This window comes from Marinoscillum pacificum, assembly GCF_024714495.1.
GTDB classification, from domain to species: domain Bacteria; phylum Bacteroidota; class Bacteroidia; order Cytophagales; family Cyclobacteriaceae; genus Marinoscillum; species Marinoscillum pacificum.
This window is the reverse complement of the sequence record NZ_JAMZMJ010000001.1, coordinates 634,386-749,728: the sequence shown is the minus strand read 5'-3', so window position 1 is coordinate 749,728 and position 115,343 is coordinate 634,386. Positions and strand designations below refer to the sequence as shown.

The following is a 115,343-nucleotide window of genomic DNA, read 5'->3' as shown; positions in this document are numbered from 1 at the left end:
GCTCCAATCGGTTCATTCGCTGATTCCATGCGAACTTCACGTTTTGACCAATGATAGACTCTAATCCGTTTTGACGAACTGTCATGCCAATCTCGTATCCTTCACCAGGAATGGTGTAGGTATATGTCAATGATTGACCTTCCGGTAATGTCACTTGATATGCCAAAGTAGTAGTGTCGCCACTTTGAAGAACTTTACCTGACCCTTTGGAAGTGAAGTATAGTTCTGATAAGTCGATCGTTCTAGACAAGTGCTCAACATAAATATGCTGAGCAGCATGTGCATCGTCAATTAAAACCAAAGGGTTTCCTCTGAAGTCTTCGAACTCTTTCAAAACGATTTTTTGTACTGTTCCACCTTTTGAGGAGAACGACACAATCATTTGCTCATTTTCGAACGTAGTGATTTCTTCAGTTCCTACAGATGCAGGAGAGAACAAACCATATTTCATTTCATTGAGCTTAGCTTTTGCGCTATCTGAAAGGGTAGTGGTAGGAGTTGTTGCTGCTAAAGAGTCATTTCTTACCACGATTGTGTCACCTACGTTAATGGCAGATGGATCGGTTGGCTCCGGCGGTTCCGGAGCAAAAAACTGAAAGTAGATGGTGATAAACACCAACATCATTATCAATCCAATTAATTGATTTCTATCCATTATTCTCTATCTCTACTTATTAATTGCTTTCTTTTTCTCTACGATAATTGATCGCCGCTTTGACGAATTTCACGAATAGTGGGTGTGGATTAACCACAGTAGATTTTAATTCTGGGTGGAATTGAGCTCCAACGAACCATGGGTGGTCCTGGATTTCCATAATTTCTACCAGTCCAGTGTCAGGGTTAGTACCAGAAGCGATCATACCTGCTTCTTCGTACTGTGCTAAAAACTGGCTGTTGAATTCATATCTGTGACGGTGTCTTTCAGATATTTTAGTATGGCCGTAAACATTGTATGCTTTCGTGCCTTTTTTGATATTACAGTCATAAGCACCTAGACGCATGGTTCCACCCATGTTCTTGATGTTTTTCTGATCCTCCATGATGTCAATCACAGGGTATTTTGTTTTAGAATCCATCTCTGTACTGTTAGCTTTCTTAAGCGTTAGTACATTTCTAGCGAATTCTATTACAGCTACTTGCATTCCAAGACAAATTCCGAAGAAAGGAATCTTGTTTTCTCTTGCGTATTTCACCGTTAAAATCTTTCCTTCGATACCTCTTTCTCCGAACCCTGGTGCCACTAGGATACCATCCAATTCTTTGAAAAGTTTATCGGTATTTGATTCATCTACTTCTTCAGCGTGAATCCAGTTGAGCACTACTTTACTTTCATTGTAAGCTCCTGCATGTACGAAGGCTTCTACAATTGATTTATAAGCATCCTTAAGCTCAACGTATTTTCCAACTAAACCAATTCTAACCTGAGATGTAGGATTCTTCAATCTTCCTAAGAATTCCTTCCAGGCGTCGATTTTTGGTTCTCTTTTGTAAGACTGTTTGAACTTAGCCAAAACACGCTCATCCAGTTTTTCTTTTCTCATCAAGATCGGCACATCATAGATGGTTTCTGCATCTAATGATTCGATTACCGAGTTGATAGGCACGTTACAGAATAGTGCTAGTTTCTTTCTAATGTCAGAATTAAGCGGATATTCAGACCTACATACAAGGATGTCTGGCTGAATTCCAGCCTCTAACAATTCTTTTACTGAGTGCTGTGTAGGCTTGGTTTTTAATTCACCTGCTGTCTTTAAATATGGTACAAGTGTCAAGTGAATGGAGATGCAGTTGGTAGGACCAAGTTCTAGTCTTGCCTGACGAACTGCTTCTATGAATGGAAGTGATTCGATATCACCAACACATCCACCTAGCTCCGTGATAACAATGTCAAATTTGCCAGTTTCACCAAGCTTGTAAATGTTGTTTTTAATCTCATCTGTGATGTGAGGAACTACCTGAACGGTTTTACCAAGGAATTCTCCTTTACGTTCCTTTTGAATCACATTGTCATATATTCTTCCAGTAGTTACGTTATTGTCCTGAGATGTAGGGATATTCAGGAAACGCTCATAGTGTCCTAAGTCAAGATCGGTTTCGGCACCATCATCAGTCACATAGCACTCGCCATGCTCATAAGGATTAAGTGTTCCCGGATCAATATTGATGTAAGGGTCAAATTTTTGGATGGTTACAGAATAACCTCGCGCTTGAAGAAGCTTACCTAAAGAGGCTGAAATGATACCTTTTCCCAGCGAGGAAGTTACGCCGCCCGTAACGAAGATGTATTTTGCTTTGGACATTAAGAATGTGTTGTTCTGATCGTATTGTTACGGGATGCAAAGATAGGGGATTCCTGTAAATATGAACCTTATGGTTTACTTATTCTTGAAAGGAATTCTATAAATGACTGAGGCTCCGAAAAATCCGATAGGGTCCATGCTAAAATCTTCACCTGGAAGACTCACTGGAATAGAATAAGTGTAACTAACTATTAGGGAAAGTTTTTTGGAAGATAGAATGATTGGCAATGAGAAATTGTAGTTCATTATGCCGTATTTATTTTCGGAAATATCCAGGATGTTGATGATATAATTGTAGATGTCTGGATTTGATAGATATAAAACAGCGAGTTGACGTTGCCGCTCTGGATCTCTCCGGGATGTGGATTCTAAAATTTCTCTACGAATCGCTTTTTCTTCATCGCTCATTACGCTATTCGCATATTCTAAAAACTCTCTGGCGGACAAATTCTCTCTTAAATAATCATTGCTTCGGAGTTCTTCAAGCAAAGTACCATCATACAATACGGTGATTTCAGCATTACCAAAGATTGTGGAGGCAGACGGTAGGATTTTGATAGAGTTAAATTTCCACCAATTGCCGAGATTGATGGATCCAGTAACTGTTCCTACCAATCGATGAGCTAATCCATCCCCGAACAGCATGCTGTAATCCAGAGAGGCATAAATATACTTTTTAGAAAATATGAGCGTATTGCTCAAGGTATTGTTGAGGCTGTTGGATGCTCCATGATACCACCAGCGCTCATAAGATGAACTGAATCCCCAGTCTTTACCGAGTCTCCCCATGTATCCAGCGGAAAATACGGAGAGGTTATACTTTGGATCTACTCCAGAGTTCCAAAAACCAGAATAGTCAAGGAATGCCCCGCTTTTATGATAATAGGAAACACCTGGAGACATGTTTTGCTGATTGAAATCATAGTTGCGTCCAGCACTGGTAATGTTGCTGTTGTAACTCATTCTGAAGTCCAATTCAGAATATTTATAATCTTTAGCGCTAGTCAATACGCTATCCAATAAGAGAAAAATGGACATAGAATCCATCTCAGCCTCTATTTGGGCTAATTGTTCTTCTACAGAAAGCGTATTCTGTTGAGCAAAAGCTAGTTGATAGCTTGTTGCTAGGAATAAAATGGCGATTAAATGTCTCAATATCAGGTAGTGGTAGTTTGGTTAATTCTTGCGTTGCCTCATATTTTCATTATTTCTTAATCGTTGGTTTTGTAGGTCTTGACGCTGTTGCTGCTGCTCTTTGATTCGCTTAAGCAACATCTGTTTGAAATCGTCTTCTGCTTTACGCAAATTCATCAGCTGTCTGGTGGAGATAACCTCTTGCATTCTAGAAGAATAGGTCTTTTCTAGATTGAGTTGCTTTTCTCTTATCTTAAGTCCTTCGTCTAGCATTTGTTGATTCTGAGCTTCAGTAGCTTGGGAAGGATCATATCCCTGCTTGAGCTGTTGGAACTCTCTTCGTAGTGATTTTTGCTCATCAGCGAACTGTCTGTAGATAGGCCAAAATTTCTCTGCCTGATCTGGGGTGAGCTCCAGTCGTTCGGTGATCAAAGCTATTTTAGCAGCCTCTAATTTTTCCATTGCATCTGTTTGTCCATAGGACACACCTAAAGTCAACAAGAAAATAAGAATGGGTAAGTATATCTTTTTCATGGCTTCTATATGTCTAACTCATTCAAGTCAAAATTATTCATCAAATCTTCTAAATCTTCATCTTGAAGATTGATTTGGTCTATATCTGTTAGGTCGATTAAGGTTTCGTCATTTGTAAGCGAAAGAAGATCCTGTTCGGATAGTTCGGAGTTTTCCAGATAGGAAATAATATCGGTTGTTGAAACCTGAGCAATTAATTCTTCACTATCCAATGATCTGGATTGGTCATTGTTTAACCATAAGAAAAGTGCTAGAACGACCAATAGAGCAGGAGCGAGGCTCCATTGCCATCTAAAAGAGTATGACCGAGGTTTTGATGTACTTACTCTTTCCTGGATGGACTGAGTCAAATCATCAAAATACCCATCTTCTACTTTAAATGGATGCTTTATTTTGTCTATATCGTCTAAGCCTTTGCTCATGTTGTTATTTAGATTCTTTAAATACGAAAAGGTTTAATCTTCATTCAGAATATTTTCAATCTTTTTTACAGCGTGATGATAGCTAGCTTTTAACGCTCCTATACTCGTTTGAGTAACTTCAGCTATTTCTTCAAATTTCATTTCGTCAAAATACTTCAAGTTAAACACTAGTCGCTGTTTGTCTGGTAATTTCAATAAGGCTTTTTGAAGCTTCATTTCTATTTCTTCTCCGGATATCATGTCCGAATTAGTCAGATGATCTTCCAAAAAATCAGAATAGTTGCTCATGGAAAACATTTTCCAGCGATTTTTCTTTTTCAAAAAGTTGAGACATTCGTTCGTGGCAATTCTGTACAGCCACGTGAAGAGACCTGACTCACCTCTGAACTTCTCCAGGTTGTTCCATGCTTTCATAAAGGTGTTTTGTGTGATGTCATCCGCATCTTCATGTACGATTACCATTTTGCGAACATGCCAATAGACTCGCTCCTGATAGTTTTGCAACATCAGGTTGAATCCATAGTTTTTTGTTTCCGGATTCTTAAGTTTGTCTATGATAAACGAATCTTCCAAGGTTTCAGGTAGTACACCCCTTTGATTATCAGACGACAAAAAGGTTTAATTCAGATTGTAATTTTTTTTATTTTGCAGAACAACATGAATCTTTGTGTCGTTACATTATATGTAGTTGTAAATAATTTTATTTTCCGAAAAGCTGATGGGAATATCTGAAGATATCAAACAAAGTCATTTTAAAAGTGAATTTAACAAAGCCATTGTTAATATTATCTATACCAATAGTTGGTTAAATCAATCTCAGGTTGGTTTTTTCAAACAGTTTGATGTAACCACTCCTCAATACAATTTATTAAGAATACTTAGGGGGCAATACCCAAATCCGGCCACAGTTAATTTGTTGATAGAGAGAATGTTGGATAAAAGCTCTAATGCATCAAGGATTGTGGATAAACTAGAAGCTAAAGGGTTGGTGCAAAGAAAGCAGTGTTCTAAGGATAGGAGAGCTGTAGATGTGGTAATCACTCAGCAAGGATTGGATCTCTTAGCTGAAATCGATGGAGAGATGGAACGTTGGGAAAATAGCTTTAAGAATTTGTCAGAAGAAGAATGTGCTACTCTCAATTCTTTACTCGACAAAATGAGAGTAGCACCATTATCAGAAGAGCTTCAAGGTTAAATTTCTCGAAGCATTTCCATCAGACCAGCTATTTTGCCTTTAGGTCTTACCACCAACAAAGGAATATCTGAATCCACCTGGATTAATTTTTCAGCTTTACTACCAATGAATAATGATGCTGCCGCTGTGCGCCCTTTTGCGCCGATTACGATAAGGTCAGCATCTATTTTCTTGGCTGTCTTATAAATGTCCTTAGTGATATCATCGTCTTTATCGAGCGTGTATGTTTGCTCCAGCTTGATATTTCTAAGGTCTACTTCATTTACAAATTTCTTGTAATCGCCTTTGGCGTGATCTTTCATGATTTCAGAGAACTCTTTGAAAGATTTACCAGTATAGTGATATCCTACAGGTACTTGATATACATTCTGAATGGTCAAAATAGCATTTGCATTCTTTGATTTTCTCAAAAGAGTAGCCGCTTTTTCCACAGCCTTCTTAGAATAATCTGAGAAATCGGTAGGAACCAATACTTTATTTAGCTTCAAATCAGCACCCTTTGGAATGATCAACAGGGAACAAGCGATTCTTCTGGCAATTCTTGTGATCTGAATCCCACCACCTTTTTGCTCATTCTTTCTTCCTAATATTACCAGGTCAATTTTTTCATTACCTGCATATTTCAAGATGGTTTTAGTTACCTGTCCTTCATCAACTATTACATTGATAATGACCTCAGCTTCTGTATAATTAAAGTGCTTGTTTACTTTGTCCTGAATTTCATTTTGGCGTTCTTCAATAGCCTTGTCAAGGATGTCTGGAAATTCTCGTTTGATGGAATCCGGTAGGTTCATTTCCTTCAATACATTGACGAAATAAACGGATTTGGAGCCTGAAAGCTTACATACCTCAGATGCAGCCTTGATCAGGCTTTTATCCATGTCGGAGTTATCTAAACCAACGAGTATTTTACTGTATTTATACATGTTCTTAAACGAGTAAAGCGATTTTTCCGCAAAAGTATAACTAATTCAAGATACCAATTTTTAAAAACGTAATAAAGTTCCAAATTTTCTTAAGAAATTTTTGGGTTTCACCGTTCATGATGTTGGTCTCTTTCAGGTAATACTATTTGAGACCAAATTTTGTTCTGTTAAAATGACGCAATAATATCACAGATCATTTCAACTTGCTCTTTTGAATGAACAGGGAAGTTGGCAATTCGGATGTGACTGTCTTTGTAAGAGCCATATCCTTTGCCAATAATAAATCCTTTATCAGCTAGAACTTTCAGAATTGCTGCATTTCCACCCTCGCATTCAGCCACGATAACCGTTTTAGAGCGGGTTGTCTTGGAATCTATATATGGCTTGAATTTAGCATTTTGCTCTAGTGCTTGATATAGAATAGTCGCTTTATATATAGTGTCATTTTGGATCATCTTTGGTGTCCTGAAAAGCATGTCATCACAGACCTTTCCAAGCAAGTAGATACCCAGTATGTTAGGGGTTTCTGGAGTCTGGTTTTTGTCTCCATTTGCCTTCAAATCACTCAAATCGTGATAACTACCCGTAACAAGCCCTGCTTCCTTGACCTTTTCGTACTTTTCGAAGCATCTTTGGTTTAGGATCCAAACTCCAAGTCCAGCAGGAAGTCCGAAGCATTTCTGAACTGAGAAATAGGCTGTATCTACCAGGTTTAAATCAAACCCCACAGCTGGGAATGCACTTACTGCATCCAGGGCTATGAGTTTTTCAGGATAAGTTTCTCGGAGTTTCTTGATTTTTTCTACATCAAAGCCAAATCCAATACTTGTTTCGTTCAACGTTACTGAAATCAACTCTGCTTTATCAGGCACCTCAAGACTCTCATAATCTGCTCCATCTGCTACTTTGGTAGTTGTAGCATCTTTTTGATAGCTCTCAGCAAACTGATGGAATTTCTTCGCAAAAGAGCCATTAATAAAGTGATGAGAGGATTCGATCACTAGGTTTTGAATGATGCGTTCCCATACTTCATTGGCAGAAGAGGTGAAGTATATTTCATATCCATCAGGGATATTTAGTAATGCTTTCAGCGAAGCGCGGGTTGATTCAAATATTTTTTGAAAAGCAGCGCTGCGGTGAGAAATGCACATAACATCCTCTTTTACAGCATTTTTTAGATGATCTGGGACTGTGTAATAAATTTGAGACGGTCCTGGAGTGAAATATATCTTGTGATTCATCTGGTATATTGATACGCTAATTTTAAGTTTGCAAAGTCGTTCGGATTATTGTTTTTAAACCTAACACTAAAACAATACCGAGTCAAGTGGGGTGGCAAAATTGGGCCTCATGTCAGTTTTCGAATTGGCACCTCGTAGCAGTCTTTGACTGTTTCAGGATAACAGTGGATCTTTGACCCATCTTCACAGCTCAAATCCTTATTTTCTAGGGGTTTAATTACACTTCGGACGATATTAAAAGCTTTCGGTACTCCCGAAGGCTTTTTTTATGCTCTTGTTTCCATCCATTTGAAAGTGCGGTTGACAATTTTGAGTGCAAGCTTGATTTTCTTAACACTTATCATGTCATGTGATTCGTCATACATGGTGACGCCATCAGCAAAAAGAACAACTTGAGGAAATTCATGTTGGATACCCGCTAATTCAGCTATCTCCAAAGATACGTCTCTGTCTTTCATATCATCTACGATGTACAGATCAACTATTTCCTTGGATATGGTCCAATTTGTTTCAAGTTCAACCTTTTTCTCAATGCTATCAGGAGAGGATGCCCTATGCTTAAAAACAAGAGCAGGCTTCTGCTTAGATCCCTCGATTACTTGCTCGAGGGCATCAAGACTATTGATTGATTTCCAAAGCGGTGAATGACTCATTGGCGACTAATATAGCTCTAAATTCCGTTTCAACAAAAAACGTGTTCGCGGATTGAATTCTAAGTTAAAGAATAAATGAATTCCAAACTAGTACAACACTCTGAATCTAATTGTTTCCTTAATGTTTTTCAGATTTTTGATGACCTCCTCATCATAATTCTTATTGATATCAGTGATAACGTATCCGATTTCCTCGTTAGTCTTCAAATACTGTCCCACGATGTTCAGGTTATGATTCGCTAAGATATGGTTGATTTTAGCCAATATACCTGGTTCGTTCTTATGTATATGAATGAATCGATGTGCATTCTTAAGAGTAGGAAGTACAATGTTCGGGAAGTTTACACTATTATTGGTAGATCCCGTATTGATGTATTCCATGATCTTGCCAGGAACGAAATCAGCAATGTTTTCCTGCGCTTCCAAAGTGCTACCTCCAATATGTGGAGTCAAGATAGTGTTTGGAAGACCTCTCAATTCTGAAACAAATTCTTCATCGTTGCTTTTTGGTTCCTCTGGGTATACGTCTACGCCTACACCTCTGATTTTTCCAGAAAGCACGTATTTCTTTAATGCGGCGATATCCACTACTGGTCCTCTAGCAAGGTTCAAGAAGATTACTCCATCTTTCATTTTAGAGAAATGCTCTTCTTTCATGAATCCAGCATTCTCGGGACGACCATCTATATGAAGTGAGATCATATCTGAAGTCTCCAGCAACTCATCCATGGATTTGCACTGTGTTGCATTTCCGAGAGCAAGCTTCTCTTCCAGATCAAAGAACTGGACTTTGATGCCAATGGATTCTGCTACTACTGAAAGTTGAGCACCAATATTGCCATATCCGATAATTCCGAGTGTCTTACCTCTTACTTCAAAACTACCCTTAGCAGATTTATCCCAAACACCATTGTGCATGGAAACATTCTTGTCAGCGATGTTTCTCATCAATAGGATAATCTCAGCAATTGCTAATTCTACCACAGATCTGGTGTTAGAGAAAGGTGCGTTAAATACCGCAACTCCTTTGCGCTGACATTCCACCAAATCAATTTGGTTAGTACCTATACAGAATGCTCCAACAGCCAATAGTCTGTTTGCATTGTCTAATACCTTCTTAGTGATATTCGTTTTTGATCGAATACCGATGATGGAAACGTCTTTAATTGCTTCGCAAAGCTCATCCTCATCCATTCCGGCTGGATGTACTTTGACGTTATATCCTTCTTCCTGGAGTTTTCTAACCCCATGTTCGTGAATGTTTTCCAAAAGCAGCACATTGATACGGCTTTTTGGATAGGAGAGGGCTCTTTCCATCTTATTTAAATATAGTACTTCGTCTAAGTTAGGGGCTTCGTGATCAGCGTTCTCAAGAACGTTTTGTCGCCTTACATTCTCTGTAAAAGCGTAAAACTTGTGTGCGATACCAGCTTTTTTGATTTCATAATCGGTATAACCATCACCAAGCACATATACTTCGCCTTCTAAATGCAATGATTTGATCTTGTTTGGTTTGCCGTTGTTTTGAGAAAGCATGTTGTCTTTATCAAAACCGACGATGTTGCCAGACTCATCGTACACAAATTCATTGGCGAAAACTCTGTCTTCTGAAATCCCAAAATGCTCCACTATTGGAACAATGAAATCCTTAAATCCATTCGAAAGGATATAAATCTGATCAGAATATTTCTTGATAAACTCCTTATTTCGCTGAAAAGACTCAGAAACTTGCTCACTTAGTCTGGCAATAAGCTCAGGCAAGTCTGATTTGTGTGCTCTCAAGATTTCAATACGCTGCTCAAGTGATTCTCTAAACGAAATCTTACCCTCCATACCAAGGTCAGTGATGTCTTTGATCTTCTGAAGAGAAGTCTCAGCATCATCCTTTCCTCTAAGGGAGATTTCGCAGAGCACATCAAGTGCCTCTACTCTGGTGAAAGTACTATCAAAATCAATTACGAAATGTTTCTGATTTTCCATAAGTTCGCTATCTCTGAAAGGCCCCAAAATTAAGAACCTTCATGGCATATAGAACTATCATTTTCGGATTATTCCTTATTTTTTTTCAAAATGTATACTCCCAGAAAATTGGCTCTCCTGCAATTTTAGAAAAATTACAAAAAGACATAGATTCTATTGTGAATTCCGCAATTTCGAAAGAAGCTTTTCCTGGGGCGGTAATTTACGCTAGTTATCAGGGTAAACCTTTGGTGTACCAATCTTATGGTTTTCATACCTATGATAGTCTTGATCATGTCTATGTTTCGGATATTTATGACCTGGCTTCATTGACCAAAGTGATGGCTTCTACCATGGCTTTGATGAAGCTATATGATGAAGGAAAAATACATCTCGATGATCAGATCAATGACTATGTTTCTGGACTCGGATGGAGCAAGTTTGGTAAGGTGACACTCAGAGAAGCATTAGCTCATCAAGGAGGTATCAAAAGTTGGATTAGATATTACACCGAGATACAAAAGAAGAATGGTCAATACAAGCATAACACTATTGCGGCTGAATATTCGGAAGACTTTCCAATCAAGATTTCCGAAGGGAAATACCTGCATAAAGACTTCTATGAGAAGAAGATCAAAAAAATGATCAAGAAAACTTCTGTAGAGGAAAATCCGCAGTATGTATATTCTGGTTTGTTGTTCTATTTGGTTCCTGAAATAGTTCAGAGCCTTTCTGGCCAATCATTAGATCAATACTTAAGGAGCAGCTTCTATGACTCCTTATATATGGAGACGGTTTGTTTCAATCCTGCAAATCATTTTCCACTTCATAGAATAGTGCCTACGGAAATAGATACCTTCTTTAGAAATGAGCCAATACATGGTACAGTACATGATGAAGGTGCAATTTTAATGAACGGAATATCTGGAAATGCTGGGCTTTTTGGGAATGCTATTGATGTGGCTGCGCTATGGGAAATGCTACTATCTGATGGATTTGTTGATGGAAAACAGTATTTTAAACCTTCAACGATTAACTTATTCACAGCAACACAATATGGAAATTTGGATAATCGCAGAGGGTTGGGGTTTGATAAGCCACTACTTGAATACGATGAAGCTAAAAGTAGTGTCGCAAAGTCTGCTGGTGTGCGAAGCTTTGGACATACAGGGTATACGGGTACCTTAGTTTGGGCTGATCCAGATTATGAGTTGGTCTTTGTGTTTTTATCCAATAGAGTGTATCCCGATCGAACGCATACCAACATCTATAAATACAACGTTAGGCCTACTATCCACCAGTTGATTTATGATTACTTAGATTTGCAGCTAGAAAAATGACTTTTTTCTAAACAATCGGGCAGAATGCCTGTTGCTTATTCAAAGCAATTATCTAATCTAAAAGACTTACAGCTGGTTTGAGTATCCATTGGATCGACCTCCTCATCTTCATTGTTTACATGGTAGCAATGTTGGGAGTAGGGGTTTTCTTTCTTAACAAAAACAAAAGTACAGACGATTATTATGTGGGAGGCAGGACAATGTCTTCATGGCACGTTGGCCTCTCGGTGGTTGCCACCGATGTAGGTGGCGGATTTTCAATAGGCCTCGGTGGCCTTGGTTTTACAATGGGGCTTTCTGGTTCCTGGATGTTGTTCACAGGGCTAATCGGAGCATGGCTGGCAGCTGTGGTTTTGATTCCCAGACTCAGTGAGCTTCCCCAATTCAAGAAACTTTTCACTTTCCCGCAAATCTTTAGCATTTTCTATGATAAGAAGACAGCTCTTTTAGCTGGGATCATATCCGCTATTGGTTACGCGGGATTTACCAGTTCACAGTTATTAGCTGGAGCGAAGTTGGCTTCATCCACTTTTGAAGGGTTGAACCTTAATTACGCTCTTATAATAATGGGTGTGATAGCAGTGGTTTATACCGTAATGGGCGGATTGAAAGCGGTGATTTACACCGATACCATTCAATGGGCGCTTTTACTGTCCGGGTTGGTATTTATCGGGCTTCCGCTTGGCTACATTGAAATTGGTGGCTATGAAAAGATCAAGGAAGTTCTTCCTCCAGAGTTTTTAACACTTTCCAATATCAGTTGGCAGGATATTGTCAACTGGGGAGTGACCATTATTCCAATATGGTTTGTTGGTATGACGCTATATCAAAGAATTTATGCCTGCAAAAGCAAAAAGGAAGCACAAAAGGCCTGGTACATCGCAGGACTTTTCGAATGGCCTGTAATGGCATTTATGGGAGTATGTTTAGGGATGTTTGCTCGTGTAGGAGCAGAATCTGGTATGTTCGAATACCTGGGCTATTCCAGTGCAGCTGGTATGGATGCAGAAACAGGTCTTCCTATGCTGTTAAGAACCATTTTACCCGCAGGACTGATGGGACTAATGATGGCTTCTTACTTTTCCGCTGTTCTTTCTACGGCTGATAGTTGCTTGATGGCTTCATCAGGTAATCTGGTGACGGATATTATCGGTTACCAAAATGCTGATCAGAAGAAGTTTTTACGTCTGTCCCAAATTTTAACCTTAGTTATAGGTGCATTAGCACTCCTGCTGGCATCGATGATGCAAAGCGTACTGGAGTTAATGCTGTATTCCTATGCTTTCATGGTTTCAGGTTTGTTTATTCCAGTTTTAGGTGGTTTATTTTTGAAGAAACCAAATCCTAATGCAGCCTTTTGGTCCATGTTGTTGGGTGGTGGAACCACCATTACCTTAATAGTATGGGGAGTTGACTTGCCGTTTGGCTTAGATGCAAACATATTCGGTATATCAGCCTCCTTGATTTCATTCATTTTAATCAATCAATTCAAACATAAATAAGTAGTAAAATGCTAGATATAAAAGTTCTTAGACCTTCAGATACCGTCGGATTAATAGAAATGGAGCAAATCCGTGATTTCTTATTCGAACATTTAGACCAGTATGGAGATGAGCGTGCTGACATCATGAAAGCGATCAACTATGCACTGAGCAAAGGAATTACTCCAGGCGGATTTGTAGTAGTCGGAAGGGACGAAGGAGAAATAGTAGGTGCAGTAGTAGTCAACAAAACAGGTATGGAAGGTTACATTCCTGAAAATATCCTGGTATACATCGCAGCTCACAGAGAGAAACGCGGTAAAGGATATGGCAAAGCAATGATGCAAAAAGCTATTGAAACTGCAGAAGGAAACATAGCTTTACACGTAGAGCCAGATAACCCAGCTAAAAAATTGTATGAGAAGCTTGGGTTTACGAATAAGTATCTGGAAATGCGTTTAAATAAATCATAGTCAATGACTACAAATATTTTTGATGATGCAATTGCCTTACGTAGGCATTTGCATCAACACCCCGAATTATCTTGTCAGGAAAAAGAAACATCTAAAACCCTCTTTACAAAATTAAAAGCTGAGTGTGCTCCGCATCAGCTGATCGAATTTGATCAATACGGAATAGCAGCTATCTATAATGGTAGCCAACCGGGTAAAACCATCATGATCCGTGGGGATTTTGATGCTTTGCCGATTGAAGAGATCAATGAATTTGAACATAAATCAATCTATCCGGGTGTAAGTCACAAGTGTGGACATGATGGCCATGCATCTATATTATATGCTTTAGCAAGAACCTTTAAGGATCAACCATTGGATATCGGAACAGTGATATTATTGTTCCAACCTGCGGAGGAGAATGGAGAGGGTGCGAAAGGAATCATCAACGATCCCAAGTTTGCAGATTTAGCTCCTGATTATGTGGTTGCTTTGCACAATCTACCCGGTTATCCATTACATTCTGTCGTTTGGAAAGAAGGTCCATTTACAGCTGCGGCTAACAGTATTATTGTAAAGTTAAAAGGAAAAACCTCTCACGCTGCAGAGCCTGAGAAGGGTTTCAACCCTGCTTTGGCAATGGCCGAAATTACGCAAGCATATCTTGAAAGCAACGTACCTGATTTAACGGATCCAAATTTTAAGATTGCTACACCTATATATACGACCATGGGTGATAGATCATATGGAGTATCTGCTGGCTACGGTGAACTTCACTATACGCTAAGAGCGTGGAAAAATGAGGTGATCAGACAATTTGAAAAAGATTGTGAACAAATAGCTAGAGAAATAGGAGCGAAGCATGGTTTGACCGTGGATATTGATTGGACTCAAAGTTTCTTTGCCAATAAAAACAATGAGACGGTAATTAATGCAGTGAAAGCTGCAGCTGAAAAACAGGAGCTTCAGACTATTCAAAGAGATACTCCCTTTAAATGGGGCGAAGACTTTGGTATATTTACAGAAAAGTTTCCAGGAGCAATGTTTGGGATAGGTTCAGGAGAAAACTGCCCAGCTTTACATAATCCGGATTACGATTTTCCGGATGAGATCATTGAAACTGCAACAACTATCTTTCATCAGGTAGTCTCCAACCTACAACACTAAAGCATGTTTGCTACTTCTGAAATAGAATTAGACCAATCTGCATTAGAAAACAATTATCGATTTATTCGTTCTCTTATTGGTCCAGATGTGCAAATTTCATCTGTGATCAAAGGGAATGCCTATGGTCATGGGATTTTTGAGTTTGTGCCGATGGTTCAAGCTGCAGGAGTCAATCACTTTTCTGTTTTCAGTGCCGACGAAGCCTTAGAAGTCAATAATATCAGCCCCTCTTCAACCGTTGTAATCATGGGTTACATTGGTAACGAAGAGTTAGAGTGGGCCATTTTAAATGATATAGAGTTTTTTGTTTTCGAGCGAGATAGAATGCGCAAAGCATTGGACGTGTCTAGAAAGTTTGGAAAGAAAGCCAAGATTCATATCGAGTTTGAAACAGGGCTTAACCGCACGGGATTCGACAAAAATCAACTGGAAGATGTTCTTGATTTGCTTTCAGGTAATGAAGAATATTTTGAGTTGAAAGGCTGCTGTACACATTATGCAGGAGCAGAAAGCATCGCCAATTTCGTTCGTGTTAAGTCTCAAATCAAACGCTACAACAAGTTGTATAAGTGGATGGAGACGAAAGGATTTTCAGCAGAAACACGACATACAGCATGTTCCGCTGCGGCGATCAGTTATCCAAAGAGTAGAATGGATATGGTACGTATCGGTATTTTGCAGTACGGATTCTGGCCAAGCAAAGAGAGTTTTATTGATTGTATAAAGCTTTCTCCAGATCGTGAAGATCCGCTTAAGCGTGTGATCAAATGGAAAAGCTCTGTCATGGATGTGAAAGAGGTGTCCACTGGCGAGTTTATAGGCTATGGTACTACTTTTATGGCGACCGATAATATGAAGATAGCAACTGTCCCTGTGGGGTACAGTCATGGTTACAGCCGTAGCTTGAGTAACCAGGGAAGGGTACTGATTCGTGGCCAGCGATTAGCCGTTATTGGTATTGTTAATATGAATCTACTGATTGTAGATATATCTGAGTGTCCTTCTATTGAAAAAGGAGATGAGGTTATCTTGATAGGAGATCAGGGTGATAATTCTATTTCTGTTGCATCATTCAGCGAGCTAAGTAATCAACTAAACTATGAGCTGCTCTCTCGACTGCCGCGAAATATTCCGCGAACAGTTATAAACCAAAAGCAGTTATCTAACCAAAACAATGACTAATGGCCTATCTTAAACTTAGAAGAAGATCCTTACAACACAACTATAATTTCTTATCTGAGAGATTGGAAAAGGAAGGTATAGAGTGGGGAGTAGTGTCCAAACTTCTATGTGGCACAGAAAAATACATTCAAGAATTGCTTAATCTCGGAGTGACAGAAATTCATGATTCGAGAATAAGTAATCTTAAAAAAGTAAAAGCACTCAATCCAGAGGTGCAGACAGTCTATATCAAGCCACCAGCAGGAAAAGCAATTAAGAATGTGGTGAAATACGCTGATGTAAGCTTCAATTCAGAATTATCAACGATTAAACTGCTGTCAGAAGAAGCTGGGAAACAGAACAAGCTTCATAAAATCATCATCATGATTGAGATGGGTGACCTAAGAGAAGGAGTTCTGGGTGAGCATCTATTAGAGTTCTATGGTAAGATATTTGAATTGCCGAATATCACTGTGGTTGGATTAGGTACCAACTTAAATTGTCTGTACGGTGTGATGCCGTCTCAGGATAAGCTAATTCAACTTAGTCTTTACAAGCAATTGGTTGAAGCGAAGTTTAATCGCAAAATCGAATGGGTGAGTGGTGGCACTTCAGTAACGTTCCCATTACTTCTCAATCGTCAATTACCAAAAGGGATTAATCATTTCAGAATAGGAGAGATGCTGTATTTCGGCAATAACTTGTTTACTGAAAAATCGGTTCCTGGCATGAAAACGGATGTATTCACGCTACACGCGCAGATCATTGAGTTGATAGAAAAACCAAAAGTTCCCACTGGTGAACTAGCTGCAAACCCTTCCGGTGAACAGTTCGAAATCAATGAGGAAGATTATGGGAAAACCAGTTATCGTGCCATCCTTGATTTAGGTTTATTAGATATCTCCACAGACTTCTTAGAACCTATCGATAAAGGGGTAGAAGTTACGGGTGCAAGCTCCGATATGATTGTTGTAGATCTGGGTTCTACCAAGCGAAATTACAAGGTGGGTGACTGGATCAAGTTCAAACTCAAGTACATGGGTGCGTTGGGCCTTCTAAACTCCAACTACATTGACAAAATCGTGGAATAGAGCGTTTAATCAGATTTTTACCTAAAGTCTTATTTATAATTATTCTAAATAAAGCTTTTGAACTATGATAAATGTCATCTAATCAACTGATAATCAATGTTATTTATCCACAGGGGTTATCCACATACGATAAAGTCAGTTTCAGGTTACAAAACTGCCTTTGAAATACTAAATGGGGGTGTTACATTTGTACGCGTTTGATCTAGAACGGTATAAAAATACATGTTGACAAAGAAACAATCCATGTCCAAAACACCCAGATTTGTCCTAACCTCACTGTTTTTCGCCCTTACTTTATTGTTATCAACATCACTTTCTGCGCAAGATGCAGCAAGTGAAGAAGGTGCAGCTGATGGCATCCCTACGGATGCAGGTTTAGTATCAGCAGGTGAGAGTTTGTTTAAGGCAAACTGTACACAGTGTCACGCCATCCAAGAGAAGGTAATTGGACCAGCACTGAAAAACGTGCACGAGAGAAGAGAGAAAGAGTGGTTGATCAACTGGATCAGAAACTCTCAAAAATTAATTCAAAGCGGTGACGAAACTGCAGTAGCTCTTTGGGAAGAGTATAATAAGACCGCTATGCCGGCTTATCCTTTTTCTGAGGATGAGATCACTTCGATCTTAGCCTATGTTAAAGTTGAGTCAACAAAAGAACCTGTTGCAGCAACAACTGCAGCAACTGGAGATGCTCAGGTAGCTTCTACTGGTAACGAAAACGCAGTTTCTTCAGGGTATTTAACTGCAATTTTGGTGGTTCTGGTTGTAGTGCTTGTATTGATCCTTATCGTTTTAGGATTGATCGTATCAGTACTAACCAAATACTTGAAAGATCAAAAGGGTGAACTTTCTGAAGAAGATCAGGAGGTAGTTGGTCAGAAATTTGATCTTCAGAAGTTGTTAATGAGTGACTTCTTCATTGGAGCTGTGGCGTTCATCTTCGTTGCGTTGCTATTGAAGACGGCTATAGATGGAGCATTCTCTATCGGTGTTCAGCAAGGATACCAGCCAACTCAGCCAATCGCATTCTCGCACCAAATTCACGCAGGTCAATACGAAATCGACTGTAACTACTGCCACACTGGCGTTAGAAAGTCAAAAGCTGCAAACATACCTTCAGCGAATATTTGTATGAACTGTCATACTGCAATCAAAACAGAGTCACCTGAGATTGCTAAAATCTACAAAGCAATAGATTACGATCCATCTACAGGAGAGTACGGAGACAATACACAACCAATCGAGTGGGTAAGAGTTCACAACCTTCCTGATTTGGCTTACTTCAATCACTCACAGCACGTGAAGGTTGGTGGTTTAGAATGTCAGACTTGTCACGGTCCTATCGAAGAGATGGATGTCGTATACCAATATTCTACTTTGACAATGGGATGGTGTATCAATTGTCACAGAGAAACCAATGTTAACACAAAAGATAACGAATACTACTCCAAGTTAGTGGAGTTACATAGCGAGCATAGCAAAGAACCTATGAAGGTAGAAGATATCGGAGGTTTGGAATGTTCAAAATGTCACTATTAATCTAGCTTGAAAAAGGATATAGTCCAGCAATATGAAAGAAACTAAAAAATACTGGAAAGGATTAGAGCAGCTGAAAAACAGCGCGGAGTTTCAAGAGAAGGCAAATAAGGAATTTCCTGAGTACTTACCAATCGCTGATGGTGAAGAGCCATCTAGAAGGGACTTCTTGAAATTAATGGGATTTGGTATCGCGGCTGTTTCTTTAGCAGCATGTGAGACTCCAGTTAAAAAGGCCATTCCTTACGTGAAAAAGCCGGTAGCTGTTGATCCAACACTTCCAAACTATTACGCTTCTACATATGTGAGTGGTAGTGATTACTGCAGTGTTGTTGTTAAAACCAGAGAGGGTAGACCTATCAAGTTGGAAGGAAACAAACTTTCTTCTTTCAGTGGTGGTGGTACTTCTTCTCAAGTGGAGGCATCTGTATTATCTCTATATGATCAGGAGAGATTACAGAATCCAACTATAGACGGTAAGAAAGCAACCTGGGAAGAGCTTGATGCAGCTGTAACTAAAGAGTTGACAGCTGTGAATGGTAGATTAACTATCGTTACTAACTCTATCTCATCTCCTGCTACACAATCATCAATTGACGCCTTGGTATCTAAGTATGGTGCTAAGCATGTTTCATATGATCAGGTTTCTTTCAGTGGCCTGCTTTCAGCATATGAAACAGCATTCGGTTCAAGAATGCTTCCATTGCATGATTTCTCAAAAGCTAAAACAATCGTATCATTTGGTGCTGACTTCTTAGGAGCTTATCCAAATCATACAGGTAACAATAAGCAATTTGCTTCTACAAGAAAGCTTGATAGCAAGAAGAAGGACATGTCCAGACTTTATGCTTTCGAGTCAAACTTGTCCCTAACAGGTGCAAATGCAGACTATAGAACTCCGATCAAAGCTTCTCAAGAAGGTTTGTATGTAGCTAACCTATACAATGCCATCGCTAAGAAATTAGGTGGCGCTTCTGTAAATGTGGCGAAAGTAGGAGATGATGCAGTATTGATGAAGGCAGCTAATGACCTTGTCAAATCTAGAAATAACAGTATCGTAGTAAGTGGTTCTAATGACGTAAATGTTCAGTTGATGGTCATCGCTATCAATAACTTATTAGGAGCATACGGTACAACTATTGATACAAATAGAGCTGTTAATTTAAGAAAAGGTAACGATGCTTCATTCGAGCAATTCGTTAAAGGACTTAATAGTGGATCTGTTGCTGGTGTAATATTCTACAACTGTAACCCTGTCTACGATCACCCACTTGGAGGTCAGATCGCTGCAGGACTTGGTAAAGCGAAATTTGCTTTGTCTACAGCAGGTAAAACTGATGAGACTAGCTCTTTGGTGAAATACCAGGCACCTGACAACCATTATTTGGAATCGTGGAATGATTTCGAGCCGGTTACGGGAAGTTATAGTTTATCACAGCCAGCTATCAAAAATATCTTTGACACTAGACAAGCACAGGCATCATTCCTTGCATGGTCCGGTGACAACACACCAATCTACGATTACATAAGAGCAAGTTGGGAGACCAACGTATTCTCAAAGGCAAACGAGTTAAGTTTCGATGCTTTCTGGGATAAGTGCTTGCATGATGGTGTTTACGAAGTAGAGGTTCCAACTACGGAAGTTGCTGCCAACGTAGATGTGTCTGTAGCTGGTGCTTCCATTGCGAAAACTTATAAAGCTGATAATACTGGATTAGAGCTAGTATTATATGAAAACAATAGTGTTGGTAATGGTGCTCAGGCTAACAACCCTTGGTTGCAAGAAATGCCAGATCCAATCACAAAGGCTACTTGGGATAATTACTTAACAGTTTCTCCAAAACAAGCAGAGGAGTGGGGTATCAAAATTGGTGATATGTCTACTCAGAAGGTGAACTTCACTGCAAATGGTATAACTGAAGAGATTCCTGTGTTACCACAACCTGGTCAGGCTTATGGTACGGTAGGTTTAGCTATCGGATACGGAAGAACTAAAGGTGGAAAGGTTGCAGATGGTATTGGTATCAATGCGTATCAGTTTGCTACTGTAGCTAATGGTATTGTGAATTTTGCGGTTACATCTGGTGTGAGTGCAGAGCCAACAGGTACTGATTATAAAATTGCTCAGACACAGACTCACCATACTTATATGGGGCGTGAGACTGTAATTCAGGAAACTGTATTGAGCAAATACCAAAAAGATGCTCAGGCAGGAAGAAGCTTCCCTCAGATTGCTACTTCTGAAGGTATGAAAAAGCCTTATGCTGTATCTCTATGGAAAGGGCACGAATATCCAAACCACCACTGGGGTATGATGATCGACCTGAACTCTTGTACAGGTTGTGGATCATGTACGATTTCATGTCAAACTGAAAACAACATTCCAGTAGTAGGTAAAGAAGAGGTTCTCAATAGAAGAGAAATGCACTGGATCAGAATTGATAGATACTATAGTTCTGATGCAGAGGAAGGTGATTTGGCTGGAATGGAGAAAGCTGCGGCTAATCCAGAGGTTACATTCCAACCAATGATGTGTCAGCAGTGTAACAACGCTCCATGTGAGACAGTTTGTCCTGTTGCTGCAACTACACATAGTAGTGAAGGTCTTAACCAAATGACTTATAACAGATGTATCGGTACAAGATATTGTGCGAACAACTGTCCTTATAAAGTACGTCGATTCAACTGGTTCAAATATCACGATAACAAGCAGTTTGCTACTAACACAGCGATGAACAACGACTTGGGTAAAATGGTATTGAACCCAGACGTTACAGTGAGAGCTAGAGGTGTTATGGAGAAATGTACATTCTGTGTACAAAGAATCCAGTCTGGTAAGCTTGAAGCTAAGAGAGATGGTCGCAGACCAAAAGATGGAGAGGTAACTGCTGCATGTGCAAGTTCTTGTCCTTCTGAAGCACTAGTGTTTGGTGATATGAAAGATCCAAATAGCAGAATTTCTCAAATGCTTCAAATTAAGCAAAACGAGAAGAGTGTAGAGGCTAGAGAGCCTAGAGCTTATCACGTACTAGAAGAACTTAGAGTAATGCCAAACATTTGGTATTTGACTAAGGTCAGAAATAAAGATGTTGAGTCTAAAACTGAAAAAGCAGAAGCATAATACCTATGATAGCAGAATCAGCCATTAGAGAACCTCTAGTAACCGGCGGTAAAACCGTACATGATGTTACAGAGGACATTTCCGGCAGAGTAGAACAGAAGCCAACTAAAACGTGGATGCTTGCTATGGCAGTATCACTTGCAACATTAGCTGTAGGTGGTTACGCTGTAATGAGATTGGTTTGGGATGGTATCGGAATGTGGGGTCTAAACAAAACAGTTGGATGGGCCTGGGATATCACCAACTTTGTTTGGTGGGTTGGTATCGGTCACGCTGGTACCCTAATCTCCGCAATCCTTTTGTTATTCCGTCAAAGATGGAGAATGTCGATCAACAGAGCAGCAGAGGCGATGACAATTTTCGCTGTAATCTGTGCGGCAATGTTCCCGGTATTGCACATGGGTAGACCTTGGTTAGGTTTCTATTGGGCACTTCCGCTTCCAAATACGTTCGGTTCTTTGTGGGTGAACTTTAACTCACCACTATTATGGGACGTATTCGCGATTTCAACTTATTTCTCTGTTTCATTGGTATTCTGGTATATCGGTTTGATTCCGGATTTCGCTACCATTAGAGATAGAGCAACCAATAAAATTTCAGCTGCTGTTTACGGAGCGTTGAGTTTTGGATGGGATGGAGCTGCAAAAACATGGTCAAGATATGAGACGGTTGCGTTGATTCTTGCTGGTTTGGCAACACCACTTGTACTTTCAGTACACACCATCGTATCTTTTGACTTTGCAACATCAGTAATACCTGGTTGGCACACCACAATCTTCCCTCCATACTTCGTTGCTGGAGCGATCTTCTCTGGATTTGCCATGGTATTGACTCTTTTGATCATTACAAGAAGAGTTTACAAATTGGAAGATTACATCACACTTCAGCATATTGAGTTGATGAACATTGTAATCATCATCACAGGTTCTATTGTAGGTATTGCTTATATAACTGAGTTCTTCATAGCATGGTACTCTGGAGTAGAAGCAGAACAGTACGCTTTCATCAACAGAGCAACTGGTCCTTATGCTTGGGCTTACTGGTCAATGATGACATGTAATGTGATCTCTCCACAGCTTTTCTGGCGTAAGAAGATTAGAACCAACATTGCTGCAACTTTCGTGATCTCAATCATTGTAAATATTGGTATGTGGTTTGAGCGTTTCGTAATTATCGTTACCTCTCTTCACAGAGACTTCCTTCCATCTAGCTGGGCGATGTTCTATCCAAAATGGGCGGACGTTGGAGTCTATATTTTCACATTCGGCTTGTTCTTCACTTTGTTCTTTGCTTTCGCGAAGTTCTTCCCTGTGATCAACATGGCTGAAGTTAAAAGTATTGTAAAAGCAACAGGAGAAAAGAAACAAGCATAATGGCGCATACAAGTAACTATATCCTTGGTGTATACGACGATGAAGATGTGCTTTTAAAAGCCATCAAGAATGTTCGTGAAGGTGGTGTGAAAATCCACGAAGTATATTCACCATTTCCTGTACACGGCATTGACGATGTACTTGGTTATAAAAGATCAAGATTAACAATCGTAGCTTTCCTTTTCGGCTTGCTAGGAACATCTCTTGCATTGACCATGCAGTTTGGTATGATGACAATTGATTGGCCAATGATCATTGGTGGTAAGGACTATGCTCCGGTTCCATCTTTCATTCCAGTAACATTCGAGTTAACAGTACTGTTAGCTTCATTCGGAATGGTTGGTACATTCATGATCATCAGCAATTTGAAGCCATGGGGCAAAGCAAAATTGTTCGATAAGAGAATCACAGATGATAAGCATATTATGGCTATTGATCTTGGAAATAATCAATTAGAAGAGTCTGCTATTGACAAATTATTGAAAGATAGCGGTGCTTCAGAGGTGAACAAGAAAACACTTTAATGACAATGCTAAAAAGTATTAATAGACTATTTGTTTTAGGTGTAGTAGCGTCAGGTTTAGCAGCTTGTACTGCTGGTCCAGACGACACTGGTGTAGAATATGCACCTCAGATGTACCACTCAACTCCTTATGAGCCTTTAACTCAGATTCAGAGCACTGAGGCTGGTAGTTGGTTAGACTCAAATCCTGAAGATGGGCATGGTGAGTTTTATAACTCTAATCCATACAACAAGTTTGGTATGACTATGATTGAGCCTGTAGAAGGTACAATCAAAAGAGGTACTTACCTGGCTGACAATGGAATTGACCCAACTGACTATGCTACTGCTGAGGAAAGATTGGTTAATCCATATGAAGGAAAGAAAGAAGTGTTAAAAGAAGGTAAGGAACTTTACTTGAGATTCTGTGAGCATTGTCACGGTGAAAAAGGTCTTGGTGACGGTCTTGTAGGAGCTGTATACAAAGGTGTAACAGCTTATACTTCTGCAACAGTGAAAGATAAGAAAGCAGGTCACATCTTCTGGGTAATTACCAATGGTAAAGGAAGAATGGGATCTCACGAATCTCAAATAAGTGTTGACGATCGTTGGAAGATCGTAACATATGTTCAAACGCTTCAAAAACAATAACAACGAAATTATCCATTAGAGATATGGCTGAAGAAACTTTTGAATTTACAGCGAAGACCAAAAAGAACCTCTTCATTTTTATAGCAGTAGGTTTTGTACTTACTGCCATAGGCATCTTCATGTCTATGGGAGGTGGAGGACACCATGAAGTAGCTGAGGCTGCTGGTCATGGTGCACACGATGCTGCTGAAGCAGCAGGTGGAGGTCATGGAGAATTCCATTGGTACCAAAGATTATTTGCAAACTTGTGGATCAACAACGTATTCTTTGCTGGTGTAGCATTGGTTGGTGTGTTGTTTTTCGCAATTCAGTATGCTGCTCAGGTAGGTTGGTCTGCTGGTATTAAAAGAATTCCACTTTCATTTGGAGCCTGGATTCCATTTGCTGGTGTTTTAATGTTAGTTACCTACTTCATCGCTGGACATGATATTTTTCACTGGACTCATAGTGATTTATATCTTCCTGTAGAAGAAGGTGGTGATAAGATTATTTCAGGTAAAGGGGCTTACTTTTTCTGGCCTTTAGAAAACGGAACATTTCCAATTTTCTTCTTAGGTAGAATGGTGATCTTCTTTGGTGTATGGTATATGCTTTTCAATAAGTTGAAATCAGTAGCATACGAAGAGGATACAGTAGGAGGAACTGAAAAGTGGTACAAGCTGAGAAAGCTTTCTGCTATTTTCATCATATTCTTTGCAGTGTCATCGTCTATGTCTGCATGGGATTGGGTAATGTCAATCGATACACACTGGTTCAGTACTATGTTCGGTTGGTACAACTTCGCTAGCTGGTGGGTTAGTGGTCTTGCTTTAACTGCATTAATCGTGGTTTTATTGAAGGATAAAGGATATTTAAGTATCGTTAACTCAAACCACATTCACGACTTAGGTAAATTCGTATTTGCGTTCAGTATTTTCTGGACTTATATCTGGTTCTCACAGTTCTTATTGATTTACTACGCTAACATTCCTGAAGAAACTATCTACTTCGTAGAGAGATGGAAAAATGGTCATTATGCACCGTTATTCTACTTGAATCTTGGAGTTAATTTCTTCTTCCCATTCTTAGTGTTGATGACCAGAGATGCAAAAAGACATGCAAGGTTCATTAAAGTTGTTGCTCCAGTTGTGATCGTTGGTCACTGGTTGGACTTCTACTTGATGATTACCCCAGGAACATTAAAGGAAAACGGAGGGTTTGGGTTCCTAGAACTTGGATTGATGTTCGTTTACGCTGGTGCATTTGTGTTCGTAATTTTGAACCAATTGTCTAAAGCTCCTTTGTATGCGAAGAATCACCCAATGTTGGAGGAAAGTTTACATCACCACATTTAATCTTAGGAGGAGAAAAGTTAATTAACGAGATATGTTGAATTTAATCATAATATTAGCTGTAATCTTAGTTCTGGCCATTCTGATTGCTGTTTTCAGAGTAACCACATTGGTTGGAATTGTAAAAGGAGACTCAGGTAAATATGTTCCTTCAAGTAATAAAGTTCAGGCGGCATTACTAGTACTGTTTTTGATAGCAGGATTAGTTGGTTTCTTTTACTACTCACTTGGTGGTTTAGATGACGATTTTACCCAACCTATAGCATCGAAGCACGGTGTCGATACAGATAACCTTTTCTGGATCACTATGGCCATCACATGCTTTGTATTTGTAGTAACTCAAATATTCCTGTTTGGATTTGCTTATAAGTATCAATACAAAGAAGGAAATCAGGCTACTTTTTATTCTCATAACAATACACTTGAAGTTATTTGGACAGCTATCCCTGCTGTAGTATTAGCTGTTTTGATTATTTCTGGATGGAGAACCTGGTCTGATATTACTGGCCCTGCTCCTGAAGGTGCAGAAGTTATCGAGGTAATGGGATACCAATACTCGTGGGCAATAAGATACGGCGGAGCTGATAAGCAACTTGGTGATTATGATTACAGAAAAATTGATGTAGTCAATCAAGTAGGAATAGATTTCTCTGATAAGGCTTCTTTTGATGATTTCATCCCTACGAAGTTGTACATTCCAAAAGGAAGACCAGTACTTCTTCAGATTAGAGCAAGAGACGTGATACACTCTGTTTATCAGCCTCATTTTAGACTTCAAATGAATGCTGTTCCAGGTATGCCAACCAGATTCTGGTTTGAGGCTACCAAAACCACTGCTGAAATGAGAAGTGAAACTGGAAATCCTGATTTTGAATACGAACTAGTTTGTAACAAAATCTGTGGTAAAGGACACTTCGCTATGAAGTACTTGATTGAAGTAGTGGAAGCTGACGAGTATGACAAATGGTATGCTAGTCAGGATGCATGGTTGAAGCAAAACTCTGATTATTTGTCACAGGTTCCTCAGGAACTTCAAGAAATGGCAAGAATTGCTTCTGGAATTGAAAACAATACAGAGTTACAAACAGTAGATAACGCAGTAGTTAGCAATAATTAATAAACGACAATAGTATGTCAGTAGCAGACATTAAAGTAGACGAACATTTAGCACATGATGATCATGGACATGAGCATCATGAGCAAAGTTTTATTCAGAAATATATCTTTACTGAGGATCACAAGACTATTGGGAAGCAGTTCCTTTTGCTAGGGATTTTCTGGGCAATTATTGGTGGTGGTCTTTCTATCATTTTCAGATTGCAGTTAGGTTTCCCAGACATGAGCTTGGAGTGGTTACGCCCTATCTTAGGTGGATGGATCACTGACGCTGGTAAATTGGATTCTGAATTCTACTTGGCTTTAGTAACAATGCACGGAACCATCATGGTATTCTTTGTATTGACTGCAGGTCTTAGTGGTACATTCAGTAACTTCTTAATTCCATTGCAAATCGGTGCTCGTGATATGGCTTCAGGATTTATGAACATGTTGTCGTTCTGGTTCTTTTTCCTTGCAAGTGCTATCATGTTCGTGTCATTATTCCTTGAAACAGGTCCTGCAGGTGGTGGATGGACAATTTATCCTCCGTTGAGTGCATTACCTCAAGCGATTCAAGGTTCAGGAACAGGTATGACATTGTGGTTAGTGTCAATGGTATTCTTCATCGCTTCTCAGCTACTTGGAGGTATCAACTACATCACTACTGTAATTAACTTAAGAACAGAAGGGATGTCGTTCTCAAGATTGCCACTTACTATTTGGGCATTCTTTATTACTGCTGTTCTAGGTCTATTGTCATTCCCAGTATTGTTCGCTGCGGCTTTATTACTAGTATTTGATAGATCATTCGGTACAAGTTTCTACTTGTCTGAAATATATATAAATGGTGAAGCGCTACCTAACGTAGGTGGTAGCCCGATTTTATTCCAGCACTTGTTCTGGTTCTTAGGTCACCCAGAAGTATACATCGTTATTCTTCCGGCATTAGGAATTACATCTGAGATCATCTCTACGAATTCAAGAAAGCCAATCTTCGGCTATAGAGCGATGATCGGATCTATTCTGGCAATTGCATTCTTATCGTTCATCGTGTGGGCTCACCACATGTTCGTGACAGGTATGAACCCATTCCTGGGATCGATCTTCATGTTCTTGACGTTGATTATTGCAGTTCCATCTGCAGTAAAAGCATTTAACTACATTACCACATTGTGGAAAGGAAACATTGTTTTCACACCTGCAATGTTGTTCTCAATAGGTTTGGTATCATTCTTTATTTCAGGTGGACTTACAGGTTTGTTCCTAGGTAACTCTGCTGTTGATATCACTCTTCACGATACATACTTTGTAGTAGCTCACTTCCACCTTGTAATGGGTAGTGCAGCATTCTTCGGACTTTTAGCTGGTGTTTACCACTGGTTCCCTAAGATGTTCGGTAGAATGATGGATGAGAAACTTGGTTACATTCACTTCTGGTTTACTTTTATTGGTGTTTATCTGGTATTCTTCCCGCTACATTATATTGGAATCGCAGGATTCCCAAGAAGATATTATTCATTCACAAGTTTCGATGCTTTCAGTTCATTCACTGACTTGAATGCTTTCGTAAGTGTGGCTGCAATCTTGACATTCAGTGCTCAGTTCATCTTCTTGTTCAATTTCTTCTACAGCATGTTTAAAGGTAGAAAAGCTCCTTTGAACCCTTGGAAATCGAATACATTGGAGTGGACGACACCAAGAATTGTAGGACACGGAAACTGGCCAGGTGCTATTCCTGCTGTTTACCGTTGGCCATATGACTATAGCAAGCCGGGTGCAGCTGAGGACTTCATTCCTCAACACATTCCATATAGTCATACTCCAGAGTCAAACTTATCTCATGAAGCTGATTTAGCTAAGGGTGAAAATGTCGCTCCAGCACCAGCAGATGAAAACAAATAATTTAGCTTATCGAGTTAATCTTATAACGATCATTGCCGTCTACTTCCTGATATTAGTGGGCGGCATTGTTCGTAGTATGGGGGCGGGGATGGGATGTCCTGACTGGCCAAAGTGCTTTGGTTCGTATGTTCCACCTACAGATGAAGCTGCATTGCCAGAAGGTTATGAGCAAATCTATGTGGATTCTAGAATTAAAAAGAATACTCGTCTTTCCAATACCCTGGCTGCTCTTGGCTTTGATCAACTCTCAGAGAAGGTGTCTAATGATCCTAATATTAGAGAGGTTACCAGATTTGATGTTCAAAAAGCTTGGGTAGAATATGTAAATCGCCTGGTAGGGGTGATTATTGGTATCCTAATAGTATTGAATTTAGCCTTTTCCTGGAAGTATTGGAAAGTGAATAAGAAAGTGGTGCTTTTAAGTGTCTTTTCGTTCATTTTAGTCTTGTTTCAGGGGTGGATAGGTTCGTTAGTGGTGTCTACTAATTTGTTGCCCGGATTTATTTCATTTCATATGATGCTGGCGCTTTTGTTAGTTTGCTTGTTAGTTACGCAAGGATTTTTAATGAAGGAGCAGAGTGGTCAACAAATCTGGGGAAGAGCATTACTATTGCTAATCTTCGCTTTGTTCGCGATACAGATTGTACTAGGGGTACAAGTAAGAGAAGAAATTGATTGGATTAAGTCAATGACTGACTTGGTTCGTTCAGAATGGCTGGAAGAAGTAGGGTTGATATTTTATGTGCACAGATCCTATTCGTTAGTCTTGACTGGTTTGATTGGGTGGTTTGCCTATTCCAATTGGAAAAATGGAACCTTATCTTTCTCAATCAAATTATTAGTGGGAGTAGTGATTGCTGAAATAGTGTTAGGAATCGTTCTTACTTATGCAGGCATGCCAGCCTTCGCTCAGCCGATCCATTTGCTACTTGCAAGTGTGGCCTTTGGAGCAATATTTTATTTATTTTTGTGCACGAATTTGAGAGTAAAAAATAGCTAATGCAGATAGTTGGAGCGACGGATATCAGCTTATTGAGTAAAGTGAAAAGCTACTATGAACTGTTAAAGTTCAGGCTTTCCTTTCTTGTGGCTTTTTCTTGTGGGTTTGGATATTTGTTGGGTAATCAGGGTGCAATAGACTGGATTCATTTTTGTTGGTTAGTATTTGGAGGTTTTTTAATTTCTGGTACATCTATCATCATTAATCAGATTACAGAAAAGGAGTATGACAAATTAATGGGTCGTACGAAGAATAGACCTTTGCCAACTGGTCGTTTATCTGTAAGCGAAGCAAAACAATACGCTGTAATAATTGGCTTGCTTGGTTTTGGTATCTTGTTTTGGCAGACAAATACGTTGACAGTACTGTTGTCTATTGTCTCAATGATACTTTATTCCTTTGTTTACACTCCATTGAAAAGGGTGGGACCTATTGCTGTATTTGTAGGTGCAATACCAGGAGCTTTACCTCCATTGTTGGGTTGGGTAGCAGCAACTGGATCTATTTCGCATGAAGCGCTAATCATATTTGGAATTCAATTCATCTGGCAATTCCCTCATTTCTGGGCCATTGCTTGGGTAGCTGATGAAGATTATAAAAAAGCTGGATTTAAATTGCTTCCATCTGGAGGTAAACAAGATTTGAATACAGCGATTAATATAATGATCTACACTTTGTTCTTACTTCCACTTGGTTTGTTACCTACCTATTTTGGTTTGGTAGGGATAACTAGTGGTGTAATCGTAACAATCTGCGGAGTACTTTTCCTTGCTCAGACTTTTTCATTGATGAAGGACAATTCAAGGAAGTCGGCTCTAAAGATCATGTTTGGATCATTCATTTATTTACCGATTGTGCAGATCGCTTATTTATTGGATAAGTTATAAGATATGGATAAGGCAGCAGATATACCTTTAATTGGAAAGGCTCGTGTGAAGTCGGTTCATCCCAAGAAGTTCGGGATGTGGTTGTTTATTGTAAGTGTTTTGATGCTTTTTGCCGCTTTGACTAGTGCTTATATGGTGAAAAAAGCTGAAGGAGACTGGTTGATTTTTGAATTTCCAAAGTTGTTCATGATTACTTCTGTGATCATTGTGATCAGTAGTATCACCATGCAATTAGCCTATTGGAATGCTAAAAAGAACAATTTATTAGGTTTGAGAATAAACCTGGCGCTTACATCGGTTTTGGCTATTGCTTTTGTAATAGGGCAGTGGTACTCCTGGGAAGAATTAGTTGCTCAGGATGTGTATTGGGTAGGAAACGTGGCAGGATCCTTTATTTATTTGTTTACAGGGTTGCACGGCCTTCATTTGATCGGAGGAATAATATTCCTTTCGGTAGTACTTGTTAATGCTTTTAAATATAAAGTTCATTCGAAAAGTATGACACAAATTGAAATGTGTACAACATACTGGCACTTTCTGGGTGGACTTTGGTTGTATTTATACTTATTTTTGATTCTGAATAATTAGACTAACTTAACTATGGCAAACACTGCAGTGGTAGTAAACGAGGGTAACCCTTGGCGTGGTGGAGTAGAGCCTATGAAAGCGAGCTACGGCAAGCTTATGATGTGGTTCTTCCTACTTTCTGATGCATTTACATTTTCAGCTTTATTGATCACTTACGGAATGATCAGATATAGTCACCCGGCATTCGAAGGTGCGATTTCTGATTTTGCGTTCTCACAAGAATATTGGCCAATCCCAGAGATGGTATTTGATGCAGTTCCTTTTGTACATGGAATTCACGCACCATTGGTCTTCGTAGGTATTATGACGTTCATACTCATTTTGAGTAGTGTAACAATGGTACTTGCTGTAGAGGCTGGTCATAGAATGGACAAACAAGCTGTAGAAAAATGGATGCTTTGGACCATCGTTGGTGGTTTAATGTTCTTAGGTTGTCAGGCTTGGGAATGGTCTCACTTTATTGCAGGAACTGATCTAGCTAAAAATGTAGGGAGTAACTTGCTACAAGGAGCTAGTTTGACTTCTAATCAGTACGGTCCTTCAAACTTTGCAGCACTATTCTTTTTCATTACAGGATTCCACGGATTCCACGTATTCAGTGGTGTGGTAATCAACTTTGCTATCTTCTATCAGGTGACTGTTGGAAAGATGGAAAGAGTAGGCCATTACGAGATGGTAGAGAAAGTTGGTCTTTACTGGCACTTTGTTGACCTTGTATGGGTATTCGTATTTACCTTCTTCTACCTTATCTAACTTTAACCCGATCTTAAAAAATGGAACATCAAACAAGTAACGTTCAAGTAATCCCAGCTGACAAAGCGAAGATCATGAAGATCTGGAAAGTGGCTGGAATATTAGCAGCGATCACAATCGTAGAATTTATTATCGCTTTTACAGTGCCTGCAGGTGGAGCAAAGAGCTTTGTCTTCATCGCTTTGACAATTTGGAAAGCATTCTACATTGTTTCTGAGTTCATGCACTTAGGACATGAGAAGAAGTCATTGATCATGTCTATTTTATTGCCTTTATTATTCGTGATTTTCTTGATCTTCATCTTGATGGTTCAAGGAGCATCTATACTTGAGGTATTACATTAATTGAATCAATTATAAGAACATATAAAGATCATGTCATTCTAGAAGTGGCATGATTTTTTTTTAAGCTATGAATCGTAGGAAAATACTAGTTGTTGGCTTCTTCATCGTTGTATTCGGTTTTCCGGTTACGTGGTATTTATTTCTTCAGGCCTTTGGCGAAAATAAATTTGATTTACCTGTAATCGAAAAAGCCTATACAGAATGTGAAGAACCTGCTAATTTTGCGATCTTAAGATTAGATAGTTTGGCAGCCCGATCCAAACCAAATGAAAGACAAAGAGTTATCACAAAACTAATGAATATAGGAGAGGTAAAGTTAATAGAGGGGAACAGTGAGAACTGCAAGTGGTCTTACCCAATGAGTTTTGTAGATCATGATGGAATGATTCGTGGGATTTACAACTTTAATAGAGAAGAAGTCGATCGTTTAATGGCAGAGGTTGATATATACGTTTTAAATTTCAGAAATGGAACAAGTACTAGAGAGCAATAAGACTTATCTAAGAGTCATACAGGTCGTTTCTGTTTTGATTCCGGTAGTGGTGGCGATTCTATTATTCGCTCCTTTTAATTTGGCGTTAGGTGATCAGGCATGGGTAAAAGCCTTGCCAGGAGTTAATGCGATTATTAACACATTGACCACCGTGTTACTGGTGTTTGCTTTGATTGCTATCAAAAGCAATAATATAAAATTACATCGTGCACTGATGATGGGTGCTTTGGCTCTTGGAACATTATTCTTGGTCTCCTATGTGATTTATCATGCGAGTACTACATCTACCGTATTTGGAGATATGGATCACAATGGTGTTTTAAGTGATGCTGAAAGAACTGAACTTGGTTCTATGCGTGCGATCTATCTTGTGACATTATTGTCGCACATTGGCTTGTCTATCGTAGTGGTTCCATTCGTATTGCTGGCTTTCTATTATGCATTGTCTAATCAAATAGCCAAGCATAAGAAAATCGTTAAGTACACGTATCCGGTATGGTTATATGTTTCTGTAACAGGAGTTTTGGTCTATTTGATGATAAGTCCATACTACGTCTGAACTGAAACTTTTTAAATTAGGTTAGAAAGATATGAAGATATTAGCCAGAGTCTTTTTATTTCTAGGAGCGATGAGTCTTCCATTTTTGGACTTTGCTCAATGTGTAATGTGTCGGACGCAAGTGGTAAACAATGTGAGCCATGGTGAGACTTCATTAGCTGCAGGTCTCAATTTTGGTATTATTTACTTGTTTGTAACACCATACATCGCAATTTCTGTGATTGCATTTTTCTGGTTTAAAAAAGCTAAAGTTAATGAGCCAAAAAGGTCCCTTGCTAGCCGCCTTAGAGGGTAAATGCCCTCGCTGTAGAAAAGGAGATATGTTCCAGTATCCGCTCTACAAAATCTCAAAATTTCACAAGGTTCATGACAATTGCCCACACTGTGGAATGCAATACGAAATAGAGCCAGGATTTTTTTATGGAGCCATGTACGTTAGTTATGCGCTATCAGTGGGGATCTTCCTTACGACAGCATTTTTGGTGACCATGTTCATGGAGAATCCATCCATCAAAACTTATATTCTCTCTGTAGTCATTGTGGCATTGGTTTTGTACCCAATTAACTTTCGATATTCGAGGATACTTTTTGCTCATGTTTTTGGAGGGATAAAATACGACCCAAGCAAATAATGTATCTTCGGAGTATTATCTGAAGTATGCGGCGAATCAATCTAACGTTTGGAATCCTTATTGGTGTTTTGTTGTGCTCATTGTTTGTAGTACACTTTTATCAACCTTCAGCTGAATCCATATCAGAAGGTATTTCAGAGCGAACAGAACAACTTCTTGATCTGCAGTTAGCAGATATCCAGGAGTTTGAAAATCAATTGTCGGTTTATACCAATCCTTTCGGGATCTCAGATGATGAATTGTTTGAAAAGCGTGTATTTCTAAATGGAGGTCTGATCTATTGGAATACTACCGATTACCTGCCAGAGTATACCGCTCTAAAGAAACAAGCTTCACTTTATACTATTCAGGATGCTACAGGACTGAAAATAGTCAGAAGGCAAGAGGTGGTAGCCAATAAGGATCTAATTGAAATATTTTCCATCATCAACGTCTTTTCGATTCCTCCAGTCAACAATCAATACCTGGAGAATCGCTACAATCAACAGTTATTTGAAAATCAGAAAGTTTCTATTGAAGAAGTTGGACAACATAAAGTAAGCTATCAAGGTCAAAGGCTTTTTAGCTTTTCAATAGGAGAGCAGAACCAACAATTCAACGAATGGATAGAACTCATAGTGCTCTTGTTGATCGTTGCTTTAGCTGTTTCATGGATTTTAAAAGTAGGGGCAGAGTCTAGTTGGTTGTGGGGAATAGCTGTTCTGGTTCTTGGGCGGTTGGTTTTATTCGGCTGGTCAATAATGAGTGTGTCTTCACTCACCATATTCAATCCCATTTACTTCACAAGTGGATCACTGAACCATTCATTGGGTGATTTGGCTTTGAATACTTTGTTGGTACTTATCTCCTTATCACTAATTTATGTACGTTTTGCGAAGCAAGTAATAAGTAAGGGACGCCAATTGTCAGGATCAGATGATTTGTCTTCGGTGATTGTTTCTGTATTAGGGCTCGTTGGCTTCACTTACCTGTTTTACGAGAGCGTCTGGTTGATTCTGGAGCACAGTCAAGTCAATCTGGATATCAGTGACTCGATTCAATTTGATGAGTTACGGATAGTGGCTTATTTGTCTGTTGTATTGATTGCTATGAGTTTTCTTGTTGTCATAACATTGGCAATGCAAGTGTTTTATGTTAGCCGGGTTAGTAGAGCTCGCTTTTTCTTGTTTCTGATCATAGCGGCTATAATTGGAGGCTTATTATTTGGTAATGATTTGTGGCTTCCATTAGGGATTTTAGTCATGATGACCTTTCTGATCCAGGTGTTTAACCTGATCACTACAATCAATACCTTGAGGTACCAATCCTTCGTTTATCTTGTCATCGTATTCGCCTTCTTATCATCGATATTTTCCTTTTCTATCTACAAACATTATGAACGTGATCAACTCATTGCCAAAGAGCGATTTGCAAGTCGATTATTGATTCGAAATGACATCTTAGGTGAGTATTATCTTTCTCAGATATTAGAAGAAATAGCAAACGATCGCTATGTGAGAACAAGGTTGCTGAGCAGACTCCTTGCTCGTCAGAATATTCGAGAAAAGATCAAGAGGCAATTCCTTTCTTCCTATTTCAAGAAGTATGACATAGACGTATATTTGTTTGATGCGGAAGGAGCTTCCTTGCAGGATGACAACAGGAGCTATGACCAATGGCGTGAAGAGTACGCTTATGATAGTCTGCGCACCGATTATGAGAATATCTATTTTATAGAAGATAAAGCGGAGAACGTAAGGAACAAGTACGTGTGTTATCTGGATATCTCAGCATATGGAAGAGATGTTGGACATATTGTACTTGACCTTACCTTGAAGAAATTCATTCCGTTGAGTGTATTCCCGGAACTGTTACTGGAAAGTAAATATTACATGGGCGCCAATGAGGAGTTTGACTATGGAGTATTTAAAAATGGAGAGATTCTCTACAAACAAGGGCGAGTTACTTTTGAAAACAAGCTGTACAGCTCAGACTTTAAAAACCCTGGATTATATGAAGAGGGAATAGAGCAGGAAGGTTACCATTATTATGGTATGAAAACGAGCGATGGTCGAATCATGATCATCGTTTCGCCAACATATGATTTTCAGGCGATCTTATCCAATTTGAGCTTCGTATTCTTGTTAATGCTGTTTTTTGTTGCGTTTTTGTTTTTGCTAGGACGCGTTACTTCCAACAGAACTCCGTTCAATCTGTCTACCAAGATCCAGTTGTTCCTTGGCTTATCATTTCTAGTGCCAATGATAATAGTGAGTGTTGCTTTGATCAATACATTGAACACATCTTATAAAGAGGAAATAGATCGCAATTTCAGGAAACGTTCCTTCAATATTGCAGAGAATATTTTGGATCAATCGGAAGCCTATTTTTCTAGTTTGATCAATGTTGATGATTATGCCAATGAAGTGTCCAAAGCCGCTGCGATTGCTCAATCTGATTTGAATATTTACGATGTTGATGGTCGACTAGTAACCACTTCTCAACCTGAGATTTTCAGACTTGGATTGTTGTCAGGATTGCTTAACCCTGAGGCACTATACAAGATCAATCAAAAGCGAGAGCAAAACATCATTGCCGATCAACATATTGGAACATTGGACTTTAAGACTTCTTATACAGCTTTAAGGTCTTACAAAGATGGACGAGTGTTGGGAATATTGGCCATGCCGTATTTCGACAGTAAGAACCACCTCAGAAGACAGCAGGTTGAGGTATTTAATAATCTGGTAGTGATTTTCTCCTTTATTTTCCTGATATCATTGATTGGAGGAAACTTCATCATTGGCCAACTAGTGAAGCCATTGAAGAAAATTGGAGATCGAATCAGTAAGACAAGTCTTCAGGAAACAAACCAGCCCATTCAGTACGAAGCGCAGGATGAAATAGGAAGTCTGGTAAAAGAATACAACAAGATGCTTCTCAAGCTGGAAGAGAGTAAGGAAGCTTTGGCGGTTAGTCAAAAGGAATCTGCCTGGAAAGAAATTGCCCGCCAAGTAGCGCACGAAATCAAGAATCCATTGACACCAATGCGATTGAAGATTCAGCAGCTAATGCGAAATGCAGATACAGAGAGTCGTGAATACAAGGCCTATACCACGTTAATCACACAAGTTGATTCACTATCCAGCATTGCAGATTCATTCTCTGAGTTTGCCAAAATGCCTGCACCTAAGCCGGAGAACATAGATTTGATTCATTTAGTTGAGAACACACTCAATTTGTATCATGGAGAAGATGCTATCATTTATAAAGACTATGAAGTAGAGCAGGCGATGGTCAGTATTGATCCGAAAATCTTCAGTAGGACGATCACCAATATTGTGTTGAATGCCATTCAATCAGTGGAGGAGGATCAACCGAATATTCACATTAATGTGAAGGTAATAGGAGGTAAGGTGCAATTGTCGATTGAAGACAATGGAAAAGGTATCGCCGAGGATCAACGAGAAAAGATATTTACTCCTTATTTTAGTACGAAGACAACTGGAAGCGGAATTGGGCTGGCAGTAGCTAAAAAAGGAATTGAGAACGCAGGAGGGAACATATGGTTTGAGTCGGTGGAGGGTGAAGGTACCACGTTCTACATCACTTTGCCTGTTCTATCTGCTACTGATTAGCAGTTTTCTTGGTTCTGCTCAGAACTATCAGTGTAGAGCCTTTGCTGCCACATCCATGATTCAACTGGATTCTATGCCTGTGGAATCCGGAAGTGTTTCGACTAATCCTCCTGTACCATTTACCTTATCAGAGGATCAGCGGCATATTCAATTTGCTGAAAAGCTTGCAATGGATAGTATTGAGGTCTGTTTCAGAACAATCTCACACGAAATCAGAACACCCATTTTTTACAGAGATATTGCTAAATATGAAAGTGGATACTATCGCGAGCGTAAACGTCAGGAATCTACTGAAATCAGTAAGGCTCAAGTCTTCAATTTTGGAGATTTATCTACTCAAGGAGCGATTACGCGTGGAGTTTCATTTGGGAATCGGCAGAATGTTTTTGTGAACTCTGCATTGAATTTGCAGATGGAAGGTAACCTGTCTGATGATTTGAAGATTGCCGCAGTGATTACCGATCAGAATATTCCATATCAACCAGAAGGTAATACCCAACAGATTCGAGATTTTGACAATGTATTCATCAAACTGTATAATGACGATTTTGAGGTTATTGCAGGAGATATTGTACTTCAGAATCCTGTTCAGGAAGGATATTTTCTAAAATATTACAAGAATGTTCAGGGCCTGTCTGTTGGATATCAAACGGATCTTAAAAACGGCTGGAAATCCACTTCCAATGCGGTTGGTTCCATTGCTAAAGGGCAGTTTACATCTACAGTCATTCAGCCTCAAGAAGGTGTGCAAGGTCCATATAAACTGCGAGGAAGAAATGGTGAGCGTTTTGTGATCATCATGGCCAATTCTGAGAAGGTTTATTTAGATGGTCAGTTGTTGCAGCGAGGATTTGATAGGGAATATGTGATTGATTACAATCTAGGAGAGATCACTTTCAGTAATACTACAGTCATTACGCAGTATTCGAGGATTCGAGTGGATTATGAGTTTGCCAATCAATATTATTCCAGATCCAATTTATCAGCTTCTCAGCAATTCAGTAAAGGAAAAACCAATATCTATTTCAATGTGTATCGGGAAACGGATAACCGCAATAGTTCTCTGGCTTTTGATCTGGACAATGAAGATAAGATTGCCTTATCTCAGGCAGGAGACGTCAACGGGTTGGCACAAATCTCTGGTGTCGATTCTACAGGGTATATCGAAAATGCCATATTATATGCTCGCAGGCAATCAGGAGAAGAGGTTTATTACGAAATGAGTACCAATCCGTCCGAAGCTGTCTATCAAATAGGTTTTTCGGAGGTTGGAGATGGAAATGGAAGCTATGTGCTGTCAGAAAGTACGAGTAATGGACGAGTCTATCAATGGGTAGGTGCCTCGCAAGGAAATTATGAACCTATACAACAAGTGCCGGCTCCCAATCAACGGCAAATGGTAGTAACTGGAGCACAAGTTACTGTTAATGAGTACGAATCTGTTTTCACTGAAATTGCTATTTCCAATCAGGATCAAAACCTGTTTTCTGAGCTGAATGACGAAGACAATCAGGGATTAGCAACTAAAGTGGCTATTCGTTCTGATGGTAGAAAATTGGTGAGTAACTATCAGTTTCAGAGTGAGTTAAGTTTTGAATTTAATAGTGATCAGTTTACGTTTATCGATCGTTTTCGATCTGTGGATTTTGACCGTGATTGGGGCTATGATTACTTCAGCGATACATTGACCAGTCGTCAGGATTTGATTACCCGACTGCAAATAGGTTTGAGACAGGATTTCCAAAATCAAGTTACTCTGGATTTGAGTAATCGAAATCGGACGAATGTGGTGAATGGAAATAAGTTGGAAGGAGTTTTGAATAAGCGATTAGGAGTTTTTCAATTCACCTCCAGTCATTTTTTGATGACTAACCAGTTCGGTGCATATGAATCCAAATGGACCAAGAGCTATGATCAGTTGCAATTGGTTGATTGGATAGTAAAACCAGGTTATCGATTTGAATTAGATCATCAACAAACGGCTGTTCAATCTCAAGACAGTGTGGTTAGTACTTTGATGAATTATCAGTCTCATGATTGGTTTTTGGAGACGGGAGATTCCAGCAAGTTGGTAGGTCGATTCGATTATATACAGCGAACGGATTTTACCCCACTGTCAGGAGAACTGACCGAGTATACGCAGGCAAGAGAATATCGAGCTGGATTGAGTTCTAATGCGATTGAGAATCATCGTATTGGAATTACTGCTAAATATCGCTCAGTGGATTATGTTGAAGCATCTTTAGAGGATCAGCGCAACCTGTTGGGTGTTGTGGAGTGGGATGGAAGACTTTTTGATAATCATGTTCGAAGTAATTTCTCATTCAATACCTCCAATACACGTGAACTACGGCGTGAATATGTCTATGTGCAAGTAGCGACAGGTGAAGGGACACATACCTGGAGAGATGAGAACGGTGATGGTGTGCAGGACTTGAATGAGTTTTATGAAGCAATCAACCCTGATGAGCGTGAGTATATCAAACTCTTTACTCCGACTGATGAATACATTCAGGCCTATCAAACGACTTATGTCTATGCATTGGATGCGCGCATGCCTAAAGGATGGAAAGACGTAGGAGGATTGATGGCGCAATTTTCTAAGCTATCCTTAAACTCCAACTTCAAATTCAATTTTAAGACCACTCAATCCGATTTAATTAAGCGAATTAATCCTTACTATACTTCACTTGAGGATACATCCATCATCTCAGCTAGAAATTTGATCCGAAATACACTATTCTATAATCGTAATGCTCCTGGAATAGGTTTCGATCTTACGAGATCTCAACAAAGTACCAAGAATCTGTTGAACGTAGGATTTGAGCTCAAGGAAAAAGCGGATTGGGTGGGCAATGTTCGTTTGGGTTTTAACAAAGTAGTTATCCTAAGAGGAAACACCACTTTGGGAGAAACGGTGAATTCATCAGACTTTTTGGATAGCAGAAATTATGTATTGAATCGTACAGAGTTTGGAGGACAGTTGGTAGTCCAACCAACAAGTAAGCTGCGATTAATAGGAGGCATGGCTCAGCGAAACAAAGATGCAGCTGACAGAGAAGAAGAGTCCAATATTACAGAGTACTCCACAGAAATCACCTGGATACGATCTGGTAAAGGGAATATGAATGCTGCTTTTAGCTGGATTGAAATTGGCTTTGCTGGAGAGCAGAATTCTTATTTGGGTTATGAACTGTTAGAAGCTCTTCAGCCCGGAACCAATCAGCGTTGGAATGTCAACTGGCAGCAATCCATTGGTTTGGGTTTGCAGTTATCGCTACAATATTTTGGAAGAAAGTCGGAGGGAAGCAGTGCTGTACATACAGGATCGGTATCGGTGACGGCTTATTTTTGATGACTTTGTTGAGCAATAGTTGATCTTCTAAATATAAGCTCTGGTTTTAGTTGAACAAATCGGTTTTTTGAAGTTGGATTCTTGATTTTTTCTAGAAGTAACTCTACAGCCGTTTCACCCATCTCCACCAATGGTTGCTCTACTGTAGATAATGGAGGAAACACCATTTGTGAGAGTTCTGTCCCTGAAAAACTGGCAATAGCTACATCCTCTGGAATCCGATACTTTTTTTCAAGTAAGTAATTCATAGCTCCTATTGCCAGGCTATCAGTAAATGCGAAGATCGCGTCAAACACAACTCCTTTCTCAATAAGTCTTTTCATTGCTTCTTTGGCATGTATAAAACTTGTTCCCTCCGTCTCGATTACCAAATCGTCATCAAATAGTTTATACTTATATAAAGCCTTCTTATATCCATCTGCTCTTTGTATTGCATTTCTTATGGTTTTTGGTCCCATTAAATTAACAATTCGTTTTTTACCTGTTGATATCAAATGTTCCACCATTGTAGTAGATGTACTTTGGTCATTCACAAGAACTTTTGGTACGTCCAGGTTGCTTGGAGGTATTCGGTCAAAAAAGATCATCGGAGTACCTCGATCCAATATTTCCTGATAGAGTTTGTGATTATAGGTTTCATGACATAGGTTGATGATAATGCCATCTACCCGAAACTCTTCCATCATTAATAGATTTGTTCGTTCCGTTTCTGGATTCTCATTTGACTGAGCAACAATCACTCGAAATTTACTCCCTGATAAGACATTTTGAATGCCTTCCAATATTTTGGATGAAAATGGAGTGATCATTTCGGGTACTATTACGCCAATACTGTTACTCTTACCAGATTTCAGATTCAAAGCACTGGGATTGGGTTTGTAACCTAATTCTTTAGCAGCTTCCAGAACTTTTTCCCGTGTTTCTTTCCGAATGTTTTTATCATCTGTTAATGCTCTGGATACTGTCGAGGTTGACAGCAATAAATGTTTTGAGATGTCTTTAATAGTTACTCGCTTCACTCTAGCTATTTTGACGAATTATAATTGAAGTTAATGATAAAATATGATCAAGATAGACTCTGACTCTGGAAGTTACTGACTTTTGGGAACGATTGCAGATTTTGGGAACGTTCCCAATTGTTATAATTACGATATTGATAAAATATGTCTTATTGAATCTGTTAATTGTAATGATATTTCAATTATTAGCAAATAAAACAATGGATATGAAAATCGATTTATCATCTTATGATTATGACAAAGCATTAATCAAAAGTGGTATAGTCCATATTGGTATTGGTAATTTTCATAGAGCGCATCAGGCTTATTATATCAATTCGCTCCTCAGTGACAGTACTCAACAGGATTGGGGAATTACAGGTGTTTGTTTGTTGCCATCAGATCAACTGTTAGTTGAGAAGCTGAGATCTCAAGATTTAGATTATTCTTTGACAGTATGCGGAAGAAATGGTACTGATGAAGCATTTAAAATAGGTTCTATAATTGAACTTCTTTGGAGTGGAGAAGGGGCGGAGCCGGTAATTAGTAAGTTAGCTGATCCAGCCATTAAGATAATTTCATTAACAATAACTGAGGGTGGTTATAATATAGACAAACAGTCAGGTGAGTTTGTTCTGACCAATGAATCGATTCAGCATGATCTGCAAAATCCAGATTCCCCCAGTACAGTTTTTGGATATGTAGCAGCAGGTTTGCGCAAACGCATGAATGGTCATGGAAAAGGAGTGACTATTTTGTGCTGTGACAATCTGCAGCACAATGGGAATACAGCTAGAAAAGCATTTTTAACATTCATCAAAAATCAGGATTCTAAGCTTGGAAATTGGGCTGAGGCACATGTCAGTTTTCCTAACAGCATGGTGGATAGAATTACACCAGCGACTACAGCTCAAGATGTGAAAAGGCTCAATGAGCGAACTAATTTTCAAGATTTAGCACCAGTATATTGTGAAGATTTTATACAGTGGGTAATTGAAGATAATTTTATAGAAGGCAGACCAGCATTGGAAAGAGTAGGTGTTGAATTTACCAATGATGTATCTGCTTTTGAAAATATGAAGTTGAGTTTGCTAAATGCGTCTCATACTTTACTTTCATACCCAGCATTCCTCAAAGGTCACCGTAAGGTAGATCAAGCAATGAATGATAAATCCGTTGTGAAATTGGTGAGAGATTTTATGGATATAGACATTACTCCATATGTTCCAGCTCCAGGAAGTATTGATTTGGAAGATTATAAGCAAACATTGGTTGAACGTTTTGCTAATAGCTCGGTAAGTGATCAGATCAGTCGATTGTGTTTTGATGGACTTTCTAAATTTCCTGTTTACATAGTGCCAAATTTGGCTAAAATGATTGTTGACGGACAGGATTTAAGTCGATTAGCATTTTTGATAGCATGCTATCGGCATTATTTGAAATATCAAAAGGATGATCAGCTTAATGCATTTGATGTGGCAGAACCATGGATGAATTTTGCTGATTCTGATTTGATTGCTGATTCCGAACCTGTAGCGTTTTTGTCTTTCTCAGCTTTTAAAAGTCTTGAATTACATTCTGTGGAAGGTTTTACCAAACAATATGTCGATTATGTAGAGCGTATAAAGAACAACGGATGTGGTACGGTTCTCGACGAAGTGACTTCTGGTTCAATAAATTCACAACACTAATTGGTGAAATGATGAGCACAAACAAGTTTAGCAAGATATTACCTTATGCCATTATTACCTTTATCTACTTTATTGTTGGTTTCCTAACCACCGTAAACGAACAGCTTCAAGCGCCCTTGAAATTCACTTATCTGGCAGAAGCTGGTGGCTTGCGTAATACCCTTACCACCATGATTTCATTCTTTTTCTTTTTGGGATACCTGATCAATGGTACACTGGGTAGCAAGTGGGTGAATAAATATGGTTATAAGAGTACTATAATTAGAGGTTTGTTTTTTATCATCTCTGGTTTGGTGATGTATATGATTTCATCCTGGATTGGGTTTAAATATCCCAACTTTCAATTCCCAGTTGGCGAGGCAATGGTGCCTTATGGCTTTATCGTATTCATCTTGGGATCTTACCTAATGGGTACTTCTGCGGCAGTCATTCAAGTAGTAGTTAATCCCTATGTGGCTTCCTATGATTTGCCAGGAACCAAACCTGTACAGCGATTGAATATAACCACGGGCATTAATTCGATTGGTACTACTTCCGCTCCTTTTTTTGTGACTGTAGTCATGTTTAGTGGAATCTCAATAGAAAACATCCACATTAAACAATTGCTGCTTCCATTAGGAGTATTGATATTCACCATATTACTGGTGATTGTGATTACGAGCAAACTTCATATTCCTGATATTGCGCATACGCGATCTGCCGATAAATCAAAGTTACCTAGAAGTATTTGGTCATTCCGACATTTTGCGCTTGGTGTGCTGGCAATCTTCTTTTATGTAGGTACAGAAGTGGCTATTGGTGCCAATATCAACCTCTATGCTTTTGAGCTTATTCAATCTGGACATCCTATTAGTTTTTTCGGAAGAACTGATTTGGTCATAGGAGGAGTAGATTTTGGAATTCACGCATTGCTATCCACTTTATATTGGGGAGGGTTCTTAGTCGGAAGATCTGTTTCCAGTTTTTTGCATAATATATCTGCCAAGAGGCAATTGGTTACTACTACTGCATTGGCAGTGTTGTTTGCAGTAATTGCCATGATTACAGAAAATTTATGGTTTTTGGTGGCGATTGGTTTGTTACATTCCTCCATGTGGAGCTGTATCTATTCATTGTCTATCAGAGAATTGAAACAATATACTTCCAAGGCTTCAGGAGTCTTTATCTCTGCAGTATTCGGAGGTGCAGTATTTACTTTGCTTCAAGGCGGGTTAGCTGATATTATAGGTTCCTGGAGATGGACCTGGATGTTAACAGTTTTTTGTGAGTTAATGATGTTGGCTTATGCATTGTTTGGTTCAGTGATTCGAGAAAGTGATCTGGAAGGATTGGAATAAACATCTGGTTATTTTCAATTCTTGAGGGTTACTTCAGACCTCTTGCTTTTAATTCTTTTGCCAACTCTTGCTTGTCATACTTTGGTTTGTTGACGAATTTATAGATCAAATAAACAGGAATTAAAGTCAGTAAGCTCAAACTTTTAGTGACAATGCTGTAGGCAATAATACCTATCAAAAAGCCGACAATAAATGCATCGATAATGGCATTGTTTTTCCGTTTCTTAGCTTCCCGTAGTAATTCCTGATCTGTGAGTTCTGTGAGTGGTTTTTGCGACATAATGAGTGAATCAGTTGACAGAGGTAAGTTACAACTGAATTACTAAACATTTTTAGTGGCTGCTAACCACGCTAATACAATTTCATTAATTGCAGGTTCATTGTTTTTAATATCATCAACACTTTTAAAAGAGGCAACGGCTCGATCATTTTCTTTCCACGACAACAGACCGGATGAATCTTTAATTAACGGCGTTTTAGGCTGTTCAAGCTTTTTGGCTCCACGATGGAAGATTAGCTGAATCTGTTTGGGAGGCTGGATTTTCATGGTAATTCGATCTTCACCATCAAAAGCGTAGTTAGGGCCATTCCATTTGATGTTTTCGGTGAGTTCATTACATGCTTTTAGAATGATCGTTCTCAGTGCTTCAATTTCAGCTCTCAATGGATGATTCAGTGTATCAAGAAATTGTGAGACATCAATATTTAACTTGTTCATATGGCATGCAATTGATTAATCAAAGCTAACCATACTTAGGATCAATTAGCGTAGGGGAATAAGGCTCAAAAACAGGGCATTAGCGACTGATTTATATGCGTTGTTCGAGTGAATGTGAAGAGAATGAATTATTTGCCAGGTTTTGATAAAGAGCAAAATTCAAAGTCTTTGACTTGGTATAGGAAGTTATAGCCGTGCCGGATGGCTGCCAACCATCACTAAATATGGGCAGTGATATAAGCTAACTTCAACTCCTTTCAATTAGGTCACTAAAAACGGATTTGTTTCATTAGTTTTACTATTCCATAAAGATGCTAATCACCATGATCAGATTTCTCAGTTGCTTCATATTACTTGCCGCCTTTTCTTTAAGTCACGCACAAGATTTGGTTAGTAAAAAGGACAAGTCCAAAACAAAGCTCACCAGTACTTTCACATCCAACCTTGAAGAGGTAAACACAAAGCCGGAGATATTAGCTCAGGACTTTACTGTTCCAGAGAACAGCGCCAAAGAAACGGTAGTAGGAACCATCACTGCAAGTGATACTGATGACGATGATTTAACCTTCAAGATATTGTCTATCGACCCAGAAGGAGAGACTAATGTCTGGTCTGGCATATTTACCAATGTCAATGGAAGTTTTGAAGACATGGATATGACCAACAACCCTAATACCGGAGATGGAGGTCTGTTTTATAATGGTCCAATAAATGATCCGGTACAGGCGTACTATAGTGAAGATGTTGTGCCAGGATGGCAAACTGATGATCATATAGAGGTCATTGAAATGTATCAAAATGACTACTCAGCTGATGGAACCACCTTCATTGCTTACGAAGGAGAGCAATGGGTAGAAGTAAATGCAGATAGTCAGAGTGCTCTTTATTTTGATATGTTAACGCCACCCGGAGCCACAATGACCTGGCGTTTTGCACACAGGGCGAGAAGGAGCGCAGGAGCTAATCAGGACTGTATGCGACTGAGAATCGGTAGTGCAGATGAAACCTTGATAAATAACCTTCCTGAAATTGACATTTTTTGTTCTGCGCAAATAAACGATGAATCCAACATGCCAGAAAATGCATCAGAGACTAATAATGGTTGGGTAATTTATGAAGGTACTTATGTCGTGCCGGAAGGGCAGTATTACACTCGATTAGCTTATCAAGCAATTAGTTCTTCCAGAGGCTCACCTGTAGAAGGGAATTTCATTGATGGAGTGGAATTTTATTTGGAGCCAGATACGGCCGATGCGTTTAGTTTGGATGCAACCACGGGTGTATTGAGTGTAAATAATCGCTCTAAACCAGATTTTGAGTCTACATCAACTTTTGAAATCGAGGTAGAAGTCAGTGATGGTGTTTTAACCGATACCGCCATAGTTACCGTCAACTTATCTGATGCTGCTGATCTTGTTGTTTGGAATGATTCGACCTGGATTCCAACTACTGGACCACAATCCATCGATCATGTGATGATTTTGGGAGATTATAGCATAGATGAAGATGAAAGAACTGAGCTCGAAGTAGCAGATTTGGATGTGTCTTCTGGGGCTAGTTTAGTGGTAGCATCTGATCAATTGTTGAAAGTCAATGGAGACTTGATCAATAATGGAGAGTTAATCATTGAATCTGGAGGCACACTATTGACTTATGAGGCTAATTCAATGTCTGGAAATGACATTACCATCAAGAGAAATACCCGATATGCTGATGGAAAGTATTCTTTTGTTGGCTCACCAGTTGCAGCTTCAGAAATCAGCGGTAGTGACCTTGGTACAATTGTTTATCAATACAACGAGCAAACTCCTTATGGTAGCAATGACGGCTTAAGTCGTTGGGAAGATGCATCGGAGATGGTATTGGTTCCTGGTAAGGGATATGCTCAGGCAGGTCAGCAGGAAATTTCTTTTACAGGTACTCCGAATACAGGAACGGTTGTATACACCGGAACTTATACAGCTGATACTGAAGATGCCAATGAGGGTTGGAATCTGGTGGCTAATCCGTATGCTGCAGCGATTTCCGTGGCTGATTTCTTAAATGGAAACGCCAATATTGACGATCTGTATGCTGCGGTTTATATCTGGGATGATAATGGATCAGATGAAGTAAGAGGATCTAACAGTGACTATATCGTGGCCAACCTATCAGGAGTCACTCAGACGACCCCTGCAGGAGGAGCTACCCGATATAACGAGTATTTGGGTTCAGGTCAAGGGTTTTTCGTGAAGCTTGCGGCTACAGAAAGTACTGTTGTTGAATTTACCGAAAGCATGCGCTCAGAAATCAACAACACGGATGATAACTTCTTCAGAAAAGATGCTGAACGTCATCAGCGTGATATCCGAATCAATCTGACCAACGATCAGGGACTGTTTAGACAGACGTTGGTAGCGGTAACAGAGGGTGTTGAAGACCAAACGTTAAATAGAGGTTATGACGCCAAGGTTTTGAATCCACGCCAGTCTGATGCCGTATTTAGCTACAAGCTAGGAGAGTCATTAGCCATTCAAACGATATCGGAAGCTGTAGAAAGTATTCCTCTTGGAATGCATGTAGAAGAGGAAGGGACGTACCGCCTTTCTGTGGAAACGGATACAGAAGAACCGGTCTTGTTGAGAGATCATCTTGCAAACAAGGTGATAGACCTATCTGCAACTACTTATGAGTTTCAGGCCAACGAAAATCAGTTGACAGATCGATTCGAATTGCTTTTAGTAAGCAATATTCTAACTGAAGATGTTGGTGCCGGACTGAGGATGTATCCAAATCCTGTAGATGAGTTATTATATCTCAATGTCCCATCAGATGACATTCAGGAGATTCAACTTTACACACTTGATGGGGCCAAATTCAAGACTATGAATCCTGCTTCATCAGGAGTGAATGTGTCAGATATCCCAGCTGGAACGTATGTTCTTCTTGTAGAGACTAAATCCGGTCAGACATTTAGTGAGAAGCTGGTTGTAAGGCATTAATTGCTTGCAAGTGGAGCTGTAATACCATTTCATATTGTCGTCATTCCCTGAATTTCTCAATTAGATCTCATTCTTTGGAATAAATACGGTGAAATTCTAAGGGAATCTGTTGCAGCTAGCTATTATTTAGACTCCCCTAGAATCAACAGAATAGCTTAAAAGACAATCACTCGTCTACTGAATCGAGGGCGCTCGGTATAGGGAGTGTCGTTTGCAGGAAGTATTAGCATAATAAGTATAGCAACTTCCTTAAAACACCACATTGGTATTGGGTAGCAACGATTTGATTCTCAATTGCTCTGCTTCTGAGAAATGATTATTGCTTAGTTCTAGAACGGCAAGGTTGGTAAGACCATCTAAGTTTTCGGGGAGTTTAGGTAATAAACACTCTCTAAGTAACAGCACTTTGAGTTCAGGTAGTTTCTTGATATGTTCATTCAAAGACTCAAGGTTAACATCAGGATTATTGTCAAGAACTAACCCATTTAATTGCTTCATCATTTCGATTTCCAGGGGAATTGCTGTGATTTGGTTGTTGGAGAGTACTAAAATCTTGAGGTTAGGCGCCTTAGAGAGTTTTTTAAATGAATCCGCAAGGTCTAGGTTGGGATTGTTGGACACATGTAGTTCTTCTGGCAGGGGTAACTCATTGATTTGAGTAGGTAGTTTTGTCAAATTCAGACCAGACAAATAGAGGAAGTCAAGTTTTTGAATAGTTGAAAGTGTTGTTAATGTCTAATCAATATCCAAAGGCTCATTCCCCGATAAGTCGATTTCTCGGAGGTTGGATAACTCAGATAACCATTCTGGCAACTCTTCAAAGTCATTGTTTCTTAAATTCAGAACGCTTAGTTGTTCAAGGTTCGCGATATCTGTTGGTAATGTCTTTAGTTTGTTGTCCTGAACATTGAGTAATCCCAAACTTTCTAATTCGCCCAGACCATCTGGAAGTTGCTGTAATTTGCAATCGGTAAGGTATAGGGATTCTAGGTTGATTAATTGATCAGCTTTTTCTGGTAGGAGAGGAATGTCTTCACAATCCAGGTCTAGCCATTTAACCTCTCCTGGTTGCTGAGAAGCCTCTTCAAGCGAAGTAAAGCGTCGATCACCTTGTCCAAATAGTGAGGACTGGAAGAAAAGAATGAATATAAGAATAGCTATTCTCATATTTTAAATTACTCTTAATCAGCACAGTGAGTCGTTCCCATACCGGACACCCGGCTTAGAGAGTAACGGACGAAACAGCAGGAGTTAATATCCTATAAGAAAAACCAGTTGCTGATAACCCCTAGCGTACCAAAACTCAGAATGAAGTAGATCAAATAGGTTAATATAGTCTTTAATACATTCACCGCTCTGTTGCCGTTTTTAAATAGCTGCCAGTAAACCCAGGCGGTATATATAGTTGCAATTATTGTCGGTATTATTTCTGGAAAAGGTAGCAGTAATGCATAAATGATCGCCTGCTGACCAGTTACGTAAGCATTCAATACCAGGTGTTCCAGGTAATTTACTTGGTGTCCGATAAAGGCTACAAACGAAGCCAGAGAAAAAACAGGAATAAGCAGCAGCGTGATGTATGCATGATGGTCAGAAACCCAGGATAAGTAGCTGACAATGCGCGTGTCATTCTTGGCTTCATCAAAGAAGAAACCTGACAGAATATTGGTAAGCAAAGTGTTCTTATCCGATAACTGTGAAAGGAGGAAGTAGAAAGTGGAAAGAACCAAAACATAGGCTATGGGTTGATAAAAACCTTTTCTTTTACCGTCCAAATAGTTTCTAATACTTTGTCCAGGTTTAGTAAACAGTTTGAATAAGGTGTAGAAAAATCCCTTGTTGACCAGAAATACGCTTTCGGTTACCTGATTGATGAAATTGCGCCAATTGATTCGGCTGATTTTGGCACTTTGTCCACAGTTACTGCAGAATTTGCCAGTCACTACCTCATCACAATTTTTACAATTCATTCGATACTTATTAACCTGACTAACCAGCGAGCAGTAATATTTACAGTTGGCGCTACTAAACTAATGAACTATTCAATACGCGACCAAGAGGAGGGAAGAATATCCTCAGATTGACAACTATAAGCTATTCTTTCGTCTTGACTGACCCAGCACATGCATCTCCTTCTTCAATACCTGTTAACCAGGTTTTAAGCTTAGCTGTTCGTTCATTTGTTAGTTCGGCCAGGTAGTAGGATTCACACATTGGTTGAACACTTCCATACCATCCCGGCTCACGATCAGGGTACTTCAGTTTTAGCTCCGAATCCCTAAAGGTTATCCAATTGCGTTGTGAAGTTCTCAGTGCGTCCAGAAACGCTGGATCATCAGCGTATTCTTTTTTGATCTGTTGATAGACTCTGTTTAGTTCAGCATCCGCCGATTTGTAGGTTTCAGATGCTTCTTGATTCATTGCTGCCTGAGTTTGACAGTTTGCAGTCAATGCTATGCAAAATGATAAGAAGGATGTCGCTATAGTATATTTCATAGTCATAATGGCTAAAAGTTACATCGTATCATATTCTTGTTAGCAGTCACCCCAAAGTATTTCGTCAATAGAGTATAAGCTTAAAGCTCGCACCAGTGTGAGTTTATAACCTAGCGCCATCTGGGACTTTTATTCTTCCTGATTGTATTAATACAGTCAGATTTTCCACCCAACCTTTCGCTATACTTGCTCCTCCATCGCTTTTCATTGATTCAATTAAAGTTCCATTTAAAAGGTACGTGATAGCGGCTATAACTTTTTCGCTTGCTACTTTAGAGTTCGTTCCGCCTCGAGATACATGATGATCAATCGAAGAGAGATTAGAATAATTAACAGTAAATCCTTCGTCAATAATATTCTCAGCCTTTTTTTTGAAGTCTGAGTCAATTATTGATAGTACAACCAAAATTTGAGGACTTACCCAAGAACCCATTGAAAGCCTATCCCAAAGCATTCCACAAAATTTACTTCTACGTTCTAGATCAAACGAAAGTATTGAGATTGCGGCTACCAGCTGAGGTCTCCAGTTCTCACTCTCTATAAGTTGTTTGATTCCTTCATCAATAACACTATCAGTGTTTGACTTAAGTATTGAATATAATTTTGAAGTGCTTTGCTGTAGATTCCACTCTTTAGGGTCGTCCTTTGACTCATTTAAATTTAAGAAGGGTAAATGATTGGGCTGTCCATCCCAGAAACTATTAAATACTCCGAATTCCATTTGACTTAGTTGTTAATAGCGCCTGCTTTATATTGTAATTAACAAAATACCAATAACCCAGTTGATTCCAAAGCCTCGACGCCGCAAGCATTTTGCTCGTGGTATTTCTTCATTAGGTTAGGAGCTACAAGCTCGTATCAGCTGGTCATTTATAAATTGAAGCGGCACGTTAATATGCTTCAATGCAGCATAGTCCACCTTGAGATACTTTCCATTCTCTCTGTTCTTCCCAGTATTCAGAGTCTAAATCCTCGTAATAAGTTTCTCCGGGTAATGTATTCAATCGAATAGCGATACTGAAACCACTAACAAATTGATTCTCTTCTTTAACAATTGTTACTTGGGTGATCTGGTGATCATCTTCTATCACGATTCCTTTGATTGAATCGAATATAGTTTTTAAATAATTGTCAAGGTCTTTAAGCTCTATATAGTTTTTAGGACCACCAACATTGACTGATAACGAAAGTTTACGCTTATGTGGCCACCATGGCTTTTTCTTCTCCATCAATCTTCTTGAAATTTCGGTTTTGAATTTCAAAACGTTTGGCTTTTGAATTCTTTTATAGAGTTGTTCCTCTTTGTCGATTATTTTGTAGAAATCTTGGGAAGTTGGAACTTTAATATCTGCGAAAATCAGCATCTCATCCCAATGAGGGTTCATTAAGAAAGTTGCAGATTCTCCTTCTTTAAGTTGTGGTTTTTTTACGCCCATATTGCTGATTTAAGTAAAATTAGATCAGTTTGATATTATACAATAACTAATCTACCCCATTTCAGACCTGAAAACAACCGCTCACAGATGTGCTGTTATAAAATTTAGTACTCCATCGTTTTTTTTTACGCATGCGTTGTTTTTGATATATGAATTATTCCAACAAAAGCGTTATCTTCTAAGCTTATTTTTTATTAACTAATATTTATTGCCATGAAAATGATAACTGTTCCACAGCTGCGAATCGCGCAGCTCCAAACATTTACCGAAGGTGTGCTCAGTACCACCGCAAATCTATCCGAAGTAAGTGCACAAGTAGCCGATGTGCAAGCGCACTTCGATGCATTCAAAGAAGGGATGATCCGTGCTAAAGCCATCTCAGACAAACCCATGCTGGATCGCACCCGTGACTCGCTTAATTCTGGATTCTTCAAAAGTGTAGAAGCCGAACAGCTCTTTCCTCACAAGGGCGGAGCCAAGGAGCTCTTGGACGACCTGGTGAAAATTACCTCCGAGTATGGCTTTCGTCTATACCGTATGACTTACGACGAGCAAACGGCTCAGACGGACAACATGCTCAAAGAGCTGGAAGGGCTGAAGCTGGGGCCATTGCCGGCAGTGTCTCGCTGGATAGCTCCGCTGAAGGCGGCCAACGATGCCTTCAAAGCCACCACGGTGGAGTACTTTAAGGATGTAACAGCATCTGGCGACACAGAAGCAGCTACGAGTACCGCTCCGGCATTGACTGATTCGATCAATAAGCTTTTCACCATGCTGTTTGCCCATGTGCAGATCAGTGGGAGTGAAGCGTTGATCCAGGCATACAAGGAGCTGATTACACAAGTAGACGCTTACAAGTAGTTTTGAAGCTATTTTGACTCTAGCGCGTATGTTGGAGTCACCCGGAAAGCTGGAAACGCCCAAACACGCGTGTTTGGGCGTTTCTGATACCTCTAAAAGGTCAAAACATAGATGTTTGGGCATTTCTATGGTCTAGAAAGACAGAAACACAGATGTTTGGGGCTTTCAGACATATCTGAAGAGCAGAAACATGGAGTAAAGGGTGTTTCAGACGTTTTTGATGGCAGAAACGTGGATGTTTGAGGAGGAGAGGTAGGAGTTAAACGGTAGTAACAGCGGGGGAATTTAACTTTGCTATAAATGAGTAAATAGTATCGGATGAAGGTTAAGTAGTTAGATATATTTTTGGGTAAATGGAAAAGCAGGATTTTATACAAACCCAAGTTGAGCAAGCACTCAATAGAATTGGGTTTATAGATCATTATGAAGCTATGTCTAACCAGTTTCATGAAAGAAATGAAAGTTTTATTTATGACTTAGAGAGGGTTGTTGAATATACTCGTACTTTGGGTTTGCCACTGAAATATACAAAATCAAAAGAGTTTTTCTCGGAAGAAGTGATTGGTGCTTTTACCTTCAAGTTCGGTTTTACAATACGATTTAATTCTTTTGAGTTTGGTCTGTCGATTATTAATGAATCAATTGGTATTCAAACCTCAGCTCCATGGCATTTACTAATTCAATTGATGACTGATTGGGGAAAACAAGGAGGAGTGGTTGCTTTCAAGGATTACGAAGATATAAATGGAATTCTAACTCATTTTGTAAGAATCTGTCAAAGTATTAAGGTTGAACTCTTAAGAAACTACCCTTAATCACCAATTACATCGGCTACCGCGATGATGCTGCTCATGGTATGTCGGTATACTTGAAAGGTTCGAGCTACAAGCTTGCACCAGCTGGGGGTAAGCTCTCACCAATAGGGTTTAGTTTTCTATGTGTTTCAAGAATTCTGTCCAGCCCAAACGACCTTGAAGATATTCAGTAAGTTCAGTTGCCCATTCAGTTCGTCTAATTGTTGCGGGATTCCATCTATAGAATTTATGTGTTTGAATTTTAGTCTTAAGGACAAAACTGTACAGGTTTAAGTGATTCGATTCTTTTCTTTCTAACCCTAAAATGCTTAGAATTCTATCTGATGTTTTACTTGGGTTATGAATAATGTTTACTGATGTTTCAGGAGATAATTCTATTTCAAAGTCCAGATACCGATCGGAAAACTTAATTTTCACAAAGGAATCTTCTTGAATCTCAATTTTTCCATCTTTAGGTATTTGAAAACTTAGATCAGACTGTATTTTCTGAATTAAATGTTCATCAGAGAATAAGCCTTTCAGAGTTTTGTCATCTATTTGGGTTGTTTTGTTATCTGCATCTGCTTTTTGGGATATGATTGAGCTTACACTCCCCAGAAATGGAAAACTCTTGTTGTAATCTAAATCCCAATGATTTCCGTACCTCTTGCTGATTGTGTGGAGAATATATAGAGTTAGTAATTCAGTCTTATTATCAATAGTGGAGTTTTCAAATTCACTGGCATGAAAAATTGCCAAATCCTGAGTTCCATAGTCGAATTCTGTCATATCATGTATTTCATGCCCAATGATCGACATGAAGGTATTAGGGGTGTCAGAAATGCCAATTTGGAATTTGCTTGTAATTGGATTGATTGGTTTGAAAACTTCCATAAGAACTAAACCTAGAGCAATGAAAATGGGAACTAAAAGTGATCTAAAGGATAAATCGACAACCTTTTCACTTCCTCTGTTGTTCCAAAGAAAAAAAAGACAAAAGCTAATAATTGCGACAATTGCCAGTGTAATAATTAATAGACTTGAGGTAGTTGATTTCATCTGGACGTTGAGGGATATTTGCTAACATTCGCATAACCCAACATTTCAATGGGTTATTAACTTCGAACCAAATTACCCCAAACCCCCACTAAAAGCAAGAGCTTCCTGTACACCGGCAAGAAGCTCCTGAATGAATCATCATATTACGCGAAAATCAATTTGCATCCTTTAGGGAAGGGGTAACAAATTGATTTGCCACATTACTTATATCTGAGTGTCTCCGCAGGATTGGTATTGGCAATCACAGCTATCGAGAAAATTTTTGCTCGTTGAAAGTCTATCAAGAGGGTGAGAGCTGAAGTTTTGTAGAAGCGGGATGCCTCATGGGGCAATCACACAGTGTTATTCTCTGTTTTCTCTGCCATAGTGTATGTGTGGAAGTTGAGGTAAACTATAATTTCTGCTTTTTAGCTGTTCTAAAACTAAGGCTCGTTTTATTCCCCACTTGCTGGAAATGTAGTGCATGTGTGGTTGTCCTCCTTGATAGTTTTCTTTTCCGTTAATACTATCCAAAGTGTGGAAAAAACAATGCCAGTCATCGCCTTTATCTAAGAATCTGGAGACAATAATTTTGTGATGTTCAACAATTTGCTTGAGTTGTCCATCTGTTAATTTTGTTTCACCTACTTTCACAATTGAGTCATCATCTTCCTTATGTATGAATCTTGGGATATCACTTTCGTCCAGCCCTTTATGATGGTGGCTAGCTCTATATTGACTAAAGGTATAACCGTAGTTTAGGTACGCTTTCATAATAAAAGACATGAATTGCCATGTCGTTATTTCAGCACTTTTCAATAATTGTAACTGTTCCTTCTTTTTAGGGTTGTTAAGAAGTTCGAAAAATGCATCTGGCACTTCAAGTTGCATTATTTCTTTGTATTTTTTATCCCATGAATTAACTGCGTTTTTTACAAGCAATTCAATAGGTGGGTCTAACTGTCTTAATTCAATATGATCACTCAACATGGCTACCTCGGCCATTACGAACAATTCTGAGTATTTCTGAATAGGGTTAGAATACTCAAAATCGTCAGTTTCAACCAATGAATAATGGCCTTTGCCTTCAGGATGTTCTATTTTGTGGTGTCTCACTTTGAAGTCCGGAATAGAGGATAACAATTGAATAGATGATAACTTGTTACCTACCTTAAATATAATTTAATTGGCCTTAATTCAGATTACAGGCTTTATACTACCAAATTACCCCAAACCCACACTAAAAGCAAGAGCTTCCTGCACACCGGCAAGAAGCTATTTTAAGTCCTAAGAAAGAGCCTGGATTTTTTTGGCTATAAGCAAAAGTCAAAGTAAGGCCATTTCCATGATCGTCTGATGGCACACGTTCATTTTAGTTTAATGTTGACCATGGTTCCTTCAGGCAAGTCTTTAATTTGTTGGTGTATTTGCCCAGCAATCGAAAAATGGACTTCAATATCAGTTAGTTCGAAGTTGTCCTGTTCATACTCACCACCAATAATTGGAAGTTTCTTGTAGCTAAACAATTTTCCGTTAGTTAAGCTTAATCCTGATTCTTTAATCGCTTTAACAAGATCAAACATGAACCATTCGTTCGCAAGATCATTATCGTTCATCTTGGTTTTAAGGTCGTCAATATCATTAGCTACTTTTTCGTAAGTTCCTTCACCAACATTAAGCCAGTAGATTCCATCTCTGTTGGAAAGAAACATATCTCCAATGCTGCTAACTATAACCGGAGTTGCGTGTTCACCAACTAACCAAGTCCAGTCTTCAATAAGGGTTTTAGAGTTGATATGGTTAAAGTTGTTAAGTCGTTCCAGGTTAATTTCATTGGATAGTATCTATATGATAATGTTTGCATAACCCAACATTTTCTTGGGCTATTAACTTTCCTCCAAATTACCCCAAACCCCCGCTAAAAGCAAGAGCTTCCTGCACACCGGCAAGAAGCTCTCTTAATGCATATGCCTTGGAGTAACTAAGCTAGCCCCAAGTTCGTACCTGCAAGTTGTTTTAATCCTTAATCGGTAGGATAGTTAGGGATGTAAACCATCTCAACTTCTATTTCATTTCCATAGGTTACGACGAGGGAACAGAATACGGATACATTCTCTCCATTGTGCATAGCTGGTTTCATTTTGGGTATTTGTCTTAGTACTCTCAAGATTTCTGCCTGAATAGTGAGCTCTGAATTTCTAACCTTCATACCAGTCCGCTCTCCGCTTTCGTCTATCATAAAAAATGCTTCAACTTGCTTTGGTTCTGATAGATTGAGTTCCTTCGAGATATTCAGATCAAACTCTTGCTTGATAAAAGTTGAAATCTTCTTTTTAAAGCATTCTCTGGTCTCTTCTTTGGATAGCTCTTCACATCCGTTATACACGGGTACCATTTCTACATCCTTCAATATGATTCCAAAATCAGGACCATGGTTTCCTAAACCATCGGCTTGTGAGACAATGCTACACAAACTCAACAGTGCCTGTTCTTCTTCTTCAGTGACATTCCCTTGAGCCATTATTTGTTCTTGTACGGCATTGATTTTTACAATTAATTGGCTTTGAGAATTATCTCCACAGGAAGCAAACAAAGCACATGCAAAGAGCCATGAGAATTGAAATAACTGAGTACGTTGTTTTCTTGAAATTAGTGTGTATTTCATAGTAGGTTTAAAGTTTAGTAATTATTTGAAATTGGGTTGGTATAGCCTAAGGCCATTTTACTTACAAGCACAAATACACTGTCCTCCTTAAGAGAAGATGAATGCTGAGTTCTAAAAATGAGCTTAACTAAATGGTATTGGAGTGACAAATTGATTTGCCAAATCACTCATATCTGAGCGTCTCCGCCGGATTGGTATTGGCAATCTTCACGATGATTACACTCACACTCATGATGGCAATCACGACTAGCGTAATGGCTGAGATCAAGAATGGGAGGGCACCAATGCTGGTTTGGTACGAAAACTCCTGTACCCACACCTGCATGATCCAGTAGCCTACCGGTAGCCCGAAGACCAACGCAATGCCTATCAGTTTCAGGAACTGGAACAGCACCATGCTAAAGATGTCCCACGAGCGTGCACCCATGATCTTGCGAATGCCTATGTCTTTGATGCTTTGGTTGAGCAAAGCAATAGCAAGACCAATCAAACCAATACAAGCGAGCATCAAGGCAATGGACGTGAAGATGGTAAAGATGTTAAGTGTGCGCACTTCGTCGTTGTACAGCTCTTCCAGCTGCACATCCAGAAACTCATAGGCAAAAGGTGCGGCTGCTATTCGGTCTGAATAGGCGATATTGATTTCACTGAGTGTTTTCTGGAACTGTTTGCCTTCTAGTTTAACCACCAGGTGGTTCGCGTCATACGGATCCAGGTACATGATCAGCGGCTGAATCTGTGTGTGCAGAGATTGGTAGTGGAAATCTTCTGTTACGCCAATCACTGTGCCTTGTCCGGTACGGCCACCTTGTTCCCAGGTGATGTTGGTACCAATTGGATCGTCCAGATTCAATAGTTCTGCTGCCTTTTTATTGAGGATGAATCGGTTGTCGAGTGTGTCACTGTCCTGAGCCTTATCAAACGAACGGCCTTCATTCATGGATAGGCCAAGGACTTCCAATCCGCCATAGTCCACGCCTAGTTGAGAGGCGTCAATGCGTTCATCAGGCTTTTGCGATTGGAAGATGGTTAGTTGATTGAACTGTCCACCAGGGAGGTTAGAGACAGCAGATGCTTCCTGCACACCTGGTATTTTTTTAAACTCTGTTTGCAGCGTGCGCATTTGCTCCACATCGATACCTCCAAATTCCACACTTGGGAACAAACGAATGGAGATCAATGCCTCCTGATCAAAGCCCAATTCCTTGTTTTTCATGAAGTTGAGCTGCTTCATGATGATCAGTGATGCAATAATCAGTATCGCAGACACGAAGAACTGGAACACGACCAATCCATTGCGCAAGCGTCTGCCATGGAACGAGGAAGTCAATTTACCTTTCAGTACTTCTACCGGTTTGAATTGATCCATCACCATGGCCGGATAGAGTCCAGAAAGCACAGAGATGAACAACACCGCCAAGCCGATACTGATGAGAAACCCGGGCTGGAACATGTCCGCTGCGCTGAATTTCATTTGTGCCAGGTCATTGAAGAAGGGCAGGAGCAGTAGCGATAGTCCAAACGCCATGATCGCAGCCAGTCCACAGAAAACCAGCGACTCCAGGTAAAACTGACCAGTTAAGCCAGCAGAAAGCGCACCCAACGTCTTGCGAACACCCACTTCACGAGCTCGTTCAATAGATTTGGCAGTGGTGAGGTTGATGTAGTTGATACACACAATCACCAGGATAAATGCAAGGGCTCCAGACAGAATGTAGATATACAGGATGTTGGCATTGCCTTCCAGTTCCCAACGCAAGTGAGATGTCAGGTGAATGTCTTTGATCGGTTGCAGTGTAAACTTCGCTTCTCTGTTGAGCAACCATTCCTTTTGGGATTCATTCCATGGCAGGTATCCAACCACCCATTCTGGGATTTTGGCTTCCAATACTTTCGCATCCACGCCTTCTCTGGTGCGGATGTAGTTGAAGTGGCCAAAATCTTTCCATGTCAACCACGGATTGTCAGGATTGATGGCTTTGACCGTGACATAAGAGATCAACCCGGTAAAGTGAAAGTGCGAACGTGCGGGTAGATCTTCCACCACAGCAGCCACCGCAATGGACCAATCGTCCATATTGAGTTCCTTGCCTATCGGGTTGGTGTTGCCAAAGAATTTCTTAGCAGTCGATTGGGAGATGACCAGGTTAAAAGGTTTCTTCAGCGCATCTTCATCACCCAAAATGACTTTCAGTTGGAATACATCCAGAAACGTGGAGTCCACATAAAAGAAGTCGCGCTCCACAAAGTGAATGTTCTCCTCCAGGTTCTCCACACGAACAGCCTGACGCGTAAGTCCCGGTCCATACATCGGAGAGATGGAGGTAGCTGCCACCACTTCCGGAAAGTCTGCCTTCATGGCTGGTGCCATGGGATGCGGTGTTCGTGTTTGTGGGTTTTCGTTGATCCAGGCCACCCGATAGATTTCTTCATAATTCGGAATCTCCTGGTCGTAGGAGGTATGCTCCTGAATAAACAAATAGATCAGTATGCTACAGGTAAACCCAACGGTTAACCCAAAGATATTGATGAGTGAAAAGAGCTTGTTTCTGCCTGTTCGGCGAAGGAATACTTTAAAGAAATTGGTGAACATGATGTTTTGAGCTTTTGATGTTAAACCATGTCTCAAAACACGTGTATTCGTATTTAAATCAGTGTTTTTCCGATCGGGCAGACGTTCGTCCCGATAAGTCAGTACGTCCTTTGACGCTCTAAATTCGCTTGGAGTGAGCTCTGTTTGCTTCTTGAAGGCGGTATTGAATGCCGACTTGGAATTGTACCCAACCATCGTTGCGATGGTCTCTATTTTGGTGTTCTCATGCTCTTTGGATTTGAGCAGTTTCTTGGCTTCTCGAATGCGGTATTGGGTAATCAGATCCTGGAAGCTCTGCTTGCGTGACTCGTTCAATACCTGGGAAAGATGATGGGTGGTCGTTTGTAAAGAATCCGCTAGTGAGGACAAGGAGATTTCACTGTTCAGGTAAAATTGCTCTTCGTGAATCAATTGATCCAACTTGGACAAGATGTGTGCTTTCTGATTCGCCGTAAGTGTAGACTTCTGGTACTTGGTGCCTAATGGCAATGGAGAAAGGAACTCCGATTCTTTGGCCAACTGAAACAGCACCGTGAAGAATTGAAATAAAACAGTCAATGGAATGATCCAATTCGGTGCTACTTGCCAAATCGATAAGGTGATCAATACTCCGAAGAGGAGGTGAAATAAGGTGAAGTTTCGGATCCAACGCAATCGGGAACCGGGATTGATGAACCACTGAATGCCACGGGACTGGCCTTCTTTCTTGAACAGGCGTTGCGTTGCGAGAAGCGCGATGATCCAGAAAACAGGAAGTCCATAATTAAGGATCACTAAAACATTATCTAGAAATAGAGAAAGTGGAATCGTTAAAAGAAGAATCAAAAAAGGATACCAACTGACTCGTGTCTTCTGTGTAAAGAAGGTGGCCACGTATCGCCAAAGGGCAATAAAGATCAGAATCGTTGCATTGATTTGAATGGCCGGACTCTGAGGAACAGGAAGAACTGACCCAACCAGTAGGATGATAGACCCGGCAACCACCAAACTTAGTGAATTACTCGCCGGATACTTGTTCAAAAGTAGTAGAACCAACAGAAAGCCACCCTGAAGCACACAGCTCAGCGCAAGTATTTCGGGCCACGGTAAATTGATCCATTGATTCATGGCTTGAAATTACAGGATTCCCTCGAAATAGATTGGGTTTGTGATTAACGAAACTCCTTCATCATGCGATTGGCAAAGACAAAATCATCCAGTTCTTTCACACCAGAGTGGGTAATGTCTTTGTTAGAGCCTTCCCAAAGTTTCAAACCTTTGTACAGGAAGATCACTTTTTGGCCGATCTCGATTACTGAGTTCATATCGTGTGTTACCACCACAGTAGTGATACCGTACTCATCGGTGATTTCTTTGATCAGCTCATCGATCACCATACTGGTTTGTGGATCTAAACCGGAGTTGGGTTCGTCACAGAAGAGGTAATTTGGTTTGTTAACAATCGCACGAGCGATGCCTACACGCTTTTTCATACCACCAGATATCTCAGCTGGCATTTTATTATTGACATTAGCCATCCCTACACGATCCAGACAGAAGTTTACACGTTCTATTTTTTCTTCCTTGGACATGTCTGTCAACACATCTAATGGAAACATAATGTTTTGCTCCACCGTCTTACTATCGAATAGGGCAGAGCCTTGAAACAACATACCAATCTCCCGACGAATTTCACTTTGATCTTTCTTATCTCCAGAGGTGAAGTCACGATTGTCATACAAGATCTTTCCAGAGTCTGGCTGGATCAATCCCACAATGTTTTTGAGCAATACTGATTTACCAGTACCACTGGAACCGATAATCAGATTACATTTTCCATCCTCAAAAGTTGCACTAACACCTTTGAGTACCTCTTTGTCATTGAACGACTTCTTTATGTCTTGAATTTCGATCATCCGAGTAACAATTGTGCTAGTAAGTAATCAGCTAAAAGTATGGCAATACAGCTATTGGTCACAGCAGCGGTAGAAGATTTACCAACTTCCAAAGCACCACCTGTAGTGAAATAGCCCTTGTATGCAGAAATGGATGCTACCAACAAGGCGAAAACAAACGCCTTAATTAGAGCGAAGGTGATATTGAACTCAATGAATTCGTATCTGATACCATAAATGTAATCGTGGCCAGAAATGATTCCCGTTGCAATACTGGTTAAGTAACCACCATAGATACATAGGAACCCAGACATCACCACGAGCATTGGGTACATCAATACGGAAGCGATGATCTTCGGAAGCACCAAATAAGAAGTAGAGTTGATCCCCATTACTTCCAGCGCATCTATTTGTTCGGTGATACGCATGGTTCCAAGTTCCCCGGCAATGTTGGAACCCACTTTTCCGGCATAAACAATCGCAATGATCGTAGGAGAGAGCTCCAATACGGTCATGTCTCGTACCACAAGAGAGATTACATAGTCAGGAATGAATGGGCTGACGAGGTTGTATGCAGTTTGCACAGTTACTACCGCTCCCATAAAGACCGACACAATGGTGACGATGAAAAGTGAGTTGTATCCCACCTTTATACATTCATCAATTACCAGTGATACGTAAGTCTTGAAGCTTTCTCTTCGGACAAATAACTGTCCGGCAAAAATCAAAAATTTTCCGAGTGACTTCATTCAGTTTTCCCTTGCTTCAGATGTGTTAGCTTTGCCGAAATTAATAAGAACATATTAAACCAGCGTGTTCACAAAGATTAAAGAATTAAAACGAAGAATTGTTTGAAGTATTTCTAACAATATTTTTCAACAGAAGATAACTAGGTATGGCTGAGAATAAAGACAAATTAGTAGTTGTTACGGGTGGAACGAAGGGAATTGGACGTGCAATCGTGGAAAAATTCGCTTCTGAGGGCTATACCGTGGCTACTTGTTCTAGAAATGAAGGCGATCTTGATAGCTTAAAAGAGACGGTAGAAGCTCAATACGGCAATAAGGTGATGATCAGCGTAGCGGATTTATCCAAAAAGGATGGCGTAAAGAGCTTTGTAGAATTCGTTCGACTGACCGGAAAACCGGTTGAAGTACTGGTTAATAACACAGGTAAATTTATTCCTGGAACCATTCATGAGGAGGATGAAGGTTCGCTAGAAGCCATGATTGAAACCAACTTATACAGTGCTTACCGTTTAAGCAGAGGGATTATTCCGGACATGAAAAAGCGTAAATCTGGTCACATTTTTAATATGTGCTCGATTGCCAGTATTACGGCTTATGCCAATGGCGGTTCTTATTCCATTAGCAAGTTTGCGATGTATGGCATGAGCAAAGGGTTACGGGAAGAGTTGAAGGAATTCGGTGTTCGAGTGACCTCTGTGATGCCTGGAGCTACCTTAACAGCCAGTTGGGAAGGAGTGGACATTCCTGAAGAGCGCTTTATGAAATCGGAAGATGTAGCGGAGATGGTCTATACGACCTACATGCTAAGTGATCGTACAGTTGTTGAAGATCTAGTCATTAGACCACAATTAGGAGATCTTTAATAGGATTGAATAGGTTTTTCAAGTCACTTGAAATTTACCCCATTCCTAAAGGTAGAAAGTTAATTGACCGTTTTGGGAAGTGAGGAGTAATTGGAAGAGTAAATACTTTAAAACGAAAAACCATTTTGATTTGAAATACCTGAGTGGTTTACCCTATTAGGGTAACTTTTATACTTAATTTGTGTTTAGGTAGTTACTTGTCAATAAGTCGTAAGTGGAATGTGTCAGAGCACTTACTTATTGGCATTTAGTAAAGTGAAGAACCAACATGATATTGAATTCAACTTTAGTTGATAAATCCAAAATAGACCTATGAACCCAGAGGCTAACCTCGAGCAAAAGGAAGTTGATTTTTGTGCTAGTCTGACGAGCTATCAGCGTCGCAAGACTTTAGAAGTGAAGATTGGTAAAACCCCTTTGGGTGGCGATAATCCTATTCGTGTGCAGTCCATGACGACTGTAGATACTATGGATACGGAAGGGTCTATTGCGCAAACTTTGAGAATGGTGGAAAGCGGTTGCGAATACGTTCGTATTACTGCCCCAAGTATCAAAGAAGCCCAAAACCTGGAGTCAATTCGGGAAGGTCTGAGAACACAAGGTTGTGAAGTACCCTTAGTGGCAGACATACACTTTACACCAAACGCAGCGGAACTGGCAGCCAAGATCGTTGAAAAGGTTCGTGTCAATCCCGGTAACTACGCAGACAAAAAGAAATTTGAAGAAATAGAGTATACAGACGAGTCGTATCAGGCAGAACTCGATCGGATTCGTGAGAAGTTTACTCCTTTAGTAGAAATCTGTAAGGAGCATGGTACTGCCATGCGAATCGGAACCAATCATGGTTCACTTTCGGATCGAATCATGAGCCGATACGGAGATACACCACTTGGTATGGTGGAGTCTGCTTTGGAGTTTATCCGCATTTGTGAAGACCTGGAGTATTACGATATCGTGGTTTCCATGAAGTCCTCCAACCCTCAAGTGATGGTCCAAGCTTACCGTTTGTTGGTGAAGATGTTGGATGAAGAAGGGTTGAAGCCATATCCGTTGCACCTGGGCGTAACTGAAGCCGGTGAAGCAGAAGATGGCCGTATCAAAAGTGCAGTTGGAATTGGGACGTTGCTAGAAGATGGGTTAGGAGATACCGTAAGAGTTTCACTCACTGAAGAACCAGAGGTGGAGGCGCCTGTTGCCAAAATCATGGTGGATCGTCTCAACTCTCGTACAGGTCATGCTGCTATTCCTGAGGAGGATTTTAGTTTATACAACCCATATGAATATCAGAAAAGAGCAACCACGGAAGTTTTGAACTTTGGTGGTGATAATGTGCCTCGTGTCATTGCGGATTTTTCGCATTTGGAGGAGGTCACCGTTAAAGACTTAAAGTCAATTGGACATTTCTACTTACCAGAACTGGACAAGTGGACCATGAACGATCTGGGATGTGACTATGTGTATTCAGGAAGTCAGCCGATCAGTTTCATGTTGCCAAATGGATTGAAAGAAATACTTGATTACACTGCCTGGGAAACGGTTAAAGGCGATGCGAATAAATTTCCATTACTCACTGTCAATCAGCTAAGTAACGAGCTTCATCCAAAATTGAACTTCGTTATAGCAGATACCACAGAGTTATCTCCAGAAGTGGTTCAGGAAATTAAGGGTAATGATACCCTCGTGTTGTTGTTGAAGACAACCAATCAGCATGCATTGGCGGACTTAAGAAGAGCATTTGTACATCTGATGAATCATCAGGTGACAAATCCAGTGGTGATCCAGCGTACGTATGAAGATCTGGGTGATGATGCGATAATGATGTTCCCTGCCACAGATATGGGAGGGTTGTTGATTGATGGTTTTGGAGATGGAGTAATGTTGGGAATGGATAACATTTCTACAGATAAAGAAACCTATCTGGACAAAGCAAAAGCGTACAACAACATCCTTTTTGGAGTATTACAAGCAGCACGAACCAGAATCACTAAAACAGAATACATCTCTTGTCCGTCATGTGGTCGTACATTGTTTGACTTACAAGAGACAACTGCAATGATTCGTAAACGTACCGATCACCTGAAAGGTGTGAAAATCGGAATCATGGGTTGTATTGTAAACGGACCAGGTGAGATGGCAGATGCCGATTATGGCTATGTGGGGTCGGGTAAAGGGAAGATTACTCTTTATAAAGGCCAGGAAGTGATGAAAAGAGGTGTGCCATCAGAGCGCGCTCTGGATGAATTGATCGAGTTGATCAAGGACGATGGCAAGTGGTTGGAACCACAACAAGTGATGACTGAATAATTACAAAGATATGGCTGAAGAGCAAACTAATGAGGAGAAGAAGGAAGTGGGTTATTACTTTGATTTCAAAGAAGTATTGACGTATTTTTTCCGCAAGAAAGATCCGAATAGACCGAGTAATATCAACATCAAAATGATGCACGGCATCAATAAGATCTCTATGTTGATGTTTTTGATTTGTGTGATTGTGATCATTGTACGGTTTATCATGAGATCATAAACTGAATTATTAATGAATATTGAATCCTACCGAGAATATTGTATTTCCAAACCAGGCGTCACAGAAGGGTTTCCTTTTGACGAAGCCACGCTCGTATTTAAAGTGATGGGAAAAATGTTCGCCTTAGCTGATGTGGATGATTTTGTGAGCATGAATCTTAAGTGTGATCCAGAGACAGCTGTGGAATTGCGTGAGCAATACGAGCATACTGTTTTACCGGGATATCACATGAATAAAAAGCACTGGAATACGGTTATGGTAGATGGTGCATTCAATGATCAGGAGCTTAAAAAATGGATTGACCATTCCTATGATCAGGTAGTCAAAACATTACCAAAAAAGCTGAAAGAAGAGCTTAATAACTTATGAAAACCCTTTATTTATTGTTGTCGCTTGGATTGTTCTCATGTGAGAATGAGCCCGTTAGAACTATTCAGCAGAACGAGGATACCCGAGACTCTAATATTAACCAAGATCAGAACGAAATGGATACATTGACCTATTTGGCCTTAGGCGATTCTTATACCATAGGAGAAAGCGTAGACGTTTCCGAAAGATGGCCTGTTCAGTTAGTTATGCAACTAAAAGATCTGGAAATTCCAATGAGCGACCCTCAAATCATTGCTACGACTGGCTGGACAACAGATGAGTTGTTGAAAGGAATAGAAGCAGCTGATACTAAAGAATCGTATGATTTGGTGTCTTTGTTGATAGGAGTGAATAATCAATATCGCGGCTATCCGATAGAGCAACAAAAGGAGGAGTTTGAGGTACTTCTTAAGAAGGCTATCCAATTTGCTAATATGGATACAGCCAGGGTTTTTGTGGTCAGTATTCCAGATTGGGGAGTAACGCCATTTGCGGAAGGTAGAGATCAGGAAAAGATTGCTACGGAAATCGATGCATACAATCAAGTGAATCAAACGATCTGTGAAAACTACGGTGTTAAATACTTTGATATTACTCCAATATCGCGAAAAGCTGCTCAGGATGAATCGCTTGTAGCGCTAGATGGCCTGCATCCATCTGGTAAAATGTATACCGAATGGGTAGAATTAATCTTCCCCTGGGTAGAGGAAATCTTTGTTGAGTGATATATCATTCGGTTCTTTATTAGCGTTATTCTTTCACTATTGTAGAAATAGTCCTATTTTTAGGGCTGTCAAACAGGCTGTTATCACCTTCGTATGAGGCAAATTGTTGTATTCCTCGCCATTGTGTTGTGCTTATCGGCTTGCCGAGATAAGGTGATATGCCCTGCATTTCAGAGTACATACATACTCGACGATTCCGTAAGAACCATTTATTATTCCTATTTGTGGCGTTTAGACGAAGATGAGCGAATGTCTTATTTAGCTCAACAGCAGCCTAAAATGGATACAAGTAGATCGATGGCTAATGACACCACAGCCGTAGGTGGGCCTGCACTTGCTTCTGCTTCTAATGAAATTGATTACTGGGCTTATGTGGCACAATACAAGGTGCCTGAGCGTGAAGTAAATAAGAACAAGTTCGGTATGGTGAAATATGAACCGTACTGGCTAAAGAACTATCGTCAGCGTACAGCTCCTATGGAAAATGTGCTGACTCCACCTGAACCACCGATCATTCCTGCTGATACCATGAAGGATGTTGGGGAGTTCGTAGCTTCTGATTTCTCTGATTCAGTGGCAATGGACTCCATGTCTCTAGCAGCGCAGTTGGACGTACAGATTGATAGTACCAGTCTAGCAGAGGAGGATTCGTTTGATCTTCCGTCGTTCCCACCAATTGCTAAGATGGCTGAGAAGAAGGAAAAACCAGAAACCAAATGGTTATACCGTTACGATCCTAAAGATGAAATGCTGAACGTAGAACAACAGTACTACAACAAGTACTTTGGAGATCAACTCTACGTAAAAGTGGTTAAAAACCCTGCGCCAGTTGATACTACAGGTGTTGAAGAAAAAGGAGGATTCTTCAAAAACCTCTTTAGCTTCCTTAATAAACCGAAATCTGTAGCATCGGATAGTCTCAGTACCGAAGAACAGGTGCCTGTCTTAGAAGAAAAACCTCTGGAGGAGGAACCTGATTCAGAAGAAGACGGATTTTAAATAAACAATCTCGGCTTTATTTTCTTTTTTCCTGATTTGGTTTGAGTGATTCCCAGTACAACAAGGAAACTTGTGAATAGCATCACAGATAAGGCGGTAATAATCTTTTTCATTTTATGCGGTGGTTTTGCTGTAAAACTAACTTATTGATAGTCAGTGAGCAATACCACAAAATAGGGATTTACATCCTCACATCTTCTTCAAAGTCGATCGGTACCTTCTTAACATATCCATACAAACCAACCTTGATGTAACCTTTGTAATGCACTCTGACTGGTTTGCCTCCAAGTACAGAGATAATTCCATTTAATAATCCCAGATCACGAATGTTGAATGACGCTTTCAATGGAACAGAGAAGTAGTCATTGGCTGGAATTTTGAATTTCATGTCCTGATCTATTTTACCTACTATACGATCATCCACCTCAATGTCGATCATCACTTGCTTCAACTTGATGCTTTGATCATTTGGGTTATAGAATTTAGCATTTGCTGAAAGCACTGCTTCTTTGCCTGTCACTTTACTGACTTTGACATTTTCCATGGCAATGAATTCCGGTTCCTGATCCGGACGACCACATTGAGTAAGCAGTAAAACAGCTATAAACGGTAGGATGAAATATCTCATAATTGCGAAAGTAATTAACTAACGACTCTTATAACATCTATTGTGCCAATAGCCTTGATGTTATTGATTAATTAATCGCAAAGCCTCTCTTTGGCTAAGGGATTGTAGTTTGGTAGTGTTGCAGAATTGGATCACCCAGGTTGGGTTGGTTTTACCATATTCACGAAGTGCCCAACCGATTGCTTTGTTGAGAAAGAACTCTTTGGTGTCCTTCAAGTGGTGAATGCAATGGGAGAGGCGCTCTGTATTGGTTTGATCCTTGTACTTCAGCTGAAAAATGAGGGTGCAGCGTTGTAGCCAAAGGTTACCTGAATCAATCCATTCTTTGATTTTTGTATCAATATATTCTGGGTGTGCTTTGAAATATGGACCCATTAAATTGACTGCAATGAAGTCCACCGTATCCCACCAGGATTTATGCGTGACCATCCATTCGTAAAGATCAATATCCGTTTCTGCGATGTTGCGTTTGTATTTTGCACACAGGTCTAATCCGAAGTGATGAAATTCCCTTTGATCCTGATTCCACAATTCATGTATGATCTCAGCAAGTTCTTCTTTAGTCGGTAACGCTTCTCGGGTTAGGAGATGCTTGGAAACCGTTCTTCTTACCGGTGATTTAATGCCAAAATGTTCAAATAAGTTCTTTAAATAAGCTTTTTGCTGATGTGCAATGCCTTCATTGGCATATTCAGTATAGATGGATCGAAGCTCTTCTACGTAAGGGTTCAACACATGATTTGTTCAAAGAACCCACCAATCTTATTTTCTCGATCTACGAAATGAATTTCTAATATCCAATGTCTGGTATTGCCATTGGCATCCTTTGCGATCATATCGTTGTGATTGCTAGGGTGAACGTACAATTTGAAGTTTTCTGGAACTATGCGCTCATGTGGAAATTTTCCAATGAGGTGACCACCAATTTGTCCACCAAACTCCCAACCCAATCGCTTGGCTAGAATTTCCAGGTACTTATAGAACTCAGCTCCGGTAATGTAAGTATGCTGGAGAAACCACTCCTGAGCCTCATACCATGCATCTTCCACATCTTGCTTGAGTGTGAGTTTACGTTCATCGTTACCGATTACGTAAGTACGTCCATAGTCAGCTTCAAAGTCTTTGAATATTGGTCCGAAATCCACAAAAACGATATCATCTTCCTGAATAGTCAGGTTAGGTGGATTTTCATCATATGGATGAAGGGTATTTGCTCCTGCTCTTACAATACGCTTATGCCAGTATTTTTCAATACCGAACATTTTCTTAGCCAGATCGAAAATCTCCTGATTGACCTCTTTTTCGGTCTTCCCAGGAACTATGATATTTTCGTTTTCAACGGCAAGAAAAAGTTGCTCAGCTTTTTGTTCAGCCAGATCTAGCTTTGCCTTCACTTCGGACATACTTTCTTCATTCATCAATTGGTGATATGAAGATAGGCATAAATATATCAACTGAAGCTATTACTAGATTAACTTCAAAATATACTGGATTAAGGCTGCAATCACTTCGCTGAATTTTCAAAGAGGTGCTTTGCGTAGTTAATATTTAGCTCATCCATGTAGGGTTGTATGTTATTTAACCTTAGGACGAAATCCTGATAATCTCTGTTCTCAACCTTTGGAGACCATAAAACTTCAGATAAAGCGATAGCTCGAGGGTAGACCATGTACTCTGCATGTGGTCCGTCTAGTATATATTCTGTCCAAACGTTACATTGAGCACCTAGTACATGTTTGGCTTGCTCTGCTGATAGCTCCGCAGGAATAGGTTCGTAGCTGTATACTTTCTCCACAGTGGTCATCTGACCTGGGAAGGCAAGAGGTTCGCCTTCAGGACCTGCTTGATAGTAATCAAAATAACACCATCCAGTAGGAGTCATGATGACATCATGATCTTGCTTAGCTGCTTCAATACCACCAGCTTCACCTCTCCAGCTCATTACTACTGCATTAGGAGCAAGGCCGCCTTCCAATATTTCATCCCAGCCAATCATGGACTTACCCTTTTCGTTTAGGTATTTTTCCATGCGCTGAACAAAATAAGACTGCAATTCATGCTCATCAGCAAGACCTTCGTCTTGAATTCTTTTTTGGCAATGCGGACAAGTCTTCCATTTGTCTTTTGGTGCTTCATCTCCACCTATATGCACGTATTTTCCAGGGAATAGTGGTAATACTTCGTCAAATACATCTTGTAAAAACTCGAAGGTAGTTTCTTTTCCTGCACAGTAAATGTCTGGGAATACTCCCCATGTTTTGGAAGTAGCATAAGGACCACCTGTACAGCCTAAATGTGGGTATGCAGTCAATGCAGCTAATGAATGACCTGGTAATTCTATTTCCGGAACGATGGTTACCTGACGTGCTGCGGCATAAGCAACTACATCTTTTACTTCTTCCTGCGTATAGTATCCTCCATACTTCTCTCCGTCGTATTTTTCATTTTCACGATCATGAGATGAAGCATGACCAATAACTGTTCCATCTCTATATGCAGCTTTCGTTTGAAGCTCAGGGTATTTTTTAATCTCAATTCTCCAACCTTGATCTTCTGTTAAGTGCCAGTGGAACGTGTTGAATTTAAAATGAGACATCAAGTCCACATATCTTTTTACAAATTCTACAGGAAACATGTGACGTCCTACATCTAGGTGCATTCCTCGATAACCAAATCTTGGCTCATCCTGAATGGCTAATTGTGGAAGCGACTCTTTGTTGTTTGAAATGATTTGAATCAATGATTGAACGCCATAGAATAGTCCTGCTGCTCCATCTGATTGAATGTTTATCCGATCTTCTGCAATATTAAGTGAGTAAGCTTCAGACTCAGTGTTTCCAGTCAAACTCAAAATAATGTCACCATCTGCATCAACTATTTCACTTTCGATTCTTTGCGCAGATAAATAGTCAGCTAATAACTCTGCTATTTCCAATGCAGATTCATCAGTTCCTGAGATACTTATCTTCTTTTTCAAGGTAAATGCTCCAGGCTTCATTTCTAATGAAGCTGGCTTCGGAAGAATAGTAGGTTCGGGAAGAACTTCCTGACTTTTTGTACTTGCACATGAAAAAGTAACGGCTAAAAGAGCCAAAATGAATAGGTTTTTCATCACTTGATTGTTAGGTCTGAGTGCTAAAACTAAGTAAACACATCTCAAAATCGGACATTTATCCGGAAGTAAATTCATTGACAGATAGGATATCGATACTCCTGCAAATGCGCCTTATAGAACAAATAAAGTTGTTTAGCTACAGAGCCATGTCGTATAGCTATAATATTGTGCAGGTAAAAAAATCGAGATTATTTTTAAATCATGAGGGAACTACTGATTACACTCGCTTTGATTTTGCAGCTAACCACTGCAACTGCACAATCTATTGATTTAGCATTTTGTATTGCTGCTCCAACCAAAAAAGATGTGCCACGCTTTGTCAAGTTTATCGATGAAGAACTTGGGCCAAATGGCATCAAAACACTAATTCTTCGAGTGGATTTTAATTACAAGTATGAGTCCTATCCAAATCTGAGAGATGATAACCCATTAACCAAATCGGATATTAAGAAACTGGTTGCTGTCTCAAGGAAGCATGGGATCAACTTGATTCCCCAAATTAATTTATTGGGCCATCAATCATGGGCTGAAACAACCTATGCTCTACTAACTGAATATCCGGAATTTGATGAAACGCCTAACGTGAAAATGCCTGAAAAGTATGAATGGCCAAACGATGATGGGCTTTACTGTAGAAGTTACTGTCCATTGCACCCAGAGGTTCACAAGGTGGTTTTTTCATTGGTTGATGAAATCGTAGAGGTATTTGAAGCAACAGACTTCCATGCAGGAATGGATGAAGTGTTCTATATAGGACATGAGCAATGCCCAAGATGTGCTGGTAAAGACAAGGCAGAACTATTTGCGAATGAGGTCAATAAGATTAGTGATCACTTTGCGTCAGATAGTGTGAAACTATGGATTTGGGGAGACCGATTACTGGATAAGGAGGAGACGCAATTGAGCATATGGGATGCAAGTGATAACGGAACCGCGAAAGCAATTGATCTCATCAATAAGAATGTGATGATTAATGATTGGCATTACAATGTGACTGTTCCAACACCTGCTTATTTTGTCACTAAAGGGTTTAGCGTTTATGCTTGTTTCTGGAATGTTCCGCAAGTCGCCAAAGATCAATTGACCATGATGAATACGCTTAGGAAATTGAGTTCTCCGGTATTAAAACCACAGATAACAGGAGGGATGCAGACTATTTGGGTGCCTGCTGGGTTGTTTTTAGATGCTTATTACGGAGAGTCAGACAATGACGGAGCGCTAAAACAAGTAGCTAGTTTCAATGCTATGCTGGAATGGATTGATGAAAATGATTAATCATTCCAATAAGTATTGAATAGAATGAAGCTGTCTTAAAAGGTGTCAATTCGACTTTGGAGAAATCTGTCCCGAATAATTGAATACGAGGATTCTAATGAGTAGGGGTTCTTGTTACCTCGAAATGACCAAATGAATAAACTTTTAAGACAGCTTCCTAAAACATATTATTAGATTAGAATTCTCTCCATCCTCCGCCGAGGCTTCTGTAAAGTTCTACATCTGCACCTAGCAAGCGCATTTTTGCGGCTACCAGGTTCAATTCACTATCTAGTGCTTCTCGCTGTGCAGTGATTACCTCCAGGTAATTTGCTAGCCCACTTCTAAAAAGCATATTAGCATCTTTAACTGCACGCTGAGCTGCTTCTACACGTTCTTGCGCCAGGGCTAGTTCTTCTTTAAGTTTATCAATCGCTATGAGTGCATTGGATACTTCATTGGTAGCCTGAATGAATTTATCTCTGAATTTTAGCTCAGCAATTTCCTTTTCCTTTAAAGCAATCTCGTAATTGGTTTTTAGCTTTCTCTGTTGGAAAATGGGCTGATATACCAAGCCATTTAATAACAAGAAACCAGAACCTGCTGGATTTAATAGTTTCTCCAGTTGAAAGGTGTTTAAGCCTAGACTTGCTCCAAGATTAATTGAAGGATAGCGCATAGCATTGGCTATTCCAGCTCTTTCATAGCTTTCTTTCAGTTCATACTCAGAAGCTGCCACATCTGGTCGATTGCTCAATAGCTCTATTGGTAGCCCAACCACATGATCTTCATCTACCATCGGTAGACTTAGATTATTCAACTCAATTGATTGAGCATGACGTCCAATCAGTCGGTTTAACTTGTTTTCCTGTCGGATAAACTCTCGTTCTAGCTGAGGAATAAGCGTTTGTGCTCTAAGTTTTTGAGAAGTTGTTTGCTTGACCGCCAATGAAGTTACTTCGCCTGCTTCATATTGTAATTCCACTATTCTCAGCGTATTGTCCAACAACACAAGGTTGTCATTGTACACGTCAATTTGAGATCTTAAATATGCTAAATAAAAGTACGTAGAAGCTATTTCAGATACCAAAGAAGTCTTTACAGCCTTTTGGAATTCCTGGGTTTTCATGTAATTGTTAAGTGCTGCTCTTTTCTGAGCACTCATTTTACCCCAGATATCCAACTCCCAGCTTAAATCTATACTGGATTCATAATCCAAACGCTCTGTATAAAAGGAGGACGGTATATTACCTTCTCCATGATTTCTACGTGCTCTGTTTGATCCCCAGTTGTTGTAGTTTTCGGAGTAATAATCTTGTCTATACTTAAAAGGAGTGAAACCTACAGATGGAAAGTAGTTGGCTTTGGATTGTTTCAGCCTGGCTTGTCCAATTTCTACGTATAGATCAGCGATTTGCAAATCAATATTGTTTTGCAAAGCCGTATCTACTAATGAGATTAAAATAGAGTCACTGAAGAACTCTGTCCATGGCATTTGTGCAATGGAAATGGTGTCTTCAAGATACTCCGTCTCATGTCCATAAAACTTGTTTGGTACGTTCAACTCTGGCTCCTGGTAAGTTTCGGTCATTTTACAACCGCCTACAGCCAATAGAAAAACGAGTATTAAATATCCTATTTGCTTCATTTGATTAATCTTCATCACCATAGTTCATACTAAATCGTTCTTCCAAAGACTGAAAGGCATACGCCAAAACTGGAATGATTAAAACTCCGAGTATAATACCTGACATCATTCCTCCAGCTGTACCAATACTTACTGATTTGTTACCCATTGCTGCAGCTCCTGATGCGAACATCAATGGAATAAGACCAACTGTAAATGCTAATGATGTCATCACAATAGATCTTAATCTTAGAGCACTTGCTTCCAGTACAGCATCTAATACAGGCCTACCGGCTTTTCGTTTTTGACTGGCGAATTCTACGATCAGAATGGCGTTTTTGGCCAATAAACCAATTAACATGATGATTCCAACCTGTACATAGGTGTTGTTGTCAATTCCTGCAATAGTAATGGCTAAGAATACACCTATGATACCAGTAGGAATAGAAAGTATCACTGCCCATGGCAACCAGAAACTTTCGTATTGAGCTGCCAGAATGAAGTAGACTAAAACAATACTCATTATGAAAATGATGGTAGAATCACCACCTGAGTTTTTCTCCTCTAAACTCATGCTGGTCCACTCGAAGCTCAAACTAGCTGGTAGTTTTGCAGCTGCTTCTTTCTCAATTGCGGTCATTACGTCACCAGTACTGTAGCCTTTAGCTGGAGTGACATTGATTTTAGCAGCGTTATACAAGTTGTACCTGTTAACTGTCTCTGGTCCAAAATCTTGTTCTAGATGCACAATTGAGTTGATAGGGACCATTTCCCCTTTATCGTTCTTTACAAATATGTTATTGAAGTCAGACGGGTTTTCTCTGAACTGAATGTCAGCCTGCATGTAAACCCCATATTGTCGACTAAATCGATTGAAATCACCAGCTTGTGTACGTCCAAAATAGGATTTGATGGTAAACATCATGTCTTTTACGCTGACGCCCAATCCTTTAGCTTTTTCATAGTCAATGATCAACTTCGTTTGAGGGAAATTGGGATTGAAAGATGTGAAGGCATTTTCAATCTGAGGCATTTGATTCAGCTTAGCAATAAATTCATTTGCCAACTGCCCAAATTCTCCCAAATCCCCATCTGATCTATCCTGAAGCATTAATTGAACCCCATCAAAATTACCAAATCCTTGTACTGTCGGTCTGGGGTAAATGTTGATGCTGGCTCCGTCAATGGCCAACATTCGCTTGGATAGCAGTTTTACAACTCCACCCATGTCCTGAACTTCGCCACGTTTATCACCATTTTTTAATCGGATATACGCCATTCCAGAAGAAGGGCTATTGGCATTGTCTACCACGTTGAAACCAGAAACAGTATTTACCATTGAAACTGAAGGTTCTAAACGTAGGAGGGAGTCTGCTTTTCTTAGAGCCGTGTTTGTTCTGTGAAGAGATGATCCTTCTGGCATTCTCAATGACATGATCAAGAAGTTGTCATCCTCCGTAGGGATGAAGCCACTTGGAGTTGTCTTCATCATTAAGAATGTTGTCACAAAAATGATCACCAATGCGGCTATTGATAGCCACATGTTCTTAATTGACCATTTAATCAATGAAATGTACTTCTCGGTTAATCGCTCGAAATAGCCATCAAATTTCTTTAGTCCAGACTTCCACTTTTGATTGGCTTTGTAGACAATACCAATTTGGCCAATCATTTGTCCCAAAGTCTGCTTGCTCTTCTGTTCTCGTTTTTTGAACATCAATCGAGTCAATACGGGGCCAAGAGTTAATGCATTTACTGCTGAAATGATTACCGCAAATATGATAGTGTAAGCAAATTCTTTATAGAAGATTCCAACAGGCCCTTCAAGGAATCCGATTGGCAAGAATACAGCTGCTATCACTATTGTAATAGAAATAATTGCTCCAGTGATTTCTTTCATTGCTGAGCTTACTGCATCTTTTGGACTCAATCCATGACTCATTTTCTCATGGATTGCCTCCATGACCACAATGGCATTATCTACTACGATACCTATGGAGAGTACCAAAGAGAACATACTCAATACGTTCATTGATACACCTACAAGGTTGAGAAAGAAGAATGTTCCTACCAAGGATATTGGAATGGATATCGCAGTGATAAACGTAATCTTAAAGTTTTGTAGGAAGATGATAACCACTAAGAATACAAGTAAAAATGCTTCAATCAATGTTTTTACTACTTGATGCATCGATTGATCGATTTGGTCTCTCACACTGTAGGTGATCTCATATCCCATTCCTGCAGGGAATAGTTTGGCCTGTTCTTCGAGAATTTGACGAACCTTTTTGTCGATCTCTACGGCGTTAGCTCCACTTAACTGTACAATATCTATGGTTACAGCCGGCTTGCCATCGAGTCGGTTTTCACTGGTATAGTTTGACGCACCAAATTCAATTCTTGCGATATCCCTTAAATGTAGAAGTGATCCTTGGTTATCCGTTTTGATGACGAGGTTTTTGTACTGATCTTCTTCATTGAAACGTCCCTCGTGTTTGATGACAATCTCAAAAAGCTCATCGGAGTTTTCACCGAATTTACCAGGGGCTGCTTCGAAATTTTGATCTAAAATCTGATTGTAGACATCACGAGGTGTTAATTCGTATAAAGCTAACTTGTTAGGATCCAGCCAAATACGCATGGCATAATCTCTAGCTCGTAGTATGGAAGCTTCTGCAAGTCCTTCGATACGTTTCAGCTCACGACGAATGTTGATTCTTGTATAAGCATTTAGGAAGGTTTCATCATACACTCCAGGTTGACTGAAGATATTGATAGTCATGATACTTCCTTTCATCCGTTTCATTACCTGGATTCCTGCAGCAGTTACTTCGGGTGGAATTCTCTCAGAAACACTAGAAATTCGGTTTTGAATCTCAACGGCTGCCTTATCTGGATCTGTACCTGGTTTGAAGTAAACAGTCACCCTACCACGACCGGAATTGGTAGCTGTAGAGTTCGCATAAGTCATGTTTGCTGTACCATTGATTGCTTCTTCTATTGGAAGCAAAACGGATTTTGCCACGGTCTCTGCATTACCACCTGGATAATAAACCTGCACACTCACACTAGGAGGGGCAATTTCGGGGAATCGTTCTACCGGAAGAGAGGTCATGCTTGTCACCCCCGCCAGAACTAGTAAAATCGAGATTACCAGCGCAAATACTGGCCTTGATATTATTTTTTCTAACATATTTTCTATCTGATTATATGATCAGGATACTATGTTCCTGAGTGAACTAGTTGGTTGTGAGTAGTGAACCACTCTTTATCGGATTGACTTTGACGCTATCGGTGAGCTTATTCAGCCCAGCGATGACAATCCGATCATTTTCAGATAAACTATTGTTAGCTATGATGTAGTCTTTACCCGATCTACCTTCAATCTGTATCTCTTTACGCTTAGTCAGGTTATTGCTGTCTAGCACAAACACAAACTTCTTGTCCTGTATAGAGATCGCAGCACTTTGTGGAATCAAAATGGCATTCGGATAAATCTGCTCCATTAGGATTTTACCTGTATTACCAGATCTAAGTAGTGTATCAGGATTGTTGAATACTGCTCTCAATGTAATAGATCCTGTGTTTCTGTTGATTTGCCCTGAGTTAGCATCAATTCTTCCAGTATGGTCATATACATAACCATCCGCCAATATAAGCTTCACATCTGGACTCATCTTCTTCGAACTAGAGTCATTCTTCATTCTTGAGTAGTACAGATAATCAGATTCACTCATAGAGAAGTACACATAGATCTTGCTTACGTTAGAAAGGATCGTTAGCGGTTCTGAATCAGTCTTTTTGATAACGTTACCTACTGATTTCGTAAATCGACCAATAAATCCACTAACAGGTGCATTGATAGTAGTAAAACCTAACTTAATCTGCATGTTGGCTTCAATAGCTTGTGCCTTTTCTAAAGAAGCTTGTGCAATTTCATAATCAGCCTCTGCTGTTTTCATCTGCACTTCGGAGATTACTTCATTGTCAATCAGCGGTTGAAGGCGGTCAAGCTCCGTTCTTGCTTTTCTCAGCTTAGCTCGTTCTAGCGCAACATTGGCCTGTGCATTTTTCAAATCCTCAATGTATGGTTGTGCGTTGATCTTGAACAGAGGTTGTCCCTTGTTGACAAAGTCTCCTTCATCTACATAGATCTCTTCCAAAATACCATCTACCTGAGGACGTATCTCAACGTCTTCAATTCCTTCTACGGAACCCAGGTATTGAAATGTGTTGGCAGCATTCTGACCTACCAGTGTTTTTACTGGTAATGGTATGCCGTTATCTTCTTCTACTTCAGGCTGACAAGCCCAGAGTAATATGCTCAATAAAACTAGAGCATATGAAGTATGAGTTTTCATAATAGAAAGGTGGTTGGGGGTCATTTTGTTAGTATGTTTTTAACGATGCTGTATTGAAGATAATAAAGGCATGTGTTAGATGCTGCTTTTATTGAAAAATTTTCATTTTGGGAATGGCCCAGAATATCATACACTTTTAGAAATCTCTGTCTTTTTCTCATTTTGAAATCCTTTTTCTCATTTTGACAATACTCTTTCTATCAAATTCGCTTGCCATTTTATCAAAATGTTTATTTCGAGTTGCTGAGGCTCGTTTTACAAGGTTGATAAGGAGTATATGCCAGATATGGCTGCAAGGATTCAGCCAATGTTGAGCTTAGCTGATGTCGGTGACATTAAATGACATTTTTTGGTTTATCTAATTGTTGAGCTGAGTGAATTTCATTTGCACCGATTGCCTTTGAATGGTGATGTAAATCTAATGGTTCTGTAACCATTTCAATATAGTCTAAGCGTATCGAGTTTTATTTTATTAGAATATACACAAGAGTTATAAAATATAAATATTAAAACGTTATGTGAAAATATGTTTTTTATGTATAACGTAATTGTTAAGAAAATTAAATAATATATGCAACGGTTGGTAAATTCATTTCTTAGATTAAATTAGTCTAAAGTTCTGTGAATATGCTGTAATGATCGATCAACTCACATCACTGAACCACTATGGAAAATTTACTAACTAAATTAAATCACTTATGAAAGCGATAAAATTCGCATGCCTAACCATGGTAGTGTGTTTACTTGCATCGTGCAGGAATGACGTGCTACTCGAAGAAAGAGGTGAGGGGCTTTATAGTTCCTCATTGAGCAGTAAACCTGCCATATTAAAATTGAGCTTTGTTGAAAATACTCAACGAAAAGCAGAGTTTGCTGAAGGTCAAGCTGTGGAGTTTGGCTTGACCTATTTAGAAGAGCCTAAATCTGAAAAAAAGCGTGTTTACTTGGAAGTATATGAAGACCTGACTTTTGGAAAGCAAGTAGAATACCTTCCAACAAATAGTGGCTTTCCTGCGGATGATTGGGAATTGCCTTCAGACATGCCAAAAGTGACCAAATTTGTTTATGTCAATGGACTTGTTCAAGGTTTTGATAAGTCTGGTAATGTCATTTTTGAAGATGCCTATGAAGATCAATACTGGATCTCTCCTGAGGAGTTTGGTAGTGCTAAGTTAGCAGCGGAGTTTGCGGTGAAGTCTTTTTATAAGCCATCAGAAGTTGCTCAAAAGGCTATTGAAATAGCGAAGAAGGGAGCTGCCAAATTTGAAGATCTAGATGAAGCGTTTCAGTTGACTAGATATCTTGATGTTGAAGTGTCATCTTCTGCAAGATCTGGTGACCAAGGGGAAGTGGTTAGAGAGGAAACATACATTTTGCCAGAGTATGGTGTAGTGTATCGTACAGAAGGCTATACCTCTTCGGGAAAACTAAAGGATATTGAACACAATTTTTACACGAAAAATGATGATGGAGTTATATATCAAGCTTCAAGTCATTATCGAAATGTTCAATATTCTGAAGCCTATGATATCTATTTCACAGAGCATTCAGATATATTCTATTCGGAATTTAAAATTGAAACCTCACTAGACCTATAATCAATTAAAACCATGAAAAATCTCTTATTAATGACCATGGCACTGGTGATGGTAGTTGTGACAAGTGCTCAAGATAGAAATGTTTTTTGGACGCATGGTTTCCAGGATAATGCTGATTTCTGGAATACGGAGTATGCTAGAGCTGAAAGAGACTACAAAATTAACTCTACAGGCTTCACGTATACAACCACGGATGGAGTTCAAGCCTATGCGAATAGAATCAAGAATGGGTCTCAGCCTGTAGCAGGAACTAATACCATTGGTATTGGGCATAGCATGGGTGGAGTTGCTCTAAGAGAAGCCGACAGAGATTATCCTAATCTTCATGGTGGATACATCACTTTTGGAACTCCACTAGATGGAGCACGACTTGCAAATGAAACGATCAATGGTACTGGTGTTACTCGTTTCATCACTCAAAGTGTTGATAACCTAAGAAGAGGGCCAATTGCCAGTTCTACTCGTAGTAAATGGCAGATTTTCAATGATGGAATTACTGATGCGATTGCAGGTGGAGGTATGAGTGTTGTAATCCGAACCTTTGCAAGTGCTGCCATATTGGATGTGACAGAAGATCTCACTGAAGGGTTTGAAGAAGCAATCACAACTAATTTTAATCCAAATAGTCAGTCGATTAAGGATTTGGCTGAAAATAGTACGTATATGAACTCTGTTAAAAGTTTCTCCAATTCTAAACCTAAAATTAAAGTTTGGGGAGATGAGGATAGTCCTGTTCATGCTCGTATGTTCGTATCAAGTATTACGCTAGATGATAATTTTGCTAACCTTTTACTAACGGCTTACAATACTGTGGCTAACTCATACAAAAGTACCGCTGATGGAATAAGTACAGGGTGGACTCCATTTTGCTGGGATTCATGTCGAGATAGAAAACGTAGAGAAAAGGAAGCTTGGAATGCAGGATATGATTACCTGAATAGAGGTTGGGAAATCGCCTGGAACGAGTTAATTGACTCAAGATATACTGAGCAATATACTACTCTAGAACAGCAGTATGTTTGTAACAATGGGTTGCCAGGACCACTTCAGGTTGCACCTATTGAAGAAGAGCCTTGTTTGATGGCAGCATCAATGACTGAAAGAATTGATTGTGATGATTGTTATTGGGTTTGGGTGGAAGTAACTCGAACCAGATGGGTAAACACTCCAAGCGATGGTTTCATTAAAAGTGGCTCTCAGAAAGGAGAGAAATCAAGTTGGGGAGGAACTACTGTTAGAATAGGGGGAGTGAATCACCTGGAAATGGGCGTACATCCAAATACGAACCTTACATTAAGAAGAGCTTTTGCTGGTCAATACGGCGGTTATTTCACAACATCAACTAGATAAAAATAAATAGGGCATGACATTTAAGTTCTTAGTCCCATTATGGAATAAACATGTGGCCTTTTTGGGCTGCATGTTTGTTTTATTATCAGGTATAGGCTGTAAAGATGATGGTAAAGAATCGTCCAATGGTCAATACAATCAAGCAGGAGTTTTAATTTCTAAACCACCAATTTGGCAACAAGATGTGACCGGTAAAGGAACAGTCACAACTGCCGTTAGTCCGGCGTATTATAAAGATGTAGTAGTTGTAGGAGGTACTGATAATGCTGAAAATGACATTCTGTTGGCTCTAAATGTCCATGATGGTTCTGAGCAATGGAGTTGGTCAGAATTTGATCTTCCGGGAGAACGAGTTTATGATATTAATAATGGCGAGTATGGAGTCAATCAAAAGGATAGTCTTTGGATTCTTCAATATGATGAGCATCTCTATGCATTGGATTTAAGCACAGGAGCTACTCTTTGGACTGATGTACGAGATGGTTACTATGGAGTACTTGGTGTTCAGATAGTAGGAGAACATTACTATACTACATTTGATTTATTTGAAGGAGATCAGAGTGTGCCGACACTAATAAAAGGAGAAATTGGTAGTACTGTTCATGATTCCATTTATTCTCCACCTATTAGCAAAATTGCCAACTATAATGGGAGCTATGGAAGTATGAACGAACCATTGATTTATGAAATAGACGGTGAAGTACATGCCTTTCTTACGTTTATTGAGTTCATTGATTTGGAAGATTACAAAGAAATTCATTACATGTCCTCCATTAATCTCACTACTGGAAAAATGGATTTTGAAAAGACTCAGTTGGGAGATACTTCAGCAATGCCGTTCAGTCAACGTCCAGTGTTAGTTGGAGATGTTGTGGTTGTCAATGCAAACGGAAAAATGCATGGAATCAATAGATCTAATGGAGATGTCATTTGGACGTATAGTCCTTTTGAAAGTCCGTTTGATGGTCACCTTGCATATGCTGAATATAAAGGAAATATCTATGGAGTAAATGATGCTGGAGACCTGTTAGTGGTATCATTGAATGCGTCAACAGGTGAGGTCAACTGGGAGAATAGGACAGTTGGTGGAACAGATCAGGTTTACTTTCTCAATGATGTAATGTATTTCAGTACGGGTCATTTATACGCTTTTGATACTCAAACAGGTCAAATGTTATGGGATTTTTTGCCTGAAGGAGTAGAGATTTACCAGAGATATGGAGGCATTCGCGCTATTCCTGCATCTGATGATTCAGAAAAAGGTAAAATCTTAGCATGTTCATTTTCAAACTGTTACTGCTTTGAGGCAGAACGTTAATCTTATTATTTATGGAATTGACTAGAGGCCTGCAATTTGTAGCTGTGTTGGTAATTATGTGTTTGTCTGTCGCTATTGCTCATGCACAAGTGATTCTAAGCGGAGGGTATACGGAAACCTTTCTGTCTGAAAGTGCAGTAGATGATGCTTCCGGATTTATAATGTTGGTTCAAAAGCCAATCGAATTAAGTGAATCAGGAAGATTGGAATTTGCCCCAAAAGTTGGATTAAGTGTTCTAAACAGTCGGGCTGATGAACAGTTTAGCCCATCATTGAGTACAACTTTGCATTTTGCCCCTATGTTTGGGTATCACATCGTAAATGCTCAGAAATTATCCATAATACCTTTTGCAGGACCTTTTGGAAGTTGGGTTAATTGGTTGAAAGGAGGAGATGCTTTAGCTAGAGAGTCATCCTACGTAAGTGAATTCAGATTCGGGATTGAAGCTGGTGTTGCTGTAGATTGGGCAGTATCTGATAAAGTCAAAGTTCGATTGATTCCTTATAGTGTTCAATTTGGAAATGAATCTTTCCGTCAAGGAAATCTTACCTTGGGTTTTGAGTTATAAATGCTTCATGCACGTTTATTGTTGAAACATCTCTTTTGTGTATTCTAATAATTCAATTCCACCTTCTTTACCATGTCCAGGGACAACAGTCTTTAAATTAGGGTAAGTAATGAGAATGTTCTGTATGGTGTTGGACCACTGAAGTGTATCAGCATCTGCAAGATTGCCTTTGCCAGCATTCATGGTTTTGACCAGGCAACCTCCAAACAGGATCTCTTCAGAAGGAATATAGGCCACCATGTTGTCTAGTGTATGACCTGGACCAAAATGAGTGAGTTCTATTGTTTCAGTTCCAACTTTGAAAGTTTGATTTCTGTCAAATACTTGTTTCGGAATAGGGACATCACCGGCAGATACGGCTAAATCAAATGTTTGTATGCTTGACTCTGATACTATATTTTCATCGTGAAAAGGAGTCAGGCCTCCCAAACAATCATAGTGGAAGTGAGTAGGAACGACTTTCTTGATGGTAATTCCTTTATCCTTAAAGAAATTCAGTAGTTCTACAGAAGCACTATCAGATGACGGTGTGTCGAATACGATTCCTTCTCCGTGATTAGTGTAGACTAGTCCATTACAAGGAACTTTGCCATAATCATTCGTTTGTAGAAAAGAGATATGAATCCAGGTGTTTTCCGATAGTTGTTTGAGTTGAAGATTAGGTGTATTGTAGGCTAAAAATTCATTTTCTTTGGATTCACTGCAACTACCTATGATCCATAGGATCAATAGGTGAGGTAAGAGTTTGTTCATAGTTGGTTAGGATTATGCAAGGAAAGTTAGCCTTTCTTTTCCATGATATAATCATCCATTACATACCCATTGCCAATATCCTGAACGATTGCTTCTATTTTGTTAAACCCCATTTTTTCATAAGCTGCAATCGAGTTTGAATTGTCTTTATTGACGGTAAGAGAAATGCTATTACAGGCTAGGGCAGCTTTCCTGTGTTGGATAAATTGCATGGCTAATTTGGCAATGCCATTGCCTCTAAACTCCTTCGCCACATAGAGCTTACTTAGGAAAAGTGATTCTTTCTTCTTTACCACTGCAAAGTATCCAGCTGCTTTTTCATCATGAATTAATAGATAATACTCCATACCATCGGCAACCTGCTTTTGCATTGCGTCAGCTGATTGAAATTTGTCTAGCATGTAATTGACCTGGTCAATCCCAATGATAGGAGTGTAGTGCTCTGTCCAGATTTTTGAGGCGAGTTGTTCGAGTGTTTGAAAGTCTTGAGGTTGATTCGCTTGAGTGATAGTGGTCATTGTATATTTTGAAATGAAAAGTAAAGATAATTCGACTCATTATTTCTTACGGTTGGATAAAGCATCTAGTGCCATTATTTTTGATTTATTAACATTATATGAGCTATTTCTGATGCCAAAAACGATTGATGATTTAACAAAAAAGGATTGGGACACTTTATTCCCAATAGAGTTGGTTGATCATGATAGTCGATGGAAAATGGTCTTTAAAGCAGAAGCAAAAACAATACAAAATAAAATTGGAAATCATCTTATTGCTTTAGAGCATGTTGGTAGCACGTCTATTCCAAATATCAAGTCTAAGGACTACATTGATATTTCAATTGAGATTAAAGAAGAAGACTTATTTAGTGAAGCACTAATTGAAGGGATGCAGCAACTAGGCTATCATTACTTCAGGCAGCAGGGTAGTGGAGCTGACTATATGATTTTTGTGAAAGGATATCGTCTTGATGGCACGCATGATCAGGTTTTTCATGTCCATATGTGTCCAACAGGGCATGAAATGCTGCGGCAAATTAATTTTAGGGATTATCTAAAAGCTCATCCCGAGCGGGCAAAACAATATGAACAGTTAAAACTTGATTTGGCTAAAAAATATACAAATGACCGCTCAGGTTACCGGATTGCAAAAGGTGAGTTTATCCAGATGACCTTTGATTTGATTGAAGGGGACAAATAAAGAAAACACTCTTCATCTTAGGGGTAGTTTGTTGTTTTATACGATACCTGCCTACACAGGCATGACGAATAAATTGATTGCTTGAACGATTTGTGCTATTTTAAGATAGGATAATAACAACCATACCATTGATGACTAATCATAATTTCTCTTTTCGCACGGATCGATATGACTTTTGGCCTATTTATGACGCGATCAAAAAGTATTATCCAATTGGTATTTCTGAAAGTTTGGAAGAGTCTTTTAAAGGACGGAAGGAGAAAGAGAAAATCATCGTTGAAAATATTCACCAGCCAGAGAATTATAAAAGTAGGTGGAAAGACAGGATTTCGAAATGGCAGCAAGAGCTTGAGTTGACTGTTAAAAGTTCCACTTACGGTCAACTCCCATCATTTAGTGCGGATGTCATTCTAGAAGAAGAAGCATATAAAGACCGCATTTTCACAAAGAAAATACACATGGCTGTCAGTTTACTTGGGCCATTCTATACCTTGTTTGGAGTTGATCAAACTGACTTATTTACTGAGTCTTCTATATTGGAGGGAAGAAAAGGCCATTTTTTGAATACACATCGAATGATGGTTTCTCCAGAACTGGAATTCAAAGAGACATTTGTCAAATTGCGTGATTTGGTGGAGGATGAATTTGATGGATATCGATTTGTGCCTTACGGAATGTTTTCGTCTACAATCGAAGGATTGCATTTAAACTTCTTACACTCAGGTGAACTTCCTCGTGTTTATTATGCACTATTTGATAACATGATAGATTTCAATTGTCGGGTAGAAGGTGATCAATTCAAATATGGAAGTGATCAATGGTATATTGAAAACCCCAATATGGAAGATTATTGGACCATTTATCCTCCTGGCTATCAACCATAAAAAAACACTCCTCGTCTGAGAAGTGGTTTCGTATTTTATATGATGCCTGCTTGGGCAGGCATGACGCTCTGTTTTACTCTGTGCTTTCTGTGGTTACTCTAAACCACCACGTTGACAATTTTCTTAGGAACCACAATCACCTTTTTAGGTGTCTTGCCTTCCATCCATTTTTGTACGTTTTCGTGAGCCAAAGCCTGCTCTTCAATCTCTTTTGGATTCAGGTCAGCACTTAACTGCACTTTTGCACGCATTTTGCCATTCACCATTACCGGATACTCGATGGTGTCTTCCACTAGATAACTTGCATCGAAAGTAGGGAAGGTAGCATCACAAACGGTGCCGTCATTGCCTAATGCATGCCACAGTTCTTCAGCCAGGTGAGGAGCATAAGGTGCCAAGGCTATCGTCATTGGTACTAATACTTCTTTCTTGTTACATTTTAGCGACTGAAGCTCATTCACTGCAATCATGAAGTTACTAACCGAAGTATTCAAAGAAAGTCGTTCTACATCTTCCTCAATCTTCTTGATCAAACCATGAAGTACTTTCATTTCATCTTTGGAAGCCTTCTCGTCGCTTACATCGAAGTTGTCTGACTTGTCGTGGAACAAGCCCCAGAACTTGCGCAAGAACTTGTAAACTCCTTCGATACCGTTCGTATTCCATGGCTTACTCTGCTCGATTGGTCCAAGGAACATTTCGTACATTCTCAAGGTATCCGCACCGTATTTCTCTACCAGATCATCCGGATTCACTACGTTGTACTTGGACTTGGACATTTTCTCCACTTCCCAGCCGCAAACGAACTTTCCATCTTCTAGTACAAATTCAGCATCTGCACTGTCTGGTCTGAATTTCTTGAATGCTTCCACGTCCATCATATCGTCTTTCACAATGTTTACATCTACGTGTACAGGATAGCAATCAAAGTCTTTTCTTAGCCCGAATGAAATATACTTGTTTTCGTTTTTCACTCGGTAAGCCATGTTGGATCTTCCCTGGATCATTCCCTGATTCACCAATTTCTTAGCGTACTCGTCTACTTTAATGAAGCCAAGGTCAAACAAGAACTTGGTCCAGAAACGTGAGTAGAGTAGGTGACCTGTAGCGTGCTCGCTACCACCCAGGTAGAAGTCTACTTGCTGCCAATAATCCAAAGCTTTTTTAGAGGCAAACTCTCCATCGTTGTTTGGATCCATGTAGCGGAAGAAGTACCAGCTCGATCCAGCCCAACCAGGCATAGTAGTTAGCTCGTAAGGAGCACCATCAGCAGTTTTCCAATCTTCTGCACGACCTAGAGGAGGCTCACCATCTTCAGTTGGTAAATATTTGTCTACTTCTGGAAGCTGCAATGGCAATTGCTCATCTTCTAGCAAATAAGGAACACCATTTTTGAAGTACACAGGAATCGGCTCTCCCCAGTAGCGTTGACGACCGAAGATCGCATCACGCATTCTATAATTGACCTTAGGAGTTCCTAAGCCCTTTTCTACAATGTATTCGTTTGCTTTTTGGATTGCCTCCAAAGGAGCTAAACCATCCAATATGCCCGAATTGACCATTTTACCTTCTTTGGTTGGGTCAGCTTCGGTCTCTGTTATTTTCTGAGCATCGATTACCTGAACGATAGGTAAGTCAAAATGCTTCGCAAAGTCAAAATCTCTTTGGTCACCACTAGGTACGGCCATAACTGCACCAGTTCCATAACCTGCCAATACATAATCAGCGATGTAAACAGGTACTTTCTCACCGGAGAATGGATTCAATACATAGCTTCCAGTAAATACACCAGACACAGTCTTCACGTCGCTCATACGCTCACGTTCCGATCTGTTCTTCGCTACTTCCACATAAGCTTCTACTTCAGTTTTTTGCTCAGGTGTAGTGATTTCTTTAACGATATCAGCTTCTGGAGCCAATACCATGAAAGTCACCCCATAAATCGTATCAATTCGAGTGGTGAATACGGTGATTTTCTTGTCATGATTCTCCAGTTGGAAATCCACCTCAGCACCAAAGGATTTGCCAATCCAGTTGCGCTGCATGTCTTTGATTGGCTCTGGCCAATCTACTTTGTCCAAATCTTCAGACAAACGATCTGCATAAGCCGTAATACGCATGCTCCACTGTGGCATGGTTTTCTTGATCACCGGGTGACCACCACGCTCAGAGAATCCGTCTTTCACCTCGTCATTGGACAATACCGTACCCAATGCTGGGCACCAGTTCACAGTAGTCTCTGCGATGAAGGTCAGGCGATATTTCAACAACATCTTTTGCTGAGCCTCTTCAGACCAGCTATTCCAGTCCTCTGCAGAGAATGCAGGAGTATCTTCATCACAAACTGCATTGACAGTTGCATTACCTTCTTTAGCGAAAGTGGCTATCAAGGTATCAATGTGTTCAGCTTTGTTAGCATCATTGTTGTACCAACTGTTGAACAACTGCTTAAAGATCCACTGGGTCCATTTATAATAAGAAGGATCAGAAGTTCTTACTTCTCTGGACCAGTCGTAGCTGAATCCAAGATTGGTCAATTGCTCTTTGTATCGAGCGATGTTGGTTTCTGTAGTAATGGCAGGGTGCTGGCCAGTTTGGATAGCATATTGCTCTGCAGGCAATCCAAATGAATCGAATCCCATCGGGTGAAGGACATTGAATCCCTTCAATCGTTTGAATCTAGAAACGATATCCGATGCGATGTAACCAAGTGGGTGACCAACATGAAGTCCCGCTCCAGATGGATAAGGGAACATGTCCAATACATAATACTTTGGTTTAGAGGTGTCATTGCTGACCTTGTAAGTCTGGTTTTCTTCCCAGAACTTTTGCCATTTCTTCTCTACCTCCAGGTGTTTGTATTCTGCCATTGATCTATTTACAGTTTTATAAGGGTGGCAAAGTTATAAGATGCCCTTAAAAAGCAGTGGTAATTGGTCAGGAATTAGTCAGGTGTTTGGACATTTTATCATGGAATATGCTCGTTGATCTTATGTGATCAATTGGACACCCTTTGGAGATGGGGTAGTTCAAATTGATTTTGTGTCTTGATAAAGTAGCCTTAGTTTCGTGACTTCATTTAATACTATTGGTTTGGTTGCACTATTCAGAGCTCTTTCTGTTGTTGTTTGGAGTATATTGATGATCAGTTCATCACTGGTGGTTTTGTTGTTCACCTGGAACCCAAAACATTCCGTAACGATGGCCAGAACCATGTGGGCGCCATTTGTTTTATGGTCGTGTGGAATTAAACTGGTGGTAAAGGGGCTGGAAAATATTGATCCAGCACAGCCTTATGTGCTGGTTAGTAATCATCAATCTTATCTGGATATCCCTGTCTTGTTTAGGGCGGTAACCATCAATTTGTACTTTGTTGCGAAAAAGGAGTTGAAGAAGATTCCGTTTTTGGGATGGTACATGATGGCCACTGGAATGATTTTTATTGATCGATCCAATAGAGCTAAATCCATAGCTAGTTTACAGCGTGCGGCCAAATTGATTCAAAAAGGGAAAAGTGTGATTATGTTTCCTGAAGGTACTCGAAGCAAAGACGGCTACCTTGCTGAATTCAAGAAAGGGCCTTTCATGCTGGCTAGACAAGCGGACGTTCACGTGCTTCCTGTGGGTATTTCGGAGCCAGATGGTCACTGGAAGATAAACTCGCTTAAAAGAATTACCATTGAAGTCAATGTAGGCAAGCCTGTTGAAGCTAATTCATTGGTAGTAGGTGAGTTGATACAGACAGCACATGATGAAGTTGCAGTGCTGTCCAATCGAACAAAGTCTCTTAAATAAGGGATTTATTTCAAGGCATCCATTGCCTCTTCCACGTGTTTAACTGCCTTGGTAGTAGAATTGAAGCTATAAACCAATCTGCCATCCTTATCAAACACATAAGTTACTCTACTAGGAAGTAATCCTAACAGGTTTCTCGGAACCCCAAATGCTTTCTCCGCATTGCCATAGCAATCACTAAGCAATGTGAAATTCAGATCGTATTTGTCTGCAAATTTTTTGTGTGATCCTACCGTGTCAGAAGAAATTCCGACAATGTCTGCACCCATTTCCATGAATTCTTCGTATTTATCTCTGAATCCACAAGCCTCAGCTGTACAGCCAGGGGTGTCGTCTTTTGGGTAGAAGTAAACTACTAGTGCTTTCTCTCCTGTGAGTGAGGGTAGATCTATCAAGTTGCCGTCCTGATCTTTCAGGGAAACGTCGGGGATTAGATCGCCCTTTTGAAGTGTTTTGCCCATATACAAGTTAACCGCTGTGTTATCTCTGTGTTTCCTTGGTTTTAAACAAAGTAAGGAGCAAAGGTAGAAGAGTTAAATCAGTTAACAACGCTATCATCAAAGAAATTGTCATAAACAGGCCTAAATAATACGTGGCACCGAAAGAAGACAGGATGAACAGGCTAAATCCACTCACTATGATCAAAGTGGTGAGAATAATTGCTTTACCTGCTGATTTATAGGTTGTTAGGAGTTTGTCTTTCGTGCTATCGTTCTTGGGTTTATTGAAAACAGCGAGAAAATGAATGGTGTCATCTACGGCTATTCCGAAGGTCACCGCAAATATTACCGAGGTTGTTAATTTCAATGGAGCTCCAATCAAACCCATAAATCCAGCGACGGCTAATAAAGGAATGATGTTTGGAATCAAGCTAATTAACAATGTTTTAACGGATCGGAAATAGATGCCTAAAATCAGTGAGATGATTAATATGCCAATAATTAATCCTTTTATGAGATTATAGGAAAGTACTTCATGACTCTTGTCAATCAAATAGGTGGTGCCTGTTAACCGTGTTTGTAAAATCTCTGAATCAATGTTTTGCTCAATGAAGGATCTTAATTGATCATTTTTCAAGTTTGTTTCATGAGAGCCATATTCTGGAATGAAAGCAGCAATTCGTCCGTAAGAATTATCATGACTCACATTCGGAAGCATCTTGCGTTTTAAAAGTTGTTGAAGACTTCTGATCGTGCGTTGATATGAATCAGATTCTGGTATTTCAAATGCCGCATTCAGTCCTCCATTGTTAATTTGACTTGAGAGCTTTACCAGGGTGGCTGGACTTACCAGTCTCTCCATCGGGTAGGTGTTGTATAGGTATTGATCAATTTTTGCTATTTCCCGAATTACTCGTTCATCGTAAAGTGAATTGGTGGAATCAGCAGGCCAGACGGCTAATTCCCAGGGCTTAGAGCCTCCAAGTTCTTGATCTACATAGGTGAAGTCTTGTCGAACCTGTGAGTCTTCCGGAAGGTCCTTTAACAGGTATGCGTCTGTTTTGAGAAGATAGATGCCATAACAGGAAACACCAATTAATAAGACCCAGAAAAATGCGATTTTCTTTTGATTGCCTAAAACCCAATGACCTAAAGCTTCAAGTTTATTAGATCGAATCTCAGGTGGATAGCTCTTTTTAATCAATAAGGGTCCGAAAGCAAAGGTGACGATAAAGGCAATGCAAATACCTAAACCAGCAAAAAGCCCTAATTCTTGAATAGGTGTCGTGTCCAAAGTCCACAAACTAAAGAATCCCACGGCGGTCGTTACTGATGTTAGAAGGGTTGGAATCAATATCTTTTGAATGGCTGATTGTAGTCTTCTTACATGATCATTTTCTGAAGTATTTCTAAATGCATTGATTAGGTGAATGCTGTCAGAAGTAGAGACAAACAATATTACAGGAGGAATTAAAGAGCCTAAGATGGTAATTGAAAACCCTAGTAATGACATGATCCCCAACAACCAAATCAAACTCGTCAAACTTATCAAATAAGGCATCAAAGCGATCTTCAATGACCGGAATATTACAATTAATAATCCGAAACTCAATACCAGAGCTGCTGCTAAAAAGAGAACAAAGTCATTCTGGATATAGCCTACGAAAGACTCCTGAGCGATCACTTTTCCGGCCATTCGATAGTTCAAGCCTGATTCTTCTAATTGCTCTAGGAGCTTTTGGTTCAGCACTTTGGAGTCATTTGGGTCTAATAAATGTTTGTGGTTGATTTGAACAAGAAGGCTTTTCGCATCTTTACTTAGAAAGTTCCTGAAAACAGGATGTTCAACAATTTTAAGACTATCTGAACTGTATCGATTCGAGTCTTTTATATGAATGAGTGGGATAGGGGTATAACCCATGGGGCCTTTTACCGGAAGCTGAGCATTGACCAAAGAAAACACCGTATTGATCGACTCCATTTGTTCGATCGATTCTGACAGGTTGAGAGTTTGTTCCAAAAAAGAAGGTTGAAATACTCCTTTATCATTGGTTAACACTAAAATCAAATAGTCATTGTCGTAATCGAATTTTTGAAGATGATTAGCATAAAAGTCAATATCCGGATCATCAGTTGGAAAGAACTTCTCGAATTCGAAATCTGCTTTCAGTGATGTCATTTGAAAGCCTAGAAATGCCGTCGTAACAATCCAAAGGAAGATGATCACTATTCGGAATTTCGTGCTTCTGAATTTTTCGTAGTACTTATTGATGATCGGTTCCAGCTTTTTTATTAGCGAAGCTAATAAAGCCAGATGTTAGATGTTGGATGATTGATGCAGTTTCCTATCTTCATGAAACTATAATGAATTAGATATGCGATTTAAATTTGAAAAATTACTCATTTGGCAGAAAGCGATGGATTTTGGTGAAGAATTGAATCTTTCCACCTCCAATTTCCCTCAAAAGGAATTGTATAATTTAACTTCGCAGATGATGCGAGCTGTGGATTCGATTGCTCTTAATATCTCAGAGGGTTCAATTGAACAATCTAAGCCAGAGTTTTCTCGGTTTATGGGATATGCACTAAGATCATTAGCGGAGGTTGTTACTTGTCTTCACAAGGCAAATCGACGACAGTATTATTCTGAAGATCAATTCAACTTGTATTACGATCAAGCATATGAGTTGATGAACATGATGATTGCATTCAGGAAGAAGATATCCAACACCTAGCATCCAACATCAGACCATCAAATTATTAAAGGTGGAAAGATTTTATTAATTGAATAGACTACTAACAGTAATTCGAAAAACATGAAACAATACCTCGATTTGATGCAGCATATTCTGGATAATGGCGTTGATAAGTCCGACAGAACAGGTACTGGAACGAGAAGTGTATTTGGCTATCAAATGAGGTTTGATCTGGCAGAGGGTTTTCCTTTGGTAACAACCAAGAAAACGCATTTGAAGTCCATCATTCATGAGTTGTTGTGGTTTATTCAGGGCGATACCAACATTCAATACCTGGTTCAAAACGGTGTGAACATCTGGAATGATTGGCCATACCAAAGTTATTTGAAGCAGAATGATCTAGAAGAAAAGTATCCGAAGTATTCTGATGAATGGAAAGCGTTCATGAAGGAATTCATTGAAAAAGTGAAAACCGATGATGAATTCGCCAAACAATACGGAGAACTTGGACCAGTTTATGGACATCAATGGAGAAACTTCGAAGGAGTAGATCAGATTTCAGGACTAATAGAGGATATTAAGAATAAACCAGATTCCAGAAGGTTGATCGTTTCTGCATGGAATCCAAAAGATATTCCTGTGATGGCAAAGTCGGGGTTACCTCCATGTCATTCTTTGTTTCAGTTCTACGTGGCAGAAGGAAAGTTATCTTGTCAGTTGTATCAGAGAAGTGCAGATGTGTTTTTAGGTGTGCCGTTCAATATCGCATCTTATGCCTTATTGACCATGATGATTGCACAAGTGTGTGATCTTGGGTTAGGAGATTTTGTTCACACATTTGGAGATGCACACCTGTATAGCAATCACTTCGATCAGGCTAAACTTCAATTGAGTAGAACTCCAAAAGAACTTCCAACCATGAAGATCAACCCTGAAGTGAAAGACATTTTTGGATTCAAGTTTGAAGATTTTGCTTTGGAAAACTATGATCCAGACCCAGCAATTCGTGCAGTTGTAGCAGTTTAAACAAATTATTTCTCAGATTTTTTCTACTGAGGTGTAATAAACCCTTAAATAACGATACAAATAGGTATCACATTTCCTCAAATTACGTTAATACCCCTGTAATGTCAGAAAGAAGTAGTGTTTTTGATATGATTGGACCTGTTATGATAGGTCCTTCGAGCTCACATACCGCCGGTGTAGTGAGGATAGGAAGAGTGGCTCGAAAAATTCTTAAATCAACTCCCAAAAAAGCAATTATCACTTTTTACAACTCCTTTGCACGTACGTATGAAGGACATGGTAGTAATCGTGCTATTCTTGGTGGATTGTTGGATTTTCATACCGATGATGAGCGAATTAAAGATGCTTTGATTTTGGCAGAGCAAGCTGGTTTGGAGTATCATTTCAAGTCTGTGGGAAATGCGTCAACTTTACACCCCAACACAGTGAAAATTGAAATGACTGCAGATGATGGCACAGAGGCAACAGTCGTTGGAGAAAGTAGAGGTGGAGGAGTGATCAGAATGCGCTCTGTGAATGGGTTTGATACCAATTTTACAGCCAGCTCACATACGTTGATAGTCTACGCGAATGATCAAATGGGGAGCATCGCATTTATTTCTGATGTTTTATCTCATGATGACTGTAACATTGCGACGATGACAGTGTCTAGAAAGGGTAAGAACGATCTTGCTTGTCTCGTTTTTGAGATGGACTCGGGTATTAAACAAATAACTTTAGCATATATAAGCGAACTAAACTGGGTAAGAAACGTACTGTATATCCCAGATATCGATCAATAACTTAAATTATGAGAAAACTAAGCCTAACCTTACTATTGGGTTTTCTCATTGGATTCAGCGCAGTTAGTCAACAATCAACAAGGATTCTTGATTTACAACAATGCGTTGATATAGCCATTGAGAATAACTTATCCGTAAGACGAAGTGAATTGCAGGAACAAAGAGCCAAGGTATCTCACTTGCAGTCAAGAGCAGAGATGCTTCCAAACCTTAATGTTGGTGGTAATTATGGTTCACAATGGGGTAGATCCATTGATCCGACAACCAACCAGTTCATCACACAACAAATCAATTTTACTGGATTAAATGGAAGTTCCAATGTGACGTTGTTCAATTGGTTCAGAATTGTAAATACAGTAAAACAAAACAAGTACAATTGGGAATCGACGAAGTATGACGTTGATAAAGCAAAAAATGATATTTCTCTAAATATTGTCACCTTTTACTTGAATGTGATTTTCAATAGAGAATTAGTTGGAAATGCGGAGTACCAATTGAACTCAAGTCAAGAGCAATTAGAGCGAACCAAAAAGTTAGTTGCTGGAGGTGCTTTACCTAGGACGAATGAATTGGAACTTATATCACAGGTGGCGACTAACGAAGTAAACCTTGTGAACGCTGAAAATAATCTGAATTTGGCACTTTTAAACTTAAAGCAAGCTATGCTGATACCAGTGTCAGAATCAATTGAGTTAATAATTCCTGAGATTGACCTGAGTGATGAATCAGCTCTTGATCAAACTGCTGAGACTGTTTATAATGATGCATTGATAGCAATGCCGGAAATTCAAAGTGCTCAATTGCAAGTAGATCAAGCAATCATGGGAGTGAAAGTTGCTCAGGCAGGTTACTCTCCAACGCTTTCACTGAGTGGAAGTTTCCGAACCAATTATTCTGATGCGTATAAGTTGCCAGATGATAACGGGAACTTGGCTACAGTGCCTTTGTCAGACCAATTCGATCAAAACTTAAGTAGGTCTCTTAGTCTAGGTTTAAATATTCCGATTTTCAATAACCTGAGAGCTAATTCTAATGTTCAAAATGCGAAAATCAACCTTGAACAAGCTGAAATAGCCGTAATGGAGCAGCAAAATGTCCTAAGACAGACGATTGAGCAGGCATACAATGATGCTTACGCAGCATCTAAAACGTTCTCTGCTTCCGAAAGACAAGTTGAAGCATTGGAAGAGACCTTCCGATCAATCGAGAATCAATACAATCTCGGAGCTGCTAACTTTACAGATTATCAGGTAGCCCAAAATAATCTATACCGTGCCAAGTCAGACTTAGTTCGCGCGAAATTTGACTTCATTTTTAAAACCAAAGTACTTGACTTCTACCAAGGCAAAAACCTAACATTCTAACCATGGCCAAAAAGAAAAAATCAAATAAGATCTTATACATCCTGATCGGGGTGATTGTCGTGCTAGTTCTCTTTGTGATTATTGGTAAATCACAAGGTTGGGTAGGACAGAAAAAACTAATAGAAGTGCAAACTTCTAAAGCTGAAAAAGCTACTATCGTTGAGAAGGTATCGGCATCAGGCTCTGTACAGCCGGTCGTTGAAGTAAAAATTAGCCCGGAAGTACCAGGTGAAATTATCGAGATGGTAATTGAAGAAGGAGACTCAGTATCTAAAGGTGATTTCTTGTTGAAGATTCGCCCTGACAACTTTGAGTCTGCTTTACAAAGAGTTCAAGCTAACTATAACCAACAGAAAGCGAACCTTGAGGATGCAAAAGCGAGATTAGAAAGAGCAAAAGCAACTTTCAAAAGAACTGAGCTTGAATATGATCGTCAGAAAAAGCTTTATGATGAAAAAGTGATTTCGGCAGCTGATTATCAGCTTGCTGAAGCTAACTTCAATATTGCGAAGCAGGATAAAGCGTCTGCAGAGCAAAACGTAGAAGCTGCACAGTTCGTTGTTCAATCATCCTGGGCATCTGTTGTTGAAGCGCAAGAGAATTTGAGATTGACTCGAATTACCGCTCCTATGACTGGTATTGTCTCAAAACTCGATGTGGAAGAAGGTGAAACAGTGGTGGGTACGTCTCAAATGCAGGGTACTGAAATGTTGAGAATTGCTGACTTGTCTAACATGGAAGTTAGAGTAGATGTGAACGAAAACGACATCATCCGTATCAGCAATGGAGATACCGCGATCATTGATGTGGACTCTTACTCTTACATGGATAAAACCTTCAAGGGTGTTGTTACTCAAATTGCTAACACGGCCAATGCAAAAGCATCATCTGATGCCGTCACCGAGTTTGAAGTAAGAATTAAGATCTTGAATTCTTCTTACCAGGATTTAATTGAAGAAAAAGGGTTGAAATACCCGTTCAGACCTGGTATGACTGCCAGTGTTGATATTTTGACAGAAACTAAGTCTGGAATCCTGACAGTGCCATTGTCTGCAGTAACAACTAGAGCTAAGAAAAAAGAAGGTGGCGAAGGCGCTTCTGCTGGACCAGGTTCTGAAAGTGATAGTGAGGATTTGGCTGCGGCTGAATTAGATGAGGTAGTGTTCAAATTAGTTGATGGAAAGGCTGTTAAAACCATTGTGAAAACTGGTATCAGTGATTTTGAAAGAATCGAGATAGTATCAGGAGTTAGTGATGGCGAAGAGATCATTTCTGGTCCATTCTTGGCAGTCTCTAAGCGACTGAAAGATGGAGAAGGAGTTGAAACCAAAGGAGGAGACAACTCAAAACCGGATGAAAAGAAAGAAGAGTCAGAAGAAGATTAATTCTTCTGCTTATGATTAATGAAAAGAGGCTTCGGCCTCTTTTTTTATGCTATTTGTTTTTGAAGTTACTCCCTAGTATTTAGGCCTATTGAAGATCAAAATCACGTTTTAAAGACTTGTAAATTAAATGGGTTGGCAAACCCATTACGGTGAAGTAGGATCCTTTTATAGCTTTTATTTTAGCCATACCAATCCATTCCTGGATGCCATAAGAGCCCGCTTTGTCAAACGGTTGGTAGTGATCAATGTAGTAGTTCATTTCATCTGAACTGATCGTGTCAAAAGTAACATCAGTAGTGTCATAAAAATTTACTTCTTTGACTGAAGAGGAAATACAAACACCGGAAACAACTTGATGCGTTCTCCCAGAAAGCATTTCTAACATTTCAATGGCTTCTTTCTTGTTAGCCGCTTTATTCAACACATGATCATCACAGATGACCGTAGTATCAGAGGTGATGATGGTACATTCCGGTCTTAACTCACGATAATTTCGGTTCTTCTTTATTGCTAAATATTCCGCTACTTCCAAAGCTGGAAGAGTATCAGGAAAGCTTTCATCAAAATCTCTGGTGAATACTTCAAATTCAAATCCAAGATCTTTCAGTAGCTGTTGACGTCTAGGGCTGTTGGAGGCAAGTATCAAATGGTGTTCTGAATTCATCTTCTTCAATTGAACTAAATACAAAGCCACTTATGACTTTAGGATAAAAATAGGTTGATTTCTGTGGCATGGTGTAGCCACTATAGCACACTTCTTTCACTGTTTCTATCGAAATGTCCTTGGTGATCACGGCAAATTGAGCTTCACCAGTAACTATATCTTTCAAACAGGTTGTGAAATTCCGCTGAAAAGTAATATTCCTGGCATTAACTTGTTTCGATCCAGGGATTCCCAATATTTTCTCGAATAGGAAATAGTGCATGACAGTTAAGTCTAGCTCCTTGATTTCTTTAGGAAAGTTCCAGGTAATCTTCTCAATGTTTTCAGGCTTCAATCGGATTTTGTAAGCATTATCTCCAACTAAAAGTCCAAACGCCCACTTCTTGCCCAGTATAATCTCATTGACATCAGGTGCATTCTCCACCGGTTTAATTATAAAATCCTCTTGAAGTTGTTCCAATAACCATTCCTCGGAAAAGTTAGGTAGATCCTTTACAACACGATGAGTCGGAAGGATTCTTAAGTCTTCGGACTCAGTGTTGGTTAAAAACATCATATGGAAGTTGTAAGCTTCTTCGCCTGTATGGTTAGGATTTTGAGCTATCTGCTCTTTCATGTAAGCGAGAGATCCTCCGTAACGATGATGGCCATCTGCCAGAATGATTTGTTTTTCTTTGATGATTTCACGGATTCTATTGATGATTTTTGCATCCTGAATAACTGCAAATACGTCCCTAACTCCTTGGTAATCTTCTGATTCGTAAAGAGGGCATTCCATGCTCTCGTCGAGATATTTCTCGATTTCCCTACTCTCATCGGTGTAGAGACCATGAGTAGGAGAAACATTCAGTTTCGTTTGGTCAATAAGTTCCAACCGATCCCGTACAGAGTAGGGCATGGTGCTTTCATGACGAAGAATCACTTTTTCATCATAATCATGAACTCTGATGTTGCAAATAAATCCTTTACGGCAGTACTCTTTCGATGATCCTGGTAAAGAGAAATACTCATAGTATACGTAGATCGCAGGCAGTCTGTCTTGAGCCAAAACCTCGCGCTCTTTCCAAGAATCTAGTCGTTGTTTAGCTGCCGCTGCCGGATTGTTTTCGCTTGGAACAGACAGATGGATACTGTTATACTCTCTTGTATAAAGAGCCGCTCGTTGCTTATCCGAAACCACATCAAACAAAGGAGAAGTGAGTTGATCTATTTGCTGGATCAACTCGCTATTGTATCGCCAGCCGGCGAAAGCTCGAATGTCTGCCATCAATTAATCTGCTTTCATACGATTTTTCCAACCATTATTTCTACTAGTGTTGGTGGAAGGTGCCTGTACAGTCTTCTGTTTGTTTTCCTGATATTGATCGAATGCGAAAATTGCAGCCACTTTTTGAACGTCTTCAGGAATTTCTTTCTTAAGATATTCGGGTTTGAAATGCTGTTCAACAAACTTGGTGGTAAACTTTCCGCTGACAAATTCTTCATGCCCTAATACGAACTGACAGAATGGGAGAGTAGTTTTAATTCCGATAATTTGATACTCTTCAATAGCGCGCTGCATGCGTTCAATTGCTTCCGCTCTGTCCTTACCATAAGTGATGAGTTTTGCGATCATTGGATCATAGTAGATCGGAATGTCCATTCCTTCTTCATATCCATCATCTACTCTTACTCCTGCTCCCTGAGGTCTTCTGTAGACCTGAAGTTTACCAGTGTCTGGTAAGAAGTTGTTTTCAGGATCTTCTGCATAGACTCTCACTTCCAGGCTGTGTCCCTGAATTTTAAGGTCTTCCTGCTTAAAGCTAATCGCTTGTCCTTCTGCTATTTTAATTTGTTCTTTAACCAGGTCAAGACCAGAGATTTGCTCTGAAACTGGATGCTCTACTTGTAAACGAGTGTTCATTTCCAGGAAGTAGAAATCCAGGTTGGCATCTGCGATGAATTCTACAGTTCCTGCGCCGTAGTAATTACAAGATTTAGCCACATTGACAGCTGCTTCTCCAAATCGCTTGCGTTGCTCCTCATTAATTACAGGAGAAGGCGCTTCTTCTATTACTTTTTGGTTTCTACGTTGGATACTGCACTCACGTTCGAACACGTAAATCACATTTCCATGCTGATCACCTAATATTTGAACTTCAATATGTTTAGGAGAGGTAATGAACTTCTCAATGAAAACAGAATCATCTCCAAAGGAGCTCTTTGCCTCACTAACGGCGCGAGTCATTTGCTCTTCAAAATCATTAGGGTCGTTGACAATTCGCATTCCTTTACCGCCGCCGCCAGCACTTGCCTTGATCATTACAGGGTAACCAATTTCAGAGGCTACTTTCTTAGCAGCTTCTACATCACTAATTGGTTCATCCATTCCAGGAACAAGAGGTACATCAAAGTTTTTGACAGCTTGTTTAGAGGCAAGTTTGTCTCCCATTACTTTGATCGCATCGGCAGAAGGGCCAATGAATGTTAAGCCTGCATCTTCCACTTTTTTGGCGAATGTAGCATTCTCCGAAAGGAAACCATATCCCGGATGTATGGCATCTGCCCCAGTGATTTTACAAGCTTCTAAAATTTTATCCATCACCAGATAAGACTCAGCTGATGGGGGTGGACCAATCAGAACAGCTTCATCAGCATATTGAACGTGCGCTGCAGTTTTATCGGCTTCACTGTATACGGCTACAGTCTTGATACCCATTTCTTTTGCAGAGCGCATCACTCGAATCGCGATTTCACCTCTGTTGGCAATCAGGATTTTCTGGATTTTTCTCATAGACTGCTAAAATAGTTATTCCTACTTTAAAAGAATGGGGATAATAGTTGAGAGTTCTCATGGACTATTATGACAAAATGATTCCAATGTAATTCCACTTTCACTTGTATAAAATTTTATCAATTACAATAAATGTTGCATTTCATTGGCCTTCATTCATGACATTTCGATAACAATGAGAGTAATTTTCAATAATTATCAATTTTAAATGAGAATTATCAGTTTGCGCAATGTGTATTTAATGTTAGTTTTGTAGCTCATTTTGGTAAGTTTATTAACACGCGATAAATGGATTTATTTGAAAAATTACTGCAGGATCGTGGGCCGTTAGGGCAGCATTCCTACTTCGATGACAACTACTACATGTTTCCAAAGCTGGAAGGAGAGATTGCTCCACGCATGCAGTTTAGGGGTCAGGAAGTTCTTACATGGAGTTTGAACAACTACCTGGGATTAGCGAATCATCCTGAAGTAAGGAAGGCAGACGCTGATGCAGCGGCTGAGTGGGGACTAGCCTATCCAATGGGTGCACGTATGATGACAGGTAACACGGTATATCATGAGCAGTTGGAAAGAGAGCTAGCAGAGTTTGTACAGAAAGATTCTTCTATGTTGTTAAACTTCGGTTATCAGGGCGTAATGTCTGTAATCGATGCTTTGGTAGATAGAAGAGACGTTATCGTATATGATGCAGAGTCGCACGCTTGTATTATTGACGGTGTAAGATTACACATGGGTAAGCGTTTTGTTTATCCGCATAATGATATTGAAAACTTAGAACGACAACTTAAGAGAGCTGAGAAAATCACACAGGAAACTGGTGGTGGTATTTTGGTAATCACAGAAGGTGTTTTCGGTATGTCTGGAAACATGGGTGATCTTAAGTCTATTGCTAAGTTGAAAGAGAAATTCAACTTCAGACTACTTGTTGATGACGCTCATGGTTTTGGTACTATGGGAGCTACAGGTGCAGGAGCTGGTGAGGAGCAAGGAGTACAGGATCAAATTGATATCTACTTCTCTACGTTCGCTAAGTCAATGGCTTGTATCGGTGCGTTCATTGCAGGTGATGAGAAAATCATCGATGTATTGAAGTACAACGTTAGATCTCAAATCTTCGCTAAATCATTGCCAATTGCTTTGGTAATCGGTTTGTTGAAGCGTTTGGAGCTATTGAAGAGTAAGCCTGAGTTGAAAGAAAACCTTTGGAAAATCGTGAGAGCGATCCAAACTGGTTTTGTGGAGAAAGGATACAGAATTGGATCTACGCAATCCCCTGTAACTCCGGTAGTTATGAATGGAGATACGTTGGAGGCAGTAAATCTTGTAAAAGATTTACGTGACAATCATAAGATTTTCTGTTCTGTTGTCGTTTATCCAGTAGTACCGAAGGGAACGATCATTTTGAGAATCATCCCAACGGCGGTTCATTCACTTGATGATGTGGAACAAACCATCGCTGCTTTCGAAGCTGTGAAAGGCAAGCTAGATAGTGGTGAATACAAGAAGGCAGGAGTAGAAGGAGCTTACGCGAAAATTTAATTTTCTGCTTTTTTTGAGCATTATGCTTGATTTTTGAACAATTTATATAAATTGCTCTATCGAATAATTATCAGTAACCTTAATTAAAGATCTATCAATATGAAAAGATTCGAACAACTTAAAGAATTAGTAGACGGACTTGAAGCTGACTTTGCAAAGTTTTATGACAAGCAAAATTCTGCAGCTGGTACTAGAGTTAGAAAAGGTATGCAAGACCTTAAAAACATAGCTCAAGAGATCAGAATCGAAGTTCAAGACATGAAGAACAAAGGTTAATCTACTGATTGAAAGATCATAAATAAGAAAAGGGGCTTTTTAAGCCCCTTTTTTTGTGCCTTTTTGCCAATATTTGAAGATGAAAAAGACATTATTCGTACTATTTAGCTACTTGAGTGCAAGCTTTGTATTTGGTCAAGATGATGAAACTGCAGCGTTGACAGTAGCTAAGCATCTTTTTGTGGCTATGGAAACCAATGATGGTGCTCTTGCTGCATCCTTATTTACTGAAGGTGCGCAGTTGCAAACGGTTCATAAAAGCAAACAGGGTGAAACGGTTCTGTCTACGATTCCTGTAGAGAAGTTGGTGGAAGTCTTTGGTCAGGAAAAGGAGCAGACGTACTCAGAGCCAATTTGGAATGAACGAATTCTAATCGATGGAGATTATGCGGTTGTTTGGGTTGATTACGCTTTTTATTTAGGTAACACCTTCAGCCACTGTGGTGTGGATATGTTTCAGATGATGAAGCAAGAAGGAGAGTGGAAGATATTTGGACTAACTGATACCAGAAGAAAGGAAGGTTGCGATGTTCCCTCTGATGTGAAAGCTCGATACAGAGAATAAAAAAGGGGACTATTTGTCCCCTAAATACATTTTAAAGTGTCTTAGTAGTTCCTTAGATCCTTCAAATAACGGAAGTCTAACATCTCGTTTCATGAGTCCTAGTGCTTCTAATCCTGTTTTTACCGATACTGGATTCCCTTCCTTTCCTACCAGGTCATATCCAGTCATCATTTGCATGTGAAGTTTGTTTGCTTCTTCAAAGTTACCTGCTAATCCGTATCGAATCATGTCGCTGAACGTTTTTGGCTGGATATTAGCAATAACAGAAATAGCACCTACACAACCAAAAGACATCATTGGTAGAGTTAATGGATCATCTCCTGAAATTAAGATGAAATCATCAGGAGTGTTTTGCTGAATTTCCATGCATTGAGCCAGGTTGCCAGAAGCTTCTTTGGTTCCAATAATGTTAGGATGCTTTGATAGGTTGATTGTTGTTTCTGCTGTTACGTTAGAGCTTGTTCTAGCAGGCACATTGTATAAGATCACTGGGAATGGACTCGCATCTGCTATAGCTTCATAATGCTTTTGAATGCCCATCTGACTTGGTTTGTTGTAGTATGGACTCAAACTTAAAATAGCAGCCAGGTCATAATCTTTGACTAAATCCAGTTGATCAATAGTCCATTTTGTACTATTACCGCCTAGTCCATATACAACTGGTAAGTTTTTTGGGTTGTTGGCTAGTACAAACTCGATGACCTCATTTTTCTCCTTAGCAGTGACAGTAGGTGCTTCTCCTGTGGTTCCCAATACTACAAGATATTCCACATCGCCTTCACTTACATGGTCAAGCAACTGTTTTAAGGCTTCAAAATCAATAGAAAGGTCACTTTTGAAAGGTGTTACTAATGCTACTCCGGTTCCTTTAAATTGGTTGGTACTCATTGCTTTGGATCATCTTTAAATATCTAATCACTTCGCTGCTCAGCGAAGCTTTGTCATCTGAAGAGTTAATCATCAGATCGTAGTGGTGAGATCGTTCATCACTAGTGATTCCGACTCTACATTTGCTATTAATTAGCGAAAATACATAATCAATTAAGAAATGCCCCGATTGATCAAAACATAGTGCAAAATCATATTGTTGGGACAAGAAAGTTTTAAGGTCTTCACCCTTAATATCAGCTCCATAGGTGATATCCAGGTTGGTGAAAAATGGGAGCTCTGATATTTTCTTTTTTGGCTGATGGCAGTAGACCATCACACTCACTTCTTTACCCAGACCTTTCAAATCTTTGATGATTTCTTTGAGTTTTTCTTCATTCTCAAACTGGTCAGAGTAAACAATAGCAAACCTATTGCTTGTCCTAAAATCCATCGTTTCCTGCGAGTGATGCTTTTTTAGGTTTTTCTTCGTTTTATAATTGACTATTGTCTTTTTCAACATCCTATAGGTTACTCATCTCAATAAATTCCGCTTCACTCAGGATTTTAGTGCCGAGTTTTTCTGCTTTTTCCAGTTTTGCTGGTCCCATTTTGTCACCAGCAACCAAGAAATCTGTATTACCTGTGATGGAACTAGCTACTTTTCCACCCATGGACTTGATCAAGCTTTTCAGCTCATCACGATCAAATCGCTCAAATACTCCGGAAACAACTACCGTCTTTCCATCAAATACCTGATCCAAATCCTGTGTGCTTTCTTGCTCTACAATCTCCATTTGAAGCCCACTAGACTTTAAACGTTCAACGAGCTGTCTATTATCTTCTATTCCGAAAAAGTCAATGACACTTTCGGCAATTCGCTCACCAATTTCATGAACCTCTAGGATCTCTTCATAGGTTGCTGACATCAGTGCATCAATGTTTTTAAAGTGCTCTGCTAGCTTTTCAGCCACGGTTTTCCCAACATAGCGAATTCCCAACCCGAAAAGCACACTCTCAAAAGGCGTTTCTTTTGATTTTTCTAAGCTCTCAACAATGTTTTGAGCCGTTTTATCTTTTATAGACCGTGATTTTACATCTCCGGTTACCAAATCAACAACCTCAAACTTCAAACCATTCAGGTTTTCGAAATTGAGTTCGTATAGGTCTGCAATTCCTTTAATCAAATGCTTATCGAAAAGACCTTTTATGGTATTTGGTCCGAGTTTTGCAATATCCATAGCATTTCTCGAGATGAAATGCTCCACACGGCCTTGAACTTGTGGAGGACAAGCATCTTGATTTGGACAGTAATGATTGGCTTCACCTTCTTTTCTGATCAATTCTGTGCCACATTCGGGACACTCTGTAATGTATTGAGTAGGAGTAGAGTCCGATGGTCTTTTTTCTAAATTGACTTTTGTGATTTTTGGAATGATTTCTCCACCTTTTTCTACAAAAACCAGATCTCCAACTCGAATGTCAAGACGTTCTATTTCATTGGCATTGTGAAGAGACGCTCTTTTTACAGTGGTTCCAGCTAACAAAACAGGTTCCAGCTCGGCAACCGGAGTTATTGCTCCAGTTCTTCCTACCTGATAGGTGATGTTTCTTAACCTGGTTTGAGCTGCCTCTGCCTTGTATTTATAGGAGATAGCCCAACGTGGACTTTTGGCCGTAAATCCGAGTTCTTTTTGTTGATCGGAGCTATTTACTTTGATAACGATACCGTCTGTTTCTAACGGCAATTCATGTCTTTTTTGATCCCAGTAATTGATATAGTCAAATACTTCATCAATGGTTTGACATTTCTTGTAAGTTGGAGAAACGTTAAAGCCCAATGTCTCTAATAATTGAAGAGCGGCTTCATGTGTTTGAGGTTCCAGGTTTTCACCTAATAAGGAATACAAGAAGCAGTCCAGCTTTCGCTTAGCCACTACAGCCGAGTCTTGCATTTTCAACGTGCCAGAAGCAGTATTTCTTGGATTAGCTAGCAATGGTTCTCCCTGCTTCTGACGCTCTTCGTTGAGGTGTTTAAATACTTCTTTGGGCATGAAAACTTCTCCACGTACTTCGAAAGAAGCTGGATAATCTCCTTTTAGTTTAAGCGGTATAGTTTTAATGGTCTTGGCGTTTGTAGTTACCTCATCGCCTTTGACGCCATCTCCTCTGGTCACAGCTTGTTTGAGTAGGCCATTTTCATATGTTAAGCTAATGGCTACACCGTCGAATTTCAATTCACAGATGTATTCATATTCAGAAGTTCCTAATCCTTTTTCAACACGTTTATCGAACTCAGCTAGGTCTTCTTTGGAATATGTATTTCCCAATGAGAGCATTGGGTATTTATGATGTACCGTATTAAATGACTTGGTAATGGTTCCTCCAACACGATGCGTGGGAGAGTCTTCTCGCTGATATTGAGGATATTCTGCTTCTAATTTTTCCAGTTCTTTCAGCAACTGATCAAACTCAAAATCAGTAATTTCCGATCTACTCTCCTGATAGTAGATGTACGTGTGATGGTTGAGCTCATCAGTGAGCTTATCAATGTGGGATTTAATTTCTGAACTCATTCTTTAGGTATGGAACATACAAATCTAACAATCTAACGGGATTGAACATGCAGTTGGTTGCTGAAAGTGACCATGCAATCATACATTCTGTGTCACTCAATTATTGAACAATTGACGATTGTCATTCACCTGATTGTTATAATTTTGAAGCAATGGCGGAAATAGAGGTTCTGGATAAGAAAATTGAATTAAATCCCATCATTCTGGAGGTGGGGCAGGTTGCTCAGGCGCTAAAGCTTGAAACTTATATTGTAGGAGGTTATGTGCGAGATATCGTTCTAGACAGGCCTTCGAAGGATATAGATTTTGTATGTGTTGGTTCTGGAATCAAATTAGCGCAAGCAGTTAAAGAACATCTTGGGACTGAAGCCAAGTTGGCAGTCTATAAGAATTTTGGCACCGCTGCTATTACCTATAAAGAGTTTGAACTAGAGTTTGTAGGAGCACGTAAAGAAAGTTATCGTTCAGACTCACGCAAACCAATAGTAGAGAATGGTACGCTGGAGGATGATCAGAACAGAAGAGATTTTACGATCAATGCCTTAGCCATTAGTCTCAATAAGGATGATTTCGGTGCATTGATCGATCCCTTTGGAGGAGTGGAGCATTTAGCTCAAAAGCAAATTATTACTCCGCTAGATCCAGAAGTAACATTTTCGGATGATCCATTGCGGATCATGCGTGCGATCCGTTTTGCCTCTCAGCTCAATTTTGATATAGAGGCGAAGACATTTGATGCAATCATTACGCAAAAAGAACGTATCAAAATCATCTCACAAGAGCGTATAACGGATGAGTTGAATAAGATCATCTTATCTCCAGTGCCTTCTTATGGATTCAAGCTGCTATTTACTTCTGGGTTACTACAAATCATTTTTCCTGAGATGGCTAAGCTCCATGGAGTGAAGCGCATTAACGGAAAAGGGCATAAGGATAACTTCTACCATACGTTACAGGTGCTTGATAATATTTGTCAGGATACTGATGACTTATGGTTGCGATGGTCTGCTATTTTGCATGATATCGCCAAGCCTGCTACGCAACGCTTTCATGAGCAAGCTGGATGGACTTTTCATGGTCACGAAGACCTGGGAGCTAAATGGACTCCAAAGATTTTCAAACGCATGAAGCTACCTCTCAATGAGAAGATGAAGTACGTTCAAAAGCTGGTCAAACTTCATTTGAGACCAATAGCATTAGTCAATGAAAAAGTGACGGATTCAGCAATCCGAAGACTGCTATATGAAGCGGGAGATGATATTGATGACTTGATGACTTTATGTCGCGCAGATATCACTTCCAAGAACATGGACAAGGTGCGTAAGTACCTTGCCAATTTCAAGAAAGTAGAACGCAAGATAAAGGAAGTTGAAGAGCGTGATCATGTTCGTAATTTTCAGCCACCCATTTCAGGTGAAGAAATTATGGTATTCTTTGGTATAGAACCTTCTCGAGAAGTGGGAGAGATCAAGAATGTGATCAAGGAAGCAATATTGGAAGGGACCATTCATAATAATAGGGAGGAAGCTCATCAGTTGATGGTGGATACTGGCAAGAAGCTTGGTTTAACTCCTGTGAATTCCTAATACTGCTGTGGAAACGTTATAAAACGTTAAAAAAGACACTCTGGAGTCAAATTTGTACTAGTAAAGCATAAATATCCTGCATATTTCTATTTTTGCAGACTTACTGAAAGAAACATAGTATTTACATATGAAGTATTTATTGACATTAGCCATTGTGTTTGTTGGATTTGTGGCAAGCGCACAGAATGGAACCCAAAAAGCCAAGCAAGACTCTATTCCTTGGGAGTTGCGAAAAAATGCATTTATCTATGGTATTGCTAAAAACTACAATGATCCATCTGTGGCAAGAATGGCATTGTACAACCTGATAGCAGAAAACCCAGGTAACCCAGCATTGTATGATACGTTGGCTTTGTGGTATTATGAATATAACCAACTAGCTTCTGCTGCATTGGTGGCTTCTGACGCTATGCGCATTGATCCTAATGATTTGTTTGCAGCGGAAGTTGCGGCATTGTCTTTTGAGGGATTAGGTGTGAAGAACAGAGCTGTAGAAAACTACGAGAAAATGTATCTGGCCAACAATGACCTGGGTACATTATATAAAATAGCCTTCTTACAGATGGATATTAAGCGTTATGGTGAGGCGATCAACAATGTTCAGGTGATCATCGATTCACCAAAGTCTGAAGAGCAGAAGTTGATCTTCCCGAAAGATGATAAGAACAATACCCAACAAGTGCCTCTGAAAGTGGCAGCTATACGTTTGAAAGGAATGATTGAAGAGGATAGAGGAAATACCTCTTTAGCGAAAGATTTGTATCAAAAAGCATTGGACATGCAACCAGACTTTGTGGTATTAAAGCAGCAAATGGCTGATCTGAATAAATAAGGTTAGTATAAAAAGATATTGGAAAGCACGCTGCAAGGCGTGCTTTTTTTGTTTTACCCTTGGTAATAAAATTTCAAATAGTCTCGATCAAACTCTCTCACTAGAGGAGAGGGACTAGAGGATACATTGGATCACAAATTCAATACTTTTTGTGTAGCTGTGTTGTTTCTTGACTTCTGCATGGGCATGTTTTGCCCCATACCCTAAAGGGAGCCATGTCCAGCTCGAGTAGTCGCTTGGCTGAGCCAAGTGACGGATATTGAAAAGCTTTGAGCTTGAAAGAAGGTGCGTTTGAGCTCAACCCTCTCCTCATGAGCAGAGGCTAATGATCATCTGATGGCTAGCAAGCTCTTATGAATTAGTTGCTGTATCTAGGAATAGTACAATTAGTAATGTTTAAGCAATCGAGATTCATTTCTGATTAAAAACAGCTCCATATGTGCTTACAGGGAGTTTTTTACTTCATTTTCTAAAACTGCTTAGCTTTTGCTAAAAGTCTGCGCAGGTTTTAAGCAAAACCTGCGCAGACTTTATGTCAAACCCGCAGTGATATGGACTCAAATCTGATCAGTATATTTTAATTGTTGAAATAGTGCAATTTGCTCTGTTATCGAGTCATGTGTTAGCTTGATAATCCTTGAGTAGTCCCTAGGCTCTGCCAAGCGACAAATATTGAAAAGCTATTAGCTTGAAGAAACCAACTTCGCCCACTTATTTAATCCTTGGTAAAACAATCCTGGCTGTGGTTCCTTTGCCCCATTCAGAGGAATAAGTCAACTTGCCCTTGTGTTCGGTAATGATTGCGTAGGTAATAGAGAGTCCCAAACCAGTTCCTTTGCCTGGTTCTTTCGTGCTAAAGAAAGGCTCGGTTATTTTAGGGAGGTCTTCAGGTTTAATGCCTTGGCCAGAATCGATGACTTCAATGTAGACATAATTGCGATCATTCCAGGTATTGATTCTGATAGTTCCTGTGCTTTCAATGGCTTGCAAAGCATTTGTGATGATGTTGAGGAATACCTGGTGAACCTTTCCATTATTGGCCATTATTTTCACGTCATCCACCTTATAATGCTTGATTAATTCAATATCATTTTTAATTCGATATTGAAGCATAGTAAGGCAATTGTCAATGATGTGCTGGATATCACATGGTTCATCCCGGTCATCTGCCGAATGGCTAAATTCGTTTAAGCTGGATACAATTTTAGAAGCTCTATGGACACCTTCTTTGATAGCACCAATTAGAATATTAAACTCTTCGCGTGTTGGAGACCCTCCATTTATGAGCGTTTGTTCTAAACCTTCTACTCCGCCCTGAATAAAGTTGAGTGGGTTGTTGATTTCATGAGCAACCCCAGCGGATAATACTCCTAGTGATGCCATTTTATCCGACTGTACCATTTGTTCCTGAACGTTTTTCAATTGCTCAATTACATCGTTCAATTCGCTTTTTTGTTCTTCCAGCTCTTTGGTGCGCTCCGCAACGGTCGATTCCAGCCACATATTTCGTGAGGTGAGTGCTCTTAGCCGTAACCAATAGATCAATAATGCCAACAGGATGATCGTTACTCCGATGAGTATTCTTGCCCAGAGTGTTTGCCACCAGGCCGCTTTGATAAATATTTCTTTAGATAAGTAAGTTTCATTGTACTTGCCGTCAACACCAGTTTGTAACTTGAATTGGTATTTGCCTGGAGGGAGATTAGTATAAACACCGTTGCGCTCTCCTGAAGCCTGAATCCAATCTTTATCGAATGGTTCTAGTTTGTATCTGAATTCAAGACGATCTGTCTGGACGTAACTTATTGCTGTAAAATCAATTAGAAGTCTTATAGTGCTGGCAGGAACTGTAATTTTATTAGTTACATCTAGTTCTTCTTGATCTGCAAGTACATTTTCAATGATCATGTAAGGCTCAAAGACTGGAGCATTAATCTCTTTGGGATCTATGCTAACAACCCCATCTAATGTGGGAACCCAAATCATGCCTTGAGAGTCTTTTAATGATAAAGCTGCTCCAAGACAGTGGCTATTTTTCATACCATAACTCTTGTCAAAATGCTTTACAGTTAGTTGAATAGTGGAATCATAGGCTGCAGCTTCCAATTGCTCCAGATTGATGCTGAGAATTGAGTTTTCGGAAGGTAGCCAGATATTTCCAAAGTCGTCTTTGATGATGTCGTAAACTATGTCAAAACCAAGTCCATTTTCCTGGTTGAAATTAACTACGGTATCTTGATTGTAACCGGTGAGTCCATCATTGCTGGTTAACCATATAAACTTGTCTGTTGCCAGGGTAGAGAACATAAAACTTGAAGGCAAACCATCATCTATTGTTACATACTGTATACTTCCATCTTGTTCGATAATGTTTAAACCCCCAATCGTGCCAATTATTATTTGTCCGGTAGTACTTTCCTCCAGGGACATGATGTAGTTCGAACTAAGTCCATTTTCAATGGTGATGTTTTCCCAGTCGTTGAGGGTTTTGAATCGTATGAGGCCTGCATTTTTGGTGCCTACCCAAATGTTACCCTTACTATCTTCAAAGGTAACTCGGATATAGTTGTCTGGAAATCCATCAGAAACTGTAAAACGTCTGCTATTATCACCATCCAATACATACAATCCGGCATAGGTGCTTACCCAGGTTCTTCCTTTTGTATCGGTAAATAAATGTTTTAGGCGAGCCGTTGGGACAGCAATAGGAGGTGTCCAGGGTTTGATTTTGTCATTTTGCAGGATGTTAAAAGAGCTATTTTCATTTCCTAATAAGTAAGTGTTTGTACTTAATTCTGAAATACTGGAAATAATACTTGTTTCGGTACCTTCTTCTTTGGAGTAGCTAACAATTGAACCATCTGAAAGAAAGAAAATACCATTTCTGTAGGTAGCCACCCAAAGATTTCCTCGTCCATCAACCAACATATCTCTTACTATGTTGTTAGGCATTCCATTTTCTTCCGTGAGGGAATCTAGTTTTTGAGTTTCAGAGTTCCATCGAAACAGTCCATTCATGGTTCCAAGCCAAATGACATCATTTTGATCGACATGAATAGCCGTAACAGCTCTGTTGGAAATTCCCTTATGTAATTTGAATGAAGAATTTTCGTAAGTATAGAGCCCAACTCCAGTGGCAACAAATAGTTGTTTTTCTGACCAATAGAAATCATTGATTCCGTTGACATTATCGATCGGGGAAATGTCTCTTACTTCTTTCGTTGTTGGATTATACTCTAGAATATGCGAGTCATCAGTTCCAAAATACAGGTTTCCTTCATCTGATTCGATCATCGAAAGTACAGTACTTTCCTTTAGATTAAAGTCTGCCGTGAAGTTTGTTAGTTCATTATTCTGGTAACTATACAACTCATTCGTGCGTGTGCTGAACCATAAATCGCCAGATTTGGTAATAAGCATTTGCTCAATACTCATATCACGTGTTGGTTCTAAAGGGCTAGGAACGATAAACTCATCGTTTTTCAGATAAGCAAGGCCATGCTGTGATCCAATCCATATTTCTCCATGGATGCCCTTTTTCACTCTTAGAACAGTAGGGGAAGGAATGTTGCTATTGGAGCTATTAAAAATGGTGAAGTCTTTGCCATCAAAGCGGTGTAAGCCGGCATAGGTAGCAATCCAAATGTATCCATCCTCAGATTGAAGAATTTCATTCGTAGACTCTGAGGCCATTCCTTCCTCAGTGCTCCAACTTCTCAATACATACTGGCTGGGGTTTTTGGTGATATCCAGTTTTATATCCTGACTATGTACGGTTGAGGAAACTAGCAATAGAAAAAGGATAGACAGGAATCGCCATGGTTTCATGCTTTTCCATGCCTGTAATCGAAAATCTATCATCATACTTGAACAAACCAATTTCAAATACCCTACGTTTATTTTAATCAAAACATTCTGTCATTACTCGCTAGGTAATGAACTTCACTTTTGGGCGGCTTTTTCGGTTAGGTTCGAGTTAGTGGTAATAAGTTCAGGTCATTCTTCAGCGGTTTCTCTTAACCGGTCCAGCCAATTGAGTAGAGAGCTATGTAGCTTTTGATGACTGAAGAATAAGGTGAAAAATCCTTGCATAGACTCTTCTGTCGTTACTATAGTTTGATTGCCATCTGCTTCTAATTTCCATACATGAATGACCTTAATGCCCATGGTGTTTCCAGTCCAACTGATCATTTCCTTTTCTTTGATTTGACGTATGGTGGATTTGATCGTGTTGTTACCTACAGTCCAGGTGAAATTTGCTCCAACCTCAACCTTGTCAATTGCAATAGACTTAATCTCATCGTTCCATTTAAACCAATTTGAAATATCAGACAAGATTTGCCAAACCTTTTCTACTGGTGCATTGATAATCGCGGACTGACTGTCTCGTACACTGGCATCCTGATTGATCTTGCCTTCTTTGGCTAATGGACCTAATGTTTTCATCTCGCTTGAGGTGTGGGTTTTTAGTAAAAATACACTTTTGACGGTTAGACCAAAAATCAATTAATTAAATCTCGATGAATGAATTCATTCAATCGCTAAATGATCAAATTTGTTAATAATAGATGCCTTTTTAATTTGAAAGAGAAGAGGTTGGCAACTTATTGATTTCTCAAAATTTTAATGTTTATATAATTGATATAAAGGTCTATCGTAGCTTCAGTGAATGGATTGATATTTTGATCTTGAACTTTGAGATGGACGACAAAAAAGTTAAAACGCCTCATTGATGTTGATATAAAAACCAGATGTGTTTGCACCTCTCGCGTAATCCAATCTGATTCTTATTTTTTCTTTGGAGTTTATTTCATACCGCAAACCAACTCCATAACTTCCTAGTAGCTTTTCGTAGGCTCCTAGCTGATCAGAAATACTGCCTAGCCCACCAAAGGCGCTGATTATGATTCTTTTAGAAAGGTAACGTCGCATTTCTGTTTGTAAAATCGTTTGGTGGTTGTCTCTATATCCTCCGTCATAATATCCGCGCATTTGTTTTCCGCCTCCC

102 protein-coding genes (2 of these 102 cut by a window edge) are annotated in these 115,343 nt (G+C 39.6%); 55 read left to right on the top strand and 47 right to left on the bottom strand.

Annotated elements, in window-relative coordinates; translation table 11 throughout:
- The 6 genes from yidC to NXS00_RS03210 form a co-directional block, all read right to left on the bottom strand.
- Positions 1-655 carry the 5' end (the start) of a membrane protein insertase YidC gene (yidC, locus tag NXS00_RS03235; protein WP_258097680.1) on the bottom strand. It extends 1,172 nt beyond the left edge of the window, so only the first 655 of its 1,827 coding nucleotides appear in the window; its start codon is at positions 653-655; its stop codon lies beyond the left edge, outside the window.
- 19 nt (positions 656-674) lie between these two features.
- Complete coding sequence (gene pyrG / locus NXS00_RS03230; protein ID WP_258097679.1) at positions 675-2,300, bottom strand: CTP synthase; 1,626 nt, start codon at positions 2,298-2,300, stop codon at positions 675-677.
- Between the two features lie 75 nt (positions 2,301-2,375).
- Positions 2,376-3,455, bottom strand: a complete 1,080-nt coding sequence (locus NXS00_RS03225) for a TorF family putative porin (protein ID WP_258097678.1) — start codon at positions 3,453-3,455, stop codon at positions 2,376-2,378.
- A 21-nt stretch (positions 3,456-3,476) separates the two neighbouring features.
- Positions 3,477-3,968, bottom strand: coding sequence for a hypothetical protein (locus NXS00_RS03220; RefSeq protein WP_258097677.1), 492 nt, complete (start codon positions 3,966-3,968; stop codon positions 3,477-3,479).
- Between the two features lie 5 nt (positions 3,969-3,973).
- Positions 3,974-4,390 carry a hypothetical protein gene (locus tag NXS00_RS03215; protein ID WP_258097676.1) on the bottom strand — a complete coding sequence of 139 codons (417 nt, stop codon included), beginning with the start codon at positions 4,388-4,390 and terminating at the stop codon, positions 3,974-3,976.
- A gap of 33 nt (positions 4,391-4,423) precedes the next feature.
- Positions 4,424-4,963 carry an RNA polymerase sigma factor gene (locus tag NXS00_RS03210; RefSeq protein WP_258097674.1) on the bottom strand — a complete coding sequence of 180 codons (540 nt, stop codon included), beginning with the start codon at positions 4,961-4,963 and terminating at the stop codon, positions 4,424-4,426.
- Positions 4,964-5,108: 145 nt separating this feature from the next.
- Here NXS00_RS03210 and NXS00_RS03205 point away from each other — a divergent pair, with 145 nt between their 5' ends.
- Positions 5,109-5,585 (top strand): MarR family winged helix-turn-helix transcriptional regulator, encoded by a 477-nt coding sequence (locus NXS00_RS03205; protein ID WP_258097673.1) that lies wholly within the window; start codon positions 5,109-5,111, stop codon positions 5,583-5,585.
- Here NXS00_RS03205 and NXS00_RS03200 read toward each other — a convergent pair.
- The 4 genes from NXS00_RS03200 to serA form a co-directional block, all read right to left on the bottom strand.
- Positions 5,582-6,511: a universal stress protein gene (locus tag NXS00_RS03200; RefSeq protein ID WP_258097671.1), complete on the bottom strand. Its 930-nt coding sequence runs from the start codon at positions 6,509-6,511 to the stop codon at positions 5,582-5,584. The genes NXS00_RS03205 and NXS00_RS03200 overlap by 4 nt on opposite strands.
- A 167-nt stretch (positions 6,512-6,678) precedes the next feature.
- On the bottom strand, positions 6,679-7,752 hold the full coding sequence (locus NXS00_RS03195; protein ID WP_258097670.1) for an aminotransferase class V-fold PLP-dependent enzyme: 1,074 nt from the start codon (positions 7,750-7,752) through the stop codon (positions 6,679-6,681).
- 266 nt (positions 7,753-8,018) lie between these two features.
- Positions 8,019-8,405 carry a monothiol bacilliredoxin BrxC family protein gene (locus tag NXS00_RS03190; RefSeq protein ID WP_258097669.1) on the bottom strand — a complete coding sequence of 129 codons (387 nt, stop codon included), beginning with the start codon at positions 8,403-8,405 and terminating at the stop codon, positions 8,019-8,021.
- 87 nt (positions 8,406-8,492) lie between these two features.
- Entirely contained in the window at positions 8,493-10,385 is a 1,893-nt protein-coding gene (serA, locus tag NXS00_RS03185) for a phosphoglycerate dehydrogenase (protein WP_258097668.1), read from the bottom strand.
- A gap of 41 nt (positions 10,386-10,426) precedes the next feature.
- Between serA and NXS00_RS03180 the strand changes: the two genes are divergently transcribed.
- The 25 genes from NXS00_RS03180 to NXS00_RS03060 all read left to right on the top strand — a co-directional run bounded on the left by NXS00_RS03180 (position 10,427) and on the right by NXS00_RS03060 (position 40,798).
- Complete coding sequence (locus NXS00_RS03180; protein WP_258097667.1) at positions 10,427-11,704, top strand: serine hydrolase domain-containing protein; 1,278 nt, start codon at positions 10,427-10,429, stop codon at positions 11,702-11,704.
- An 83-nt stretch (positions 11,705-11,787) separates the two neighbouring features.
- Positions 11,788-13,206, top strand: a complete 1,419-nt coding sequence (locus NXS00_RS03175) for a sodium:solute symporter family protein (RefSeq protein WP_258098440.1) — start codon at positions 11,788-11,790, stop codon at positions 13,204-13,206.
- Between the two features lie 8 nt (positions 13,207-13,214).
- Positions 13,215-13,658, top strand: a complete 444-nt coding sequence (locus tag NXS00_RS03170; protein ID WP_258097666.1) for a GNAT family N-acetyltransferase — start codon at positions 13,215-13,217, stop codon at positions 13,656-13,658.
- A 3-nt stretch (positions 13,659-13,661) separates the two neighbouring features.
- Positions 13,662-14,804, top strand: coding sequence for an amidohydrolase (locus NXS00_RS03165; protein ID WP_258097665.1), 1,143 nt, complete (start codon positions 13,662-13,664; stop codon positions 14,802-14,804).
- Positions 14,805-14,807: 3 nt separating this feature from the next.
- On the top strand, positions 14,808-15,986 hold the full coding sequence (gene alr, locus NXS00_RS03160) for an alanine racemase (RefSeq protein WP_258097664.1): 1,179 nt from the start codon (positions 14,808-14,810) through the stop codon (positions 15,984-15,986).
- Complete coding sequence (locus NXS00_RS03155; protein ID WP_258097663.1) at positions 15,986-17,056, top strand: alanine racemase; 1,071 nt, start codon at positions 15,986-15,988, stop codon at positions 17,054-17,056. The genes alr and NXS00_RS03155 overlap by 1 nt, the downstream gene beginning before the upstream one ends.
- A gap of 222 nt (positions 17,057-17,278) precedes the next feature.
- Positions 17,279-18,595 (top strand): cytochrome c3 family protein, encoded by a 1,317-nt coding sequence (locus NXS00_RS03150; RefSeq protein ID WP_258097662.1) that lies wholly within the window; start codon positions 17,279-17,281, stop codon positions 18,593-18,595.
- A 31-nt stretch (positions 18,596-18,626) separates the two neighbouring features.
- On the top strand, positions 18,627-21,713 hold the full coding sequence (locus NXS00_RS03145; RefSeq protein WP_258097661.1) for a TAT-variant-translocated molybdopterin oxidoreductase: 3,087 nt from the start codon (positions 18,627-18,629) through the stop codon (positions 21,711-21,713).
- A gap of 5 nt (positions 21,714-21,718) precedes the next feature.
- The gene (gene nrfD / locus NXS00_RS03140) at positions 21,719-23,086 is read left to right on the top strand and encodes an NrfD/PsrC family molybdoenzyme membrane anchor subunit (protein ID WP_258097660.1); all 1,368 of its coding nucleotides are present in this window, start codon (positions 21,719-21,721) and stop codon (positions 23,084-23,086) included.
- Positions 23,086-23,610: a DUF3341 domain-containing protein gene (locus tag NXS00_RS03135; protein WP_258097659.1), complete on the top strand. Its 525-nt coding sequence runs from the start codon at positions 23,086-23,088 to the stop codon at positions 23,608-23,610. The genes nrfD and NXS00_RS03135 overlap by 1 nt, the downstream gene beginning before the upstream one ends.
- Positions 23,611-23,615: 5 nt before the next feature.
- Positions 23,616-24,239 carry a c-type cytochrome gene (locus NXS00_RS03130; protein WP_308708373.1) on the top strand — a complete coding sequence of 208 codons (624 nt, stop codon included), beginning with the start codon at positions 23,616-23,618 and terminating at the stop codon, positions 24,237-24,239.
- A 23-nt stretch (positions 24,240-24,262) separates the two neighbouring features.
- Positions 24,263-25,573 carry a quinol:cytochrome C oxidoreductase gene (locus NXS00_RS03125; RefSeq protein ID WP_258097657.1) on the top strand — a complete coding sequence of 437 codons (1,311 nt, stop codon included), beginning with the start codon at positions 24,263-24,265 and terminating at the stop codon, positions 25,571-25,573.
- A 31-nt stretch (positions 25,574-25,604) separates the two neighbouring features.
- Positions 25,605-26,687 carry a cytochrome c oxidase subunit II gene (locus NXS00_RS03120; RefSeq protein WP_258097656.1) on the top strand — a complete coding sequence of 361 codons (1,083 nt, stop codon included), beginning with the start codon at positions 25,605-25,607 and terminating at the stop codon, positions 26,685-26,687.
- Between the two features lie 14 nt (positions 26,688-26,701).
- Complete coding sequence (locus NXS00_RS03115; RefSeq protein ID WP_258097655.1) at positions 26,702-28,570, top strand: cytochrome c oxidase subunit I; 1,869 nt, start codon at positions 26,702-26,704, stop codon at positions 28,568-28,570.
- Positions 28,557-29,570 (top strand): COX15/CtaA family protein, encoded by a 1,014-nt coding sequence (locus tag NXS00_RS03110; RefSeq protein WP_258097654.1) that lies wholly within the window; start codon positions 28,557-28,559, stop codon positions 29,568-29,570. Before NXS00_RS03115 ends, NXS00_RS03110 begins: the two co-directional genes overlap by 14 nt.
- A complete protein-coding gene (gene cyoE, locus NXS00_RS03105) occupies positions 29,570-30,457 on the top strand; it encodes a heme o synthase (RefSeq protein ID WP_258097653.1) in 888 nt (295 codons plus the stop codon). The genes NXS00_RS03110 and cyoE overlap by 1 nt, the downstream gene beginning before the upstream one ends.
- A 3-nt stretch (positions 30,458-30,460) precedes the next feature.
- Positions 30,461-31,045, top strand: coding sequence for a cytochrome c oxidase subunit 3 (locus NXS00_RS03100; protein WP_258097652.1), 585 nt, complete (start codon positions 30,461-30,463; stop codon positions 31,043-31,045).
- A 12-nt stretch (positions 31,046-31,057) separates the two neighbouring features.
- Positions 31,058-31,798: a cytochrome c oxidase subunit 3 gene (locus NXS00_RS03095; RefSeq protein WP_258097651.1), complete on the top strand. Its 741-nt coding sequence runs from the start codon at positions 31,058-31,060 to the stop codon at positions 31,796-31,798.
- Between the two features lie 20 nt (positions 31,799-31,818).
- Positions 31,819-32,142 (top strand): cytochrome C oxidase subunit IV family protein, encoded by a 324-nt coding sequence (locus NXS00_RS03090; RefSeq protein WP_258097650.1) that lies wholly within the window; start codon positions 31,819-31,821, stop codon positions 32,140-32,142.
- A 67-nt stretch (positions 32,143-32,209) separates the two neighbouring features.
- Entirely contained in the window at positions 32,210-32,635 is a 426-nt protein-coding gene (locus NXS00_RS03085) for a hypothetical protein (protein WP_258097649.1), read from the top strand.
- Positions 32,610-33,194 (top strand): DUF420 domain-containing protein, encoded by a 585-nt coding sequence (locus NXS00_RS03080; protein WP_258097648.1) that lies wholly within the window; start codon positions 32,610-32,612, stop codon positions 33,192-33,194. Before NXS00_RS03085 ends, NXS00_RS03080 begins: the two co-directional genes overlap by 26 nt.
- Before the next feature lie 31 nt (positions 33,195-33,225).
- A complete protein-coding gene (locus NXS00_RS03075; protein WP_258097647.1) occupies positions 33,226-33,489 on the top strand; it encodes a CAMCR motif-containing small membrane protein in 264 nt (87 codons plus the stop codon).
- Positions 33,449-33,826, top strand: coding sequence for a DUF983 domain-containing protein (locus NXS00_RS03070; RefSeq protein ID WP_308708365.1), 378 nt, complete (start codon positions 33,449-33,451; stop codon positions 33,824-33,826). The genes NXS00_RS03075 and NXS00_RS03070 overlap by 41 nt, the downstream gene beginning before the upstream one ends.
- 26 nt (positions 33,827-33,852) lie before the next feature.
- The gene (locus NXS00_RS03065; protein ID WP_258097645.1) at positions 33,853-37,443 is read left to right on the top strand and encodes a sensor histidine kinase; all 3,591 of its coding nucleotides are present in this window, start codon (positions 33,853-33,855) and stop codon (positions 37,441-37,443) included.
- The gene (locus tag NXS00_RS03060) at positions 37,391-40,798 is read left to right on the top strand and encodes a DUF8818 domain-containing protein (protein ID WP_258097644.1); all 3,408 of its coding nucleotides are present in this window, start codon (positions 37,391-37,393) and stop codon (positions 40,796-40,798) included. The genes NXS00_RS03065 and NXS00_RS03060 overlap by 53 nt, the downstream gene beginning before the upstream one ends.
- Here the strand turns inward: NXS00_RS03060 and NXS00_RS03055 are convergent.
- Positions 40,789-41,817, bottom strand: coding sequence for a LacI family DNA-binding transcriptional regulator (locus tag NXS00_RS03055; RefSeq protein ID WP_258097643.1), 1,029 nt, complete (start codon positions 41,815-41,817; stop codon positions 40,789-40,791). The genes NXS00_RS03060 and NXS00_RS03055 overlap by 10 nt on opposite strands.
- A 206-nt stretch (positions 41,818-42,023) precedes the next feature.
- Between NXS00_RS03055 and NXS00_RS03050 the strand changes: the two genes are divergently transcribed.
- Both NXS00_RS03050 and NXS00_RS03045 read left to right on the top strand, forming a co-directional pair.
- Entirely contained in the window at positions 42,024-43,487 is a 1,464-nt protein-coding gene (locus NXS00_RS03050; protein ID WP_258097642.1) for a mannitol dehydrogenase family protein, read from the top strand.
- Between the two features lie 8 nt (positions 43,488-43,495).
- Entirely contained in the window at positions 43,496-44,824 is a 1,329-nt protein-coding gene (locus tag NXS00_RS03045) for an MFS transporter (protein ID WP_258097641.1), read from the top strand.
- Positions 44,825-44,852: 28 nt separating this feature from the next.
- Here NXS00_RS03045 and NXS00_RS03040 read toward each other — a convergent pair whose 3' ends face one another.
- On the bottom strand, positions 44,853-45,104 hold the full coding sequence (locus tag NXS00_RS03040; RefSeq protein WP_258097640.1) for an FUSC family protein: 252 nt from the start codon (positions 45,102-45,104) through the stop codon (positions 44,853-44,855).
- Between the two features lie 42 nt (positions 45,105-45,146).
- Positions 45,147-45,542: a DUF1801 domain-containing protein gene (locus tag NXS00_RS03035; protein WP_258097639.1), complete on the bottom strand. Its 396-nt coding sequence runs from the start codon at positions 45,540-45,542 to the stop codon at positions 45,147-45,149.
- A gap of 323 nt (positions 45,543-45,865) precedes the next feature.
- Between NXS00_RS03035 and NXS00_RS03030 the strand changes: the two genes are divergently transcribed.
- Complete coding sequence (locus tag NXS00_RS03030) at positions 45,866-48,523, top strand: DUF8693 domain-containing protein (RefSeq protein WP_258097638.1); 2,658 nt, start codon at positions 45,866-45,868, stop codon at positions 48,521-48,523.
- A 249-nt stretch (positions 48,524-48,772) separates the two neighbouring features.
- Here NXS00_RS03030 and NXS00_RS03025 read toward each other — a convergent pair whose 3' ends face one another.
- From NXS00_RS03025 to NXS00_RS03000, 6 genes are all read right to left on the bottom strand, one after another.
- Positions 48,773-49,198, bottom strand: a complete 426-nt coding sequence (locus NXS00_RS03025; protein ID WP_258097637.1) for a leucine-rich repeat domain-containing protein — start codon at positions 49,196-49,198, stop codon at positions 48,773-48,775.
- A gap of 60 nt (positions 49,199-49,258) precedes the next feature.
- Positions 49,259-49,690, bottom strand: a complete 432-nt coding sequence (locus tag NXS00_RS03020; protein WP_258097636.1) for a leucine-rich repeat domain-containing protein — start codon at positions 49,688-49,690, stop codon at positions 49,259-49,261.
- Positions 49,691-49,782: 92 nt separating this feature from the next.
- Positions 49,783-50,493 (bottom strand): DUF3667 domain-containing protein, encoded by a 711-nt coding sequence (locus NXS00_RS03015; RefSeq protein WP_258097635.1) that lies wholly within the window; start codon positions 50,491-50,493, stop codon positions 49,783-49,785.
- 124 nt (positions 50,494-50,617) lie between these two features.
- Positions 50,618-51,019 (bottom strand): lysozyme inhibitor LprI family protein, encoded by a 402-nt coding sequence (locus NXS00_RS03010; RefSeq protein ID WP_258097634.1) that lies wholly within the window; start codon positions 51,017-51,019, stop codon positions 50,618-50,620.
- Between the two features lie 103 nt (positions 51,020-51,122).
- A complete protein-coding gene (locus NXS00_RS03005) occupies positions 51,123-51,740 on the bottom strand; it encodes a hypothetical protein (RefSeq protein ID WP_258097633.1) in 618 nt (205 codons plus the stop codon).
- A 169-nt stretch (positions 51,741-51,909) separates the two neighbouring features.
- A complete protein-coding gene (locus NXS00_RS03000) occupies positions 51,910-52,455 on the bottom strand; it encodes a RusA family crossover junction endodeoxyribonuclease (RefSeq protein ID WP_258097632.1) in 546 nt (181 codons plus the stop codon).
- 213 nt (positions 52,456-52,668) lie between these two features.
- Between NXS00_RS03000 and NXS00_RS02995 the strand changes: the two genes are divergently transcribed.
- Together NXS00_RS02995 and NXS00_RS02990 are read left to right on the top strand one after the other, a co-directional pair.
- A complete protein-coding gene (locus NXS00_RS02995) occupies positions 52,669-53,316 on the top strand; it encodes a DUF6261 family protein (protein WP_258097631.1) in 648 nt (215 codons plus the stop codon).
- Positions 53,317-53,669: 353 nt separating this feature from the next.
- The gene (locus NXS00_RS02990) at positions 53,670-54,131 is read left to right on the top strand and encodes a hypothetical protein (RefSeq protein ID WP_258097630.1); all 462 of its coding nucleotides are present in this window, start codon (positions 53,670-53,672) and stop codon (positions 54,129-54,131) included.
- Between the two features lie 111 nt (positions 54,132-54,242).
- Here NXS00_RS02990 and NXS00_RS02985 read toward each other — a convergent pair whose 3' ends face one another.
- The 7 genes from NXS00_RS02985 to NXS00_RS02955 all read right to left on the bottom strand — a co-directional run bounded on the left by NXS00_RS02985 (position 54,243) and on the right by NXS00_RS02955 (position 63,029).
- Entirely contained in the window at positions 54,243-55,004 is a 762-nt protein-coding gene (locus NXS00_RS02985) for a hypothetical protein (RefSeq protein WP_258097629.1), read from the bottom strand.
- Between the two features lie 507 nt (positions 55,005-55,511).
- Complete coding sequence (locus NXS00_RS02980) at positions 55,512-56,264, bottom strand: hypothetical protein (protein WP_258097628.1); 753 nt, start codon at positions 56,262-56,264, stop codon at positions 55,512-55,514.
- Between the two features lie 251 nt (positions 56,265-56,515).
- On the bottom strand, positions 56,516-56,860 hold the full coding sequence (locus NXS00_RS02975) for a T6SS immunity protein Tdi1 domain-containing protein (RefSeq protein WP_258097627.1): 345 nt from the start codon (positions 56,858-56,860) through the stop codon (positions 56,516-56,518).
- 311 nt (positions 56,861-57,171) lie between these two features.
- The gene (locus tag NXS00_RS02970) at positions 57,172-57,813 is read right to left on the bottom strand and encodes a hypothetical protein (RefSeq protein ID WP_258097626.1); all 642 of its coding nucleotides are present in this window, start codon (positions 57,811-57,813) and stop codon (positions 57,172-57,174) included.
- Between the two features lie 163 nt (positions 57,814-57,976).
- Positions 57,977-61,513, bottom strand: coding sequence for an ABC transporter permease (locus NXS00_RS02965; protein ID WP_258097625.1), 3,537 nt, complete (start codon positions 61,511-61,513; stop codon positions 57,977-57,979).
- 44 nt (positions 61,514-61,557) lie between these two features.
- Positions 61,558-62,301 carry an ABC transporter ATP-binding protein gene (locus NXS00_RS02960; RefSeq protein ID WP_258097624.1) on the bottom strand — a complete coding sequence of 248 codons (744 nt, stop codon included), beginning with the start codon at positions 62,299-62,301 and terminating at the stop codon, positions 61,558-61,560.
- Positions 62,298-63,029: an MlaE family ABC transporter permease gene (locus NXS00_RS02955; RefSeq protein ID WP_258097623.1), complete on the bottom strand. Its 732-nt coding sequence runs from the start codon at positions 63,027-63,029 to the stop codon at positions 62,298-62,300. The genes NXS00_RS02960 and NXS00_RS02955 overlap by 4 nt, the downstream gene beginning before the upstream one ends.
- 146 nt (positions 63,030-63,175) lie before the next feature.
- On the opposite strand from NXS00_RS02955, the gene NXS00_RS02950 reads away from it, so the two are divergent.
- The 6 genes from NXS00_RS02950 (at position 63,176) to NXS00_RS02925 (ending at position 68,509) form a co-directional block, all read left to right on the top strand.
- Positions 63,176-63,892, top strand: a complete 717-nt coding sequence (locus NXS00_RS02950; RefSeq protein WP_258097622.1) for an SDR family oxidoreductase — start codon at positions 63,176-63,178, stop codon at positions 63,890-63,892.
- Between the two features lie 312 nt (positions 63,893-64,204).
- Complete coding sequence (gene ispG / locus NXS00_RS02945; protein WP_258097621.1) at positions 64,205-66,196, top strand: (E)-4-hydroxy-3-methylbut-2-enyl-diphosphate synthase; 1,992 nt, start codon at positions 64,205-64,207, stop codon at positions 66,194-66,196.
- 10 nt (positions 66,197-66,206) lie between these two features.
- Complete coding sequence (locus tag NXS00_RS02940; protein ID WP_258097620.1) at positions 66,207-66,416, top strand: DUF6728 family protein; 210 nt, start codon at positions 66,207-66,209, stop codon at positions 66,414-66,416.
- A gap of 12 nt (positions 66,417-66,428) precedes the next feature.
- A complete protein-coding gene (locus NXS00_RS02935) occupies positions 66,429-66,785 on the top strand; it encodes an MmcQ/YjbR family DNA-binding protein (RefSeq protein ID WP_258097619.1) in 357 nt (118 codons plus the stop codon).
- Positions 66,782-67,510 (top strand): SGNH/GDSL hydrolase family protein, encoded by a 729-nt coding sequence (locus NXS00_RS02930; protein WP_258097618.1) that lies wholly within the window; start codon positions 66,782-66,784, stop codon positions 67,508-67,510. The genes NXS00_RS02935 and NXS00_RS02930 overlap by 4 nt, the downstream gene beginning before the upstream one ends.
- A gap of 93 nt (positions 67,511-67,603) precedes the next feature.
- Complete coding sequence (locus NXS00_RS02925; protein ID WP_258097617.1) at positions 67,604-68,509, top strand: hypothetical protein; 906 nt, start codon at positions 67,604-67,606, stop codon at positions 68,507-68,509.
- Positions 68,510-68,690: 181 nt separating this feature from the next.
- Here the strand turns inward: NXS00_RS02925 and NXS00_RS02920 are convergent, their stop codons facing one another.
- The 4 genes from NXS00_RS02920 to NXS00_RS02905 form a co-directional block, all read right to left on the bottom strand.
- A complete protein-coding gene (locus tag NXS00_RS02920) occupies positions 68,691-69,137 on the bottom strand; it encodes an LEA/WHy family protein (RefSeq protein ID WP_258097616.1) in 447 nt (148 codons plus the stop codon).
- A 60-nt stretch (positions 69,138-69,197) separates the two neighbouring features.
- On the bottom strand, positions 69,198-69,872 hold the full coding sequence (locus tag NXS00_RS02915) for a DNA alkylation repair protein (RefSeq protein WP_258097615.1): 675 nt from the start codon (positions 69,870-69,872) through the stop codon (positions 69,198-69,200).
- Positions 69,866-70,555 (bottom strand): M24 family metallopeptidase, encoded by a 690-nt coding sequence (locus NXS00_RS02910; protein WP_258097614.1) that lies wholly within the window; start codon positions 70,553-70,555, stop codon positions 69,866-69,868. Before NXS00_RS02910 ends, NXS00_RS02915 begins: the two co-directional genes overlap by 7 nt.
- A gap of 86 nt (positions 70,556-70,641) precedes the next feature.
- On the bottom strand, positions 70,642-72,249 hold the full coding sequence (locus NXS00_RS02905; protein WP_258097613.1) for a beta-N-acetylhexosaminidase: 1,608 nt from the start codon (positions 72,247-72,249) through the stop codon (positions 70,642-70,644).
- 204 nt (positions 72,250-72,453) lie between these two features.
- Here NXS00_RS02905 and NXS00_RS02900 point away from each other — a divergent pair, with 204 nt between their 5' ends.
- Entirely contained in the window at positions 72,454-73,527 is a 1,074-nt protein-coding gene (locus tag NXS00_RS02900) for a family 20 glycosylhydrolase (protein ID WP_258097612.1), read from the top strand.
- Between the two features lie 175 nt (positions 73,528-73,702).
- Here NXS00_RS02900 and NXS00_RS02895 read toward each other — a convergent pair whose 3' ends face one another.
- From NXS00_RS02895 to NXS00_RS02885, 3 genes are read right to left on the bottom strand one after another with little or no spacing between them, the layout of a single operon-like run.
- The gene (locus NXS00_RS02895; RefSeq protein ID WP_258097611.1) at positions 73,703-75,169 is read right to left on the bottom strand and encodes an efflux transporter outer membrane subunit; all 1,467 of its coding nucleotides are present in this window, start codon (positions 75,167-75,169) and stop codon (positions 73,703-73,705) included.
- Entirely contained in the window at positions 75,159-78,326 is a 3,168-nt protein-coding gene (locus tag NXS00_RS02890) for an efflux RND transporter permease subunit (protein ID WP_258097610.1), read from the bottom strand. The genes NXS00_RS02895 and NXS00_RS02890 overlap by 11 nt, the downstream gene beginning before the upstream one ends.
- A gap of 46 nt (positions 78,327-78,372) precedes the next feature.
- Entirely contained in the window at positions 78,373-79,494 is a 1,122-nt protein-coding gene (locus tag NXS00_RS02885; RefSeq protein WP_258097609.1) for an efflux RND transporter periplasmic adaptor subunit, read from the bottom strand.
- Positions 79,495-80,192: 698 nt separating this feature from the next.
- Between NXS00_RS02885 and NXS00_RS02880 the strand changes: the two genes are divergently transcribed.
- From NXS00_RS02880 to NXS00_RS02865, 4 genes are read left to right on the top strand one after another with little or no spacing between them, the layout of a single operon-like run.
- On the top strand, positions 80,193-81,092 hold the full coding sequence (locus NXS00_RS02880; protein WP_258097608.1) for a hypothetical protein: 900 nt from the start codon (positions 80,193-80,195) through the stop codon (positions 81,090-81,092).
- Between the two features lie 12 nt (positions 81,093-81,104).
- A complete protein-coding gene (locus NXS00_RS02875) occupies positions 81,105-82,442 on the top strand; it encodes a lipase family protein (RefSeq protein WP_258097607.1) in 1,338 nt (445 codons plus the stop codon).
- A 13-nt stretch (positions 82,443-82,455) separates the two neighbouring features.
- Positions 82,456-83,760 (top strand): outer membrane protein assembly factor BamB family protein, encoded by a 1,305-nt coding sequence (locus tag NXS00_RS02870; protein WP_258097606.1) that lies wholly within the window; start codon positions 82,456-82,458, stop codon positions 83,758-83,760.
- An 11-nt stretch (positions 83,761-83,771) separates the two neighbouring features.
- Positions 83,772-84,329 carry a hypothetical protein gene (locus NXS00_RS02865; protein WP_258097605.1) on the top strand — a complete coding sequence of 186 codons (558 nt, stop codon included), beginning with the start codon at positions 83,772-83,774 and terminating at the stop codon, positions 84,327-84,329.
- A 15-nt stretch (positions 84,330-84,344) separates the two neighbouring features.
- On the opposite strand, the gene bla is transcribed toward NXS00_RS02865, so the two are convergent.
- A complete protein-coding gene (gene bla / locus NXS00_RS02860; RefSeq protein WP_258097604.1) occupies positions 84,345-85,082 on the bottom strand; it encodes a subclass B1 metallo-beta-lactamase in 738 nt (245 codons plus the stop codon).
- Between the two features lie 26 nt (positions 85,083-85,108).
- Entirely contained in the window at positions 85,109-85,600 is a 492-nt protein-coding gene (locus NXS00_RS02855) for a GNAT family N-acetyltransferase (RefSeq protein WP_258097603.1), read from the bottom strand.
- Between the two features lie 13 nt (positions 85,601-85,613).
- Between NXS00_RS02855 and NXS00_RS02850 the strand changes: the two genes are divergently transcribed.
- A complete protein-coding gene (locus NXS00_RS02850) occupies positions 85,614-86,282 on the top strand; it encodes a GrpB family protein (protein WP_258097602.1) in 669 nt (222 codons plus the stop codon).
- 131 nt (positions 86,283-86,413) lie between these two features.
- Entirely contained in the window at positions 86,414-87,166 is a 753-nt protein-coding gene (locus NXS00_RS02845) for a hypothetical protein (RefSeq protein WP_258097601.1), read from the top strand.
- A 98-nt stretch (positions 87,167-87,264) separates the two neighbouring features.
- Here NXS00_RS02845 and leuS read toward each other — a convergent pair whose 3' ends face one another.
- Positions 87,265-90,036: a leucine--tRNA ligase gene (leuS, locus tag NXS00_RS02840; protein WP_258097600.1), complete on the bottom strand. Its 2,772-nt coding sequence runs from the start codon at positions 90,034-90,036 to the stop codon at positions 87,265-87,267.
- A gap of 199 nt (positions 90,037-90,235) precedes the next feature.
- On the opposite strand from leuS, the gene NXS00_RS02835 reads away from it, so the two are divergent.
- Positions 90,236-90,961, top strand: coding sequence for a lysophospholipid acyltransferase family protein (locus tag NXS00_RS02835; protein ID WP_258097599.1), 726 nt, complete (start codon positions 90,236-90,238; stop codon positions 90,959-90,961).
- Between the two features lie 5 nt (positions 90,962-90,966).
- Here the strand turns inward: NXS00_RS02835 and NXS00_RS02830 are convergent, their stop codons facing one another.
- A complete protein-coding gene (locus NXS00_RS02830) occupies positions 90,967-91,422 on the bottom strand; it encodes a peroxiredoxin (RefSeq protein ID WP_258097598.1) in 456 nt (151 codons plus the stop codon).
- Positions 91,423-91,441: 19 nt separating this feature from the next.
- The gene (locus NXS00_RS02825; protein ID WP_258097597.1) at positions 91,442-93,580 is read right to left on the bottom strand and encodes an efflux RND transporter permease subunit; all 2,139 of its coding nucleotides are present in this window, start codon (positions 93,578-93,580) and stop codon (positions 91,442-91,444) included.
- 196 nt (positions 93,581-93,776) lie between these two features.
- Here NXS00_RS02825 and NXS00_RS02820 point away from each other — a divergent pair, with 196 nt between their 5' ends.
- The 5 genes from NXS00_RS02820 (at position 93,777) to NXS00_RS02800 (ending at position 98,654) form a co-directional block, all read left to right on the top strand.
- Positions 93,777-94,136: a four helix bundle protein gene (locus NXS00_RS02820; protein ID WP_258097596.1), complete on the top strand. Its 360-nt coding sequence runs from the start codon at positions 93,777-93,779 to the stop codon at positions 94,134-94,136.
- 81 nt (positions 94,137-94,217) lie between these two features.
- A complete protein-coding gene (thyA, locus tag NXS00_RS02815) occupies positions 94,218-95,123 on the top strand; it encodes a thymidylate synthase (protein WP_258097595.1) in 906 nt (301 codons plus the stop codon).
- Positions 95,124-95,224: 101 nt separating this feature from the next.
- Positions 95,225-95,905, top strand: coding sequence for an L-serine ammonia-lyase, iron-sulfur-dependent subunit beta (gene sdaAB, locus NXS00_RS02810; RefSeq protein WP_258097594.1), 681 nt, complete (start codon positions 95,225-95,227; stop codon positions 95,903-95,905).
- Between the two features lie 8 nt (positions 95,906-95,913).
- Positions 95,914-97,269 (top strand): TolC family protein, encoded by a 1,356-nt coding sequence (locus tag NXS00_RS02805; RefSeq protein WP_258097593.1) that lies wholly within the window; start codon positions 95,914-95,916, stop codon positions 97,267-97,269.
- Between the two features lie 2 nt (positions 97,270-97,271).
- Entirely contained in the window at positions 97,272-98,654 is a 1,383-nt protein-coding gene (locus NXS00_RS02800) for an efflux RND transporter periplasmic adaptor subunit (protein ID WP_258097592.1), read from the top strand.
- 85 nt (positions 98,655-98,739) lie between these two features.
- Here NXS00_RS02800 and NXS00_RS02795 read toward each other — a convergent pair whose 3' ends face one another.
- The 3 genes from NXS00_RS02795 to accC are packed head-to-tail and all read right to left on the bottom strand — an operon-like array spanning position 98,740 to position 102,091.
- Positions 98,740-99,318: a Maf family nucleotide pyrophosphatase gene (locus tag NXS00_RS02795; protein ID WP_258097591.1), complete on the bottom strand. Its 579-nt coding sequence runs from the start codon at positions 99,316-99,318 to the stop codon at positions 98,740-98,742.
- A complete protein-coding gene (locus NXS00_RS02790) occupies positions 99,275-100,585 on the bottom strand; it encodes a DUF1015 domain-containing protein (protein ID WP_258097590.1) in 1,311 nt (436 codons plus the stop codon). The genes NXS00_RS02795 and NXS00_RS02790 overlap by 44 nt, the downstream gene beginning before the upstream one ends.
- 3 nt (positions 100,586-100,588) lie before the next feature.
- Complete coding sequence (gene accC, locus NXS00_RS02785) at positions 100,589-102,091, bottom strand: acetyl-CoA carboxylase biotin carboxylase subunit (RefSeq protein ID WP_258097589.1); 1,503 nt, start codon at positions 102,089-102,091, stop codon at positions 100,589-100,591.
- A gap of 288 nt (positions 102,092-102,379) precedes the next feature.
- Between accC and NXS00_RS02780 the strand changes: the two genes are divergently transcribed.
- From NXS00_RS02780 to NXS00_RS02770, 3 genes are all read left to right on the top strand, one after another.
- A complete protein-coding gene (locus NXS00_RS02780; RefSeq protein WP_258097588.1) occupies positions 102,380-103,633 on the top strand; it encodes an aminotransferase class I/II-fold pyridoxal phosphate-dependent enzyme in 1,254 nt (417 codons plus the stop codon).
- 99 nt (positions 103,634-103,732) lie between these two features.
- Positions 103,733-103,909: a BF3379 family histone-like protein gene (locus NXS00_RS02775; protein WP_258097587.1), complete on the top strand. Its 177-nt coding sequence runs from the start codon at positions 103,733-103,735 to the stop codon at positions 103,907-103,909.
- A 79-nt stretch (positions 103,910-103,988) separates the two neighbouring features.
- On the top strand, positions 103,989-104,474 hold the full coding sequence (locus NXS00_RS02770; protein ID WP_258097586.1) for a nuclear transport factor 2 family protein: 486 nt from the start codon (positions 103,989-103,991) through the stop codon (positions 104,472-104,474).
- Positions 104,475-104,483: 9 nt separating this feature from the next.
- Here the strand turns inward: NXS00_RS02770 and dapA are convergent, their stop codons facing one another.
- The 3 genes from dapA to ligA are packed head-to-tail and all read right to left on the bottom strand — an operon-like array spanning position 104,484 to position 107,917.
- The gene (dapA, locus tag NXS00_RS02765; protein WP_258097585.1) at positions 104,484-105,362 is read right to left on the bottom strand and encodes a 4-hydroxy-tetrahydrodipicolinate synthase; all 879 of its coding nucleotides are present in this window, start codon (positions 105,360-105,362) and stop codon (positions 104,484-104,486) included.
- Positions 105,343-105,864 (bottom strand): DUF6913 domain-containing protein, encoded by a 522-nt coding sequence (locus NXS00_RS02760; protein ID WP_258097584.1) that lies wholly within the window; start codon positions 105,862-105,864, stop codon positions 105,343-105,345. Before NXS00_RS02760 ends, dapA begins: the two co-directional genes overlap by 20 nt.
- Before the next feature lies 1 nt (position 105,865).
- Entirely contained in the window at positions 105,866-107,917 is a 2,052-nt protein-coding gene (gene ligA, locus NXS00_RS02755; RefSeq protein WP_258097583.1) for an NAD-dependent DNA ligase LigA, read from the bottom strand.
- Positions 107,918-108,069: 152 nt separating this feature from the next.
- On the opposite strand from ligA, the gene NXS00_RS02750 reads away from it, so the two are divergent.
- Positions 108,070-109,503 carry a CCA tRNA nucleotidyltransferase gene (locus NXS00_RS02750; RefSeq protein ID WP_258097582.1) on the top strand — a complete coding sequence of 478 codons (1,434 nt, stop codon included), beginning with the start codon at positions 108,070-108,072 and terminating at the stop codon, positions 109,501-109,503.
- 127 nt (positions 109,504-109,630) lie between these two features.
- Positions 109,631-110,335, top strand: coding sequence for a tetratricopeptide repeat protein (locus NXS00_RS02745; protein WP_258097581.1), 705 nt, complete (start codon positions 109,631-109,633; stop codon positions 110,333-110,335).
- Between the two features lie 711 nt (positions 110,336-111,046).
- On the opposite strand, the gene NXS00_RS02740 is transcribed toward NXS00_RS02745, so the two are convergent.
- From NXS00_RS02740 to NXS00_RS02730, 3 genes are all read right to left on the bottom strand, one after another.
- On the bottom strand, positions 111,047-114,199 hold the full coding sequence (locus tag NXS00_RS02740) for a sensor histidine kinase (RefSeq protein ID WP_258097580.1): 3,153 nt from the start codon (positions 114,197-114,199) through the stop codon (positions 111,047-111,049).
- A 132-nt stretch (positions 114,200-114,331) separates the two neighbouring features.
- Complete coding sequence (locus NXS00_RS02735; RefSeq protein ID WP_258097579.1) at positions 114,332-114,781, bottom strand: SRPBCC family protein; 450 nt, start codon at positions 114,779-114,781, stop codon at positions 114,332-114,334.
- A 270-nt stretch (positions 114,782-115,051) separates the two neighbouring features.
- Positions 115,052-115,343, bottom strand: the 3' end of a protein-coding gene (locus NXS00_RS02730; RefSeq protein WP_258097578.1) for a BamA/TamA family outer membrane protein. It continues 782 nt past the right edge of the window; 292 of the gene's 1,074 nt are visible here — the last part of the coding sequence; its start codon lies off the right edge, out of view; it ends in the stop codon at positions 115,052-115,054.

Excerpts from the sequence above, each read along its gene's own strand:
- pyrG (WP_258097679.1), bottom strand. The coding sequence starts at position 2,300 with ATGTCCAAAGCAAAATACATCTTCGTTACGGGCGGCGTAACTTCCTCG.
- NXS00_RS03220 (WP_258097677.1), bottom strand. The coding sequence starts at position 3,968 with ATGAAAAAGATATACTTACCCATTCTTATTTTCTTGTTGACTTTAGGT.
- NXS00_RS03215 (WP_258097676.1), bottom strand. The coding sequence starts at position 4,390 with ATGAGCAAAGGCTTAGACGATATAGACAAAATAAAGCATCCATTTAAA.
- NXS00_RS03205 (WP_258097673.1), top strand. The coding sequence starts at position 5,109 with ATGGGAATATCTGAAGATATCAAACAAAGTCATTTTAAAAGTGAATTT.
- NXS00_RS03200 (WP_258097671.1), bottom strand. The coding sequence starts at position 6,511 with ATGTATAAATACAGTAAAATACTCGTTGGTTTAGATAACTCCGACATG.
- NXS00_RS03195 (WP_258097670.1), bottom strand. The coding sequence starts at position 7,752 with ATGAATCACAAGATATATTTCACTCCAGGACCGTCTCAAATTTATTAC.
- NXS00_RS03190 (WP_258097669.1), bottom strand. The coding sequence starts at position 8,405 with ATGAGTCATTCACCGCTTTGGAAATCAATCAATAGTCTTGATGCCCTC.
- serA (WP_258097668.1), bottom strand. The coding sequence starts at position 10,385 with ATGGAAAATCAGAAACATTTCGTAATTGATTTTGATAGTACTTTCACC.
- NXS00_RS03180 (WP_258097667.1), top strand. The coding sequence starts at position 10,427 with ATGGCATATAGAACTATCATTTTCGGATTATTCCTTATTTTTTTTCAA.
- NXS00_RS03170 (WP_258097666.1), top strand. The coding sequence starts at position 13,215 with ATGCTAGATATAAAAGTTCTTAGACCTTCAGATACCGTCGGATTAATA.
- NXS00_RS03165 (WP_258097665.1), top strand. The coding sequence starts at position 13,662 with ATGACTACAAATATTTTTGATGATGCAATTGCCTTACGTAGGCATTTG.
- alr (WP_258097664.1), top strand. The coding sequence starts at position 14,808 with ATGTTTGCTACTTCTGAAATAGAATTAGACCAATCTGCATTAGAAAAC.
- NXS00_RS03155 (WP_258097663.1), top strand. The coding sequence starts at position 15,986 with ATGGCCTATCTTAAACTTAGAAGAAGATCCTTACAACACAACTATAAT.
- NXS00_RS03150 (WP_258097662.1), top strand. The coding sequence starts at position 17,279 with ATGTTGACAAAGAAACAATCCATGTCCAAAACACCCAGATTTGTCCTA.
- NXS00_RS03145 (WP_258097661.1), top strand. The coding sequence starts at position 18,627 with ATGAAAGAAACTAAAAAATACTGGAAAGGATTAGAGCAGCTGAAAAAC.
- nrfD (WP_258097660.1), top strand. The coding sequence starts at position 21,719 with ATGATAGCAGAATCAGCCATTAGAGAACCTCTAGTAACCGGCGGTAAA.
- NXS00_RS03135 (WP_258097659.1), top strand. The coding sequence starts at position 23,086 with ATGGCGCATACAAGTAACTATATCCTTGGTGTATACGACGATGAAGAT.
- NXS00_RS03130 (WP_308708373.1), top strand. The coding sequence starts at position 23,616 with ATGCTAAAAAGTATTAATAGACTATTTGTTTTAGGTGTAGTAGCGTCA.
- NXS00_RS03125 (WP_258097657.1), top strand. The coding sequence starts at position 24,263 with ATGGCTGAAGAAACTTTTGAATTTACAGCGAAGACCAAAAAGAACCTC.
- NXS00_RS03120 (WP_258097656.1), top strand. The coding sequence starts at position 25,605 with ATGTTGAATTTAATCATAATATTAGCTGTAATCTTAGTTCTGGCCATT.
- NXS00_RS03115 (WP_258097655.1), top strand. The coding sequence starts at position 26,702 with ATGTCAGTAGCAGACATTAAAGTAGACGAACATTTAGCACATGATGAT.
- NXS00_RS03110 (WP_258097654.1), top strand. The coding sequence starts at position 28,557 with ATGAAAACAAATAATTTAGCTTATCGAGTTAATCTTATAACGATCATT.
- cyoE (WP_258097653.1), top strand. The coding sequence starts at position 29,570 with ATGCAGATAGTTGGAGCGACGGATATCAGCTTATTGAGTAAAGTGAAA.
- NXS00_RS03100 (WP_258097652.1), top strand. The coding sequence starts at position 30,461 with ATGGATAAGGCAGCAGATATACCTTTAATTGGAAAGGCTCGTGTGAAG.
- NXS00_RS03095 (WP_258097651.1), top strand. The coding sequence starts at position 31,058 with ATGGCAAACACTGCAGTGGTAGTAAACGAGGGTAACCCTTGGCGTGGT.
- NXS00_RS03090 (WP_258097650.1), top strand. The coding sequence starts at position 31,819 with ATGGAACATCAAACAAGTAACGTTCAAGTAATCCCAGCTGACAAAGCG.
- NXS00_RS03085 (WP_258097649.1), top strand. The coding sequence starts at position 32,210 with ATGAATCGTAGGAAAATACTAGTTGTTGGCTTCTTCATCGTTGTATTC.
- NXS00_RS03080 (WP_258097648.1), top strand. The coding sequence starts at position 32,610 with ATGGAACAAGTACTAGAGAGCAATAAGACTTATCTAAGAGTCATACAG.
- NXS00_RS03075 (WP_258097647.1), top strand. The coding sequence starts at position 33,226 with ATGAAGATATTAGCCAGAGTCTTTTTATTTCTAGGAGCGATGAGTCTT.
- NXS00_RS03070 (WP_308708365.1), top strand. The coding sequence starts at position 33,449 with ATGAGCCAAAAAGGTCCCTTGCTAGCCGCCTTAGAGGGTAAATGCCCT.
- NXS00_RS03065 (WP_258097645.1), top strand. The coding sequence starts at position 33,853 with ATGCGGCGAATCAATCTAACGTTTGGAATCCTTATTGGTGTTTTGTTG.
- NXS00_RS03050 (WP_258097642.1), top strand. The coding sequence starts at position 42,024 with ATGAAAATCGATTTATCATCTTATGATTATGACAAAGCATTAATCAAA.
- NXS00_RS03045 (WP_258097641.1), top strand. The coding sequence starts at position 43,496 with ATGATGAGCACAAACAAGTTTAGCAAGATATTACCTTATGCCATTATT.
- NXS00_RS03040 (WP_258097640.1), bottom strand. The coding sequence starts at position 45,104 with ATGTCGCAAAAACCACTCACAGAACTCACAGATCAGGAATTACTACGG.
- NXS00_RS03035 (WP_258097639.1), bottom strand. The coding sequence starts at position 45,542 with ATGAACAAGTTAAATATTGATGTCTCACAATTTCTTGATACACTGAAT.
- NXS00_RS03030 (WP_258097638.1), top strand. The coding sequence starts at position 45,866 with ATGATCAGATTTCTCAGTTGCTTCATATTACTTGCCGCCTTTTCTTTA.
- NXS00_RS03020 (WP_258097636.1), bottom strand. The coding sequence starts at position 49,690 with ATGAGAATAGCTATTCTTATATTCATTCTTTTCTTCCAGTCCTCACTA.
- NXS00_RS03015 (WP_258097635.1), bottom strand. The coding sequence starts at position 50,493 with ATGAATTGTAAAAATTGTGATGAGGTAGTGACTGGCAAATTCTGCAGT.
- NXS00_RS03010 (WP_258097634.1), bottom strand. The coding sequence starts at position 51,019 with ATGAAATATACTATAGCGACATCCTTCTTATCATTTTGCATAGCATTG.
- NXS00_RS03005 (WP_258097633.1), bottom strand. The coding sequence starts at position 51,740 with ATGGAATTCGGAGTATTTAATAGTTTCTGGGATGGACAGCCCAATCAT.
- NXS00_RS03000 (WP_258097632.1), bottom strand. The coding sequence starts at position 52,455 with ATGGGCGTAAAAAAACCACAACTTAAAGAAGGAGAATCTGCAACTTTC.
- NXS00_RS02995 (WP_258097631.1), top strand. The coding sequence starts at position 52,669 with ATGAAAATGATAACTGTTCCACAGCTGCGAATCGCGCAGCTCCAAACA.
- NXS00_RS02990 (WP_258097630.1), top strand. The coding sequence starts at position 53,670 with ATGGAAAAGCAGGATTTTATACAAACCCAAGTTGAGCAAGCACTCAAT.
- NXS00_RS02985 (WP_258097629.1), bottom strand. The coding sequence starts at position 55,004 with ATGGAAGTTTTCAAACCAATCAATCCAATTACAAGCAAATTCCAAATT.
- NXS00_RS02975 (WP_258097627.1), bottom strand. The coding sequence starts at position 56,860 with ATGTTTCTTTCCAACAGAGATGGAATCTACTGGCTTAATGTTGGTGAA.
- NXS00_RS02970 (WP_258097626.1), bottom strand. The coding sequence starts at position 57,813 with ATGAAATACACACTAATTTCAAGAAAACAACGTACTCAGTTATTTCAA.
- NXS00_RS02965 (WP_258097625.1), bottom strand. The coding sequence starts at position 61,513 with ATGAATCAATGGATCAATTTACCGTGGCCCGAAATACTTGCGCTGAGC.
- NXS00_RS02960 (WP_258097624.1), bottom strand. The coding sequence starts at position 62,301 with ATGATCGAAATTCAAGACATAAAGAAGTCGTTCAATGACAAAGAGGTA.
- NXS00_RS02955 (WP_258097623.1), bottom strand. The coding sequence starts at position 63,029 with ATGAAGTCACTCGGAAAATTTTTGATTTTTGCCGGACAGTTATTTGTC.
- NXS00_RS02950 (WP_258097622.1), top strand. The coding sequence starts at position 63,176 with ATGGCTGAGAATAAAGACAAATTAGTAGTTGTTACGGGTGGAACGAAG.
- ispG (WP_258097621.1), top strand. The coding sequence starts at position 64,205 with ATGAACCCAGAGGCTAACCTCGAGCAAAAGGAAGTTGATTTTTGTGCT.
- NXS00_RS02940 (WP_258097620.1), top strand. The coding sequence starts at position 66,207 with ATGGCTGAAGAGCAAACTAATGAGGAGAAGAAGGAAGTGGGTTATTAC.
- NXS00_RS02935 (WP_258097619.1), top strand. The coding sequence starts at position 66,429 with ATGAATATTGAATCCTACCGAGAATATTGTATTTCCAAACCAGGCGTC.
- NXS00_RS02930 (WP_258097618.1), top strand. The coding sequence starts at position 66,782 with ATGAAAACCCTTTATTTATTGTTGTCGCTTGGATTGTTCTCATGTGAG.
- NXS00_RS02925 (WP_258097617.1), top strand. The coding sequence starts at position 67,604 with ATGAGGCAAATTGTTGTATTCCTCGCCATTGTGTTGTGCTTATCGGCT.
- NXS00_RS02920 (WP_258097616.1), bottom strand. The coding sequence starts at position 69,137 with ATGAGATATTTCATCCTACCGTTTATAGCTGTTTTACTGCTTACTCAA.
- NXS00_RS02910 (WP_258097614.1), bottom strand. The coding sequence starts at position 70,555 with ATGAATGAAGAAAGTATGTCCGAAGTGAAGGCAAAGCTAGATCTGGCT.
- NXS00_RS02905 (WP_258097613.1), bottom strand. The coding sequence starts at position 72,249 with ATGAAAAACCTATTCATTTTGGCTCTTTTAGCCGTTACTTTTTCATGT.
- NXS00_RS02900 (WP_258097612.1), top strand. The coding sequence starts at position 72,454 with ATGAGGGAACTACTGATTACACTCGCTTTGATTTTGCAGCTAACCACT.
- NXS00_RS02895 (WP_258097611.1), bottom strand. The coding sequence starts at position 75,169 with ATGAAGATTAATCAAATGAAGCAAATAGGATATTTAATACTCGTTTTT.
- NXS00_RS02890 (WP_258097610.1), bottom strand. The coding sequence starts at position 78,326 with ATGTTAGAAAAAATAATATCAAGGCCAGTATTTGCGCTGGTAATCTCG.
- NXS00_RS02885 (WP_258097609.1), bottom strand. The coding sequence starts at position 79,494 with ATGAAAACTCATACTTCATATGCTCTAGTTTTATTGAGCATATTACTC.
- NXS00_RS02880 (WP_258097608.1), top strand. The coding sequence starts at position 80,193 with ATGAAAGCGATAAAATTCGCATGCCTAACCATGGTAGTGTGTTTACTT.
- NXS00_RS02875 (WP_258097607.1), top strand. The coding sequence starts at position 81,105 with ATGAAAAATCTCTTATTAATGACCATGGCACTGGTGATGGTAGTTGTG.
- NXS00_RS02870 (WP_258097606.1), top strand. The coding sequence starts at position 82,456 with ATGACATTTAAGTTCTTAGTCCCATTATGGAATAAACATGTGGCCTTT.
- NXS00_RS02865 (WP_258097605.1), top strand. The coding sequence starts at position 83,772 with ATGGAATTGACTAGAGGCCTGCAATTTGTAGCTGTGTTGGTAATTATG.
- bla (WP_258097604.1), bottom strand. The coding sequence starts at position 85,082 with ATGAACAAACTCTTACCTCACCTATTGATCCTATGGATCATAGGTAGT.
- NXS00_RS02855 (WP_258097603.1), bottom strand. The coding sequence starts at position 85,600 with ATGACCACTATCACTCAAGCGAATCAACCTCAAGACTTTCAAACACTC.
- NXS00_RS02850 (WP_258097602.1), top strand. The coding sequence starts at position 85,614 with ATGAAAAGTAAAGATAATTCGACTCATTATTTCTTACGGTTGGATAAA.
- NXS00_RS02845 (WP_258097601.1), top strand. The coding sequence starts at position 86,414 with ATGACTAATCATAATTTCTCTTTTCGCACGGATCGATATGACTTTTGG.
- leuS (WP_258097600.1), bottom strand. The coding sequence starts at position 90,036 with ATGGCAGAATACAAACACCTGGAGGTAGAGAAGAAATGGCAAAAGTTC.
- NXS00_RS02830 (WP_258097598.1), bottom strand. The coding sequence starts at position 91,422 with ATGGGCAAAACACTTCAAAAGGGCGATCTAATCCCCGACGTTTCCCTG.
- NXS00_RS02825 (WP_258097597.1), bottom strand. The coding sequence starts at position 93,580 with ATGACATCACTGAAAGCAGATTTCGAATTCGAGAAGTTCTTTCCAACT.
- NXS00_RS02820 (WP_258097596.1), top strand. The coding sequence starts at position 93,777 with ATGCGATTTAAATTTGAAAAATTACTCATTTGGCAGAAAGCGATGGAT.
- thyA (WP_258097595.1), top strand. The coding sequence starts at position 94,218 with ATGAAACAATACCTCGATTTGATGCAGCATATTCTGGATAATGGCGTT.
- sdaAB (WP_258097594.1), top strand. The coding sequence starts at position 95,225 with ATGTCAGAAAGAAGTAGTGTTTTTGATATGATTGGACCTGTTATGATA.
- NXS00_RS02805 (WP_258097593.1), top strand. The coding sequence starts at position 95,914 with ATGAGAAAACTAAGCCTAACCTTACTATTGGGTTTTCTCATTGGATTC.
- NXS00_RS02800 (WP_258097592.1), top strand. The coding sequence starts at position 97,272 with ATGGCCAAAAAGAAAAAATCAAATAAGATCTTATACATCCTGATCGGG.
- NXS00_RS02795 (WP_258097591.1), bottom strand. The coding sequence starts at position 99,318 with ATGAATTCAGAACACCATTTGATACTTGCCTCCAACAGCCCTAGACGT.
- NXS00_RS02790 (WP_258097590.1), bottom strand. The coding sequence starts at position 100,585 with ATGGCAGACATTCGAGCTTTCGCCGGCTGGCGATACAATAGCGAGTTG.
- accC (WP_258097589.1), bottom strand. The coding sequence starts at position 102,091 with ATGAGAAAAATCCAGAAAATCCTGATTGCCAACAGAGGTGAAATCGCG.
- NXS00_RS02780 (WP_258097588.1), top strand. The coding sequence starts at position 102,380 with ATGGATTTATTTGAAAAATTACTGCAGGATCGTGGGCCGTTAGGGCAG.
- NXS00_RS02775 (WP_258097587.1), top strand. The coding sequence starts at position 103,733 with ATGAAAAGATTCGAACAACTTAAAGAATTAGTAGACGGACTTGAAGCT.
- NXS00_RS02770 (WP_258097586.1), top strand. The coding sequence starts at position 103,989 with ATGAAAAAGACATTATTCGTACTATTTAGCTACTTGAGTGCAAGCTTT.
- dapA (WP_258097585.1), bottom strand. The coding sequence starts at position 105,362 with ATGAGTACCAACCAATTTAAAGGAACCGGAGTAGCATTAGTAACACCT.
- NXS00_RS02760 (WP_258097584.1), bottom strand. The coding sequence starts at position 105,864 with ATGTTGAAAAAGACAATAGTCAATTATAAAACGAAGAAAAACCTAAAA.
- ligA (WP_258097583.1), bottom strand. The coding sequence starts at position 107,917 with ATGAGTTCAGAAATTAAATCCCACATTGATAAGCTCACTGATGAGCTC.
- NXS00_RS02750 (WP_258097582.1), top strand. The coding sequence starts at position 108,070 with ATGGCGGAAATAGAGGTTCTGGATAAGAAAATTGAATTAAATCCCATC.
- NXS00_RS02745 (WP_258097581.1), top strand. The coding sequence starts at position 109,631 with ATGAAGTATTTATTGACATTAGCCATTGTGTTTGTTGGATTTGTGGCA.
- NXS00_RS02740 (WP_258097580.1), bottom strand. The coding sequence starts at position 114,199 with ATGATGATAGATTTTCGATTACAGGCATGGAAAAGCATGAAACCATGG.
- NXS00_RS02735 (WP_258097579.1), bottom strand. The coding sequence starts at position 114,781 with ATGAAAACATTAGGTCCATTAGCCAAAGAAGGCAAGATCAATCAGGAT.